Annotated in this window: 104 protein-coding genes and 2 pseudogenes (2 of these 106 running past the window's edge); 52 read left to right on the top strand and 54 right to left on the bottom strand. The window is 65.1% G+C overall.

Annotated elements, in window-relative coordinates; genetic code table 11:
* Nucleotides 1-1,327, top strand: partial view of a phosphoketolase family protein gene (locus XI03_RS34815; RefSeq protein ID WP_271594611.1) — the 3' portion only. It extends 1,088 nt beyond the left edge of the window; 1,327 of the gene's 2,415 nt are visible here — the last part of the coding sequence; its start codon lies off the left edge, out of view; the stop codon is at nt 1,325-1,327.
* A gap of 2 nt (nt 1,328-1,329) precedes the next feature.
* Nucleotides 1,330-2,520: an acetate/propionate family kinase gene (locus XI03_RS34810; RefSeq protein ID WP_271594610.1), complete on the top strand. Its 1,191-nt coding sequence runs from the start codon at nt 1,330-1,332 to the stop codon at nt 2,518-2,520.
* 186 nt (nt 2,521-2,706) lie between these two features.
* Here XI03_RS34810 and XI03_RS34805 read toward each other — a convergent pair whose 3' ends face one another.
* Entirely contained in the window at nt 2,707-3,546 is an 840-nt protein-coding gene (locus XI03_RS34805) for an RMD1 family protein (RefSeq protein ID WP_183238434.1), read from the bottom strand.
* 325 nt (nt 3,547-3,871) lie between these two features.
* Between XI03_RS34805 and XI03_RS34800 the strand changes: the two genes are divergently transcribed.
* Nucleotides 3,872-4,447, top strand: coding sequence for a glycosyl transferase (locus XI03_RS34800; RefSeq protein WP_028141674.1), 576 nt, complete (start codon nt 3,872-3,874; stop codon nt 4,445-4,447).
* Between the two features lie 63 nt (nt 4,448-4,510).
* Nucleotides 4,511-5,470: a bifunctional helix-turn-helix transcriptional regulator/GNAT family N-acetyltransferase gene (locus XI03_RS34795; RefSeq protein ID WP_095426922.1), complete on the top strand. Its 960-nt coding sequence runs from the start codon at nt 4,511-4,513 to the stop codon at nt 5,468-5,470.
* A 188-nt stretch (nt 5,471-5,658) separates the two neighbouring features.
* Here the strand turns inward: XI03_RS34795 and moaB are convergent, their stop codons facing one another.
* Together moaB and ypfJ are read right to left on the bottom strand one after the other, a co-directional pair.
* Nucleotides 5,659-6,222 (bottom strand): molybdenum cofactor biosynthesis protein B, encoded by a 564-nt coding sequence (moaB, locus tag XI03_RS34790; protein WP_028141676.1) that lies wholly within the window; start codon nt 6,220-6,222, stop codon nt 5,659-5,661.
* A gap of 160 nt (nt 6,223-6,382) precedes the next feature.
* Nucleotides 6,383-7,318, bottom strand: a complete 936-nt coding sequence (ypfJ, locus tag XI03_RS34785) for a KPN_02809 family neutral zinc metallopeptidase (protein ID WP_028141677.1) — start codon at nt 7,316-7,318, stop codon at nt 6,383-6,385.
* A gap of 413 nt (nt 7,319-7,731) precedes the next feature.
* On the opposite strand from ypfJ, the gene XI03_RS34780 reads away from it, so the two are divergent.
* The 3 genes from XI03_RS34780 to XI03_RS34770 all read left to right on the top strand — a co-directional run bounded on the left by XI03_RS34780 (nt 7,732) and on the right by XI03_RS34770 (nt 10,188).
* Nucleotides 7,732-8,862 carry a site-specific DNA-methyltransferase gene (locus XI03_RS34780; RefSeq protein ID WP_028141678.1) on the top strand — a complete coding sequence of 377 codons (1,131 nt, stop codon included), beginning with the start codon at nt 7,732-7,734 and terminating at the stop codon, nt 8,860-8,862.
* 188 nt (nt 8,863-9,050) lie between these two features.
* Nucleotides 9,051-9,377, top strand: a complete 327-nt coding sequence (locus tag XI03_RS34775) for a hypothetical protein (RefSeq protein WP_271594609.1) — start codon at nt 9,051-9,053, stop codon at nt 9,375-9,377.
* A gap of 124 nt (nt 9,378-9,501) precedes the next feature.
* Nucleotides 9,502-10,188 (top strand): glutathione S-transferase family protein, encoded by a 687-nt coding sequence (locus XI03_RS34770; protein WP_095426921.1) that lies wholly within the window; start codon nt 9,502-9,504, stop codon nt 10,186-10,188.
* A 54-nt stretch (nt 10,189-10,242) separates the two neighbouring features.
* Here the strand turns inward: XI03_RS34770 and XI03_RS34765 are convergent, their stop codons facing one another.
* The 5 genes from XI03_RS34765 to XI03_RS34745 form a co-directional block, all read right to left on the bottom strand.
* Nucleotides 10,243-12,252 (bottom strand): methyl-accepting chemotaxis protein, encoded by a 2,010-nt coding sequence (locus tag XI03_RS34765; protein ID WP_271594608.1) that lies wholly within the window; start codon nt 12,250-12,252, stop codon nt 10,243-10,245.
* 265 nt (nt 12,253-12,517) lie between these two features.
* A complete protein-coding gene (locus XI03_RS34760; RefSeq protein ID WP_212476713.1) occupies nt 12,518-15,064 on the bottom strand; it encodes an HWE histidine kinase domain-containing protein in 2,547 nt (848 codons plus the stop codon).
* Nucleotides 15,061-15,645: a biliverdin-producing heme oxygenase gene (locus XI03_RS34755; protein ID WP_028141683.1), complete on the bottom strand. Its 585-nt coding sequence runs from the start codon at nt 15,643-15,645 to the stop codon at nt 15,061-15,063. Before XI03_RS34755 ends, XI03_RS34760 begins: the two co-directional genes overlap by 4 nt.
* A 126-nt stretch (nt 15,646-15,771) precedes the next feature.
* A complete protein-coding gene (locus XI03_RS34750; RefSeq protein ID WP_080670146.1) occupies nt 15,772-15,939 on the bottom strand; it encodes a DUF1127 domain-containing protein in 168 nt (55 codons plus the stop codon).
* 50 nt (nt 15,940-15,989) lie between these two features.
* Nucleotides 15,990-16,433: a nuclear transport factor 2 family protein gene (locus XI03_RS34745; protein WP_028141684.1), complete on the bottom strand. Its 444-nt coding sequence runs from the start codon at nt 16,431-16,433 to the stop codon at nt 15,990-15,992.
* Between the two features lie 91 nt (nt 16,434-16,524).
* Between XI03_RS34745 and XI03_RS34740 the strand changes: the two genes are divergently transcribed.
* Nucleotides 16,525-17,442 carry a LysR family transcriptional regulator gene (locus XI03_RS34740; RefSeq protein WP_152103756.1) on the top strand — a complete coding sequence of 306 codons (918 nt, stop codon included), beginning with the start codon at nt 16,525-16,527 and terminating at the stop codon, nt 17,440-17,442.
* A 195-nt stretch (nt 17,443-17,637) separates the two neighbouring features.
* On the opposite strand, the gene XI03_RS34735 is transcribed toward XI03_RS34740, so the two are convergent.
* Nucleotides 17,638-18,258, bottom strand: a complete 621-nt coding sequence (locus XI03_RS34735; RefSeq protein WP_212476715.1) for a glutathione S-transferase family protein — start codon at nt 18,256-18,258, stop codon at nt 17,638-17,640.
* Nucleotides 18,259-18,384: 126 nt separating this feature from the next.
* Here XI03_RS34735 and XI03_RS34730 point away from each other — a divergent pair, with 126 nt between their 5' ends.
* A complete protein-coding gene (locus XI03_RS34730; protein WP_038972144.1) occupies nt 18,385-19,665 on the top strand; it encodes a flavin-dependent oxidoreductase in 1,281 nt (426 codons plus the stop codon).
* Between the two features lie 709 nt (nt 19,666-20,374).
* A complete protein-coding gene (locus XI03_RS34720; RefSeq protein ID WP_028141689.1) occupies nt 20,375-20,833 on the top strand; it encodes a hypothetical protein in 459 nt (152 codons plus the stop codon).
* Between the two features lie 3 nt (nt 20,834-20,836).
* Here the strand turns inward: XI03_RS34720 and XI03_RS34715 are convergent, their stop codons facing one another.
* On the bottom strand, nt 20,837-21,256 hold the full coding sequence (locus tag XI03_RS34715) for a PaaI family thioesterase (protein WP_038948304.1): 420 nt from the start codon (nt 21,254-21,256) through the stop codon (nt 20,837-20,839).
* Nucleotides 21,257-21,308: 52 nt separating this feature from the next.
* Nucleotides 21,309-22,427: an A/G-specific adenine glycosylase gene (gene mutY / locus XI03_RS34710; protein WP_271594607.1), complete on the bottom strand. Its 1,119-nt coding sequence runs from the start codon at nt 22,425-22,427 to the stop codon at nt 21,309-21,311.
* 198 nt (nt 22,428-22,625) lie between these two features.
* Here mutY and XI03_RS34705 point away from each other — a divergent pair, with 198 nt between their 5' ends.
* The 9 genes from XI03_RS34705 to XI03_RS34665 all read left to right on the top strand — a co-directional run bounded on the left by XI03_RS34705 (nt 22,626) and on the right by XI03_RS34665 (nt 32,745).
* The gene (locus tag XI03_RS34705; RefSeq protein WP_028141692.1) at nt 22,626-23,117 is read left to right on the top strand and encodes a DUF721 domain-containing protein; all 492 of its coding nucleotides are present in this window, start codon (nt 22,626-22,628) and stop codon (nt 23,115-23,117) included.
* 140 nt (nt 23,118-23,257) lie between these two features.
* The gene (locus XI03_RS34700; RefSeq protein WP_038972146.1) at nt 23,258-23,914 is read left to right on the top strand and encodes a DsbA family protein; all 657 of its coding nucleotides are present in this window, start codon (nt 23,258-23,260) and stop codon (nt 23,912-23,914) included.
* 217 nt (nt 23,915-24,131) lie between these two features.
* Nucleotides 24,132-27,596 carry a chromosome segregation protein SMC gene (gene smc / locus XI03_RS34695; protein WP_212429494.1) on the top strand — a complete coding sequence of 1,155 codons (3,465 nt, stop codon included), beginning with the start codon at nt 24,132-24,134 and terminating at the stop codon, nt 27,594-27,596.
* A 111-nt stretch (nt 27,597-27,707) separates the two neighbouring features.
* Complete coding sequence (locus XI03_RS34690) at nt 27,708-28,688, top strand: small ribosomal subunit Rsm22 family protein (RefSeq protein WP_028141695.1); 981 nt, start codon at nt 27,708-27,710, stop codon at nt 28,686-28,688.
* Between the two features lie 138 nt (nt 28,689-28,826).
* Nucleotides 28,827-29,387, top strand: coding sequence for a LemA family protein (locus XI03_RS34685; RefSeq protein WP_018323315.1), 561 nt, complete (start codon nt 28,827-28,829; stop codon nt 29,385-29,387).
* A gap of 34 nt (nt 29,388-29,421) precedes the next feature.
* Nucleotides 29,422-30,636 (top strand): M48 family metallopeptidase, encoded by a 1,215-nt coding sequence (locus tag XI03_RS34680; RefSeq protein WP_271594606.1) that lies wholly within the window; start codon nt 29,422-29,424, stop codon nt 30,634-30,636.
* Between the two features lie 207 nt (nt 30,637-30,843).
* A complete protein-coding gene (locus XI03_RS34675; RefSeq protein ID WP_028141697.1) occupies nt 30,844-31,596 on the top strand; it encodes a hypothetical protein in 753 nt (250 codons plus the stop codon).
* Nucleotides 31,597-31,656: 60 nt separating this feature from the next.
* Complete coding sequence (locus XI03_RS34670) at nt 31,657-32,325, top strand: hypothetical protein (RefSeq protein ID WP_028141698.1); 669 nt, start codon at nt 31,657-31,659, stop codon at nt 32,323-32,325.
* An 87-nt stretch (nt 32,326-32,412) separates the two neighbouring features.
* Nucleotides 32,413-32,745: a GIY-YIG nuclease family protein gene (locus XI03_RS34665; protein ID WP_028141699.1), complete on the top strand. Its 333-nt coding sequence runs from the start codon at nt 32,413-32,415 to the stop codon at nt 32,743-32,745.
* Between the two features lie 16 nt (nt 32,746-32,761).
* Here XI03_RS34665 and XI03_RS34660 read toward each other — a convergent pair whose 3' ends face one another.
* The 6 genes from XI03_RS34660 to petA all read right to left on the bottom strand — a co-directional run bounded on the left by XI03_RS34660 (nt 32,762) and on the right by petA (nt 40,094).
* Complete coding sequence (locus XI03_RS34660) at nt 32,762-33,301, bottom strand: adenine phosphoribosyltransferase (RefSeq protein ID WP_018323310.1); 540 nt, start codon at nt 33,299-33,301, stop codon at nt 32,762-32,764.
* A gap of 119 nt (nt 33,302-33,420) precedes the next feature.
* Nucleotides 33,421-35,586: an anthranilate synthase component I gene (locus tag XI03_RS34655; RefSeq protein ID WP_271594605.1), complete on the bottom strand. Its 2,166-nt coding sequence runs from the start codon at nt 35,584-35,586 to the stop codon at nt 33,421-33,423.
* Nucleotides 35,587-35,845: 259 nt separating this feature from the next.
* Nucleotides 35,846-36,460: a hypothetical protein gene (locus XI03_RS34650; protein WP_271594604.1), complete on the bottom strand. Its 615-nt coding sequence runs from the start codon at nt 36,458-36,460 to the stop codon at nt 35,846-35,848.
* Between the two features lie 32 nt (nt 36,461-36,492).
* On the bottom strand, nt 36,493-37,167 hold the full coding sequence (locus XI03_RS34645; RefSeq protein WP_028141701.1) for a dienelactone hydrolase family protein: 675 nt from the start codon (nt 37,165-37,167) through the stop codon (nt 36,493-36,495).
* A 261-nt stretch (nt 37,168-37,428) separates the two neighbouring features.
* On the bottom strand, nt 37,429-39,501 hold the full coding sequence (gene fbcH, locus XI03_RS34640) for a cytochrome b/c1 (protein WP_095426908.1): 2,073 nt from the start codon (nt 39,499-39,501) through the stop codon (nt 37,429-37,431).
* A gap of 62 nt (nt 39,502-39,563) precedes the next feature.
* Complete coding sequence (gene petA, locus XI03_RS34635) at nt 39,564-40,094, bottom strand: ubiquinol-cytochrome c reductase iron-sulfur subunit (protein WP_271594603.1); 531 nt, start codon at nt 40,092-40,094, stop codon at nt 39,564-39,566.
* Nucleotides 40,095-40,381: 287 nt separating this feature from the next.
* On the opposite strand from petA, the gene XI03_RS34630 reads away from it, so the two are divergent.
* The 13 genes and pseudogenes from XI03_RS34630 to XI03_RS34570 all read left to right on the top strand — a co-directional run bounded on the left by XI03_RS34630 (nt 40,382) and on the right by XI03_RS34570 (nt 51,868).
* Nucleotides 40,382-40,840, top strand: coding sequence for a tRNA (cytidine(34)-2'-O)-methyltransferase (locus XI03_RS34630; RefSeq protein WP_018323305.1), 459 nt, complete (start codon nt 40,382-40,384; stop codon nt 40,838-40,840).
* Nucleotides 40,841-40,858: 18 nt separating this feature from the next.
* Nucleotides 40,859-41,491 (top strand): 7-carboxy-7-deazaguanine synthase, encoded by a 633-nt coding sequence (gene queE, locus XI03_RS34625; protein ID WP_028141705.1) that lies wholly within the window; start codon nt 40,859-40,861, stop codon nt 41,489-41,491.
* Nucleotides 41,492-41,510: 19 nt separating this feature from the next.
* Nucleotides 41,511-42,398 (top strand): oxygen-dependent coproporphyrinogen oxidase, encoded by an 888-nt coding sequence (hemF, locus tag XI03_RS34620; protein ID WP_271594602.1) that lies wholly within the window; start codon nt 41,511-41,513, stop codon nt 42,396-42,398.
* Nucleotides 42,395-43,135 carry an HAD family hydrolase gene (locus XI03_RS34615; RefSeq protein WP_271594601.1) on the top strand — a complete coding sequence of 247 codons (741 nt, stop codon included), beginning with the start codon at nt 42,395-42,397 and terminating at the stop codon, nt 43,133-43,135. The genes hemF and XI03_RS34615 overlap by 4 nt, the downstream gene beginning before the upstream one ends.
* 364 nt (nt 43,136-43,499) lie before the next feature.
* A complete protein-coding gene (locus tag XI03_RS34610) occupies nt 43,500-43,706 on the top strand; it encodes a YodC family protein (RefSeq protein ID WP_028141708.1) in 207 nt (68 codons plus the stop codon).
* Nucleotides 43,707-44,249: 543 nt separating this feature from the next.
* Nucleotides 44,250-47,172, top strand: a pseudogene (locus XI03_RS34605) (monovalent cation/H+ antiporter subunit A).
* The gene (locus XI03_RS34600; protein ID WP_152103383.1) at nt 47,172-47,513 is read left to right on the top strand and encodes a Na+/H+ antiporter subunit C; all 342 of its coding nucleotides are present in this window, start codon (nt 47,172-47,174) and stop codon (nt 47,511-47,513) included. Before XI03_RS34605 ends, XI03_RS34600 begins: the two are co-directional and overlap by 1 nt.
* On the top strand, nt 47,510-49,132 hold the full coding sequence (locus XI03_RS34595) for a monovalent cation/H+ antiporter subunit D (protein WP_271594600.1): 1,623 nt from the start codon (nt 47,510-47,512) through the stop codon (nt 49,130-49,132). Before XI03_RS34600 ends, XI03_RS34595 begins: the two co-directional genes overlap by 4 nt.
* Nucleotides 49,129-49,617, top strand: coding sequence for a Na+/H+ antiporter subunit E (locus XI03_RS34590; RefSeq protein ID WP_271594599.1), 489 nt, complete (start codon nt 49,129-49,131; stop codon nt 49,615-49,617). Before XI03_RS34595 ends, XI03_RS34590 begins: the two co-directional genes overlap by 4 nt.
* Nucleotides 49,614-49,895 carry a K+/H+ antiporter subunit F gene (locus tag XI03_RS34585; RefSeq protein ID WP_028141712.1) on the top strand — a complete coding sequence of 94 codons (282 nt, stop codon included), beginning with the start codon at nt 49,614-49,616 and terminating at the stop codon, nt 49,893-49,895. The genes XI03_RS34590 and XI03_RS34585 overlap by 4 nt, the downstream gene beginning before the upstream one ends.
* Nucleotides 49,892-50,242, top strand: a complete 351-nt coding sequence (gene mnhG / locus XI03_RS34580; RefSeq protein ID WP_038948315.1) for a monovalent cation/H(+) antiporter subunit G — start codon at nt 49,892-49,894, stop codon at nt 50,240-50,242. Before XI03_RS34585 ends, mnhG begins: the two co-directional genes overlap by 4 nt.
* A gap of 369 nt (nt 50,243-50,611) precedes the next feature.
* Nucleotides 50,612-50,782 carry a hypothetical protein gene (locus XI03_RS34575; protein ID WP_154694107.1) on the top strand — a complete coding sequence of 57 codons (171 nt, stop codon included), beginning with the start codon at nt 50,612-50,614 and terminating at the stop codon, nt 50,780-50,782.
* A 183-nt stretch (nt 50,783-50,965) separates the two neighbouring features.
* Entirely contained in the window at nt 50,966-51,868 is a 903-nt protein-coding gene (locus XI03_RS34570) for a universal stress protein (RefSeq protein ID WP_271594598.1), read from the top strand.
* A gap of 54 nt (nt 51,869-51,922) precedes the next feature.
* On the opposite strand, the gene XI03_RS34565 is transcribed toward XI03_RS34570, so the two are convergent.
* From XI03_RS34565 to XI03_RS34540, 6 genes are all read right to left on the bottom strand, one after another.
* Nucleotides 51,923-52,099 carry a hypothetical protein gene (locus XI03_RS34565; RefSeq protein WP_271594597.1) on the bottom strand — a complete coding sequence of 59 codons (177 nt, stop codon included), beginning with the start codon at nt 52,097-52,099 and terminating at the stop codon, nt 51,923-51,925.
* 149 nt (nt 52,100-52,248) lie between these two features.
* Nucleotides 52,249-53,019: a sulfite exporter TauE/SafE family protein gene (locus XI03_RS34560; RefSeq protein ID WP_028141713.1), complete on the bottom strand. Its 771-nt coding sequence runs from the start codon at nt 53,017-53,019 to the stop codon at nt 52,249-52,251.
* Entirely contained in the window at nt 53,016-54,284 is a 1,269-nt protein-coding gene (locus tag XI03_RS34555; protein WP_038948318.1) for a CCA tRNA nucleotidyltransferase, read from the bottom strand. Before XI03_RS34555 ends, XI03_RS34560 begins: the two co-directional genes overlap by 4 nt.
* 10 nt (nt 54,285-54,294) lie before the next feature.
* Nucleotides 54,295-54,558 (bottom strand): DUF6111 family protein, encoded by a 264-nt coding sequence (locus XI03_RS34550; RefSeq protein ID WP_028141715.1) that lies wholly within the window; start codon nt 54,556-54,558, stop codon nt 54,295-54,297.
* Nucleotides 54,555-55,226, bottom strand: a complete 672-nt coding sequence (locus XI03_RS34545; RefSeq protein ID WP_028141716.1) for a CoA pyrophosphatase — start codon at nt 55,224-55,226, stop codon at nt 54,555-54,557. The genes XI03_RS34550 and XI03_RS34545 overlap by 4 nt, the downstream gene beginning before the upstream one ends.
* On the bottom strand, nt 55,223-55,834 hold the full coding sequence (locus tag XI03_RS34540; RefSeq protein ID WP_271594596.1) for a DUF1285 domain-containing protein: 612 nt from the start codon (nt 55,832-55,834) through the stop codon (nt 55,223-55,225). Before XI03_RS34540 ends, XI03_RS34545 begins: the two co-directional genes overlap by 4 nt.
* Before the next feature lie 297 nt (nt 55,835-56,131).
* Between XI03_RS34540 and XI03_RS34535 the strand changes: the two genes are divergently transcribed.
* The 6 genes from XI03_RS34535 to XI03_RS34510 all read left to right on the top strand — a co-directional run bounded on the left by XI03_RS34535 (nt 56,132) and on the right by XI03_RS34510 (nt 66,082).
* Nucleotides 56,132-57,130 (top strand): AAA family ATPase, encoded by a 999-nt coding sequence (locus XI03_RS34535; RefSeq protein ID WP_018323293.1) that lies wholly within the window; start codon nt 56,132-56,134, stop codon nt 57,128-57,130.
* The gene (locus XI03_RS34530) at nt 57,130-58,074 is read left to right on the top strand and encodes a DUF58 domain-containing protein (protein ID WP_271594595.1); all 945 of its coding nucleotides are present in this window, start codon (nt 57,130-57,132) and stop codon (nt 58,072-58,074) included. The genes XI03_RS34535 and XI03_RS34530 overlap by 1 nt, the downstream gene beginning before the upstream one ends.
* Nucleotides 58,071-60,875 (top strand): DUF4159 domain-containing protein, encoded by a 2,805-nt coding sequence (locus XI03_RS34525; RefSeq protein WP_271594594.1) that lies wholly within the window; start codon nt 58,071-58,073, stop codon nt 60,873-60,875. The genes XI03_RS34530 and XI03_RS34525 overlap by 4 nt, the downstream gene beginning before the upstream one ends.
* 7 nt (nt 60,876-60,882) lie before the next feature.
* Nucleotides 60,883-62,946 carry a membrane protein gene (locus tag XI03_RS34520; RefSeq protein ID WP_028141720.1) on the top strand — a complete coding sequence of 688 codons (2,064 nt, stop codon included), beginning with the start codon at nt 60,883-60,885 and terminating at the stop codon, nt 62,944-62,946.
* 213 nt (nt 62,947-63,159) lie between these two features.
* Nucleotides 63,160-63,564 (top strand): DUF2946 family protein, encoded by a 405-nt coding sequence (locus XI03_RS34515; protein ID WP_028141721.1) that lies wholly within the window; start codon nt 63,160-63,162, stop codon nt 63,562-63,564.
* A gap of 148 nt (nt 63,565-63,712) precedes the next feature.
* Nucleotides 63,713-66,082, top strand: coding sequence for a TonB-dependent receptor (locus tag XI03_RS34510; RefSeq protein WP_271594593.1), 2,370 nt, complete (start codon nt 63,713-63,715; stop codon nt 66,080-66,082).
* A gap of 101 nt (nt 66,083-66,183) precedes the next feature.
* Here XI03_RS34510 and XI03_RS34505 read toward each other — a convergent pair whose 3' ends face one another.
* Together XI03_RS34505 and XI03_RS34500 are read right to left on the bottom strand one after the other, a co-directional pair.
* Nucleotides 66,184-66,699: a GNAT family N-acetyltransferase gene (locus tag XI03_RS34505; RefSeq protein WP_095426926.1), complete on the bottom strand. Its 516-nt coding sequence runs from the start codon at nt 66,697-66,699 to the stop codon at nt 66,184-66,186.
* Nucleotides 66,700-66,848: 149 nt separating this feature from the next.
* A complete protein-coding gene (locus tag XI03_RS34500) occupies nt 66,849-67,340 on the bottom strand; it encodes an NUDIX domain-containing protein (protein WP_028141724.1) in 492 nt (163 codons plus the stop codon).
* A 107-nt stretch (nt 67,341-67,447) separates the two neighbouring features.
* Between XI03_RS34500 and XI03_RS34495 the strand changes: the two genes are divergently transcribed.
* Entirely contained in the window at nt 67,448-68,329 is an 882-nt protein-coding gene (locus XI03_RS34495) for a metallophosphoesterase family protein (protein ID WP_152103757.1), read from the top strand.
* A 122-nt stretch (nt 68,330-68,451) separates the two neighbouring features.
* Here the strand turns inward: XI03_RS34495 and XI03_RS34490 are convergent, their stop codons facing one another.
* The 3 genes from XI03_RS34490 to XI03_RS34480 all read right to left on the bottom strand — a co-directional run bounded on the left by XI03_RS34490 (nt 68,452) and on the right by XI03_RS34480 (nt 71,077).
* Entirely contained in the window at nt 68,452-69,006 is a 555-nt protein-coding gene (locus XI03_RS34490; RefSeq protein ID WP_028141726.1) for a hypothetical protein, read from the bottom strand.
* A gap of 196 nt (nt 69,007-69,202) precedes the next feature.
* Nucleotides 69,203-69,412, bottom strand: a complete 210-nt coding sequence (locus XI03_RS34485; RefSeq protein WP_018323282.1) for a DUF4170 domain-containing protein — start codon at nt 69,410-69,412, stop codon at nt 69,203-69,205.
* A 30-nt stretch (nt 69,413-69,442) separates the two neighbouring features.
* Entirely contained in the window at nt 69,443-71,077 is a 1,635-nt protein-coding gene (locus XI03_RS34480) for an isocitrate lyase (RefSeq protein ID WP_095424586.1), read from the bottom strand.
* Nucleotides 71,078-71,308: 231 nt separating this feature from the next.
* Between XI03_RS34480 and XI03_RS34475 the strand changes: the two genes are divergently transcribed.
* Complete coding sequence (locus XI03_RS34475; RefSeq protein WP_271594592.1) at nt 71,309-72,754, top strand: helix-turn-helix domain-containing protein; 1,446 nt, start codon at nt 71,309-71,311, stop codon at nt 72,752-72,754.
* Between the two features lie 145 nt (nt 72,755-72,899).
* On the opposite strand, the gene XI03_RS34470 is transcribed toward XI03_RS34475, so the two are convergent.
* Nucleotides 72,900-73,193 carry an antibiotic biosynthesis monooxygenase gene (locus XI03_RS34470; protein ID WP_014497428.1) on the bottom strand — a complete coding sequence of 98 codons (294 nt, stop codon included), beginning with the start codon at nt 73,191-73,193 and terminating at the stop codon, nt 72,900-72,902.
* 228 nt (nt 73,194-73,421) lie between these two features.
* On the opposite strand from XI03_RS34470, the gene XI03_RS34465 reads away from it, so the two are divergent.
* Nucleotides 73,422-74,222, top strand: a complete 801-nt coding sequence (locus XI03_RS34465; RefSeq protein ID WP_026202904.1) for a hypothetical protein — start codon at nt 73,422-73,424, stop codon at nt 74,220-74,222.
* Between the two features lie 176 nt (nt 74,223-74,398).
* Nucleotides 74,399-74,755 carry a hypothetical protein gene (locus XI03_RS34460; RefSeq protein ID WP_271594591.1) on the top strand — a complete coding sequence of 119 codons (357 nt, stop codon included), beginning with the start codon at nt 74,399-74,401 and terminating at the stop codon, nt 74,753-74,755.
* Between the two features lie 155 nt (nt 74,756-74,910).
* Here the strand turns inward: XI03_RS34460 and XI03_RS34455 are convergent, their stop codons facing one another.
* Entirely contained in the window at nt 74,911-75,552 is a 642-nt protein-coding gene (locus XI03_RS34455; protein WP_028141730.1) for a tetratricopeptide repeat protein, read from the bottom strand.
* A 137-nt stretch (nt 75,553-75,689) separates the two neighbouring features.
* The gene (gene htpX, locus XI03_RS34450; RefSeq protein WP_028141731.1) at nt 75,690-76,637 is read right to left on the bottom strand and encodes a zinc metalloprotease HtpX; all 948 of its coding nucleotides are present in this window, start codon (nt 76,635-76,637) and stop codon (nt 75,690-75,692) included.
* 282 nt (nt 76,638-76,919) lie between these two features.
* Here htpX and XI03_RS34445 point away from each other — a divergent pair, with 282 nt between their 5' ends.
* From XI03_RS34445 to XI03_RS34425, 5 genes are all read left to right on the top strand, one after another.
* A complete protein-coding gene (locus XI03_RS34445) occupies nt 76,920-78,302 on the top strand; it encodes an HlyD family secretion protein (protein WP_271594590.1) in 1,383 nt (460 codons plus the stop codon).
* On the top strand, nt 78,299-80,239 hold the full coding sequence (locus tag XI03_RS34440) for a glycosyltransferase (protein WP_271594589.1): 1,941 nt from the start codon (nt 78,299-78,301) through the stop codon (nt 80,237-80,239). Before XI03_RS34445 ends, XI03_RS34440 begins: the two co-directional genes overlap by 4 nt.
* Before the next feature lie 116 nt (nt 80,240-80,355).
* Nucleotides 80,356-81,657 (top strand): lytic murein transglycosylase, encoded by a 1,302-nt coding sequence (locus tag XI03_RS34435; protein ID WP_271594588.1) that lies wholly within the window; start codon nt 80,356-80,358, stop codon nt 81,655-81,657.
* A 109-nt stretch (nt 81,658-81,766) separates the two neighbouring features.
* The gene (locus XI03_RS34430; protein WP_028141735.1) at nt 81,767-82,270 is read left to right on the top strand and encodes a DUF1993 domain-containing protein; all 504 of its coding nucleotides are present in this window, start codon (nt 81,767-81,769) and stop codon (nt 82,268-82,270) included.
* Between the two features lie 179 nt (nt 82,271-82,449).
* A complete protein-coding gene (locus XI03_RS34425) occupies nt 82,450-83,550 on the top strand; it encodes an alkene reductase (RefSeq protein ID WP_038972168.1) in 1,101 nt (366 codons plus the stop codon).
* Nucleotides 83,551-83,785: 235 nt separating this feature from the next.
* Here the strand turns inward: XI03_RS34425 and XI03_RS34420 are convergent, their stop codons facing one another.
* The 7 genes from XI03_RS34420 to glpD all read right to left on the bottom strand — a co-directional run bounded on the left by XI03_RS34420 (nt 83,786) and on the right by glpD (nt 91,501).
* A complete protein-coding gene (locus XI03_RS34420) occupies nt 83,786-85,528 on the bottom strand; it encodes an ABC transporter substrate-binding protein (protein WP_026202903.1) in 1,743 nt (580 codons plus the stop codon).
* Nucleotides 85,529-85,658: 130 nt separating this feature from the next.
* Nucleotides 85,659-85,988 carry a DUF2160 domain-containing protein gene (locus XI03_RS34415; RefSeq protein WP_018323269.1) on the bottom strand — a complete coding sequence of 110 codons (330 nt, stop codon included), beginning with the start codon at nt 85,986-85,988 and terminating at the stop codon, nt 85,659-85,661.
* A 10-nt stretch (nt 85,989-85,998) separates the two neighbouring features.
* Nucleotides 85,999-86,805 carry a carbohydrate ABC transporter permease gene (locus tag XI03_RS34410; RefSeq protein WP_018323268.1) on the bottom strand — a complete coding sequence of 269 codons (807 nt, stop codon included), beginning with the start codon at nt 86,803-86,805 and terminating at the stop codon, nt 85,999-86,001.
* Entirely contained in the window at nt 86,805-87,779 is a 975-nt protein-coding gene (locus XI03_RS34405) for a carbohydrate ABC transporter permease (protein ID WP_028141737.1), read from the bottom strand. The genes XI03_RS34410 and XI03_RS34405 overlap by 1 nt, the downstream gene beginning before the upstream one ends.
* The gene (locus XI03_RS34400; RefSeq protein WP_271594587.1) at nt 87,779-88,864 is read right to left on the bottom strand and encodes an ABC transporter ATP-binding protein; all 1,086 of its coding nucleotides are present in this window, start codon (nt 88,862-88,864) and stop codon (nt 87,779-87,781) included. The genes XI03_RS34405 and XI03_RS34400 overlap by 1 nt, the downstream gene beginning before the upstream one ends.
* Before the next feature lie 13 nt (nt 88,865-88,877).
* Nucleotides 88,878-89,954, bottom strand: a complete 1,077-nt coding sequence (locus XI03_RS34395; RefSeq protein WP_271594586.1) for an ABC transporter ATP-binding protein — start codon at nt 89,952-89,954, stop codon at nt 88,878-88,880.
* Nucleotides 89,951-91,501: a glycerol-3-phosphate dehydrogenase gene (gene glpD / locus XI03_RS34390; RefSeq protein WP_271594585.1), complete on the bottom strand. Its 1,551-nt coding sequence runs from the start codon at nt 91,499-91,501 to the stop codon at nt 89,951-89,953. Before glpD ends, XI03_RS34395 begins: the two co-directional genes overlap by 4 nt.
* A 261-nt stretch (nt 91,502-91,762) precedes the next feature.
* On the opposite strand from glpD, the gene XI03_RS34385 reads away from it, so the two are divergent.
* Together XI03_RS34385 and XI03_RS34380 are read left to right on the top strand one after the other, a co-directional pair.
* Nucleotides 91,763-92,014, top strand: a complete 252-nt coding sequence (locus XI03_RS34385) for a type II toxin-antitoxin system Phd/YefM family antitoxin (RefSeq protein WP_028141741.1) — start codon at nt 91,763-91,765, stop codon at nt 92,012-92,014.
* Nucleotides 92,014-92,430: a type II toxin-antitoxin system VapC family toxin gene (locus XI03_RS34380; RefSeq protein ID WP_038948341.1), complete on the top strand. Its 417-nt coding sequence runs from the start codon at nt 92,014-92,016 to the stop codon at nt 92,428-92,430. Before XI03_RS34385 ends, XI03_RS34380 begins: the two co-directional genes overlap by 1 nt.
* 3 nt (nt 92,431-92,433) lie before the next feature.
* Here the strand turns inward: XI03_RS34380 and XI03_RS34375 are convergent, their stop codons facing one another.
* Nucleotides 92,434-93,279, bottom strand: coding sequence for a DeoR/GlpR family DNA-binding transcription regulator (locus tag XI03_RS34375; RefSeq protein WP_028141743.1), 846 nt, complete (start codon nt 93,277-93,279; stop codon nt 92,434-92,436).
* A 106-nt stretch (nt 93,280-93,385) separates the two neighbouring features.
* Nucleotides 93,386-94,072, bottom strand: coding sequence for an HAD family hydrolase (locus tag XI03_RS34370; protein ID WP_271594584.1), 687 nt, complete (start codon nt 94,070-94,072; stop codon nt 93,386-93,388).
* A gap of 154 nt (nt 94,073-94,226) precedes the next feature.
* Here XI03_RS34370 and XI03_RS34365 point away from each other — a divergent pair, with 154 nt between their 5' ends.
* Entirely contained in the window at nt 94,227-94,694 is a 468-nt protein-coding gene (locus XI03_RS34365) for a nuclear transport factor 2 family protein (protein WP_028141745.1), read from the top strand.
* 248 nt (nt 94,695-94,942) lie between these two features.
* Here the strand turns inward: XI03_RS34365 and XI03_RS34360 are convergent, their stop codons facing one another.
* From XI03_RS34360 to XI03_RS34310, 11 genes and pseudogenes are all read right to left on the bottom strand, one after another.
* The gene (locus XI03_RS34360; protein ID WP_018645288.1) at nt 94,943-95,134 is read right to left on the bottom strand and encodes a hypothetical protein; all 192 of its coding nucleotides are present in this window, start codon (nt 95,132-95,134) and stop codon (nt 94,943-94,945) included.
* A gap of 234 nt (nt 95,135-95,368) precedes the next feature.
* The gene (locus tag XI03_RS34355; protein ID WP_028141746.1) at nt 95,369-95,800 is read right to left on the bottom strand and encodes an acyl-CoA thioesterase; all 432 of its coding nucleotides are present in this window, start codon (nt 95,798-95,800) and stop codon (nt 95,369-95,371) included.
* Nucleotides 95,801-96,009: 209 nt separating this feature from the next.
* Nucleotides 96,010-96,423: pseudogene (locus XI03_RS34350) on the bottom strand (fatty acid desaturase CarF family protein); the annotation flags it as partial.
* A gap of 269 nt (nt 96,424-96,692) precedes the next feature.
* Nucleotides 96,693-98,789, bottom strand: coding sequence for a 3-hydroxyacyl-CoA dehydrogenase NAD-binding domain-containing protein (locus tag XI03_RS34345; RefSeq protein ID WP_271594582.1), 2,097 nt, complete (start codon nt 98,787-98,789; stop codon nt 96,693-96,695).
* Nucleotides 98,790-98,791: 2 nt separating this feature from the next.
* On the bottom strand, nt 98,792-100,075 hold the full coding sequence (locus XI03_RS34340) for an acetyl-CoA C-acetyltransferase (RefSeq protein ID WP_271594581.1): 1,284 nt from the start codon (nt 100,073-100,075) through the stop codon (nt 98,792-98,794).
* Nucleotides 100,075-102,342 (bottom strand): acyl-CoA dehydrogenase, encoded by a 2,268-nt coding sequence (locus tag XI03_RS34335; RefSeq protein WP_271594580.1) that lies wholly within the window; start codon nt 102,340-102,342, stop codon nt 100,075-100,077. The genes XI03_RS34340 and XI03_RS34335 overlap by 1 nt, the downstream gene beginning before the upstream one ends.
* A 273-nt stretch (nt 102,343-102,615) precedes the next feature.
* Nucleotides 102,616-103,239 (bottom strand): flavin reductase family protein, encoded by a 624-nt coding sequence (locus XI03_RS34330; RefSeq protein WP_271594579.1) that lies wholly within the window; start codon nt 103,237-103,239, stop codon nt 102,616-102,618.
* 154 nt (nt 103,240-103,393) lie between these two features.
* On the bottom strand, nt 103,394-103,993 hold the full coding sequence (locus XI03_RS34325; RefSeq protein WP_028141752.1) for a TetR/AcrR family transcriptional regulator: 600 nt from the start codon (nt 103,991-103,993) through the stop codon (nt 103,394-103,396).
* Between the two features lie 34 nt (nt 103,994-104,027).
* On the bottom strand, nt 104,028-107,165 hold the full coding sequence (locus XI03_RS34320) for an efflux RND transporter permease subunit (protein WP_152103397.1): 3,138 nt from the start codon (nt 107,163-107,165) through the stop codon (nt 104,028-104,030).
* A 264-nt stretch (nt 107,166-107,429) separates the two neighbouring features.
* Nucleotides 107,430-108,536 (bottom strand): efflux RND transporter periplasmic adaptor subunit, encoded by a 1,107-nt coding sequence (locus tag XI03_RS34315; protein WP_271594578.1) that lies wholly within the window; start codon nt 108,534-108,536, stop codon nt 107,430-107,432.
* A gap of 298 nt (nt 108,537-108,834) precedes the next feature.
* On the bottom strand, nt 108,835-110,166 hold the full coding sequence (locus tag XI03_RS34310; RefSeq protein ID WP_271594577.1) for an MFS transporter: 1,332 nt from the start codon (nt 110,164-110,166) through the stop codon (nt 108,835-108,837).
* Nucleotides 110,167-110,245: 79 nt separating this feature from the next.
* Between XI03_RS34310 and XI03_RS34305 the strand changes: the two genes are divergently transcribed.
* Nucleotides 110,246-110,674 carry a ribosomal maturation YjgA family protein gene (locus tag XI03_RS34305; RefSeq protein WP_271594622.1) on the top strand — a complete coding sequence of 143 codons (429 nt, stop codon included), beginning with the start codon at nt 110,246-110,248 and terminating at the stop codon, nt 110,672-110,674.
* A 101-nt stretch (nt 110,675-110,775) separates the two neighbouring features.
* Here XI03_RS34305 and XI03_RS34300 read toward each other — a convergent pair whose 3' ends face one another.
* The 3 genes from XI03_RS34300 to XI03_RS34290 form a co-directional block, all read right to left on the bottom strand.
* On the bottom strand, nt 110,776-111,942 hold the full coding sequence (locus XI03_RS34300) for a winged helix-turn-helix domain-containing protein (RefSeq protein ID WP_271594576.1): 1,167 nt from the start codon (nt 111,940-111,942) through the stop codon (nt 110,776-110,778).
* A 142-nt stretch (nt 111,943-112,084) separates the two neighbouring features.
* A complete protein-coding gene (locus tag XI03_RS34295; protein ID WP_212249230.1) occupies nt 112,085-112,333 on the bottom strand; it encodes a hypothetical protein in 249 nt (82 codons plus the stop codon).
* 121 nt (nt 112,334-112,454) lie between these two features.
* Nucleotides 112,455-112,700, bottom strand: a complete 246-nt coding sequence (locus XI03_RS34290; RefSeq protein ID WP_271594575.1) for a hypothetical protein — start codon at nt 112,698-112,700, stop codon at nt 112,455-112,457.
* A 561-nt stretch (nt 112,701-113,261) separates the two neighbouring features.
* Between XI03_RS34290 and XI03_RS34285 the strand changes: the two genes are divergently transcribed.
* Nucleotides 113,262-113,621: the 5' portion of an OmpA family protein gene (locus XI03_RS34285; protein WP_271594574.1), read on the top strand. The gene runs 282 nt beyond the window's last position; 360 of the gene's 642 nt are visible here — the first part of the coding sequence; the start codon lies at nt 113,262-113,264; its stop codon lies beyond the right edge, outside the window.

Genomic DNA, 113,621 nt, shown 5'->3' with positions numbered 1-113,621 from the left:
CAATCCGCATGCCAATGGTGGCCTGCTCAAAAAGGAGCTGAGGCTGCCGGACTTCCGCAGCTTTGCCATCGAGGTGCCGCAGCCCGGCGGCGCCATCGGGGAAGCGACGCGCGAGCTCGGCAAATTCCTGCGCGACGTCATCCGCCTCAATGCGAAGGAGCGCAATTTCCGCATCATGGGCCCGGACGAAACCGCGTCAAACCGGCTGGACGCAGTGTTCGAGGAGACCGAGCGGGTCTGGATGGAGCCGATCGAGCCCTATGACGTGCACCTCGCGCAAGACGGCCGCGTGATGGAAGTCTTGAGCGAGCATCTCTGCCAGGGCTGGCTCGAGGGCTATCTGCTCACCGGCCGCCATGGTTTCTTCTCCTGCTACGAGGCCTTCATCCACATCGTGGATTCCATGTTCAACCAGCACGCCAAATGGCTGAAGGTCACGCGCGATCTGCCATGGCGGCGCCCGATCGCCTCGCTCAACTATCTCCTGACCTCGCATGTCTGGCGGCAGGACCATAACGGCTTCAGCCATCAGGATCCCGGCTTCGTCGATCTCGTCGCCAACAAGAAGGCCGACATCGTTCGCATCTACTTCCCGCCCGATGCCAACACGCTGCTGTGGATCGCCGATCACTGCCTGCGGACCTACAACCGCATCAACGTCATCGTCGCCGGCAAGCAGCCGGCGCCGCAATGGCTGTCGATGCAGGACGCTGCCACGCATTGCGATGCCGGCATTGGCATCTGGAGCTGGGCGGGGACGGAAGATGCGGGCCAGGAGCCCGACGTGGTGATGGCCTGCGCCGGCGACGTCCCGACGCTGGAGACGCTCGCCGCCGTCGACCTGTTGCGCAAGGCGCTGCCGGATTTGAAGATCCGCGTCGTCAACGTCGTCGATCTCATGACGCTGCAACCGAAAGACCAGCATCCGCACGGCCTGTCCGACCGCGACTTCGACAGCCTGTTCACGCGCGACAAGCCTGTCATCTTCGCCTATCACGGCTATCCCTACCTGATCCATCGGCTGACCTATAACCGCACCAATCATGCCGGCATGCATGTGCGCGGCTTTGCCGAGGAAGGCACCACGACGACACCGTTCGACATGGTCGTGCTCAACGAGCTCGACCGCTACCACCTCGCGATCGAGGCGATCGAACGCGTGCCCGGGCTCGCGGCCAAGGCTGCGCAAGCGAAGCAGCAATTCCGTGACAAGCTGATCGAGCATTCGCGCTATGTGCGCGAGCACGGCGAGGACATGCCTGAGATCCAAGGCTGGGTCTGGCCTAACAGCTCCGACGGCAATACCCCGGCCGAAGCCGGCGACTAGCCATGTCGGACACGGTCCTCGTCCTCAACTCGGGATCGTCGAGCATCAAGTTCGGCCTGTTCGAGATCTCGGCTGTTGAACCCCGCCTGCTCTGCAAGGGGCTGCTCGACGAGCACGAGGCAAAACCCCGGCTCGTGGTGAAGAGCCCCGCGGGCGAAGACCTGTTCGAGACAGCGAGGGAGGCGCCGGACGCCGACGGCGGCCATCTGTTCGCCGATGTGCTCGCCTTCATCGACGACCGGTTCGGCGGACACCATCTGCGTGCCGTCGGCCATCGCATCGTTCATGGCGGGCCGGATTATTCAGGCCCGGTCGCGCTGACCGACGACGTGATCGGAAAGCTTAAGGCGCTGACGCCGCTGGCGCCGTTGCACCAGCCGCGGTGCCTCGCGCCAATTCGCGCGCTCGCGGCGATCCGGCCAGCGCTGACGCAGATCGCGTGCTTCGATACGGCGTTCCATCACGGCCTGGCGCCGCCGGCGAGCCGCTTCGCCATTCCGAGGCGCTACGAGGAACGTGGCGTCCGACGCTACGGATTTCACGGCCTCTCCTTCGAGTATGTCGCGGGACGCCTCGCCGAGATCGCGCCGGAGCTCACCGCCAAGCGTACCGTCATCGCGCATCTCGGCAACGGCGCCAGCCTGTGCGCATTGCGCAACGGCCGCAGCGTCGACACCACCATGGGGCTGACGCCGCTCGACGGTCTCGTGATGGGCACACGCTGCGGCACGATCGATCCCGGCGTGCTGCTCTATCTGCAGCAGCACGAAAAGATCTCGATCGAGGATGTCCAGCACCTGCTCTATCACCAGTCGGGCCTGCTCGGCGTCTCCGGCATCTCCGCGGACATGCGCACGCTGCTTGCGAGCGGCGAGATTGCCGCGCGAGACGCGGTCGATCTTTTCACCTTCCGCGCGGCGCAGCAGGTCGCGATGATGGCAACCACGCTTGGCGGCCTCGACTGTCTGGTCTTCACCGGCGGCATCGGCGAGCACGCCAAGGAGATCCGCAGCGCGATCGGCGAACGTCTCGCATGGATGGGCGTGGGCATCGATGCGGCGGCGAACGAGCAGGCACGTGAGCGGATCAGCGGTAGCGATAGCGCGGTCGATGTGCGCGTCATTGCAACCAATGAAGAGCTGACGATCGCGCGCCATTGCGCCGCGCTGCTGCAGCAAGGCCATCCCAACTGAAAGAACGTGTCAGTCTCGTAGCGTGGACAAAGCGACTTGTCCGCCGTTGCTCGAAGAGCGAAGGCGGAAGCGTGCCCACCACGTCTGTCAATGTGGCGTCGATGGTGGGCAGGGCGCAAGTGCGCCTTTGCCCACCTACGATTCCTGACTCGCGGGGACTGGAGAGGGCACAATGGCACGCACGAACTAATGCGTCCCGGTCAGGATCTGAAAACACCCGATCGCGACCTCGATCACGATCAGGACCACGACCGCGATCTCCAGGCGGAGCGAGCGCTGGGTGTCGATGATGTCGGTCAGCGCGTTGGCGGTCTCCGACACCGCGGTGAGCTTGCGCTCGAGCGTGTCGAGGCGTTCTTTCAGCTCGTACTCGTCCTCGAGGCGCGAATAGAGCCGGTCGAGCTCAGGCTTCTCCCAGAGCACGTCGGGCTTCTCGGCGATCGCGACGCGCCCGGCGACGCGCTGCTGCACCAGCAGTGCATTGCCGATCAGTTGCAGGATGCCCTTGCGACGGCGCGGCGTGCGTCCGTGCTCGGCGAGCTCCCGCGCAAACGGCTCGATCACATCGAAGACCGCGGCGACGCGGCGCTCGTCGCGCGCGAGCGACGTACTCTTGGCGAGCGCGTCCGCAACCAGCAGCAGCCGGTCGTCGGAGAACTTTGCGAGGCAGATCGGCCCGCCCGGCTGGATCGCTTCAGTGCTTTCATCCTTGCAGAGCTGTGCCTGCGCAATCTCTTCCTCATACGGGCTGAGCTCGCCGATCACCCGCGGCTTCAGGCTGTCGATCAGCACTTTCTCCTCGGACGGGAGCAGCCCGATCAGCACCACGACGCCGTAACGGAAGATCACGGCGAGGCCGGCATGGACACGGAAGGCGGCGGGCGTCGACGAGACCAGCGTGCCGATCTCGAGACCGGCGGCGTTGATGCGATCGCCCAGCATCAGCGCGCGGATCCGCAAGGTCGGCGCAGCCTCCGGCTTCGGCGATGTCGAGGCCGTGCCAACAGCGAGTTGATCGGCGTTCACAGGAAGCCTCCGCCGCCACCAAGGTCACACATGTCCCGTTCGAACCTTTCTTGCAGGGCGCCCCGTCCCTGCAGGAGCCAACTACCCGCGCGCCGCGCAATGTCGCCGTAAAACTCCAGGTCAATCCCCCCGGGACGAGCTTGTGCCGAAACATTCGGCAACATCGCCAACCCGCGCGTGACACATTTGGCTGCGAGGACTGGCTGCAGTTTACCATCGCACGCCGAAGCGCGGCCGGAAAGTTGCACTCGGCAACGCCACGTGTTTATGACAACATCATAACAAGCTACGCTTCTCCCGAAGTGCAGACATTGAAGCCTCAATCATGCTGAGCGTCATCATTCCGACCGAAGGCGTCGAGCAGACCGCGGTGGCGACTCTGGCCGCGCTGGTCCCCGGGGCCGCCGCCGGCGTCATCCGCGAGGTGCTTCTGGTCGACGGCACCCGCAACGGCGTCATCGAGCGGGTTGCCGACGTCGCAGGCTGCCGTTTCGTCGGCTTCGAGGGATCCTCGCAAGGCGCCGCGCTCGCGGCCGGCGCGCTCCAGGCCCGCTCGCCGTGGCTGATGTTCCTGCCCGCAGGCGCCGTGCTCGAAACCGGCTGGATCGAGGAAACCACCCAGTTCATCCAGGCCGTCGCGACCAGCGGACGGGACCGCGCTGCCGTGTTCCGCTATGCGCGCTCGCCTTACGCCGATACCGGATTGCGCGACATCCTCCGGGCCGTGGTGCGCAGGGTGATCGGCCCGCTCGGCGATCAGGGCCTTTTGATCGCGCGTGATCATTACGACCGGATCGGCGGCTACCCGCCGCAGGCCCGCCGTTCCGAGGCACGACTGCTCCGCCGGCTCGGCCGCTCGTCCCGGACCGTGCTGCGCAGCCAGATCGTCATGGTCGGCTGAAGCCACCTGATACTTGCCAAAGTCAAATAATTAATTGACAATGGCAAATATTGAGGTGCCGTCATGCCATCAAGCTCTTCCCCATTACCCCTTGCAATCGAGCAGGTCGCCGACGATCGCATCGCAGCGGTCCGCGCCTTCAACCGCTTCTATACCCGCAAGCTCGGTGTGCTCGACCAGCATCTTGGGAAGAGCCCGTTCTCGCTCAGCGAGGCCCGCGTGCTCTACGAACTCGCGCATCGCGACGAGCTGGCGGCAAAGGAGATCGGAATCGAGCTTGGCCTCGATCCCGGCTATCTCAGCCGCATCGTGCAGAGCTTCGACGAAAAGGGGCTGATCACGCGCAGGCCCCTGCCCGCAGATCGCCGGCAATACCAGCTCAGCCTCACCGCCAAGGGCCGCCAGACCTACGCCAAGCTGAACCTGAGCTCGCAAAACGAGGTCGCCGCAATGCTGGCTCAGCTTTCGGCCAGCGATGCAACGCGGCTCACGCAGGCCATGGCGACCATCGAGGCCCTACTGGAGCAACGTCGAACCCAGCCTGCGGCTTTCATGCTGCGCAGCCATCGCGTCGGCGACATGGGCTGGGTCATCTCCAGGCAGGCCGCCGCCTATGCCGCGGACTACAACTGGGACATCAGCTACGAAGCGCTGGTCGCCGAGATCTGCGCACAGTTCATCAAGAACTACGATGCCGCGCGCGAGCACTGCTGGATCGCGGAAGTGGGCGGCGAGCCCGTCGGCTCGATCTTTCTGGTCAAGGCCACCGACGAGATCGCCAAGCTGCGCCTCTTGCAGGTGGAGAAGAAAGCGCGCGGGCTCGGTGTCGGCCGTGCGCTGGTCGAGCAATGCCTCCAGGGGGCACGCGAGCGGGGCTACGGCAAGATGACGCTGTGGACGCAAAGCATCCTGGTTGCCGCACGCGGCATCTATCAAAGCGCAGGCTTCAAGCTCGTGAAGCAAGAGAAGCACCACAGCTTCGGTGCCGATCTGGTCGGCGAGACCTGGGAGCGGGATCTGTAGCGCTGTCGCTACAAGTCAGGAATCGTAGGGTGGGCAAAGGCGCATGAGCGCCGTGCCCACGGCCCCTGCATTGCGGACAGAGATCGTGGGCACGCTTCCGCCGTCGCTCTTCGAGCTATGGCGGACAAGTCGCTTTGCCCACCCTACGATACTGATGATGCGGAGAGCCCCCCGAGAACGATCCGCCCTTACACCGTCGCGCCTTGCGCCTTCGGCCTTCGCAGATGCTCGTCCAGCCGCGGCATGATCTCGACGAAATTGCACGGGCGCGTGCGGTAGTCGAGCTGAGCGGCCAGGATGCCGTCCCAGCCATCGCGGCAGGCGCCGGGCGAGCCCGGCAGGCAGAAGATGTAGGTCGCCCCCGCGACGCCGGCGGTGGCGCGGCTCTGGATCGTCGATGTCCCGATCTTGGCGTGGCTCAGCATGTGGAAGGCGATGGAAAAACCGTCCATGCGCTTCTCGAACAAGGGCTCGATCGCCTCCGGCGTGACGTCGCGTCCGGTGAAGCCGGTGCCGCCGGTCGTGATGACGACGTCGATGCCGCTATCTGCGATCCAGCGGCGAACGACGGCGCGGATCGCCTCGACATCGTCGGTGACGATCTCGCGCGCGGCGAGACGATGGCCGGCCGCGGCTAGGCGGTCGGCAAGCGTCTGGCCGGACTTGTCATCCGCGAGCGCACGGGTGTCGGACACGGTGAGCACCGCGATGTCGAGCGGGATGAACTGTTTTGCTTCGTCGATGGAGGCCATGATGCGTCTCTCGTGTCCCGGACTAGGTGCGGCGCAACAGCGCCGCGACGCAGAGCCGGGACCCATTTAGAGGCTTGGGAGACCGGCGGTGTGGGCCCCGGCTCTGCAGCGCACCGCTGAAGTAGCGCTGCGCTGCGTCCGGGGCACGGCAGCGAGACTACTACGTCCCGCCGCCGAACGTGTTGCAGGCCTGGACCGTGCCCTGCTGGTAGCCGGTCATGAACCACTGCTTGCGTTGCGCCGCCGAGCCGTGGGTGAAGGAGTCAGGCACGACGCGTCCCGTGGCCTGGCGCTGCAGCGTATCGTCGCCGATCGCGCTCGCCGTGGTCAGCGCGGCGTCGATGTCACCGGCTTCCAGGAAGTTCGGACGCTTCTTCGACTCGCGATTGACCCAGACGCCGGACAGGCAATCGGCCTGCAATTCCACCTTCACCTGGAGCGCGTTGGCCTCCGCCTTCGAGCCCGCCTGCTGCTGCAGCCGCGTCACGCGCGGAATGATGCCGAGCAGGTTCTGGATGTGATGGCCGGCTTCGTGCGCGATGATGTAGGCGGTGGTGAAGTTGCAGGCGGACTTGCCGGAGCAGCCGCGGAAGCGCGTCTCGACCTCGCGGAAGAACGAGGTGTCGAGGAAGATGGTACGATCCGGCGGACAATAGAACGGCCCCATCGCCGACTCTGCCCGGCCGCAGCGGCCGCCATTGGTGACGTTACGGAACAGCACGACCTTCGGCCCGGTGTAGGACTGGCCCGAGGCCTGGAAGATCTCGCTCCAGCGGTCGTCGATCTCGCCGAGAATGCCGGAGATCATGCTGCCCATCTCGTCGGTCGGGGCGCCGCGCTTGGCGGTCGAAGACGACTGGCGATCGGTCTGGTAGCTCGGCGCCTGGCCGCCGCCGGTGAGGATCTCGGCGCCGCCGATCAGGATGCGCGGATCGATGCCGAAGGCGTAGCCGACCAGGCCAAGCACGATGATGGTGCCGATGCCGAGCCCGCCGCCGCCCATCGGAAGGCCGAACCCGCCTCCGCCACCGCCGCCTCCACCATCGTCGCGACGATCCTCGATGTCGTCGCTGCGGCGGAAATCATCGTAGCGCATGGCGGGTTTCCCTCAGTCGTCGATTGGCATCATTTGGGCGCAGAAGCGCGAAAGCTCAACGCGCCACACACGTAAAATTTCCGTTGCTTTTATCAATATCCCGCTCGGCAATTATTGCCTAGTGCGACAGCATGCCGATGCCAGCAATTTTTTCCGAGGGTCGAGCAATTTTTTCCGAGAGAAATTTGGCGCCTTTTTGGAGCCATGATCGCTCCCGCAACGCGACGAAACGCGAAATACACTGCAAAACACGGCGAGTGCGCGCAGTGAACCGCACGCGGGGAGCGATGCGAGGCCTGCTCACGAAAGCGGCGGGTTAAGTCGATTTTTACTTTGCCGCTTCATTGTAACGGTCAGTCGGTTGTTTGGTCCCGCGTCGCCGACAGCGTCGCCTGAGTCAGAGTTCTTGAGTCATGGTAGTGTCGCGTCGCGGGGCGTCTGCAAGGGCGCCCCGCACAAATTTTGAGTCCGCTTCGCACAGCATCATCCTCGGTGATTGCGTCGCCGAGATGTCGAAGCTTCAGGCTGGTTCGGTCGACCTCGTGTTCGCCGATCCGCCCTACAATCTCCAGCTCAAGGGCGACCTCAAGCGCCCCGACGAATCCCATGTCGACGCCGTCGACGACGACTGGGACAAGTTCGATTCGTTCTCCGCCTATGACGATTTCACCCGCGCCTGGCTGCTTGCCGCCCGCCGCGCGATGAAGCCGTCGGCGACGATCTGGGTGATCGGCTCCTATCACAACATCTTCCGCGTCGGCGCGATCATGCAGGACCTCGGCTTCTGGCTCCTGAACGACATTGTCTGGCGCAAGTCGAACCCGATGCCGAATTTCCGCGGCCGCCGCTTCACCAACGCGCACGAGACCATGATCTGGGCCGCGCGCGACGAAAAGGCCAAGGGCTACACGTTCAATTACGAGGCGCTGAAGGCCGCGAACGAGGACGTGCAGGCACGTTCCGACTGGCTGATCCCGCTCTGCACCGGCGAGGAGCGCCTCAAGGGCGCCGACGGCAAGAAAGTGCATCCGACGCAGAAGCCGGAAGGCCTGCTCGCGCGCGTGCTGCTGTCCTCGTCCAAGCCCGGCGATCTCGTGATCGATCCCTTCAACGGCACGGGCACCACCGGCGCCGTGGCCAAACGCCTCGGCCGCTCCTATATCGGTTTCGAGCGCGACAAGACGTATGCCAAGGCTGCCGAAGCCCGCATCGCCGCGGTCGAGCCGCTGCCGGAAGCAAGCCTTGCCCCGTTCATGACCGCGCGCGAAGCGCCGCGGGTCGCGTTCTCCGAACTGATCGAGCGCGGCATGATCATGCCCGGCACGAAGCTGTTCGACGCCAAGAAGAAGCTCGGCGCGCTGGTCCGTGCCGACGGCGCCATCATGTTCGGCGACAAGGTCGGCTCGATCCACCGCATCGGCGCGGTGGCGCAGGGCGCCCAGGCCTGCAACGGCTGGACCTTCTGGCACATCGAGACCAAGAAGGGTCTCAAGCTGATCGACGAGCTCCGCGCCGAAATCCGCGCCGGCATGGCGGCGGAGTGATCCTCTCCGCCGTCATTCCGGGGCTCGCGAAGCGAGAACCCGGAATCCACCCAACCACAGCACATGCGGCCCAATGGATTCCGGGCTCGCGCAAGAGGCGCGCCCCGGAATGACAGCAGTGGTGGTTGAATGCCGCCCCCGCCAGGACTAGATTCGCCCGATCAGCCCCGTCCTGACCGGTGGGCCCCATGCGACGACAGTCCGAGACATTGCTGCTGGTGCCGCTGCTGCCGATCTTCCTGCTCGGCATGTTTCCGATGTTCCTGATCGCCCTGCTCGGATTCTTCGGCCTCGCGCTGTTGGGCGTGCTCGTGATCTCTGTCGGGCTCGCCAGCAGCAACGAGGCGCACGACAATTTCAATCACGACGTCATCGTTCACGGCTACGCGCGCGGATCGGAGCGCGCGGCGCGGGCCTCCGACATGCATCTGGCCACGCGGCTCGGGCTGCGGCTGGAAGCGGTCGGCGCCGCGATGGTCGTTACGGCGGCAATCGGCCTTTGTTACGCCGGCTGATCTGCGTGGCGCGCAGATACCGCCCGGCAAACTCGCCGGTTGCCCTCCCGCAACGGGTTCAGGCAAGACAGGCCGCACGGCAATGACGCTGCGTCCGCGCCTTGCAAAAACACTGGGGAGATCGATGCTCAAATTCTATTTCAACGGATCGCCGAACCCGACCAAGGTCGCGCTTTTTCTGGAGGAGTCCGGCCTGCCCTTCGAGCCGGTGAAGATCGACACCCGCAAAGGCGAGCAGTTCACGGCCGAATTCCTCAAGATCAATCCGAATGCCAAGGTCCCGGCGATCGACGATGGCGGCACCATCGTGTTCGACAGCAACGCCATCCTGCTCTATCTCGCCGAGAAGACCGGCAAGTTCCTGCCCGCCGCGAGCGTGCGCGGCGAGACGCTGTCATGGCTGATGTTCATCGCAACCGGCGTCGGGCCGTATTCGGGTCAGGCCGTGCATTTCAAGCATTTTGCGCCAAAGGACCAGAACCACGATTACGCCCATAACCGCTACCAGTACGAGACGGATCGCCACTACAAGGTTCTCGACGGTCACCTCAAAGGGCGCAGCTACATGGTTGGCGACAGCTATTCCATCGTCGACATGGCGCTGTGGGGCTGGGCGCGGATGCTGCCGTTCAAGCTCGGCGACGACGCCTTCGCGCGCTACCCCAACGTGAAGCGGCTGGTGGACGAGATCTCGGCACGGCCGGCGGCGGCACGCGCGATCGCGCTGAAGGACAAGTTCACCTTCAAGGCCGAGATGGACGACGAGGCCCGCGCCAACATGTTCAAGCACATGGCGACCAAGGTCGCCTGATCGCGCCGTTCTTTTCAGGCCACGCGCATGCGCGTGGCCTTTTGCGTTTGGGATTCAGGCGGCGTGGACCGAGTTCAGGAACCTGGCCACTTCGAGCTTGAGGCGGTTGCTGTCGGCCGACAGCGAGCGCGCCGCCGACAGCACCTGCGATGAGGCCGATCCGGTTTCGGAGGCGCCACGCTGCACGTCGCCGATGTTGGACGACACCCTCTGCGTGCCATGGGCCGCCTGCTGGACGTTGCGGGAAATCTCCTGCGTCGCCGCGCCCTGCTGCTCCACGGCGGCCGCGACCGTCGACGAAATCTCCGACAGCCGCTCGATGGTGCCGCTGATCTCCCTGATCGAGCCGACAGATTCCTCCGTCGCGGCCTGGATGCCGGAGACCTGCTGGGCGATCTCGCCGGTGGCCTTCGCAGTCTGCTCGGCGAGCGCCTTGACCTCGGAGGCGACCACGGCAAAGCCGCGGCCGGCTTCACCCGCGCGCGCCGCCTCGATGGTGGCGTTCAGCGCCAGGAGGTTGGTCTGGCCGGCGATGGTGCTGATCAGCTCGACCACGTCGCCGATCCGCGCGGCGGCCTTGGAGAGCGCACCGACGCGGTCGTTGGTCCTGCTCGCCTGACCGACGGCCTCGACCGCGATACGGGCTGATTCCTGCACCTGGCGGGCGATCTCCGACACCGAGGAGGACAGCTCCTCGGTCGCCGAGGCAACCGCCTGCACATTGGCCGAGGCCTCCTGCGAGGCGCTGGCGACCTCCGTCGACAGGTCCTGGGCCCGCGAGGCGGTCGTGGTCAAGGTGCCGGCGGAGGCTTCGAGCTCGTTCGATGCCGACGACACGGTGTTCACGATCTCGCCGACCGCCTGCTCGAACTGATCGGCGAGCCTGACCATGTCCTTTTTGCGGCTTTCCGCCTGCCGCGCCTCGACCTCGGTCTGCTCGGCGCGCAGTCGCTCGGTCTCGACCATGTTGTCCTTGAACACCTGGATCGCCTTGGCCATGTCGCCGATCTCGTCGGCCTTGCCGCGGCCGGGGATCTCGACCTCGAGATTGCCGCCCGCGATCAGCCCCATCGCGCGCGTCATCGAGGCCAGGGGACCGACGATGCCGCGGGCGATCAGGAAGGCGACGATGCAGCCGAACAGGACGGCGAGGCCACCGGCGATCTCCTGAATGGTCGTGGTGCCCGCGATCACGGCTTCGGCGGTCGTACGCGATTCCTGATAGTCCTTCTTCAGGGTCGCTTCCGCGGCCTTGAGCCTGCCGACGCTGTCGACGATGAGGGGCGCGAGGCTCTTGTGGTAGATCTCGTCGGCCTGAAGCATCGCGGCGGACGTCGTCTCGAACGCCGATTTGTAGATTCCGAGCGAGGTCTTCACCGGCGCGAGCGTGGAGCGCAATTCCGCCGCCTGCGGGCTCTTTTCGAGAGCCGCGAGCCGCTGCGCCGCCCTGTCTACGCTCGCCCTGAAATTCGCGGGTCCCTGCGCGTCGCGCAGCGCCAGGAAGCGCCAGTTCGCGACCCGAACAAGGAGGATCCTGGATTCGAGGTCGGCGACGAGGGCCGCGGTGTCTTCGTCGACGGCGGCGCGCGCCGCATCGACCAGCTTGCCCATCTTGACGGCGAGCTCCTCGCCGCTCGGCAGCAACGTCGCCTTGCCCGTTCTCGCCTCGTTGACGGCGTCGCCGAGATTGTCACGCAGGCGTCGCATCTTGGCAATGTCGTCGATGAGGCCGTTGTAGAGCGCTCGTCGATCCTCCGAGAGCGTCCCCTTGGCGCCGACCCGCAACAGCTCGGTCGCCGCGGTTTCCCGCTCTTGCGCCTCCTTCATCGCGGGCTCGTTGGCGTCGTAGACGTAACGCAGATTGGCCCGCTGGATCGCCTGAAGCTGGGTCGATATCTCCAAAACCCGCGCCGTGCTGTCCGAAAGTGCGGATTGTCTTGCGACCTGATCCTGCACCGCCCGCAAATTCCAGACGGCAACCACCGCCATCACGAGACCAACCACCACCAAGGCCATGAAGCCTGCGTACAGGCGTCCCCTGATCCGCAAACGAAACTTCGGCATTCCCACTGTCCACCCAGATGCATTTCACTTCGAGCGGCCGAACAATTCCGGCAAATCGTCACGACCACCCTGGCAGCCGCGCGTCTTTGCGACCCACGCTGCACTGCGACACAATGGGGGACACTCGTTAATTGAACCTTCAAATTTTTCGCGCGATCTGGATCTGCGGGCGCGAAAACTGCTGCTTTTGTCAGCAGCTATGCAAAGTTCGCGTACGAATCCCGAGCGGGATGCGCAGAGCTGCATGCGTTCACAGGACGAACGACTATTGGGCGCCAGCCTGCTGCAATTTGCCGAGCGCGTGCTCGACCACTTCCAGCGTGTACGGCTTCTGGACCACCGGCGCCGAGGCCAGATCCACCGGAAGCGGCGCGCGCTCGCCATAGCCGGTTGCGAAGATGAAGGGCACGCCGATCTCCTTCAGCTTCTGCGCCACCTTGATGCTGCTCTCGCTGCCGAGGTTGAGATCGAGCAGGGCAAAGCTCGGCCGGGTCCGCTCGATCGAGCGCAGCGCCTGGTCGACGGTCGCGGCGGTGTCGACATGACGCGCGCCGAGATCGAGCAGGATGACCTCCGCCGCCATTGCGATGATCAGATTGTCCTCGACGATCAGCGCGGTCTCGGAGATCCGGGGTCGGCTGGACTGCTGTTCCTCAAGACGCATGGCGGCTCCTGCTATCGACGGCACCAGCTCGACGAAATTGGGGGGAATGACGAACGTCGCCTGCACGCCCAGAAGGTCGAAGCGGATTTCGGCATCGCCCTTGAGATCGAACGGCACCGAGCGCTCGATGATCGTGGTGCCGAAGCCACGCCGCGACGGTGGCTGCACCGGTGGGCCGCCGCTTTCCTTCCATTCGATCACGAGGCTCGACGAGGGATCGAGGCGCCAGACCACCTCGACGCTGCCGGTGGAATCGGCGAGCGCGCCGTATTTGGCGGAATTGGTCATCATCTCGTGGACAACGAGAGCCAGCGTGGCAAACGCCTTGGGATCGAGCGCGACGTCCGGCCCGCCCATCTTCACCCGGCCTGCGCGCGCCCCGAGATAGGCGCCGGCTTCGGATTCGAGGAGGGTCCGCAGCGCCACCGGCGCCCAGTTCAGATTGGTGATCTGGTCGTGGGCGCGGGCCAGGGCCTGGATGCGACCGCCGAGAACGCTCGCAAACTCCTCCACGCTCATCGCCGTGTCCTTGCTCTGCGCCACCAGCGCGCGGACCAGGCTCAGGATGTTGCGGACGCGGTGATTGAGCTCGGCGATCATCAGCTCCTGCCGCTCCTGCGCGCCGCGGCGCTCGCGCGCGGCGAGGTCGGACAATTGCAGGATCACTTCCAGCAGTGTGACGCGCAGACTCTCGGCGATGCGGATGTCCGCTGCCGACCACGGTTTCGACTGGCCCGCCACGGTCTCCTGCCAGAGCTCGAAGCTCTTGCGCGGCGTCAGGCGCGGCCCGTTCGGACCTTCGTCGTAGATCTTGTCGGGAGCGCCGGCCCAGTTCACCGCCCGCGTGACCTCGCGCCGGAAGAAGATCAGGCAGTCGCGCGGGGTCCGTGAGATCGGAATGGCGAGAAAACCCGCCGCGCGGTCGCGAAAAGCCTGGCCAGCGGCATAGACCTTGGCGATCTCGGCGCTGGCGAAGATCCGGCCCGGCGAGGTCCGGTTGATGAAGGCGACGAGGTCCTTCACCTCGTCTTCGGTCGGCGTGTCTCCCTCGAGCGCGATCTTGTTTTCGGACCAGACCGCGACGCCGTCGCAGTCGATCATCTTGCGGTAATCGCCGAGAAAGTCGACGATCGCGCGGCGGCTGTGGTCGTGCGAAGCAGCGATCTCGATCAAGCGCTCCTGGACCTGGTGGGCCCGCGCCTCATAGGCGACATCGCCCTCGCGCTCGCGTCCCTCGACGATCCAGGAAAACATCTGCCCGAACAGCTCGGAGGCCGTACGCTTGTCGAACGAAATGTACCGCGGCGAATAATGATGACAGGCGAACAGACCCCACAGCTTGCCATCGCGCAGGATCGATACCGACATCGAGGCGGCCACCCCCATGTTGCGCAGATATTCGATATGGATCGGCGAGACCGAGCGCAGCACGCTCATCGAAAGGTCGAGCAATCCCGCATTGTGCGTGGCGGTCGACATCAGGGCAGCCGACCTGGCGTTGACGTCGGCAATGATGCGCAGCCAGTTGCGCTGGTAGAGGGAGCGCGCCTGCCTTGGGATATCCGATGCAGGATAACGCAGGCCGAGGAAGGATTCGAGCCCTGCTTCCGCGGTCTCGGCGATCACCTCGCCCGATCCGTCCGGGTGAAACTGGTAGACCATGACGCGATCGAATCCGGTCAGCACCTTGAGCTGACGCGCGGCCTCCCGCGCGAGCTCGGTCATGCCGCGCGTCTTGCGGATCCGTTCGAGCATCAGGCGGACGAGCTCGCCGGAATTGACGCCGGGCTCGTGGACGCTCGGCTCCGCCTCGACGATGAGGTAGACGCCGGAGAAATGGATCGAGAGATCGTAAAGCGGTTTGCCGGCCTGGAGCTCGACGCCGAACAGGCGCTCGGTCGCATCCGGCCCACTCAAATAGTCGACGCGACCGCGGATGGTCTCGACAGCGGCTTCGGAGATGGCGCTCGTCAACGGCTGCTGGAGCAGATCGGCGACGTCGCTTCCGAGAAAGCTGCCGACATTGTCCGAGGCCATGCAGATCGTGAAATCCGAGAGCACAGCGAGCATGAAGCCAAACGGCTGCACGCTGCCGGGAATGTGGATCGGCTCGCGATCGCAATTGGTGAGATTGACCGCCTCGTTCATGCCCGCTCCGCCGCCCGCTCGAACGCGGCGAAGGCAACCCGCGCCGCCGCGATCACCTCGACCTCGTCGCAGGCCTCTTCGCCTTGAAGCTTCGACAGGAAACTCTGCCACAGGCGCTTGCCGGCACCATGGCTGAGATAGCTGGTGGCCTCCGTCATGCGCAGGTCGGCGGCCTCCGCGACCTCTTTCAGCAGGAATCTTGCCCCGAGCCGAGAGCCCTCCAGCACGTACATCGTACCGAGCATGCCGCTGGGCGTCAGCGGCGGCACGGATACGGTGGATTGCGCGGCGCCGCCGAGCCGCCCGAGATCAGCCGCGATCGCGGCACTGCGCGACCGCTCCGGCCAGTCCGGAAATATCCTGGCGACGCCTGCCGCGACGAGCGCGGCCTCGAGCGGAAGAAGCGCGCCGGCGCTGGCTTGAAGAAAGCGGCGATAGCCCGCCAAGACGGTGAGATCGAACGACGAAAGTTGCGCATCGAGCTCCCGGTGCGCACCCGCAGTCGCATCTCTCAGTCGCTCACGAAGTCCAGGGAAGCCAGGGTTCACCTGTGTCGAGACGTCCGAAACCCCAGCCAGCATGAAATTCCCACACGCGCGCAATGCCGGGGGCGCGATTGCCCCGGAAGCGAAGGAAACGCCGGCGGAATCCGAAGGTTCCGCCGGCACTGGAATATCTGGAGAGGCGCGGACCGTACCCTCGACTCTTTATTTCCGCCGGCGGGGCTTGTGCAGCTCGTACGCGATCTCCGCCCTGGTCATCCCGCAGTCCAGAAGCTCCCGCTCGCTCATGGCGGCGAGTTGATCCCGGGCCCGGGACCGTTCGCGCCTGATACGGACCGTTTCGACCAGCGCCCGCCACGCCCGCACGACCATCGCCGGCTCCGCCCGATGAAACCCGCCGGCGGACGCGACGCGCAATCCACTCAGCTCGCAGCCCTCACCGGCGCCTGCGGAAAAGAACCGAGCGCCCGCTCGGTCAGGATCGAGTCGCAGTACTCGCGGATCTCCTTGATCTTGCCGTCCTCGAGACGAAACACCAGGCAATAGTCATTGTCGTAGCGCACGCCTTCGGGCGTGACGTTGTCGCCCTTTGCCTCCACGACGACCACATCGCCGTCGGCGATGAAGCGGTGAGCGACCGTGCGCGTGCGGTCGCGCAGGCGGGTGCGCACATAGCCGTGCAGATCGTTGAGGATCGACTCCTTGCCTGAGAAGGTGCGCGACCAGGAATACTGGCCGGTCACGACCCATTTGGCGTCTTCGGCAAGGCTTGCAGCGAACAGGGCTCGATCGCGCGCGTTCGGATCGGGATTGGCGGCGGCGGCGAAAATATCCTGCATCAGTTTCTTGTTGGCGATCGCATTCATGGCGGCATCTCCGTTTGGTGGGAACGCGGAGATGATCGCCGCAGCATCAGAATTCTTCAAATCGATAGAGAATATGATATCTATTCGCCTGATGAATTTGAATTCGCTTGACCTCAACCTGCTGACCGCGCTCGACGCCCTGCTGCGCGAGGCCAGCGTGAGCCGCGCCGCGCTGCGGATGGGCCTGTCGCAGCCGGCGGCCAGCCACGCGCTGCAGCGCCTGCGCGACATTCTCGGCGATCCGCTGCTGGTGCGCACGGGCGCGCGGATGGAGCTGACGCCGCGGGCGCAGGCCCTGCGCGCGCCGCTGGCGCAGGCGCTCGATCAGGTGCGCGGGCTGTTCGTGCCTGATGACTTCGACGCCGCACGCAGCGAGCGGCAATTCCGCCTGATGATGCCGGATCTCGCAGTCGAGCTGCTGATGCCGCCGCTGATGGAGAAGGTGACGCGGGCCGCGCCCAACGTCCGCATCGACATCGTGCCATGGCGGGGATCGGCGATTTTCCACGCCGAGTTCGCCCGCACCATCGACCTCGTGATCTCGATCGGCAACGCCTTCAAGGGCTTTCACCGCCAGCTGCTCTACGTCGACAGCGACGCGCTGGCGGTGCGGCGCGGCCACCCCTTGGCGGCGAAGCTGAAGCGGCGCGAGACGTTCCTGGGCGCGCGCCATGTCGGCGTGATCATCCGAGGCAGCAACGAGGATCTGATCGACACCTGGCTGCGCGCCAAGGGCATCGAGCGGCACATCTCGCTGGTCGTGTCAGGCTATCTCGAAGCGCTGCACGTCGCTGCCCGCACCGATCTCGTCGCCTTCGTGCCGCGCCGGCTGATCGCGGCACTGTCGAAACAGCTCGGCCTCGTCACCGTGACGCCACCGCTCGACCCCGGGATCGACGAGCAGTTCATGTTCTACCCGACCCGCGCCCAGATGGACCCCGGCTCGATCTGGCTGCGCCGACTGATGCTGCAGACGGGGCGGGAGCTGGAGAAGCGGAAGGCTGGGTAGGATGCTGCTTCACCAAACACGGTGTCGTCCCGGACAAGCGCAGCGAAGCGGAGCGCCGATCCGGGACCCATAACCACAGGATGCGGTTTGGCGAAGACTGCTCGTTCGGGATTGCTACCGATCGCAATCGATAGATTCCGCGGTATGGGTCCCGGGTCTGCGCTTGCGCTTGCCCGGGACGACACCGCGTATTTGTCACGCCTTCTGCGCTTCCATCACCTTTGCCACGGCGGGGCGCTCGGACATGCGCTTGAAATGCTCGGCGATCTTCGGGGTCGCGTTGATGTCGACGCTGTCGCCTTCGAGCCAGGTCGAGAGGGTGTAGAGATACGGATCGCAGATCGTGAACTGATCGCCCATCACCCAGGGCCCCCGAAACATCTTCTGCTCGATCAGGGCGAAGCAGGCGGCCATGGTCTTCGGGACCATCGCCTTCATGTCGGCGAACGAGCTCTCCTGCGTCGCCCAGCGCGGACCGCGCATCTTGTGGGCATGATTGATGTGCACGGTCGAGCAGAGGTAGGAGTTGAACGACTGCACCTGGGCGAAGTCGAAGGGATCATCGAGCGGCGCGAGCTTCGCCTTGGGGAAGGTCTGCGCGAGATAGGCCAGCATCGCCGGCGTCTCGGTGAGGACGCCGCGATCCGTCACCAGCGCCGGCACACGCCCCTTCGGGTTGATCTTGAGATAGTCCGGGCTGTTCTGCTGGTTGTCCTTGAAGCTCAGCCGCTCAGCCGCGTAGTCGGCGCCGGCCTCCTCCAGGGTGATGTAGGTGGCGAGCGCGCAGGTGCCGGTGGCGTAGTAGAGCTTGAGCATGTCGGACCTCATGGGAAAGCCCGAGGTTAACGGCCCTCCGCCGCCCCGTCCATAGGGGACCTCTTCGCAGTTGCCCACCGCCGCCCGGCTGTGCGAAGACGCCGTCAATCGGAGGGGGATTTTGTCATGACCGTACTCATCGCCGGTGGCGGCATCGGCGGGCTGACGCTTGCGCTCAGCCTGCACCAGATCGGCGTTCCCGCAAAAGTCTTCGAAAGCGTCGCGGAACTGAAGCCGCTCGGCGTCGGCATCAACGTGCTGCCGCATGCGGTGCGCGAGCTGATCGAGCTCGGGCTGATGGACAGACTGGACGCCAGCGGGGTGCGGACGCGCGAGCTCGCCTATTTCTCCAAGCACGGCAAGCCGATCTGGAGCGAGCCGCGCGGGCTGGAGGCCGGCTACAAATGGCCGCAATTCTCGATCCATCGCGGCACGCTGCAACAGCTCCTGCTCGACACCGCGATCGAGCGGCTCGGCCGCGACAACATCCTCACCAGCCACCATCTGACCGGCTGGACCGAGACGGCAGATGGCGTGCGCGCCGACTTCATCGACCGGGCAACCGGCAAGGCCGCCGGGACTTACGACGGCGCGATCCTGATCGCCGCCGACGGCATCCATTCCGCCGCGCGCGAAAAGCTCTATCCCAATGAAGGTCCGCCGATCTGGAACGGCCGCATCCTCTGGCGCGGCGTCACGCCTTCCAAGGCCTTCCTGACCGGCCGCACCATGATCATGGCCGGCCATGAGATCCTGAAATTCGTCTGCTATCCGATCAGCAAGGCGCCGGACGCGGCGGGCAACCATCTGATCAACTGGGTCGCCGAGCGCCACATGCCGCCGACCTATCAGTGGCGGCGCGAGGACTATAACCGCACCGCGCGGCTGGAGGAGTTCCTGCCCTGGTTCGAGAGCTGGCAGTTCGACTGGCTTGACGTGCCCGGCCTGATCAAGAACTGCCCGCACGCCTATGAATATCCGCTGGTCGACCGCGATCCGGTCTCGCAATGGACCTTCGGCAAGGTCACGCTAATGGGCGATGCCGCGCATCCGATGTACCCGATCGGCTCGAACGGCGCCTCGCAGGCCATCCTCGATGCCCGCACCATCACCCGCGAGATTCTCGCGCATGGACCGACGACCGCGGCGCTGCTCGCCTATGAGGCCGAGCGCCGCCCCGCGACCACCGACCTCGTCCTGCTCAACCGCAAGAACGGACCCGAGCAGGTCATGCAACTGGTCGAAGAGCGCGCGCCCGACGGCTTTGAGGTCGTCACCGACGTGCTGTCGCAGAAGGAACTGGAAGACATCGCCGCCAACTACAAGCGCGTTGCGGGCTTCCAGGTCGAGGCGCTGAACGCGAAGCCGCCGATCGTCAGTGGAGATGCGAAGCGCGTGAGCGCCTGAAGGCGGGGCGGCAAGAGTTGTCCAACCGCCCCGCGTCCGTCACGGCCCATCAATATCCATACTGTCTGGAACACACCCAGTTGCCGTAGGCATCGTAGCAACGGTTGTTGTAGTAGCCGTATGCACCAGCCGCCGCCGCTCCGACTCCGACTGCCGCGGCTCCGTATGCGGCTCCCCGGTAGACGCCTCTACGCGCCGCAGTACGTGCTACGGGGTACCCTGCTATCGGCCGGGAGACGTGAGCGCGGCCGCCGTAGCGACCAGCGTGAACGGCACCGCCTCTGTAGTGCGCGCCTCCACCGTGAAATCCCCCTCCCCGATAGCCGCCACCTCCTCCGCGGCCGCCGCGCGCGAGTGCGTCATCGGGAACAAGGCTTGCGCCGACAAGTGCGGCCGCGGCCAAGCCAACCAGAGCATATCGAAACATGGGCGTCCTCCCGTCATTGGAGTGCCGGTTCTATCCGCAGGGTGATGCCGTCAACGGGACAGGCACTTGCCCCATCATTTGGCGCGCCCTGCATGTCCAATTGACCTAGATCAACGCCTGTCTTTTTCAAAGTCCCGGGATGGTCCAGCGCTTTCAGGCCGAGGCTGAAGACCATGAGCGGCCGCAACCGCCCGCTGGTGCGCTTCGATCTAAGCCAATCCTTGGATGCGAGAGAAAAGAAATTTGTCCATTCGATAGACGCGAATAACCGAGGCTGCGATCATGAAGTTCCGGGCGGGGTTGCTTGCGGCGGCTATCTTGCTGGCCGAAATGCACGCAAGTCATGCGGCGATACGGATCGCCGGCGATCGTGGCGGGCTAATCGACACCTATGTTGACAGATATGAACGCCTGCGCACTTCCGGAGAGACCGTCATCATCGATGGACTTTGTGCCTCATCGTGCACCATCGTTCTCGGTGCAGTTGCCGCTGACAAAATCTGTGTGACCTCGAAGGCCGCTCTCGGCTTCCACGCTGCTTGGGATTTCGGTCGGAAAGGAAGGACGATTACCGACCCTGACGCCACCAATTACCTATACTCCATGTATCCCGGGCCGGTGCAGCGTTGGATCGCGGCGCGCGGCGGGTTGAGGCCGCAACTCATCTTGCTGCGCGGCAAAGCACTTCGGGCGCTGTATAAGCCTTGCGCGCAGCACTCCGCGACACGGCCCCGACGGTAACGACTACCGCACCACCCTTGCCGCTTCCAGCAACCGCTCGGTCGCGCTTGCCGTTGCCAGCACCGTGCCGTTCTCCGCCATCAGCTTGGCCTCGACGAACGCAATCGTCTTGCCGAGCTGCGTCACCGTCGCCTCCCCGATGATCGGACCGGGCTTGGCGGGGCTGAGGAAATTCACGGTCATGCTGATGGTGGTGGTATAGAGCCGGCCCTCGCTCATCACCAGCACGGCCGGGCCCATGGTGTCGTCGAGCATGGCCGAGAGCATGCCGCCCTGGATGAAGCCCGCCGGATTGCAGAACTCCGGCTTGCCCTCGAAGCCGAGCTTGATCCAGCCCTCCTCGGGGCGGGCATCGAGCAGGCGCCATCCCAAGAGCTCCGCACAGGGTGGCCTGGGAAAATTGTCGAGCGCGGTCTTGACCATTGGCAGCCTCCGTTTCGCACCCCGATAGCGTAGCGCTGCTGCCAGCGTGCTGTCAGGAGGACGAGCCCGCTGAAAGGTTGAGCGCGTGCGCAATGACCTTGCGCATGACATTGGGCAGCGCCTCGTCCGCAAGGGTGGCGAGCGGCACCCAGCGCATGCCCTCGGGCGCACGGGTGCGGGCTGCGGCCTTCGCCGTGTAGACCACCAGCTCCAGCGGAAAATGTGTGAAGACGTGGGTGACGACGCTCATTTTGCGCTGCCAGCGCGACAGCCCCTTCAGCGCCGGCGCCTGCAGCTTCGCCGCCGCGTCGTCCTGGCCGGCGAGCCAGTCCGAGCCGGGCACTTCGGTCATGCCGCCGAGCAGGCCCTTTTCGGGCCGGCCGCGGACCAGCAGATCCTCGCCGCGTGTGACGACGAAGGCCGCTCCGCGCCGCAACGTTCCGCTCTTCTTCGGCGCCTTGCGCGGAAAGGTCTCCTGCGTGCCTTGGAGGCGCGCCGTGCAATCCTCGTTCAGCGGACACAGCGAGCAGGCCGGCTTTTTCGGCGTGCAGATCGAGGCGCCGAGATCCATCAGCGCCTGCGCGCTGTCGCCGGCGCGGGAGTTTGCAAGCAGCGTCGCCGCTAGTTGCTGGATCAGAGGTTTCGCCTGCGGGAGCTGATCTTCAACTGCAAAGAGCCGCGACACCACGCGCTCGATATTGCCGTCGACCGGCATGGTGTGGCGATCGAAGGCGATCGCCGCGATCGCCGCCGCCGTGTACGGCCCGATGCCCGGCAGCGCACGCAGCCTCTCCTCGGTGTCGGGAAAGATGCCGCCATGCTCGCGCGTCACCGCGACCGCGCAGGCGTACAGGTTACGCGCGCGCGAGTAATAGCCTAGCCCGGCCCACATCCGCAGCACATCATCCTGCGAGGCCCGTCCGAGCGCAGTGACATCCGGCCAGCGCGCGACGAATTTTTCGAAATAGGGCCCGACCGCCTTCACCGTGGTCTGCTGCAGCATGATCTCCGACAGCCAGACGCGGTATGGGTCCGACGTCTCGCCGGGCGCGGCACGCCAGGGCAACCGGCGGCGGTGGCGGTCGTACCAAGCAAGCAACGCCACCGGGCGTGATGATGTCTCCGGCTGAGAAGGTTCCGGCTTCGGCTTACGGACGGATCTGGAGCTCATTCCTGCACTGTAACGGCAATGCACCGGCCTCTCTACGTCATGCCCGCGCTCGTCGCGGGCATCCACGCCTTTCTTCGAGGGAAGAACGGGATGGCCGGGACATAGGCGAGCGGAAGCGACGCCGTCCTTCGGACGGCTAGGCCCGGCCATGACGCGCCGCGGGTCTGTGGCCCGCCCGCCGAAGTGCTATAAGGACCCATGTCCAAATTCCCTCCCAAACCCGGTCCGATCAGCGCCAAGCCGCTGGGCATCCTGCTCAACGACGTCTTTGCCGAGGCCTATGCCAAGCAGGGCTTTGCGGCGCGCGAGCTGGTGACGCGGTGGGCGCAGATTGCAGGTCCCGAGATCGCGGCCCATGCCGAGCCGCTGAAGATGCAATGGCCGCGCCCGGTGGAGGGCCAGCCGCAGGAGCCGGCGACCCTGGTGCTGCGGGTCGAGGGGCCGATGGCGCTGGAGATCCAGCATTCCGCGGACGTGATCCTGGAGCGCGTCAACCGCTTCTTCGGCTGGAGCGCGGTCGGCAAGCTCGCCTTCCGCCAGGCTCCACTGTCGCGCCCGCGCCGACCGGTCCGGCCCGGCCCGCCCGATCCCAAATCGGTGGCCAAGGTGGCGGAGAGCCTGGGCGATATCGAAGATGAACAACTGAAGACGGCGCTGGCGCGGCTGGGGGCCGCCATCAAGCGAAATTGAGCCTTATTTCGCGGCCAATCTGGACCCGTCTCTACCGCTCGCCATTGCCTCAAGCTACGTTTCAAGCTAGCGACAGGCCGCCCGGGCGGGAACCTCATAGACCCCCTGGGGCGACATTTTTGCCAATTCGGGAGCCGACCTTGATCATCACCCGCCGCGCCTTCACCACGATGCTGTCGCTGACCGGGCTTGCCGCGCTCGCCGGGCTGTCGCCGCTGCGGTTCATCTCGGAGGCCGCGGCGCAGTCCGCCGCCGACGTCACCAAGCCCGTGTCACTGCCCGACATGGCGCTCGGCCCGAACGATGCCGCCGTCACCATCACCGAATACGCCTCGATGACCTGCCCGCACTGCGCCGCCTTCAACGAGCAGGTGTTCCCGAAGATCAAGAAGGAATACATCGACACCGGCAAGGTGCGTTACATCTTCCGCGAGTTCCCGCTCGACATCAAAGCCGCCGCCGGCTCGATGCTGTCGCGCTGCATCGCCAATGGTGATGGGCCGAAATACTTCGCCGTCACCGACATGCTGTTCCGCCAGCAGAACGACTGGGTGGTGAAGAACACCACCGAGACCCTGACGCGGATCGGCAAGCAGGCCGGCCTCACCCAGCAGCAGGTCGAGGCCTGCCTGAAGGACCAGGCGCTGCTCGACAAGATCGCCGCCGACCAGAAATATGCCAGCGACGTTCTGAAGGTGGATTCGACGCCGACCTTCTTCATCAACGGCGAGAAGATCAAGGGTGAGGCCTCGTTCGAGGAATTCGCCAAGAAGATCAATCCGCTGCTGAAGAGCTGATTCGCTCGTCAAGATTCTGATTCGCATCTCGAAATCCGTATCTTTCCCGGCATAAATCCCTTGGGAAAAGCGGCTTTGGCCGGTTGCCCTCGCGGGGCACCGCGGCCATTGTCCAGCCGCATGAGGCGCCTCGCGCGACTCACCCGGATAGCGACACTGTCTTCCATGGTAGTGTCCCGGCAGGGGGATTCGCGCCTGCCAACAGAGATGCGTGCTTATGAAAATCACCCGCCTGCGCCTTCACGGTTTCAAGTCCTTCGTTGAGCCCACGGACTTCGTCATCGAGCCCGGCCTGACCGGCGTGGTCGGCCCCAACGGCTGCGGCAAGTCGAATCTCGTCGAAGCGCTGCGCTGGGCGATGGGTGAGACCTCGTACAAGTCGCTGCGCGCCGCCGACATGGACGCGGTGATCTTCGCAGGCTCCGGCAACCGTCCCGCGCGCAACCACGCCGAAGTGACGATGACGATCGACAATGCCGATCGCACCGCGCCGGCGGCGATGAACGACAGCCAGCTGCTCGAAATCTCCCGCCGCATCGAGCGCGAGGCGGGGTCGGTCTATCGCATCAACGGCCGCGACGTGCGCGCCCGCGACGTGCAGATCCTGTTTGCGGATGCCGCCACCGGCGCGCGTTCGCCGGCTCTCGTCCACCAAGGCAAGATCGGCGAGATCATCCAGGCCAAGCCCGAGCAGCGCCGTCGCGTGCTGGAAGACGCTGCCGGCGTCGCCGGTCTGCACGCCCGCCGCCACGAGGCCGAGCTGCGGCTGAAGGCGGCCGAAACCAACCTCACCCGCGTCGAGGACGTGATCGGCCAGCTCGCAGGACAAATGGAAGGCCTGAAGAAGCAGGCCCGCCAGGCCGTGCGCTACCGCGAGGTCGCGGCCAAGGTCCGCAAGGCCGAAGCAACCCTGTTCCACCTGCGCTGGGTCGGCGCGCATGCCGACGTCAACGAATCCGGCCAGACCCACGATCTCGCGGTGCGCGAGATGGCCGAGCGCACCCAGCACCAGGCCGAAGCCGCCCGCATCCAGGCGATCCGCGCCGCCGAAATGCCGGCGCTACGCGATGCCGAGGCGCGCGCCGCCGCAGGCTTGCAGCGCCTGACCAATGCTCGCGAGCTGCTCGACCGCGAGGAGGAGCGCGCCAAGGAGCGCGTCGCCGAGCTCGAGCGCCGCCTTGCCCAGTTCGAAGGCGATATCTCCCGCGCCCAGCAGCAGACCATGGACGCCGACGTCGCGCTGCAGCGGCTCGACACCGAAGATTCCGAGCTGAAGGAAGAGATCAAGTCGCGCGTCGAGAAGCGCTCCGGTGTCGACGAGCGCGTCGGCGAAGCCGAGGCGGTGCTGACCGAAACCGAACAGCAGTTCGCCGAGCTCACCACCGCGCTGGCCGACCTCACCGCCAAGCGCAACCAGCTCGAGGCCAACGTCCGCACCCACCGCGACAAGCTGGCCCGGCTCGACCAGGAGATCGCGAACGTCGCTGCGGAAGAGCAGAAGCTTGCCGCCGAGACTGGCGGCTTTGGCGATCTCGACGAGCTGACCGCGACGGTCGAGACCGCGGAGCAGACGCTGGCCGCCTCGGAAGCCGCGGCGCAAGCGAGCGAAGCCGCCCACGTCGCGGCACGCCAGACGCTGGAATCCTCGCGCTCGCCGCTGGTCGAGGCCGACAAGCGCGCACAGCGGCTCGAAACCGAGGCGCGCACGATCTCCAAGATCCTCAACGGCGAGACCAAGAATCTGTGGCCGCCGATCATCGACGGCATCACCGTCGACAAGGGCTTTGAAAAGGCCATCGGCGCCGCGCTCGGCGACGATCTCGATGCCCCGATCGACCCGTCGGCGCCGATGCGCTGGACCAATGTCGGACACACCGACGGCGATCCGGAGCTGCCGGAAGGCGCCGTGCCGCTCGCCAATCATGTGCAGGCGCCGGCCGAGCTGACGCGCCGTCTGGCCCAGATCGGCGTGGTTCCGCGCGAGCGCGGTGCCGAGCTGGTCTCGCAGCTCAAGACCGGCCAGCGGCTGGTCTCGCCCGAGGGCGACGTCTGGCGCTGGGACGGCTTTGTCGCGGCGGCGCATGCGCCGACCGGTGCAGCCCGCCGCCTCGCCGAGCGCGCCCGTCTCGTCGACATCGAGAACGAGCTGGAGCAGGCCCGCATCGACGCGCAGATCAAGCGTCAGGCGCTGGAGAACGCCGAGTCCGAGCTGCAGATGGCCGCGAGCACCGAAGGCGCCAGCCGCGAAGCCTGGCGCGCCGCCCAGCGCGAGCTCAACGTCGCGCGTGAACGCCATGCCACCGCCGAGCGCGAGATCAGCCGCCACGCCGCGCGCAAGGCGACGCTGTCGGAAGCGCACAGCCGTCTCGCCGCCGACCGCGCCGAGGCCGAGGCCGCCTACGAATACGCAGAAGCCGGCATCTCCGAGCTGCCGTCGAGCGAGGATACCGAGACCCGTCTGGCCGCGGTTCGCAGCGACATCGAAGGCCATCGCCGCATGGCCGCGCAGGTCCGCGCCGAGGCGCAGGCGCTGGCACGCGAGGCCGAGCTGGCCGACCGCCGCGTGCAGGCGATCCTCGCCGAACGCACCGAGTGGCAGAACCGCAAGGAGAGCGCGGCCTCCCACATCGACACCATCCAGGCCCGCATTGCCGAACTCACGATCGAGCGCAGCGATCTCGAAAACGCGCCGCAAGTGTTCGCCGAGAAGCGCAGCGCGCTGATCACCGAGATCGAATATGCCGAGAACGACCGCCGCATGGCCGCCGACGCGCTCGCCACCGCGGAAAGCGCGATGGCGGAGACCGATCGCGTCGCCAAGCTGACGCTCGAAGCCCTCTCCAGCTCGCGCGAGGCCACCGCCCGCGCCGAGGAGCGCATGGAAGGCGCGCGGCGCCGTCTCGAGGACATCGAACGCGAGATCCGCGACATGCTCGAGGTCGAGCCGCAGGCCGTCGCCGGCCTCGCCGAGATCGAGCCCGGCGCGGAGCTGCCGCCGCTGCACGACATCGAGGAAGACCTCGAAAAGATGCGCCGCGACCGCGAGCGCCTAGGGGCCGTCAACCTCCGCGCTGAAGAAGAGCTGCGCGAGGTCGAGACCCAGCACACGGGTCTGGTCACCGAGCGCGACGACCTCGTCGAAGCCATCAAGCGGCTGCGCCAGGGCATCCAGAGCCTCAACAAGGAAGCGCGCGAGCGTCTCCTGACCTCGTTCGAGGTCGTCAACAACCACTTCAAGCGCCTGTTCGTCGAGCTGTTCGGCGGCGGCGAGGCCGCGCTGCATCTGATCGAGAGCGACGACCCGCTGGAAGCCGGCCTCGAAATCATCGCCAAGCCGCCGGGCAAGAAGCCGCAGACGCTGTCGCTGCTGTCGGGCGGCGAGCAGGCGCTGACCGCGATGGCGCTGATCTTCGCGGTGTTCTTGACCAACCCTTCGCCGATCTGCGTGCTGGACGAAGTCGACGCGCCGCTCGACGACCACAACGTCGAACGGTACTGCAACCTCCTCCACGAAATGACCGGCTCGACCGACACGCGCTTCATCATCATCACGCACAATCCGATCACGATGGCGCGGATGAACCGGCTGTTCGGCGTTACGATGGCTGAGCGCGGCGTGTCGCAGCTGGTGTCGGTCAGCCTGTCAGAGGCGGTGGACATCCTCGACCAGAACGTGGCTTGAGAAGATTGACCGTCATTCCGGGGCGATGCGCAGCATCGAGCCCGGAATCTCGAACCACAATCTCTGGATTCCAGGTTCGCGCTTCGCGCGCCCCGGAATGATGGGAGGTTGATGATGATCTCACCCACCCTCCCCGCCGAATTGAAAGCCGCCCTTGACGGCAGGCTGCAGGGCTTCTCCCGTACCGACGCCGCACAGCGTTCGCAGAAAATCTCGACCAGCTACCGCGCCGGCGGCGGCTCCGGCACGATCAAGTCGGACGCCGATGCGCTCGCCTATGCGCTGGCGCGCATGCCGGCGACCTACGCGGCCGTCGCCGCAAGCCTGAATGCGCTGACCGAGATCGCACCGGATCTGGCTCCGGAAACGCTGCTGGACGTTGGCGCCGGCCCGGGCACCGCGAGCTGGGCCGCCGCGGAGGCCTTTCCCTCGCTACAGGATTTTACCCTTCTCGACGCCAATGCCACTTTGAGCCGGCTCGCGCTCGAACTCGCGCGCGACAGCACGCGGCTGGCGGAATGCCGCTATCTGCCGGGCGATGCCGGCGGCAACCTCGCCGAGGTCGCGCAAGCGGATCTCGTGGTTGCGAGCTATGTCATCGGCGAGCTCAGTGAAAGCGAGCAGCGCGCGCTCGCCGCGGCCATGTGGGCGAAAGCGCGCCACGCACTGGTCGTGATCGAGCCCGGCACGCCAGCCGGCACCGCGCGCATCCTCGCGCTGCGCCAGCAATTGATCGCGGCCGGCGCCTTCGTCGCCGCCCCCTGCCCGCACGAAAAACCCTGCCCGCTCACCGCGCCCGACTGGTGCCATTTCAACCAGCGCCTGCCGCGCTCGCAGGCACACCGGCAAATCAAGGGCGCGGAGGTGCCATTCGAGGACGAGCGCTTCATCTACGTCGCGCTGACCCGCACGCCGCCCGCCGTGCGCGCCGCGCGCGTGCTGGCGCCGCCGGATGTCGGCAAGGCCGAGATCACGGCCAAGCTCTGCACCGAGGATGGCGTCGCCATCACGAGGGTGCCTCGTCGCGACAAGGCCGCCTATGCCGGGGCACGCCGCTGGCGCTGGGGCGACGCCGTTCTGTCCGAAAGTTAACCTCGTTCCGGACTTTTGCTTTGAACGCGGGCGGCTCCACATTCGACCAAGCCTTACCTCTCCTCTGCGCCGGGCTCTCATCCTGCGCCAATTTGGTCTAGGCTAGCGCCCGCCTTCTTCCCCCTTCAGGAGTTCTCCATGTCGACCGGCTGGATCGTTCTCGGCGTCATCGTCGTCCTCGCGCTGTTCGCCTTCAGCGCCTACAACCGCCTGGTGGCGCTGAGCCAGCGCGTCGGCCAGGCCTTTGCCGATATCGACGTGCAGCTCAAGCAGCGCCACGACCTGATCCCGAACCTGGTCGAGACGGTGAAGGGCTACGCCTCGCACGAGCGCGGCACGCTCGACGACGTCATCAAGGCACGCAATTCGGCGATGTCGGCGCAGGGGCCGGCGCAGGTGTCCGCGGCCGAGAACCAGCTGTCCGGCGCGCTCGGCCGGCTGATCGCGCTGTCGGAGGCCTATCCCGACCTCAAGGCCAACGCCAATTTCCAGCAGCTCGCATCCGAGCTTTCCGACCTCGAGAACAAGATCGCGGCGAGCCGCCGCTTCTTCAACAACGCGGTCCAGGAATACAACACCGGCATCCAGCAGCTGCCCGCCGCTTTGTTCGCCGGCATGTTCGGCTTCACCAGGAAGGACTTCTTCGATCTCGGCGCCAGCCGCACCGAGGTCGAGGCCGCGCCGCAGGTGAAGTTCTGATCTTGAGCCGATAGGCCGGCAGGGCACCCGCGTCATGGCCGCGTATGGTCTCTACACGCACATCGCCTCGAACAGGTTTCGTTCGATGCTTCTGCTCGCCGGCCTGTTCATGCTGGTCTACGTGCTGGTCTATGCTGGCGCGTTGGTCGCCGAAGTCGTCATCAACGGCAATGAGACCGTCGTCTATTACCTGAGGCGCGCCCTCCACGATCTGATCGTGGCCGCACCGGTTGCGACGATCGTGGCGGCGGCCTGGGTCGTGATCGCCTATTTCTTCCACCAGTCGATGATCGACGCGGTGACCGGCGGCCACGACGTTACCCGGCAGGAGGAGCCGCGGCTCTACAATCTGCTGGAAAACCTCTGCATCTCGCGCGGCATTACCATGCCGAAGCTGAAGATCATGGAGAGCCCGGCGCTGAACGCGTTCGCGACCGGCCTCAATCCCAGGCAATATTCGATCACCGTCACCACGGGTCTGCTCGATGCGCTTGATGACAAGGAGATCGAGGCGGTGCTGGGCCATGAGCTGACCCACATCAAGAACGGCGACGTGCAGCTGATGGTGGTCGCCGTCATCATCGCAGGCGTGGTCGGCTTCTTCGGCGAATTGTTCTTCCGCCTGTTCACCAATTTCAATTGGAGCTCCGGCTCCGGCGGCTCATGGTCCTCGGGCTCCTCCTCCTCGTCGTCGCGGTCGTCCTCGTCATCGAGCGACAACAAGAGTTCCGGCGGCGGCGCGGGGATCGTCATCATCATCGCGATCGTGCTGATCGTGGTGGCCTGGCTGCTGTCCCAGGTTGTCAAGCTCGCACTGTCGCGTTCGCGCGAATATCTCGCCGACGCGGGCTCCGTCGAGCTGACGAAAGACCCCGATGCGATGATCTCGGCGCTGCGCAAGATCGAGAATCGCGGCGAGCTGCCCGGCGCGACCTCGGCTGTGATGGAGCTCTGCGTCGACAATCCCCGCGAGGGCTTTGCCGATCTGTTCGCGACCCACCCGTCCGTGCAATCCCGGGTCGACGCGCTCGTCAAGTTCGCCGGCGGCCACGATCCGGGCCCGCTGCCGCCGACCGAGGAGACGGACGAGCCCGAGGCGCAAGCTGACCCGCAGGACGCCCCACCGCCGCTGCGTCATGGCCCGTGGGACGATGCGGCCGCTCCGCCGCCCCTGCCCGCACCCGGCCCCTCCGGGACCGCGAGCAGCAACCCGGCGGGCAATCTCATGGGTCCCTGGGGCCGTCATTAAGCACGCGATGTCCTGCCACGCGCAGCGGGTTTCGCCGCGATTGGGAAAAACTTCGGGAATTGCCGTATCGGCATGCCGAGGAATTGAATTCTCCCTTGTTTCTGCCATGTTCGCGCCCAACAGCAGACTTGGGACATCCTTCGGACATCGATTTGGGGCCCGGCCGATTGCGACCTCGCGATCGGGGGCGCGCGTTAGGGGACAGCAATGGCAAAGCCGGCAGTGGTTGTGGTGGGCGCGGACAAGGGCGGGGTCGGCAAGACCACGGTATCGCGCACCTTGCTCGATTATTTCTCGGCCAACAACGTGCCGACGCGCGCCTTCGACACGGAATCGCCGCGCGGAACCCTGAAGCGCTTCCACCCCGACATCACCGAGATCGTCGACATGACGACGACGGCCGATCAGATGAAGATCTTCGATACGCTCAACGCGACCAGCCCGTCGGTCACCGTGATCGACGTCCGCGCCGGCCTGCTCTCGCCGGCGCTGGCCTCGCTGCGCGACATCGGCTTCTTGGATGCCGCCAAGGCAGGCCAGATCACCTTCGCGGTGTTCCACATCCTCGGACCCTCGATCGCCTCGCTGGACGAGATCGCCGAAACCGCGGGCTTCATGACCGGCGCAAAATATTTCCTGGTGAAGAACTTCATCAACGACACCCAGTTCTTTCAATGGGACCAGGCGACCTACAATTCCTACTTCCACCGCATCAAGGACGCGACCGAGCTGACCATCCCCAAGCTCAACGAAATGGCCTATGAGCAGGTCGAGGTTTCGTCCGTCCCGTTCCTGAAATTCGTCGCCAACAAGGGCATCAGCGACGAGGCCGCGAACTATTCGTTCGTGCTGCGCGGCTATGTCCGGCACTGGCTGGCCAATGTCTGGAGCGAGTTCGACCGGATCCGGCTGACCGACATCGTCGGCTCGAAGCCCGCGACCCGCAACAGCGAAAAATAGTTGCGCAAGCAGGGCTGATACGGCTGGATTGGTCGCTAGGTTCGACTGATATAGCTGCCGATGCCCGCCACGCCCGTCTACATCATCTGCTCGCCCCGCCCGCAGGTCGGCAAGACACTGCTGGCGCGGCTGCTCGCTGAATTTCTGCTGCTCAAGAACGGCAACGTCGCGGCCTTCGACGTCAATCTGAAGGAACCGTCGCTGCTCGACTACCTGCCAAAGATCACGGAGACCGCCGACGTGATCGACACCTACGGCAAGATGCAGCTGATGGACCGCGTCATCGTCGATGATGGCATGGCCAAGGTGATCGACCTCGGCTTCCACGCCTTCGACGAGTTCTTCAAGATGACCGACGAGATCGGCCTCTTGAAGGAGGCCGCCCGCCGCCATGTCGCGCCTCAGATCCTGTTCGTCGCCGACACCGATCGCGCCTCCGCCCGCGCCCACGAGATGCTGCGCGGGCAGATCCCGCGGATGAACCTGATCACCGTGGACAATGAATATGTCGTGCGCGGCGAGCTGCCGGCCGCGATGGCCGGCGGCCGGCTGTTCCGCCTGCCTGCCTTGCCCGGCTTCCTCAAGACCTATGTCGACCGGCTGAACTTCTCCTTCACCGGCTATCTGCGCCAGGAGAAGGACGCCTCCACCGAGCTGCACCAATGGACCCGGCGGAATTACTTTGCCTTCCGCGAGCTCGAGCTCAGCCTGATCCTTCAGCGATCCTAGATAATTTCACCCGGATAATATTGACTGCGGGTTGGAGCGGGCTTATTGAGGCGGGCATCAATATCCCCCTCAGCAAGGCCCGTCACCGTGAGCATCGACCGGAAAGCAGCGATCGCCGCCTACAAGGAGCGGAAGACCATTGCGGGCATCTTCGTCGTGCGTTGCGCGGTCTCGGGCGAGGCCTGGGTCGGCCAGGCGCCGAACCTGGAGACGATCCGGAACCGCATCTGGTTCTCGCTGCGCCAGGGCAGCCACACCTGCCGCAGCCTTCAGGCTGCCTGGAATGCGCATGGCGAGCCCGGCCTGACCTTTGGCGAATGCGAGCGCCTGGAGGATGAGGAAACCGCCTATGTCAGGAACGCGCTCCTGAAGGAGCGCCTGCTGCATTGGCGGGATGAACTGAAGGCCGAGGCGATCTGAAGATCGTGGCGACCTCTCAGTGTCCCTCGAACGTCATCAGCGTGCGCACCGGCACGTCCATGGCGCGCAGCTTGGCGGCGCCGCCGAGCTCGGGCAGATCGATGATGAAGCAGGCGGCGACGACGTTGGCGCCGATCTGGCGCAGCAGCTTCACCGCGCCTTCCGCGGTGCCGCCGGTGGCGATGAGGTCGTCGACCAGGATGACGCGCTCGCCGGGCTGGATGGCGTCGACATGCATCTCCATCTCGTCGATGCCGTATTCGAGCGAATAAGCGATGCGCACGGTGGTGTGCGGCAGCTTGCCCTTCTTGCGGATCGGCACGAAGCCGGCCGAGAGCTGGTGCGCCACCGCACCGCCGATGATGAAGCCCCTCGCCTCCATGCCGGCGACCTTGTCGATCTTGTTGCCGGCCCAGGGGTTGACGAGCTCGTCGACCGCGCGGCGGAACGCGCGCGCGTCCGCGAGCAGGGTCGTGATATCGCGGAACATGATCCCCGGCTTGGGATAGTCGGGAATGGTCCGGACGCTCGCCTTGATGTCGTGGTCAAAGGTCATTCGGTTCTCATCTCAGTTGTCATTCCGGGGCGATGCGTCAGCATCGAACCCGGAATCTCGAGATTCCGGATCTGGTGCTGACGCACCATCCCGGAATGACGAGGTGAAATATCCTGCACTCAATTCGCCCCAGCATCCAGCCGGAACGCATTCTCGACAATACGTAGTCCCACCTCATTGCTGAGCGACATCAGCGATTCCGGATGGAATTGCACGCCGGCGACCGGCAGCGTCTTGTGCTCCAGCGCCATGGCGACGCCGTCCTCGGTGCTGGCGGTGACGGACAACACCTCCGGCATGCTGTCGCGCTCGACAAAGAGCGAGTGATAGCGGCCGATGACGATCTCGTTCGGCAAATTGCGCATCAAGCGTCCGCCGCGCACCTGCACCCGCGAGGGACGGCCGTGCGCGGGATGGGTGAGCTGGCCGAGCTCGCCGCCGAAATATTCGCCGATCGCCTGCACGCCGAGGCAGACGCCAAACACCGGCAGCTTCTGCTCCAGCGCCGCGTCGATCGTCTTCTTGATCCCGAAATCTTCCGGTCTGCCGGGGCCCGGCGACAGCACCAGCAAATCCCATGTCTTCCGCTTGAGCATGTCGAGTGCATGCACATGGCGGACCACGGTGACGTCGGCGCCGACCTGGCGGAAATAATCGGCGAGCATGTGCACGAAGCTGTCGTCGTGGTCGATCAGCAGCACCCGCTTGCCCGAACCGGTCGCATCCGGCGCAAAAGTCGACAGCGGCTTTGGCGGATCGCCGCGCAGCGCCTGGAACAGGGCTGCGGCCTTGACCTGGCATTCGCGGTCTTCCGCGGCAGGATCCGAGTCGAACAGACAGGTGGCGCCGACACGCACTTCAGCCAGACCATCCTTCATGCGAATAGTGCGGATGGTGAGGCCGGTGTTGATGCTGCCGTCGAAGTTCACTGCGCCGATCGCGCCGGCATACCAGCGGCGCGGCGAGCGCTCGTGATCCTCGACGAACTGCATCGCCCACAGCTTGGGTGCGCCGGTGACGGTCACGGCCCACGCGTGGGTGAGGAAGGCGTCGAGCGCGTCGAAGCCGGGACGCAGCATGCCCTCGACATGATCGACGGTGTGGAAGAGCTTTGAATAGGTCTCGATCTGGCGCCGCGCCAGCACCTTGATCGTGCCGGGCACGCAGACGCGCGCCTTGTCGTTGCGGTCGACGTCGGTGCACATGTTGAGCTCGAACTCGTCCTTCTCCGAGTTCAGGAGCTGGCGGATCTGCTCGGCGTCGCCGATCGCGTCGGTGCCGCGCGCGATCGTGCCTGAGATCGGGCAGGTCTCGACCCGACGTCCGTCCGAGCGCACGAACATTTCCGGCGAGGCCGACACCAGGAATTCGCCCTCACCCAGATTCATCAGCGCGCCGTAGGGCGACGGGTTGATGACGCAGAGCCGCTGGAACACTTCGGCAGGCGAGCGATCGCAGGGCTCGGCGAACAGCTGGCCCGGCACCGCCTCGAACAGATCGCCGCGCGCAAACGCAGCACGCGCCGTCTCGACGGTGGCCTGATATTCGCCGGGCGCGTGATCGGCAAACCCCTGCCGCGGCGTCTTCAGATACGGACTCTCGGCGGTCTCGCGCGGCAGGCCCTCGGTCGACTTGCCCTTCCAGGCAAAATCGTAGCTCAGCACCACGCCGCGGCCGGTGGCGCGGTCATAGGCCAGCAGGCGATCGGGCACGTAGAGAACGATGTCACGCTGGTCGCTCTCTCGTGCGCGCTTCTGCACGAGGTCCTCGATCTGGAACACGAGGTCGTAGGCGAAAGCGCCGAACAGGCCGAGCAACCCGTCGTCATTGGCCGAGAAGGCGGCAATGATATCGCGCACCAGCGACATCACGCTGGCGCGCCGCGTGCGCTGGTCTTCCTCGACCGGCGCATCGCCGCGGATGATGTGGCCGGCAAGGCGCGTGGCGTTCTTCTCGGAGATGACGACGCAGGGCTCGCGCAGCACATCGCCGAGGAAGGCGATCAGCACCTGCCCGCGCGCGTTCAGCGCCTCCAGCTTGAAATTGACGCCTGATGTCTCGAGCTTGAGCGGGGGATCGGAGAAGCCGAGGTCAAAGCTCTCGTAGCGGCCGGGCACGGTCGTGCCCGAGGACAGCACCACGCCGCGGCGGCGGTCGAGCAGGTTGATCAGGTCGTCGAGCCTGTTGGCGCCGCCGGTAAACTGCTCCGCCACGCGCGTGATCGCCAGACCCGCGCGGGTCGCGTAGTCGCTTCTGGCCGGGAGGGCAAAGACTGTCCTGTTCATGTCGTCCTCTTACGAAACTTGCCGAGGGAACGCCACACAGGACAAACGAGAAGGCCGCCGCACTGTGCAGGCGACCTCAGACGATTTGGGAAAGGTAAATCGCACCGGCCACCTCTTAGGAGGTGCGCCACCAAAGACGGGCTGGGCAGGCTGCGGTGCTCATGGGCGGATACTCACCATGGCGCGGGGGCGGCGTCAAGGTGAGAAACCTACTCCCCGCGACCGGGCGCGCAGCGTCCGGCTGCCGCTTCTGCTTGGCTCAGGGCTCCTCGGCCTGCGGCCCCCAGCCGAACCGGTTCTTCGTCCGATCCCATTTGAGGACGGAATAGCCGTCGCATTCCATGCATCCCCAAAGGACGAGCTTGCCGCCCTTGTCCTTCGAGAGAGCGGCGAACTGGCGGTTCGTGCGTATGGCGTCGACAAAGCGGATCTTCGGCTTCTCGCCGTCCGCCTGATCGAGGAGCAGCATGAACCTGCCCTTGGGACCCGCACACTCCTGAAACACGCCGACCACGGCGATCTGCTTCGTGGCGCCGCCGTCGAAGCGCCCCTCGATGGTAAAGGACATGCCGGCGCCCTTCATCGCGTCGGTGCCGTTCTCGAACATCAGCTCTTTGGGGATCAGGTCCTTGCGGAATTCAGTCGCCTTGCACCAGCTCTTGCGGATCTGGTTCGCGGGGATACCGCGAACCTCCGTCGTGAAGGGTTGGAATTCCGCGATGACCCACCAGGCCTCCGTTTTGAGATTACCGTTCAGCGTGACGAAGGCTTGTTGTCCCGGCGCCTGAGCTGCCGTCAGCAGCAGGACGCCAAGGACGATCACCGGTCGAACGATCGAGCCGAGCACGCGGCGCGTGAGAAACGATGTCGACATTCCCTCGCTGCCCCTGGTCGATTGCTCCCGTCTCAACCCAGATGCTTCCTGAAAAACTCCGTCGCCCGTCCCCAGGCGAGTTCGGCGGCTTCGCGGTCGTGCACGGCCTGGCGCTGCTCGTTGACGAAGGCGTGCTCGGCGTCATAGCGGAACAGCTCCAGCGACTTCCCGGCGGCCTTCATGGCCTTCTCGAAGCCGCTGACCAGCTCCGGTGTGCACCAATCGTCCTTGTTGGCGAAATGGGCCTGGAGCGGGATCTTGACGTCGGCGGGCTTGGCCGCCTGCTCCGGCGGGATGCCGTAGAACACGACGCCGGCCGCGAGCTCTGGCACATGCACCGAGCCGATGATGGTGACGGCGCCGCCGAGACAGAAGCCGGTCAGCCCGACCTTGGCGCCGTTACGCGACAGATATTGCGCGGCGCCGCGCACGGTCTGCGTGGTGGCGTCCATGAAGTCGAGCGAGTTCATCTCCTTGTTGGCGCTGTCCGTGTCGTGATACGGTACCACCTTGCCCTTGTAGAGATCGGGTGCCAGCGCGTCGAAACCGGCCAACGCGAAGCGGTCGCACAGGCCCTTGATCTGGTCCGACAGGCCCCACCATTCCTGGATGACGACCACGCCCGGCGCATTGCCGCGCGCGGCATTGGCGAGATAGCCCGAGGCGTCCTTGCCGTCCGGGCGCTTGAAGGTGATGGCGGTTCCCATGGTGTCCTCCGATGAGATCTTGGGGGAGCGGTTGGTGGCATTTTGGCGGGTGCATGCGAACGACGCAATCACCGCGCAAACAAACTCTCGTGCCCCGGATGCAGCGCAGCGCGCCGCCCCTTGCGGCGTGATGCGCCGCCGATCCGGGGGTCCAGCTACGAGCATTCTGGGTCCCGGCTCGCGCTTCGCGCGTCCGGGACACGGACCCAACAAAAAAGCCCCCTTGCGGGGGCTTCTTCATTTCTCGTCGCATCAGAGCGCTCAGTGGGAGCTGGCCCAGACCTTCTTCTTGGTGAAGTACATCAGCCCCGCGAACAGGATCAGGAACACGAAGACCTGGAATCCGAGGCGCTTGCGCGCTTCCATGTGCGGCTCGGCGGTCCACATCAGGAAGGTGGTGACGTCCTTGGAATATTGCGCGACCGTGGTCGGCGAGCCGTCGTCATAGGTCACCTGGCCGTCGCTGAGCGGCTTCGGCATCTTGATGGCGTGGCCCGGGAAGTACTTGTTGTAGTACGAGCCCTCCGGAATGGTCACGCCTTCCGGCACCTTGTCCTCGAAGCCCTGCAGCAATGCCGAGACGTAGTCCGGGCCCTGCTCCTGGAACTGGGTGAAGAAGTCGAAGATGAACCAGGGGAAGCCGCGCTTATAGGAGCGCGCCTTGGTGATCAGGGAGAGGTCCGGCGGCGCCGCGCCACCGTTCGCCGCGCGAGCGGCCTGCTCGTTCGGGAACGGCGAGGGGAAATAGTCCGCCGGACGCCCCGCACGCTCGAACATGTCGCCGGCATCGTTCGGACCGTCCTTGACCTTGTATTCCGACGCGAAGGCCGCCGCCTGCGCCACCGAATAGCTGGGCCCACCGGGCTCGGCGAGGTTGCGGAAGGCCACATAGGACAGGCCGTGGCAGCTGGCGCAGACCTCCTTGTAGACCTTCAGGCCGCGCTGCAGCGCGCCGCGGTCGAACTTACCGAAAGGGCCGGAGAACGACCATTTGTTGCCCGGAGGCGTATCGCTGCCTTCAGACGCCTTCGCGCTGTCGACCGAGCCTGCGAACAACGAACCGGCGAGCGCCAGCATGATCGCGGTCGAGACCATCGGCGTCGATCGGCTACCGGTCTTGGCCAGCACCGCATCCGAGATCGAGTTCGGCACCGGCCGCGGCTTCTCGATGCGCGAGAGCAGCGGCAGCACGATCAGGAAGTAGGCGAAGTAGCAGACCGTCAGGACCCGGCCGGCAATGACGTAGATGCCTTCCGGCGGCTGCGCCCCGAGATAGCCGAGCAGGATGCAGACCACGACGAAGATCCAGAAGAACTGCTTGGCCAGCGGGCGATACTTCGACGACCTCGTCTTCGCGGCGTCCAGCCAGGGCAGGAAGCACAGGATGATGATCGCACCGAACATCCCGATGACGCCGGCGAGCTTGTTCGGGATCGAGCGCAGGATCGCGTAGAACGGCAGGTAATACCATTCCGGCACGATGTGCGGCGGCGTCACGCCCGGGTTCGCCGGAATGTAGTTGTCGGCGTCGCCGAGATAGTTCGGCATGTAGAAGATGAACCAGGCGTAGAGCAGCATGAAGCAGGCGACGCCGAACATGTCCTTGATGGTCGCGTGCGGCGTAAACGGCACCGTATCCTTTTCCGTCTTCGGCTCGACGCCGTCAGGATTGTTCTGGCCGGCGACGTGCAGCGCCCAGACGTGGAGCACGACGACGCCCGCGATCAGGAACGGCAGCAGGTAATGCAGCGAGAAGAAGCGGTTGAGCGTCGGATTGCCGACCGAATAGCCGCCCCACAGCAGCGTCACGATGCTCTCGCCGACATAGGGAATGGCGGAGAACAGGTTGGTGATGACCGTGGCGCCCCAGAAGCTCATCTGACCCCAGGGCAGCACGTAGCCCATGAAGCCGGTCGCCATCATCAAGAGGTAGATGATGACGCCGAGGATCCACAGCACCTCGCGCGGCTCCTTGTAGGACCCGTAATAGAGGCCGCGGAACATGTGAACATAGACGGCGACAAAGAACATCGATGCGCCGACCGCATGCATGTTGCGCAGCAGCCAGCCGTAGTTCACGTCACGGACGATCAGCTCGACCGACTTGAAGGCGAGATCGGCATGCGGCGTATAGTGCATCGCCAGGATCACGCCGGTCAGGATCTGCATCCCCAGCATGAAGGAGAGGATGGCGCCGAAGGTCCACCAATAGTTCAGGTTACGCGGGGTGGGATAGGCAACGAAGGAGGAGTGCATGAGGCCGAGGATCGGCAGGCGCCGCTCGATCCATTGCAGGGCCGGATTGCTCGGCTGGTAGTCGGATGGTCCGCTCATGATGCGATCCTGAGGAAATAGTACGACGAGACGGCGGGAAGCTTCGGACGAGGATCCGAGGCTCAGCCGATCTGGATTTTGGTGTCGGAAACGAACTGGTACGGCGGCACCGGCAGGTTAGCGGGCGCGGGCCCCTGGCGGATGCGGCCGGACGAATCGTACTGCGAACCATGGCAGGGGCAGAAGAACCCGTCGTAATTGCCCTCATGGGCGATGGGGATGCAGCCGAGATGGGTGCAGATACCGATCACGACCAGCCATTGATCATGGCCGGACTTGACCCGCGCCTCGTCGGTCTCGGGATCAGGCAGGCTCGCCACGTTGACGGCGCGCGCCTCGTCGATCTGCTTCTTGGTGCGGTGGCTGATGTAGATCGGCTTGCCGCGCCAGAACACCTTGATGTCCTGACCTTCGGCGACCGGACTGAGATCGACCTCGATCGGCGCACCGGCGGCGATAGTCGAAGCGTCAGGATTCATTTGGGAGATGAAGGGCCAGAGCGCGGCTGCGCCCCCTACTGCTGCAGCTGCCCCGGTTGCAACGAATAAGAAATCACGGCGTGTCGGATGGTCCGCCGAAGACGCTGTCGTCACGATTCCAACCCTTTCTTCTTACGCCACCGGTGGAACCGCTCCAGGAGCCCCCAAGGTCCCCGGAACAGTCTGCCGGCGCCCGCGGCCCCCCGCGGCGGCAGAACTTCGCCCATTCACCTCTAAACGGGTGAAACAGCAGTCCAGAATCGTTCTATTGGCACCCTTGCCGGGCGAGCGCAAGCCCGCTATCGGCGCGGGAGCGTGCCATGCACGAATTCCCGGGCGGGCGATGTTTTATTGAGACATTTCCGGCCCGCATCGCCCCCGATACAGCCCTCGCACAGCCCATGCAGATAGCGCTTTTCCAACCCGACATCGCCCAGAACACCGGCACGATTCTCAGGCTTTGCGCCTGCCTGGGCATCGCCGCCCATATCATCGAACCGGCGGGCTTCCCCGTCTCCGACCGCCTGTTCCGCCGGGCGGGAATGGACTACCTCGACCACGTCAGCCTTATCAGACACGACTCCTGGGCCAAATTCGAGGACTGGCGCGCCGCACATGGCTACCGCCTGCTGCTGTTCACCACGAAAGCTGCCACCGACTACCGCGATTTCCGTTACCAGACGTCGGACATCCTGCTATTCGGGCGCGAGAGCGCCGGTGTCACGGACGCGGTGGTCGAGGCCGCCGATGCCCGGCTGGTGATCCCGATCAAGGCGGGGCTGCGGTCGCTCAATGTCGCCATGACCGCGGCCATGGCCGCCGGCGAGGCGCTGCGGCAGATCCGGAACCCGCAAGCCTGATAGATTGAGGAGAGACGATTGAGTTACGCGGTCAAGGAGATCTTCCTGACCTTGCAAGGCGAAGGCGCCCATGCCGGGCGCGCGTCCGTGTTCTGCCGTTTTGCCGGCTGCAACCTCTGGAGCGGCCGCGAGGCGGACCGCCTTGAGGCCACCTGCAAGTTCTGCGACACGGATTTCGTCGGAACCGACGGCACCTTCGGCGGCCGCTACGGCTCGGCCGCGGAGCTCGCCGACACCATCGCCGCGCAATGGACTGCGGCCGCCGCCAACCGCTACGTGGTGCTGACCGGAGGCGAGCCGCTGCTCCAGGTCGACGCCGCGCTGATCGAGGCGCTCCACGCCCGCGGCTTCGAGATCGGCGTCGAGACCAACGGCACCATCGCAGCGCCGGAGGGGCTCGACTGGATCTGCGTCAGCCCCAAGGGCGGCAGCGAGCTGGTGCTGCGCCAGGGCCACGAGCTGAAGCTGGTCTATCCGCAGGCCCTCGCCGCGCCCGAGACGTTCGAGGGCCTCGCCTTCGAGCGCTTTTCGCTGCAGCCGATGGACGGACCGGAGGTCATCGAGAACACCGCGCGCGCGATCGACTATTGCCTGCATCATCCACAATGGCGGCTCAGCGTGCAGACGCATAAATCGCTCGGCATCAGATAGGACGCGACTGGGAATGCAGATGGACATGTCGACGATCGACGACCGCAAGACCCGCGCCCGCACCTGGTTCGAAGCCTTGCGCGACGACATCTGCGCCAGCTTCGAGCGGCTCGAGGACGACGCCCCGCAAAGCCTTTATCCAGGCGAAGCCGGTCGCTTCAAGCGCACGCCCTGGCAGCGCACCGACCATACCGGCGCGGCTGGAGGTGGCGGCGTGATGTCGATGATGCACGGCCGCCTGTTCGAGAAGGTCGGCGTGCACTGCTCGACCGTGCACGGCGAGTTCGCGCCCGAATTTCGCGCCCAGATCCCCGGCGCCGCGGACGATCCAAAATTCTGGGCCTCCGGCATCTCGCTGATCGCGCATATGCGCAATCCGAACGTGCCCACCGTGCACATGAACACCCGCTTCGTGGTCACCACGAAAGCCTGGTTCGGCGGCGGCGCCGATCTCACACCGGTGCTCGACCGACGGCGCACCCAGGACGATGCCGACAGCATCGCCTTCCACGCCGCGATGAAGCAAGCCTGCAACCAGCCGAACGGCGTTGCCGACTACGACAAGTACAAGAAATGGTGCGACGAATATTTCTACCTGCCGCACCGCAAGGAGGCCCGCGGCATCGGCGGCATCTTCTACGACTGGCACGACAGCGGTGACTGGGACGCCGACCTCGCCTTCACCAAGGACGTCGGCCGCGCCTTCCTGAAGATCTATCCCGACATCGTCAGGCGCAATTTGGCGGCAGGCTGGACCGCCGCGGACCGCGAGGAGCAATTGATCCGGCGCGGCCGCTATGTCGAATTCAACCTGCTCTACGATCGCGGCACCATCTTCGGGCTGAAGACCGGCGGCAATGTGGATTCGATCCTGTCGTCGATGCCGCCGGAGGTGAAGTGGCCATGACTGTTTCGAGGCCGCTGCCGCGCGCCATGCTGATCGACATGGATGACACCATCCTGTCGGCCTATGGCCGGCCCGAGATCGCCTGGAACACGATCGCGAACGAGTTTGCCGAAGAGCTGGCGCCGCTGCCGCCGCCGCAAGTCGCAACCGCGGTGCTCGCCTTTGCGCGGCAGTTCTGGTCGACTGCGGAGCCGATCTGGCGGATGAAGCTCGGCGAGGCGCGGAGGCTCACGGTGCGCGGCGGCTTCGCCGCGCTCGCCGCAAATGGCCATCGCGCGCTGCCCGACGATCTCGCCGATCGCATCGCCGACCGCTTCACCACCTATCGCGAGGAAGCAATCTTCGTCTTCCCCGGCGCGCATGACGCGATCGACGCGTTCAGGGCACGCGGAATCAAGCTCGCGCTGGTCACCAACGGCGCCGCCGACATGCAGCGCGCCAAGGTCGAGCGGTTCGAGTTGACCCATCGCTTCGACCATATCCAGATCGAGGGTGAGCACGGTTTCGGCAAGCCGGAGGAGCGCGCCTATCTGCACGCGATGGAGGCGCTGGGCGTTTCCGCAAGGGACACCTGGATGATCGGCGACAATCTGGAATGGGAAGTGGTGACGCCGCAGCGCCTCGGCATCTATTCGATCTGGATCGACGTGCACGGCGACGGCCTGCCCGAAGGCTCGACGGTCAGGCCCGACCGCATCATCCGCTCGCTGACCGAGCTGGTGCCGGAGCGGCCGTAACCGGGCCCGAAGACAAAATATCGAAAACAACCCCATGCACAGTAGGGCGCTGCTGCAATTACAACGGCTTACAGCACGCGCAAAATGAATTTCTGATTTTACGAAATGATTTGACCTGTCGGGCAAAACAGGCGCATGATGCCATCATCGCGACGCACGGGACGTACCCCCTGCGCACCCCATCCGAGAAGCGCCTTTGCCTCTCGCAATGGGACTGCTCCGGCTTGACACTCCATCATCGGCGTTTCAGCAGTCTGGCAGCGGATGCGCGCTGCCGCAGGACATCCACTGATCCCGCATCCCGTGATCGGCGCGTCATGCCGGCTTGTTAGCTTCTTAAGTCAATCAACCGAAAGGACCATCCATGGAACTGAAAGCCGGCGATATCGTCATGCTGAAATCCGGCGGCCAGCCGCTGACCGTCGCGAACGTGAAGGGCGACGACGTGATCTGTCTCTGGATGGGCGTCGAAGGCGACCTGTTTCGCGAGACGCTGCCGCTCGCCGTGCTCGAGCGCCTGGAAGAAGTGGACGAGGATGATGACGACGAGGACGACGAAGACGAGGAGTAGGCACACCTAAGACTGCATCCTCGTTGGATCGGAGCGCTTCGCTCCGGCGCTCGTGATGTCCGCTTCTCCGCCAACAACGGCGCGGTAGCGGACATCGCCAGATGATTGCGGGACTTGCGATGAAGGCCTTTGTAGACGGCTCGTCTGATTTCGAATCATGCTGGGGCGCGCGTCGCTAAAGGCGATCATTCGCTCTCCAGCAGACAGGGGCGACAGTTTGACGCGACTGTGAGCCGCAATTTTGGACCGCGGTGGATATAGTCGAACGCAGCATCCACGCGCACCTGCGATGGAACAACGAACGTTCCGGCAGATAGCGTGACACCGTTCCGAATTTCCGCCACGTCGAGATGAGTGGCTGGCGCACATCGCGCCCCGGGGCTTCTATGCTCTGCGCGGCGCTCTCGCGGCCGCAGTTTCCGCCCGCTCAAGTCGGCACCATCGCGAAAATCTAGCAGTAGAGATATCCGCCCGCGTCGGCTAAGCAATTGAGGACCAGCGGACGACCTCTCGCCACCTCGCAGTTTGGGGCAATGAACGCAAATGTTCCTCCTTGCCGTTCTCGTCCTTCCTTTCGCCGGAAGCTTCATTGCCGCCCTGTTGCAGGTCAATGCGCGCAACGCCGAGGCATGGCTCGCCGGAGGAGTTGCACTCGCCGCGTTCGGCCTCATCGCCACGGCTTATCCCGATGTCGCGAATGGTGGCGTCATCGGGTGGCGAACGGAGTGGGTGCCCGAACTCGGACTCGCGTTTGCGCTGAGACTTGATGGCTTCGCATGGGCCTTCGCAATGCTGGTCACCGGAATTGGCTTTCTGGTGGTGCTGTATGCCCGCTACTATATGTCGCCAAGCGATCCCGTTCCGCGCTTCTTTTCCTTCCTGCTCGCGTTCATGGGCGCAATGCTGGGGATCGTATTCTCCGGCAACCTGTTGCAACTGGTTTTCTTCTGGGAACTGACCAGCCTGTTTTCGTTCTTGCTGATCAGCTACTGGCATCACAATTCGGCTGCAAGGGACGGCGCACGAATGGCGCTGGTGATCACTTCGACCGGCGGACTTTGCCTCTTCGCCGGCGTGCTGCTGATCGGTCACATCGTAGGCAGCTATGACCTGGACAAGGTGCTCGCTTCCGGAGACGCGATCCGTTCGCACGCGCTCTATGTCCCTGCACTCGTGCTGGTCCTGCTCGGCGCGCTGACCAAGAGCGCCCAATTTCCGTTCCATTTTTTGGCTGCCGCACGCGATGGCGGCTCCGACGCCCGTATCCGCTTATCTCCATTCGGCAACGATGGTGAAGGCCGGCGTGTTTCTTTTGGTCAGGCTCTGGCCGGCCCTGGGCGGATCGAACGAATGGTTGTGGCTGGTGGGATCGGCTGGTTTGATCACCTTTCTCTTGGGCGCATTTCTCGCGGTGTTCCAGCAGGATTTGAAGGGGCTGCTGGCCTACTCGACGATCAGCCATCTCGGCTTGATCACGCTCCTGACCGGACTGGATACGCCGTTCGGGCAGATCGCAGCGATCTTCCACATCATGAACCATGCCACGTTCAAGGCATCGCTGTTCATGGCCGCGGGCATCATCGATCACGAAACCGGCACTCGCGACATTCGCCGCTTGAGCGGTCTCTGGGCGTTCATGCCGATCACGGCGACTCTGGCCATGGTCGCCGCCGGGTCGATGGCCGGTGTGCCGCTGCTGAACGGATTCCTCTCGAAAGAGATGTTCTTCGCCGAAACGATCGAGATTCATGACAACTCGATGGTCGATCGAGCGCTTCCCTATATCGTCACCGCCGCGAGCACTTTCAGCGTGGCCTATTCGCTCCGGTTCATTCGCGACGTGTTCTTCGGCCCGGCCCCCGTCGGCCTCCCGCGCACGCCTCACGAGCCCCCGCTCCTGATGCGACTTCCGGCCGAGCTTCTCGTGCTTGCATGTATCGTCGTGGGCATCGCCCCCGCGTTAACCGTTGCACCTATCCTCGATACCGCTGCTGGAGCAGTTCTCGGTTCCAGGATGCCGGAGTACAGCCTGAGAATATGGCATGGCTTTACCCCCGAACTGCTGATGAGCATCCTGGCGATGGTGGGTGGGGTGGGCGTCTATGTGATGCTGCGCTCCTACCTCCTCGTCAACGAGGGACCGCCCTTGCTCGGCCGCTTCAGCGGCAAGCAGATCTTTGACTGGATGATGGTGACGTTATCCTGGCGACTTGCACGCTGGCTGGCGAGCAAGCTCGGGACGAGACATCTCCAGCCACAGTTGAGGATCCTGGCCGGCGTGGCGTTCGTCGCTGCCCTGCTGCCACTCTATTCACGTGGCATCATGCTGGCGAATCCCCTAGGGGCCAAGTTTGACCTCGCCTTTGCATTGCTCTGGGCGGTGGGCGCTGCCTGCGCCATCGGCGCTGCGGTCCAGGCTAAATTCCATCGCGTCGTCGCGCTGATCCTGCTCGGGACTGCCGGTCTCGCGACCTGCGTCAGCTTCGTGTGGCTGTCCGCTCCCGATGTCGCGCTGACGCAGATCGTCGTCGAGACGGTGACGACGGTTCTCCTGTTGCTCGGCTTGCGATGGTTGCCGAAGCGCGTCGCACCGGTCGGCGCGAGCCAGGCTGCCGGCAGGATTCGATGGCACCGCGTGCGTGACTTCGCTATCGCGCTCTTCGCCGGCGTCGGGCTGGCCACGCTCGCGCTGGCAGTGATGCAGCACCCGGCTACGGACAGCATCTCGCGATACTTCGTCGAAAACGCGTACACGAAAGGTGGCGGAACCAACGTGGTCAACGTCATCCTGGTGGACTTCCGCGGATTCGATACGATGGGCGAGATCACGGTGCTCGCGGTCGTTGCACTGACCGTCTACGCGCTCTTGCGCCGCTTCCGTCCGGCGCCCGAGAGCATTCCCGTTCCCGAACAGCAGCACGCGCAGGATAGCCACGACGAAGCGCATCCCGATCGACAGAAGGGAGACACTGCCAAGGATACAACGGAGACTGCGGCGCTGATGATGGGGCTGCTGTTTCCGGTGATCGGCGTCGTGGCGATCTTCCTGCTGTTGCGCGGGCATGACCTTCCAGGCGGAGGCTTCGTGGCAGGCGTCGCAATGGCGACCGCGTTCATCCTGCAGTACATGGCTCGCGGCACGGCATGGGTGGAAGCTCGTCTTCACGTCATGCCCGTGCGCTGGATGGGCTTCGGGCTTCTGTTGGCGGGGGGCACGGGAGCCGCCGCCTGCGTCTTCGGATACCCCTTCCTGACCTCGTACTTTGCGTATGCCGAGCTGCCTCTGGTCGGCCGTGTCCCGATGGCCAGCGCCTTCCTTTTCGACATCGGCGTGTTCTCGCTCGTGGTCGGTGCCACGGTGCTGATGCTCATCGCAATCGCGCATCAATCGTTGCGTCGCTACGGAGGTCCACTCCAGACCGGCCAGCGCTTGCCCGGCGAGCGGTCGAAGGAGGAACTGGTCTGATGGAGCTCGTGCTGGCGATCGGTATCGGTACGCTTGCGGCGTCCGGCGTGTGGCTGATCCTCCGGCCGCGCACGTTTCAAGTCATCATCGGGCTGTCGTTGCTCTCTTACGCCGTCAATCTCTTCATCGTGGCCGTGGGGCGGGTGCGGAGCGGGGCTCCGGTGCTTATCGCAAAGGAGATCGGCGATGTCGCCAAGCACGCTGATCCGGTCCCGCAGGCGCTGGTGCTGACTGCAATCGTCATCAGCTTCGCGACCACCGCTCTGTTCCTGGTGGTTCTGCTCGCATCGCGCGGCCTGGCACGGACCGATCATGTGGACGGTCAGGAGCCGGAAGCGTGAGCGGCGCTGCAAGTCTGGTCATCGCGCCAATCCTCCTGCCTTTGCTGGCTGGTGCCGGCATGCTGCTGCTCAACGGAGAAAGACACCGGGCCATCGTGGCAGGCCTCAATGTCGCCGGAACCGTTGCACTCGTTTGCATCGCGGTGGTCTTGCTCGGAATGTCCGATGCAGGAACCAGGGAAGTCTACCGTCTGGGCAATTGGCCTGCTCCGTTCGGAATCGTCCTCGTTCTCGATCGGCTGTCCGCCCTCATGCTGCTCCTGACCAACGTCCTGGCGCTGGCCACGGCGGTGTTCTCTCTTGCCCGTTGGCACCGGGCAGGCGCGCATTTCCATTCCCTGTTTCAATTCCTGCTGATGGGCCTCAACGGCGCCTTCCTCACCGGCGATCTTTTCAACCTGTTCGTGTTCTTCGAGCTGTTGCTGGCGGCATCATACGGCCTTCTGCTGCACGGTTCCGGCATTGCACGGGTGAAGGCGGGGCTGCATTACATCGTCGTGAACCTGGCGGCGTCGCTGTTGTTTCTGATCGGGGTCAGCCTGATCTACGGCGTCACCGGGACGCTCAACATGGCGGATCTCGCGGCAAGAGTGCCCGCCATCGCCGCCGAGAGCCGGGGCTTGCTCGAAGCAGGTGCGGGCGTGCTGGCGGTCGCCTTCCTGCTCAAGGCCGGAATGTGGCCTCTGAGCTTCTGGCTCCCGACGGCCTACGCAGCCGCAAGTCCGCCGGTGGCGTCGATCTTTGCGATCATGACGAAGGTCGGCGTGTATGTCTTACTGCGTCTGTCGCTTTTGCTTTTCGGCGAAGGCGCCGGCGCATCGGCCGGCTTCGGCAGCGACTGGTTATTGTGGGGCGGCTTGGCGACGACCCTATTCGGAGCGATCGGCACGTTGGCATCGCAGGATACCGCACGCCTCGGCGGCTTTTCGGTGCTCGTATCCTCCGGAACGGTGCTCGCTGCCACGGGGATGGGACAGGTCGGCATCACCAGTGCAGCGCTCTTTTACCTGGTCAGCTCGACGCTCGGCATCAGCGCCTTCTTCCTTCTCGTCGAGCTCATCGAACGCGGCCGCGAACCTGGAGCGGACATGATCGCCGTCACCCGGGAAGCCTATGGAGAAGAGGACGAGACAGGCGAAGCGGAAGAGGACGTCGGCACCGCCATCGTAGCCACGATGGGCTTACTCGGCGTCGCTTTCATCGGCTGTGCGCTGGTCATCGCCGGGCTGCCTCCGCTGTCCGGCTTCATCGCTAAATTCGCGCTGCTCGCGGCGGCGCTCAATCCGACAGAAACGCATCAAAACGGCGCCGTTCCCGGCAGCGGATGGGCGCTTCTCGTTGTGCTGATCTTCTCTGGTTTCGCGACGTTGGTCGCGATGGCCCGCGCGGGAATCCGCATCTTCTGGGCCTCGCCCGATCGCACCGTGCCGCGCGTGCGCGTGATCGAGATGGCGCCGATCATGTTCCTGCTGATCATCTGCGCCGCCCAAACGGTCCTGGCCGGTCCCGTGATCCGTTTCATGCAGGCTACGGCACAATCTCTGCACGCGCCGGCGGGCTACGTCAGCGACGTCCTGGAGGCCGCCCCCGAAGGCAGCCGAAAAGCGGAGGGCAAATGACACGCTTTCTGCCCTTTCCGATCGTGAGCTTCTGCCTTCTCGCATTGTGGCTGCTGCTCAATCAAGCAGCCACGCTCGGGCACATCCTCCTCGGCTGCATGGTCGCGCTCGTCGGCGGGCGGATTCTCACCGTGCTGGAGTTACCGAGCGTGCGGGTCAGACGACCCGGCGTCATTCTGCGACTGTTGGGACTGGTCGCGGTCGACATCGTCCGCTCCAATCTGGCGGTTGGACAGATCGTTCTCGGTTTTGGACGGCGACAGCGAACGGCGGGTTTCGTGAAACTTCCCCTCGACATGCGCAACCCGTACGGGTTGGCCTCATTGGCTTGCATCATCACGTCGACCCCCGGAACGCTGTGGGTGAATTTCGACGCTCAGAAGGGTTCGTTGATGATCCATGTTCTGGACCTCGTCGATGAAAACGAGTGGATCCGCACGATCAAGGACCGCTACGAACGCCATCTGCTGGAGATATTCGAATGAGCCAGCTCATGCTGACCTACTCGCTCGTTGCCGCGCAAGTGCTGCTCGGGTTGGCGATCGGCTGCGGCGCCTTCCGCATCTTTCTAGGGCCGCGGGCACAGGATCGCGTCCTGGGCTTCGACACGTTGTCCGTGAACGCGATGTTGTTGCTTCTGACGTTCGGGATTCGATCCGGCGAAGCGCTTTATTTCGAGGCGGCTCTGGCCATGGCGCTGTTCGGCTTCGTCGCGACGGTTGCACTGGCCAAGTTTCTGCTCCGCGGCGAGGTGATCGAATGAACGGCATCGAACAATTGCCGCCCTGGGCTGCGGTTCTCACGGCAGTTCTTCTGCTCACTGGCGCGGCCGTCACGCTTGTCGGTTCGCTCGGCCTGTTGCGTCTCGGCACATTTTACGAGCGGGTCCATGCGCCGACGCTGGGGACGACGCTCGGCACCGTCTTCATCGCGGCCGCTTCGATGGTCTACTTCTCGGTCCTGCAGAGCAGACCGGTGTTGCACGAAATCCTGATTGTAGGGCTTGGCGTCGTGACCACCCCTATCGCGCTGACTGTGTTGGTCGGCGCAGCCCGATTCCGCGATACCGCCGAACAAAGTCCGCCAGCGCGCGAACCGGAGAATAATTAGGACGAAGCACGCGGCGCCACAAACGACCAAGCGCTGATTGCAGACGGCTCTGCGGATCGGCCAAGGCCGGCTAAATGTCGCATTTGATTCTCGCGGCAAATGCCTACGTCTAGCGCGTGGATGATGCCGAGCTGCGCGCGAGTTCGCCGCAACCTTCAGCCGGCCGTGCGACCGGAGCAATTGGCTCCGCGTTCGGCACGCGCCGCGCTTCCGAGGGGCGAGGCTTCAGACACGCCAGCAATGCGGGATGCCGCTCGGAAATCGGCTGCATCCCAAACAGAGGCCGTGATGACCAAAGTGCTACGAGATCGAATTCAGGGGAACCGGCTGCAGATCGGCCGGTGACCCGGGCGATTGCGGATCGCCCGGGTGCGGCAACTCGACGATTCCAAACCAAGCCGGGAGTTCCTCATGTCGGTATTTTCAGCGTTGCTCGTCCTGACCTCGTGGATGATGTTCATCTGGATTTGCGATCCCGACGGATTCCGCGCGGCATTTGCGCGCCGTCCGCCGCCGATTCCTCGCGATCCGAAAAGGTGACTTTGGAGGGTGCTTTGTCACCCCCTGCCGCCGTGTACACCATTTGCTTTTGACCGCGACGCGTTACCGCGCTCCGCCTCTCGCGGCGCGTCCGCGCGTTCGCGGTCCGCTTCCAAGCCAATCGAATTACCACCGCTGGCACGAAATCGACCTGCCATCGTTGGCCAATATGAGGGTCCTGACATGATCATCGTCGCTGCGACGGATTTCTCTACGCGCTCCCATCGCGCGCTCCGGCAAGCTGGCCTTCTGGCTCGCTCCCGCCGTGCCGAGCTGCACCTTGTTCACGTCGTTGATGAAGACCAGCCGGCCGATCTGGTCCGCATGGAAGAACGGGAGGCACAGCGGGTGCTGGTGGAGCAGATCGGGTCCATGCCCGAGCTGCATGACGCTCGCTGCTATCCGACCGTCGTCAAGGGCCATCCCTTCGACGGGATATTGCGCGCGGCCGCAGCAGTCGGCGCAGATCTCATCGTGATGGGCGGCCATCGCAAGCAATTTTTGCGCGATATTTTTACAGGGACCACCATCGAACGTGTCATTCGCGGTGGAAAATATCCCGTGCTGATGGTGAACAACGAGGCCCAGCGGCGCTATGAACGGGTTCTGGTGCCGGTCGACATGTCAGAAACATCGGCTGAAGCAATCCGCATCGGCCTGTCCACCGGACTTCTGGAAGAAGACGGAGCGACGCTTCTTCACGCCTTCTCGCCGATGGCCAAGACGCGATTGATCAGCTCTGGGGCTAGCTCGGCCGTCATCACCGGATATGTCGAGAGCGAACGTCACAGGGCAATGGAGGAACTGACCAGTTTTCTGGTGACCAACGAGTTCGGCACGCGACGATGGTCTCTTCGCGTCGGGGAAGGCGGACCCATGCAGATCATCACCCGTGCCGTCGAGGAGAAGCGGCCCGACATGCTCGTGATGGGTACGCACGGCCGATCCGGATTGCTTCGGGCGTTGATCGGGAGCGTAACGGAGGAAGTCCTGCGCTCGCTGAACGTGGACGTCCTGGTCGTCCCTCCCGCCAGCCCCAAGCTCGGGATGGCGAAGGAGGCAGTCGCGTCCGAACCGAAGGCGTGAGGCGTGCCGTGGCTCATCCCCGTGCCGTTCACAGGGCCGAGAGGGGCGCCGAACCTAGCGGCGTCGTCGTTCGGCGTCGCGGGCAGCCAACCTTGGTGCGGTTCGTCTGATCGGACTCCGCGTGATTTTCGGCGGATCACTGGCTGGAAACGTCTGCTGCAATTGTCGATCGAGTTCCTCGTCGAGTTCACGCTTCTCCCGCTGCTCCAGCGTCTCGTACTGCTTGGGCATAGCCTAATCTCCACGTCTGGCACTTGGCTACCAACCGGTCTGCCACCAGGATTGTGACGCCAAAGTCCAGAGTCAACGCAATGAAGCGAAAGGTGTTGCGTTCAAGCTTCAACGATATTCAGACGAGTCCTCGGCACTGAAGGAAGCAGCTACCCGATCAGTTGCCTCGCCGCCGCCGAGATCATCACCAGCCCTCCGGTGATCACGGCGACATCGAGGATCACGGTGTGGATGTGCACCGGCATCCGCTCCACGAAGGCCTTTGCCAGGAACGCGCCGGGGATCGCGATCGCTCCGATCAGCAGCGCGAAGGCGAGCACCTGCGCGGTCACGGCACCGGCGAGGCCGAACACTGAGATCTTGATGAGGCCGGTGCCGAGCGAGATCATCGCGTCTGTTGCGATCACGGCGGCGCCTTCGAGGCCTGCGGCCATCAGCAGCGACAGCAGGATCACGCCTGAGCCCGAGGTGCCGCCGACCAGCACGCCGTAGCCGACCGACCCGGCGGCAAGGCCGCTGTCGCCGATCTTGACCTTTCGGCGGCGGAGGACGCGGCGCAGCGGCACGCTCAGGATCAGCATGGTGCCGATCACGAGCGCCGCGCCGGCATTGGTGAGACGCGTATAGCCGTAGGCGCCGAGTGCGGTCGTCAGCGCGGCGCAGGCGAGCACGATCAGCGCGCGGCGGCGGTCGGCGTAGCGCAAGTAAGCAACGGCTCGGCTGGAATTGGTGAAGATGGCGGAGATCGCGATGATCGGCACCACCGGCTCGGCGCCGACCAGCGGCACCAGCACCAGCGGCATCAGGGCGCCGGTGCCGTAGCCGGCGAGACCACCGATGATCGAAGCAAACAACGCCATCAACGCCACCAGCAGGAGCTGAAAGATCGAGATGTCGGCGAAGCCCGAGACGATGGTCACGTTCTTTCGTCGCGGCTGATGCGTGCCGCAGCTTGATCGGCGATGGAAGCAAGTGCGGCTTCCTCTAAGGGAAAATCCGCCGCAAGCCAAGCGTCCTCGGCGAGCGTCAACACATGTCCGAGCGCTGGTCCTTCGGCCAGACCGCGCGCGATGAAGTCGGCGGCCTTCAGCGGAAATTTCGGCGCAGTCCAGCGCTGCGGCAGCTCGGCGAGAGCGCGCCAGCGCATCGAGGTGACGTCGCCACCGGCGCGCGCCCAGCCGAGCAACACACGATCGTGATAGCGCTCGGGGCCGAGCCGATAGAGCAGCCGCCGTGCATTGGCCTCATCCTTGGCGGCGAAGCGCCACCAGCGGTGGCCCATCGAATCCAGTGCCTTGGTCTCGGCATTGGAGAGCCGCAGACGCGCGGCGACGCGCTTGGCATCCTCGGTCACGGCGACGGTCAGCGCGGCGAGGCGCCGCGTGCTGCTGGCGATGAGGCCGAGTTCGCGCTCGATCGCGATCATCGCCGACAGCGGCCCGGTATAGGCAACGCCGCCGATCAGCGCTTGCAGCAATCCGCCCTCGGCCATGGCCAGCACGGCCGCGGATGCGCCGCCGGCCACCAGCAGCTTCAGCATCTCCATGCGCACCCGCTCGGCCGAGAGGCTGGCAAGACCAGCACGCCCCCGGATGCAGGCGAGATAGCCGTCGCGATCGGGATCGCCGGCACCAAAGGCGGCGTGGATGCGGAAGAAGCGCAGGATGCGCAAATAATCTTCAGTGATGCGCTGGTCGGGATCGCCGATGAAGCGCACGCGGCGCGCTTTGGCATCCGCGATGCCGCCGACATGGTCGTAGACGACGCCGCGCGCATCGACCGACAGGCCGTTCATGGTGAAGTCGCGCCGCTCGGCGTCCTTGACCCAGTCGCGGCCGAACGCGACCTTGGCCTTGCGGCCGAAGGTTTCGGTGTCCTCGCGCAGGGTCGTGACTTCATAGGGGTGGCTGTCGATCACCAGCGTGACGGTGCCGTGGTCGATGCCGGTCGGCACGCTCTTGATGCCGGCGGCCTTGGCGCGCCGGATCACCTCCTCCGGCCGCGCGGTGGTCGCGATGTCGATGTCGCCGGGCTGAAGACCGAGCAGCGCGTTGCGTACGGCGCCGCCGACCACGCGCGCTTCCTCGCCGTCGACGTTGAGCAATTGCAGGACGCGCGCGGTCCCGCCTGCGGTCAGCCAGGGCGCATCGGCAAGAATCGGGGCAAGGATCGGCTCCGCGCTCATCGTGCGGCCCCTATTTTTCCACGCCCGGCACCAGCCGGCCGTTCTCGATATGGGCGGGAACGTAAGTCGAATCCGGAGCGGCGCCGGAGAAGTGCGCAAGTCCGATCAGGCCCGCAATGACCAGCACGATCGCCGCCAGCGCAAGACGCGCGACGACCGCGACCGGCCAGGAGGAACGCGCGAACAGGCCGGACCGCGTCGCGGCCAGGAACAAGGCGTAGACGGCAAAGGGAATGAGGAAGATTCCGATCTCGGTCAGAACCGGCCGGATCATGATGAATAGATCCGCTCATACAGCACACGCAGCATGCCGGCCGTCGCACCCCAGATGTAGCGTTCCGCGAACGGCATCGCGTAGTAGAACCGCTCCATGCCGCGGAATTCCTTGCTGTGCACCTGGTGGTTCACCGGGTTCATCAGGAAGGATAGCGGCACCTCGAACGCATCATCAACCTCGGAATGGTTGATGGTGAGCTCGAAGCCGGGCCTGACCCTGGCGACCGTCGGCAGGATGCGGAAGCCGAAGGCGGTGCCGTAGAGATCGAGATAACCGATCGGCTCGACGAAGTCTCTGGACAGCCCGACCTCCTCCTCGGCCTCGCGCAGCGCCGCATCCAGCGGCGAGGCGTCGGTGGCGTCGATCTTGCCGCCGGGGAAAGCGATCTGGCCGGCATGGTCGTTGAGATGCGCCGAGCGCTGCGTCAGCAAGATGGTCGGCTCGGGATGATCGACCACCGCGATCAGGACCGCCGCGGGGCGCACCGGCTGCTCGCGCGCGACGATCTCGAGCATCTTGTCGGTGCCGGGATCGCCCGAGGCGGGAATGATGTTCGGATCGTAGAGGCCGAGCGGAACGTCGAAGCCGAGCTTCGCCCTGGAGCGGGCGAAGAAATCCGCCGCGCCGGCGGCGACAGGATCGCTCTTCAAGATAGGCTTGTTCAAAGCGCGGCCCTCACCTGCTCCGCATCGGCCATGGCGAAGAATTCGCCAGCCGATTCGACGCCGAACATCGGCTGGCCATCGACCATCCGCTCCTCGCCCATGTCAACCAGATCGTAATAGAGCGCCCTTGTGACCTTGGCCCAGAGCTCGGCGCGAACGTGCAGATAAGGCGTCAGCCCGCCGTCCCTGGCCTGCTCGAAACGCAGCCGGTGCGCGGCATCGCAGGTGACCCAGTCGTCGACATTGGTGCGGAAGCGCAGCACGCGGTGGTTGCCCTCGCCGTCCTTCTGCATCTCGACTGCCATGAAGGGCGCGTCGTCGACCCGGATGCCGACCTTCTCCACCGGCGTGACCAGGAAATGCTTGTCGCCCTCGCGCTTGAGGATGGTCGAGAACAGCCGCACCAGAGCGGGGCGCCCGATTGGCGTCCCCAAGTAGAACCAAGTACCATCGGAGGCGATTCGGATGTCGAGATCGCCGCAAAACGGCGGATTCCACAGATGCACCGGAGGCAGCCCCCTCTTGGCGCCTTCGGCATTTGCAGCACTTTTGGCGGCGGCAGTCAGCCCCTCAAGACCGCGATCGGCGCTCTGCCCTTGGTTCGCCATGGTTTGCCCTGACTTTGTCCGTTGGCACGATTGGTGCAGGTCTGACTTGTACGTCTACGTTGTAATCCGTTGCACGGTTCCACCCCGGATTAGTCCGGTGGGGGAGGTCGCCACTTCGTGATGCCGTACATAACCCGAAGCCGATAAGGTGGGGATAGGTTAATTCAACGAATACATGGCCTTCCTGCAAGTCTAGCATAGGCCCATGAGTTGACGTGATGATCTGACGTGATGATCCGTGACGTGGTGACGTGACGGCGCAAGCAAGCCGCGTGGCAGGCTGAAGGAGCTAAACGGATGGCGGAGAGTGTCGAGAAACTCGAGGACGGGATCGTTCGTTCGGCCGAGCAGGTGTCGAGCCAGATTCGCGCGGCGAAGGATGCGATCGCGTCCGTCATCTTCGGCCAGGATCGCGTGATCGAGAACACGCTGGTCACCATCCTCTCCGGTGGCCATGCGCTGCTGATCGGCGTGCCCGGCCTTGCCAAGACCAAGCTGGTCGAGACGCTCGGCGTGACGCTCGGTCTCGATGCCAAGCGCATCCAGTTCACGCCCGATCTGATGCCGTCGGACATTCTCGGCGCCGAGGTGCTGGATGAGAGCACCGCGGGGAGGCGCGCCTTCCGCTTCATCGCAGGTCCGGTGTTCGCGCAGCTCTTGATGGCGGACGAGATCAACCGCGCCAGCCCGCGCACGCAATCGGCGCTGCTGCAGGCGATGCAGGAGCAGCACATCACCGTGGCCGGCGCGCGCCACGATCTGCCGAAGCCTTTCCACGTGCTGGCGACGCAAAACCCGCTGGAGCAGGAAGGCACCTATCCGCTGCCCGAAGCGCAGCTCGACCGTTTCCTGATGGAGATCGACGTCGACTATCCCGATCGCGACGCCGAACGCCGCATCCTGTTCGAGACCACCGGCGCCGAGGAGACGCTGGCGAGGGGTTCGATGACCGCGGACGCGCTGATCACGGCGCAGCGGCTGATCCGGCGCCTGCCGGTCGGCGATTCCGTCGTCGAGGCGATCCTGTCGCTGGTGCGCTCGGCCCGTCCTGGTCCGGACGCCGGCGAAGCCGGCAAGTTCATCGCCTGGGGCCCCGGCCCGCGCGCCAGCCAATCCTTGATGCTGGCCGTGCGCGCGCGGGCGCTGATCGACGGACGCCTGGCGCCGTCGGTCGACGACGTGCTCGACCTCGCTGAGCCCGTGCTGAAGCACCGCATGGCGCTGACGTTCCAGGCGCGCGCCGAGGGCCGCACGATTCCGGACGTGATCCGGCAATTGAAGACACGGATCGGTTGATGGCAGCGGAGAACGGGCACACAGCGAAGGAGATCATCGCGATCCGACGTGCCGATGGCGAAAGCCGCACGCTCGCAGCTTCCTTGCCGCGCCTGGTGCTCGAAGCCCGCCGCATCGCCGCCAACGTCATCCACGGCCTGCACGGAAGGCGCCGCGCCGGCTCCGGCGAGAATTTCTGGCAATACCGCCGCTTCGTCTCCGGCGAGCCGGCACAGAACGTCGACTGGCGCCGATCGGCGCGCGACGACCATCTCTATGTCCGCGAGCTCGAATGGGAAGCCTCGCACACGGTGTGGATCTGGCCGGACCGCTCGCCGTCGATGGCGTTCGCCTCGAAGACCGCGCGCGAGTCCAAGCTCGAGCGCACGCTGATCGTCGCCTTCGCGCTGGCCGAGCTGCTGGTGTCCGGCGGCGAGCGTGTCGGCATTCCCGGCCTGATGGCGCCGACCGCGAGCCGCAGCGTGATCGACAAGATGGCGCAGGCGATGCTGCATGACGATGCCGACCGCCTCAGCCTGCCGCCGTCCTTTGTGCCGGCGGCGCTGGCCGAGATCATCGTGCTGTCGGATTTCTGGTCGCCGATCGCGGAAATCAAGACGACGCTCACAGGCCTCTCCGGCTCCGGCGCGCATGGCGCCATGGTGCAAATCGTCGATCCCGCCGAAGAGTCATTCCCCTATTCCGGCCGCGTCGAGTTCGTCGAGCCCGAAGGCTTCGGCGTGATCACCGCCGGCCGCGCCGAGAGCTGGGCGCAGGATTACACCGCGCGGCTCGCGCTGCACCGCGACCAGATCCGCGCCGAGACCAACAAGCTGGACTGGCTGTTCACCACGCACGCCACCGACCGCTCCGCCGCCGAGCTGCTGCTGTTCCTGCATGCCGGCATGCAGGTGAGCAAGTCGGGCGCCCGCACCGCGACGATCAAGGTGGGGCCGGCCGCATGATGGGACTGCCGCTCGCCTTCACCGAACCGCTGCTCCTGATCGGCCTCGTCAGCCTGCCCGTGCTGTGGTGGCTCTTACGCGTGATGCCGCCGCGGCCGCGCCGCATCGAGTTTCCGCCGACGCGCCTGCTGTTCGACATCGCGCCGCGGGAGGAGACGCCCTCGCGGACGCCGTGGTGGCTGACCGCGTTGCGTCTCCTCGCTGCGGCTCTCGTCATTTTCGCGGCCGCCGGCCCGATCTGGAATCCGCAAACAGGCGCAGCCGACAGCAAGGCGCCGCTGATGATCATGCTCGACGACGGCTGGAGCGCCGCGTCGCACTGGGACGTCAGGATCAGGGCCGCCGACGAGCTGATCGCCAATGCCGAAAACGACCGCCGCGCCATCGCGCTGGTGCCGCTATCCGAGCCGAACCGCGACATCACCCTGATGCCGGCGGGCGCGGCGCGCGTCGCGCTGCGGCAGCTCGCGCCAAAGCCCTATTCGATCGACCGCGTCGAGACGCTGGCCGCGGTCGACCGCTTCCTGAAAGCCACCGGCGACTGCGAGATCGCCTGGCTGTCCGACGGCGTCGACACCGGCCGCGGCGAGGACTTCGTCGCTGGCCTCGGCAAGACCATCGGCGATCGCAGCCTGATCGTGTTCGAAGGCGGCACCTCCTCGCCGCTGGCGCTGGTCGCGGCCGAGAACGCCGCGGCGAAGATGACGGTGAAGGTGCTGCGCACCGACAGCGGCATCGCCATGGGCACCGTGCGCGCGCTGGACCAGAAGGCCTCGCCGATCGGAGAGGCCCGCTATACGTTCGGTCCGCAGGACAAGGAGACCGACGCGGCGTTCGATCTGCCGGTCGAGCTGCGCAACGACATCACGCGGCTCGAGATCTCGGGCGAGCGCTCCGCCGGCGCGGTGCAGCTGCTCGACAAGCGCTGGCGCCGCCGCGCCATCGGCATCGTCTCGGGTGCGACCAGCGAGACCGCGCAGCCGCTGCTGGCGCCGACCTTCTATCTCACCCGCGCGCTGGCGCCGTTCGCCGACGTCAGGCTCGCCGACAAGGGTTCGCCGCAGCAGGGCATCACACAATTCTTGGACCAGAAGCTGCCGATGATCATCCTCGCCGATGTCGGCACCATCGCGCCGGAGCTGCGCGAGCGCCTCAATGCCTGGGTCGACCAGGGCGGCGTGCTGGCGCGCTTCGCCGGCCCCCGGCTGGCGCAGGCCGAGGACGACCTCGTGCCGGTCAAACTGCGCAAGGGCGGCCGCACGCTCGGCGGCAGCCTGACCTGGGAGAAGCCGCAGCATCTTGCGACCTTCGCGGCCGACGGACCGTTTGCCGGCGTCGCTGTCCCCAAGGATGTCACCGTGAGCCGCCAGGTGCTGGCCGAGCCCGATGCCGTGCTCGCCACCAAGAGCTGGGCCTCGCTGGAAGACGGCACGCCGCTGGTCACCGGCGAGCATCGCGGCAAGGGCCTCGTCAGCCTGTTCCACGTCAGCGCCGACATGCGCTGGTCGGATCTGCCGATGTCGGGCACCTTCGTCGAAATGCTCCGGCGGGTCGTCGACATGTCGGGCTACACGTCAAAGCCAGGCCCAGGCGTTGCCAGCGAAGCGACCATCGAGACGGTGGCGCCGCTGCACATTCTCGACGGTTTTGGCGCGTTCGGCCCGCCGCCGGCGAGCGCAAAGCCGCTGCCCGCGGATTACCGCGACCGCGCCACGTCAGATCATCCTCCGGGCTTCTATGGCCCGGCCGAAGGACCGCTTGCCGTGAACACACTTGCCAGCGCCGACCGCATCGCCGCGCTCAACACCGCGAGCCTGCGCGCCCGGCACGCCACCTACACCAATGCCGAGCCGCGGGACCTGCGCGGCTGGCTGCTGTCGACGGCGCTCGCGTTGTTCCTGATCGACGCCATCATCGTCGCGGTGCTCGGCGGCGGGATCGCCGCGCTGCTGCGCCGCCGCGCAGCGCCCGCAATGATCGTGCTTGGCCTGCTGTTCGCCTCGCTCTCGCCCGCGCCGTCACGCGCCGACAGCGCCGCGGACGATTTCGCGATGAAGGCGACGTCGCAGACCCGCCTCGCCTATGTCGTCACAGGCAATGCCGACGTCGATTCCATCGTCAGGGCCGGCATGTCCGGACTGACGCTGTTCCTGGCGCAGCGCACCGCGCTCGAGGCCGGCGATCCCGTCGGCATCGACCCCGCGCGCGACGAACTCGCCTTCTTCCCGCTGATCTACTGGCCGATCGTGCCGGGCGCGCCCAAGCCGCCGCAGGACGCCATCAACAAGATCGACGCCTACATGAAGCAGGGCGGCACCGTGCTGTTCGACACCCGCGACGCGATCGAAGCGCCGCCGGGCGCCAACGGCGCCGCGCAGACCCCGGGCATGCAAACGCTGCGCGAGATCCTGTCGTCGCTCGACGTGCCCGAGCTCGAGCCGGTGCCGCGCGAGCACGTGCTGACCAAGACCTTCTATCTGCTGCGCGACTTCCCCGGTCGCTTCGTCACCGGCCAGACCTGGGTCGAGACCCTGCCGCGCGACGAGGACGAGGACAGCGCGCAGCGGCCGGCGCGCGGTGGCGACGGCGTCTCGCCGATCATCATCACCTCGAACGATCTTGCCGGCGCCTGGGCGGTGCGGCCCGACGGCCAGGCCATGCTGCCGGTGACCGGCGGCGACACCCGCCAGCGCGAATTCGCCTACCGCGCCGGCGCCAACATCGTGATGTACACGCTGACCGGCAATTACAAGGCCGACCAGGTGCACGCACCGGCCCTGATCGAACGGCTGGGGCAATAGGATTGAGATGAATTACGGCATCGCATTCACGCCGCTTGTCCCCGCGATCGTGCTGTGGATCGCGCTCGCCGCGATCGTCGTCATCGCGATCGTGCTGCTGGTCGCGCGCGCGCGCGGCGCCGCCGTGCGCGTGGCCGCGCTGGCGCTGTTCCTGCTCGCGCTCGCCAATCCCTCCTTCACCCGCGAGGACCGTGATCCCCTCACCTCGGTCGCGGCTGTCGTCGTCGACAAGAGCCCGAGCCAGAATTTCGGCAACCGCAATCGGGAGGCTGCGCAAGCGCAGGAAGCGCTGGTCGACAGCCTGAAGAAGGTCAAGGGGCTCGAAGTCCGTGTCGTCGAGGCCGGACAGGCCGACGGCGAGACCGACGGCACCAAGCTGTTCGGCGCCCTCGCCTCGGTCTTGTCGGACGTGCCGGTCGACCGGGTCGCCGGCGCGTTCCTGATCACCGACGGCCGCGTCCACGACATTCCGGCCAGCGCCACGGCGCTTGGCTTCCAGGCGCCGGTGCATGCGCTGATCACCGGCCAGAAGGACGAGCGCGACCGCCGCATCGCGATCACGGCCGCTCCGCGCTTTGGCATCGTCGGCCAGACCCAGACCATCAGCTACCGCCTCGACGACCAGGGCGTCACGGGCGAGCGCGCCAAGGTCACGATCCGCAGGGACGGCGAGGTCATCAACGAGCGCACGCTCTCGAGCGGCCAGGCTGCGAGCGTCGACGTCGACATCAAGCATGCCGGCCCGAACATCGTCGAGATCGAGGCCTCGCCGCTCGAGAGAGAGCTGACGCCGGTGAACAACCGCGCCGTCGTCGCCATCGACGGCGTGCGCGACAAGCTGCGCGTGCTGCTGGTCTCGGGCGAGCCGCATTCGGGCGAGCGGACCTGGCGCAATCTGCTCAAGTCCGACGCCAGCGTCGACCTCGTGCATTTCACCATTCTGCGTCCGCCGGAGAAGCAGGACGGCACGCCGATCAACGAATTGTCGCTGATCGCGTTTCCGACCCGCGAGCTGTTCCAGCAGAAGATCAACGAATTCCAGCTGATCATCTTCGATCGCTACGCCCGCCAGGGCGTGCTGCCGATCGCCTATTTCGACAACATCGCGCGCTATGTGCGCGGCGGCGGCGCGGTGCTGGTCTCGGCCGGCCCCGACTACGCCTCCAACACCAGCATCTGGCGCACGCCGCTGGATTCGGTGCTGCCGGCCGAGCCGGTCGGCGTGACGGAAAAACCGTTCTATGCGCATCTGTCCGACATCGGCAAACGCCACCCCGTCACGCGCGCCCTGGAGGGCTCCGCCAGCGAGCCGCCGCGCTGGAGCCGTTTCTTCCGCACCGTCGACACCCGCAATTCCGTCAACCCGCCGGTGATGACGGGGGCCGACGGCAAGCCGCTTCTGTTCCTGTCGCGCTTCGGCGAGGGCCGCGTCGCGCTTCTGCTTTCCGACCACATCTGGCTGTGGGCGCGCGGCTATGAGGGCGGCGGCCCGCATCTGGACCTGCTCAGGCGGATGTCGCACTGGCTGATGAAGCAGCCGGACCTCGACGAGGAGGCGCTGCGTCTGCAGGTGCAGGGCAAGAACCTCGTCGTGGTGCGTCAGACCATGGCCGACAGCGTCCAGCCGGTGAGCGTAACCTCGCCGTCCGGCGCGTCGCAGGATCTGACGCTGAGCCCCGGCGATCCCGGCGAATGGCGCGCCAGCCTTCCCGCGAGCGAGCTCGGCCTGTGGCAGGCTACCGACGGCACGCTGAAGGCGTTGATCAATGTCGGCCCGACCAATCCGAAGGAGTTTTCGGAAGTCACCTCCACCGTCGATACATTGAGGCCGCTGACGCAGGCGACCGGCGGCAACGCCGTGCGCGTGGCGAGCGGCGCCGACGTCGAGCTGCCGCGCATCCTGCCGGTGCGCTCGGCCAGCGTCTTTGCCGGCGACGGCTGGATGGGGGTGCGGATGCGCGACGCCAGCGTCGTCAAGGGCGTCGGCGTGCTGCCGATCTTCGCCGGCCTGATCGGCCTGCTGCTGCTGCTCGGCGCGTTTGCGGCGACCTGGGTCCGCGAGGGGCGTTGATCCAATCGGACGGGGAGAGGTGTTTCGAGTTCTGGGTGCGCACCATTCAACCAAAGCTCATCCCACTCTAGTTGCCCGAACGACACATCGCGCGGCCACCCGCGCGAGATCGCCCGACCGCCGTTGACATAAGCTGACCGTTCCTGCGATGTTACATTATAACATCGCGACGTCAGGGATTGGCGCCTCGCGACGTGGGGGTGGCGTTTCCAGATGAAGTGGTTCCGGTCGAATATCAGGCACTGCGCCCGGCTCGCGTTGTTCGCGATGCTGGTGCAGTTCGCGCTGACGTTCGGGCACAGCCACTGGTTCGCGCAGGCCGCGCCGCTCACCCAATCCTCGCTCCAGCAGACCGACGGCGCCAACGGCGTTGCTGCGGTCGACCGCGCCGCGGTCCAGAAGCAATCGCCCGCCGCTCCCGACCGCGAGCATCAAGGCGAGGACAATTGCGCGATCTGCGCCGTCGTCGCGATGGCGGGCACCGTCATATCGGCGACGCCGCCGGTGCTGCTGCTGCCGCAGGCGATCGAGCTGCTCCACCGCACCACTGATGCCGAATTTCTCCATCTGAAATCGGCCGGCACGGCGTTCCAACCGCGCGCCCCTCCCGCGTCCTGACTCTCAACATCGCTTGATCACGCCCGGGCTCGCCGCGCATCGGCAAATGCCCGGGAGACGTTGAAGTCGAATTCCGTCGCGCCGCGACGGCAGGCCGCCTCCGATCAGCACACAATCATGCGGACGGCGCCTGACTGGAATCAGGACCATGTCATTCAAATTGCGACGCGCGCAGCGTCTTGGCGGAGCGAGCCTGCTCCTGCTCGGCGCCGCCGCCACGCCCGCTTTCGCCCAAACGCCTGCGCAAGAGAAATCGTCGACCGAGATCCCCGCCGTCACCGTGACGGCTCCGAGCCCTATCGTGCGCAGAGCGGTGGTGCCGTCGCGCAACCCCGGCCGCGGCACGCGGACCGCGCGGGTGCGCAGCCGCCAACAAGCGGCGGACGCAGCATCGGCAGCCGCCGTGCCCGCCGCGCCTCAGCAGGGCGTGCTGCCTATTGTGACCAACCAGTTCGCGACGGTCACGGTGGTGCCGAACGAGGAGATCCGCCGCGAGGGCGGCGGCCAGCTCGGCGATCTGCTGTTCTCCAAGCCGGGCATCACCGGCTCGAGCTTCGCGCCCGGCGCCTCCAGCCGGCCGATCATCCGGGGTCTCGACGTCAACCGCGTCGGCATCGTCGAGAACGGCACCAATTCGAGCGGTGCGTCCGATCTCGGCGAGGATCATTTCGTCCCGATCGATCCGCTGGCGACCAACCAGATCGAAGTGGTGCGCGGGCCTGCCGCGTTGCGCTACGGCTCCACCTCGATCGGCGGCGTCGTCAGCGCCACCAACAACCGGATTCCGGATGCGGTGCCGAACTGCGCGCCGTCATTCCAGGCTTACGGCCTGCCGACCAAGGCGCCGCTCGCGAGCGCAGCGACATCGCCTTGCGTCACCGCCGAGACCCGTACCGCGTTCTCTTCGGTCGACCGTGGCGTGGAAAGCGGCGTACTGCTCGACACCGGCGGCGGCAATTTTGCGTTCCACGCCGACGCCTATGGCCGCACGACCTCGGACTATTCGATTCCGGGCTATCCCTATCTGAACGATCAATCGCGCCCGGTGAACGGCCGCCAGCCGAACTCGGCGACGCGCTCGGATGGCGCCTCGATCGGCGGCTCCTACTTCTTCCAGGGCGGCTATATCGGCGCATCGATCACGCAAAACGATTCGCTCTACCACATCCCCGGCATCGACGGCGCCGACCACCGCACGCGGATCGACGGCCACCAGACCAAGATCAACGTCAAGGGCGAATATCATCCCGACGCCGCCGCGATCGACACCGTCCGCTTCTGGGCCGGCGCGACCGACTACCGGCACAACGAGATCGGCCTTGCCGATCCCGCCGACCTCAACAGCGACGGCATCAGGCAGACCTTCACCAACAAGGAGCAGGAAATCCGCACCGAGGTGCAGCTGATGCCGTTCAATGCGCGCTTCGCCGAAGTGACGACGGCGCTGGGCTTCCAGGTCGGGCATCAGGAATTGAGCGCGCCGAGCCCGGACAATCCCGGCACGCTGTTCAACGGCCTGTGGGACCCTAACAACAGCACGCGCGTCGCCGGCTACGCCTTCAACGAGTTCAAGTTCACGGAGGCGACGCGGGCGCAGATCGCCGGCCGCATCGAGCATGTCGAGCTGCACGGCACGACGCCGGACTTCCCGGCCGATTATTTGCCCGACGGCACGCCGCAGGCGGCGATCGCGCGCAATCCGTCCTTCACGCCCAAGAGCGGCAGCATCGGCCTGCTGCAGGATCTGCCGGGCGGCATGGTCGGCAGCATCACCGCGCAATATGTCGAGCGCGCGCCGAAGGCGGCCGAGCTGTTTTCACGCGGCGGCCATGACGCGACCGCGACCTTCGACATCGGCAATCCCAACCTCACCATCGAGACCGCGAAATCGATCGAGCTCGGTGTGCGCAGGGCGACGGGGCCGTTCCGCTTCGAGGCAACCGTTTACTACACGCATTTCGACAATTTCATCTATCGCCGCCTCACCGGCGTGTCCTGCGATGACGACTTTGCCTCCTGCGGCACGCCGGGCGCCGAGCTGAACCAGGCGGTCTACTCGCAGCGCAATGCCAATTTCCGCGGCGGCGAATTTCAGTCGCAGCTCGACGTCGGCGCGTTCCAGGGTGGCATCTGGGGTATCGAGAATCAGCTCGACTTCGTCCGCGCCACCTTCAGCGACGGCACCAACGTGCCGCGCATTCCCCCCATGCGAATGGGCGGCGGCGTGTTCTGGCGCGACGACAACTGGCTGATGCGCGTCAACCTCTTGCACGCCTTCGCGCAGAACAACGTCGCATTGATCGCGGAGACGCCGACGGCGGGCTACAATCTGTTGAAGGCCGAGATCAGCTACAAGACCAAGCTCGACCGCAACTGGTTCGGCGCGCGCGAGATGATGGCTGGCATCGTCGGCAACAATCTGCTCAACGAGAACATCCGCAACTCGGTGTCCTATACCAAGGACGAGGTGCTGATGCCCGGCATCGGCGTGCGCGCATTCGCGAACTTCAAGTTCTGATCTTGGGTGCGTCGGGGCCAGGGGGCCCCGGCACACCGGCTATCTCACCCCGTCATTGCGGAGCCGCTGTCGTCTCGTAGTGCACAGAGTCGTAGCCCGAACTACTTCCGCGCCTTGCTCCAGTCCGGGCCGACCGGGCCCGACACGCCTTCGAAGGCGCCGTCGACGAGCTCGAACACCAGGATGCGGGCGGCGTCGACCGGGCCGGGCATGGTGACGCGGCCCTTCGGGACCGGCTTGAATCCGACGCGGCTGTAATAGGGCTCGTCGCCGACCAGCAGCACGAGGCGGTGACCTTTCGCCTTCGCATCCTTTAGCGCGCGCTCCATCAGCAGACGGCCGACACCGCGGCCGCGGAATGGCGGCTCGACCGTCAGCGGGCCGAGCAGCAGCGCCGGCGTCTCGCCGACCAGGACCGGCAATTGCCTGACCGAGCCGACCAGCAGCGTGCCGATGCGCGCGGTGAAGGACAATTCGAGCAGATGGTCGACGTGCTCGCGGATCCTGTAGGCGCTGAGCACGAAGCGGCCGGGACCGAAGGTGCGTTCGTGCAGCCGCTCGATCGATTGGGCATCGCCAGCGGCCTCGGGGAGGATGGTCAGTGAGAGATCGGTCATGTTAATCGCGGGATAGCACCTGAACGCAGCGCGGTCCATCGGGCAACAAGGCGCTCAGCTCCTTTTCAAGGTCGACGGGAGAGGTGTTCTGAAACCCTCGGCTTGCATTCGTTCAACTCCAACTCCTGACGCACTCGCACAGGCCGTCCTCAGCGCCACGTCGCAACCATTGGCCGGCCGTCCAGCACTTCGGCGATCCGCAGCCGCGTCCCTCGCGTGGTGCCGTCGGGCAGCGCCGTGACAGCGAAGAACCCGCATTCGACGATCTCGCGGTTGGCCTCGGGCAGGCGGTCCTGCCTGAACTGCCTGACGACGTAGACCGCGACGTGGTCGCGGCGGGAAACGTGGCTGTTGAGGAAGATGCCATGCAGCACGGCCTCGCCAGTGAGGTCGATATCGCCCTCCTCCTTGAGCTCGCGCCGCATCGCCTGCTCCATGGTCTCGCCGTGGTCGACGCCGCCGCCGGGCAGGTACCAGCCGCTGACGTAGCTGTGCCTGACCAGAAACACCCGATTCTCGGCATCCAGCACCACGGCGCGGACGCCGAGCGTCATACCGCGAACGATGAGGAAATAGGCGTGGAAGACTCGCCGCAGCAGCGGCTCGAATTTTCGTCGAATACGGTCCAGACCATCTCCCATCAGGCTTCCTTGAGGCCGCTGTCCCGGCCCCGCTTGCACAGTCCCCGCGACCTTGCCATTACAACGGAGCAATAGCGAGGCAATCGCACGCCATGACTCCCAACACGCTGGCCCCCTTCACGCTCGCCCATCTGTCCGATCCGCATCTAGCGCCCTTGCCGAAACCGCGGCTGATCGAGCTCGCCGGCAAGCGCGTGCTCGGCTACGTCAACTGGACGCGCAACCGCCACAAGTACCAGCGTCGCGAGGTGCTCGATGCGCTGGTCGCCGACATGAAGGCGCAGGCGCCCGACCACATCGCGGTGACGGGCGATCTCGTCAACCTCGCGCTGGAAGCCGAGTTCGCCCCTGCCCGCGCCTGGCTCGAGGGCGTCGGCCCGCCCGACCGCGTCACCACGATTCCCGGCAATCACGACGCCTATGTCCGCGCCACGTCGCATCGTTTCGGCGAGACGTTTGCGCCGTATCTCGCCGGCGACGACGGCGGCATCGGCTTTCCATCCGTGCGCCGGCGCGGGCCGCTCGCGCTGATCAGCCTGTCCACGGCGGTGCCGACCCTGCCGCTGATGGCGACGGGTACGCTCGGGCGCGATCAACTCGACTCTCTTGCAGCAATGCTCGAACGGCTCGCGGCCGAGGACGTCTTCCGCGTGCTCCTGGTGCACCATCCCCTGAAGTCCGATGCACGGCAGAAGCGGATGACAGATTCGGCCGCGCTGCTGGCGCTGCTCAAGCGCCACGGCGTCGAACTGATCCTGCACGGGCACGACCACATTCATTCGACGATGTGGTTCGAGGGTCCCAACGGCAACATTCCCGCGCTTGGCGTGCCCTCGGCCTCCGCGCTCGCGCACGGGCGCTACCCGGCGGCGGCCTATAATCTTTTCAGAATCGAGAAGGACAATGCCGGCTGGCGCTGCGAGCAAACGGTGCGGAGCCTCGGGGCGGGATTTCAGATGGGGCAGATCAAGCATGTGAGGCTGATCTAGTTCGATGTCATTCCGGGGCGCGCGATGCGCGAGCCCGGAATCCATCGGGCCGCAGAATTGGTGGATGAATGGATTCCGGGCTCGCGCCTTTGGCGCGCCCCGGAATGACGGCGGAGAATACCTCACCAGCTCCGCAAGGCCGCCAGCACGGCGAGGCCGAACAAGGCGGCGGCGCCGAGCACGAAGCCGAAGACGAACGGCCACAGGCGCGAGCGGCGCGGCGGAGGCGCGACCGCGGGCTTCGGTTCGGGCGGGACCACCATCGCATGCTCGCGCTCGACCATGCGGCGCGCGACATAGTCGGTGACGGCCTCGACGATCACAGTGGTGTCGTGCGATTCGGCGAGCACGATGCGGCCAAAGCGTGTGTCCTGGACGAAGCGGTACATCCGCTTGTCGCGCCCCATCACGATGTGGGCGACGACGTCGATCCAGAGTCTGGGCGTATCGCCCTGGCTGATGCCGCGGTCGAACAGATCGATCCTGTCAGGCACCTGCGCGAACAGGGGATCGAGCGCGTCGTTGAGGATCTCGAGCCGCGCCACCTCGGCGTCCCGGAGATCGACGACGACGCCCGTTCGGTCGGCGGCCTCGATCCGCGCGCGCAGCAGCGCATCGCGCAGCCGCACCGGGCGCGGCTGGCCGGGATGGGTCCCGCTGGTCTCGGGCTCTGACATGGTCGGCCTCGTCCTCGACTTTCCTCCATTAACCTATCAGCAACCAGGAGGCCCGCAAAGGGTCCATAATTCCAGATACTTACGGCGCCCACAGGCGATTGACCTGTGCCAAAAACAGACGATCCCACCCAGGCAGAGCCTGGATGGGACCATCCGTCCTTGGACGTCTTCTTAATTCAGGTCGGCAGCCAAGCCCTTAGGCCGAGACGCGCGACGGCTCTTCCACGATGGAGAAGCGGACGCCGGCCTTGTGGCGGTTCTCTTCCGAGACCGTGCGCCAGGCGTCCTCGGCCTCCTTGCGGGTCTTGAACGGACCCTGCACCTGGGCCGAGCCTTCCACGAGCTTGTGGAAGTTCATCGAACCGAACTCGCCGCCGATCACCCAGAAATTGCTGCCTTTGGTCATTGTCAGTCTCCTGTCCAATAGCGTGCTGCGTTAGCCGAACTGGTTCATCGTGTTGTGGACGCCGCCCGCCTTCAGGGCAGCCTCGCCGGCGAAGTATTCCTTGTGGTCGTCGCCGATGTCGGAGCCGGCCATGTTCTGATGCTTGGCGCAGGCGATGCCCTGACGGATCTCCTGGCGCTGGACGTTCTTGACGTAGCCGAGCATGCCCTGGTCGCCGAAATATTCCTTCGCCAGATTGTCGGTCGAGAGCGCCGCCGTGTGATAGGTCGGCAACGTGATCAGGTGATGGAAGATGCCGGCGCGCTTGGCCGAATCCGCCTGGAAGGTACGGATGCGCTCGTCGGCTTCCTGCGCCAGCGGCGTATCGTCGTATTCCGGCTTCATCAGCTCGGCACGGTTGTACTTGCTGACGTCCTTGCCGGCTTCCTTCATCGCGTCGTAGACCTGCCAACGGAAGTTCAGCGTCCAGTTGAAGGACGGCGAGTTGTTGTAGGCCAGCTTCGCGTTCGGAATGACCTTGCGGATGCGATCGACCATCTTGGCGATCTGCTCGATATGCGGCTTCTCGGTCTCGATCCAGAGCAGGTCCGCGCCGTTCTGCAGCGAGGTGATGCTGTCGAGCACGCAGCGGTCTTCGCCGGTACCCGGGCGGAACTGATACAGATTGGAGGGCAGCCGCTTCGGACGCATCATCTTGCCGTTGCGGTTGATGATGACGTCGCCATTGCGGGCGTTCTCCGCCGTGATTTCCTCGCAATCGAGGAAGCTGTTATACTGGTCGCCGATGTCACCGGGCTTGTGGCTGACGGCGATCTGCTGCGTCAGGCCGGCGCCGAGCGAGTCGGTGCGGGTCACGATGACACCGTCTTCGACGCCGAGCTCGAGGAAGGCATGGCGGCAGGCGCGGATCTTCGCGATGAACACTTCGTGCGGCACGGTGACCTTGCCGTCCTGGTGACCGCACTGCTTCTCGTCCGAGACCTGGTTCTCGATCTGCAGCGCGCAGGCGCCCGCTTCGATCATCTTCTTGGCGAGCAGATAGGTCGCCTCGGCGTTACCGAAGCCGGCGTCGATGTCGGCGATGACGGGCACGACGTGGGTCTGGAAGCCGTCGATCTTCGCGATCAGCTCCTTCTCGCGGGTCTTGTCGCCTTCCTTGCGCGCCTTGTCGAGCAGGCGGAAGATGTCGTTGAGCTCACGCGAGTCCGCTTGGCGCAGGAAGGTGTAGAGCTCTTCGATCAGCGCCGGCACCGAGGTCTTCTCGTGCATGGACTGGTCGGGCAGCGGGCCGAACTCGGAGCGCAGCGCCGCGATCATCCACCCCGAGAGGTACAGATAGGTGCGATCGGTTTTGCCGCCGAAATGCTTCTTGACCGAGATCAGCTTCTGCTGGGCGATGAAGCCGTGCCAGCAGCCCAGCGACTGGGTGTACTTGGTGGGGTCGTTGTCATAAGCGGCCATGTCGGCCCGCATCAGCGCCGCGGTGTAGCGGGCGACGTCGAGGCCGGTCCTGAAGCGATTTTGCAGGCGCATGCGTGCGACGGCCTCGGCCGACACACCGTTCCAGGTCGGCTGGGTCTCGAGGAGCGCCTGGGCCGCCTTGATCTCGTCTTGATACGAGGCCGGGCGCTGAAGCGCGTTGATGCCGCGGGGCTGGTAATTCATGTGCCTATCCTTTCGCTGACGATGACCGATGGCTGGCCATCGACATTCTTGACAATGCATTGCGAGATGCGTGTCAGGAGCTAAACGCGAAAACAGAAACTTCGTATAGATGGCTTGTTTTTTATTGGTGATGTCATGTAACATCAGAACATGTAACAGATGTTATTTTGTAAAGTTTGTAAAAAATATAGGTCAGCCAAGCTGTCCTTCATGTGCACGGAGATCTGAGATATGGCCGCCGAATCCGGCAAGAAACTCTTCGTCGGCCCGCGCTTCCGAAGGATTCGGCAGCAATTGGGGCTGTCCCAGACCCAGATCGCCGAAGGCCTCGGGATCTCGCCGAGCTACGTCAACCTGATCGAGCGGAACCAGCGCCCGGTGACCGCCCAGATCCTGCTGCGGCTGGCCGAGACCTACGACCTCGATTTGCGCGACCTTGCGACCGCCGACGAGGACCGATTCTTCGCCGAGCTGAACGAGATCTTCTCCGATCCGCTATTCCGCCAGATCGACGTTCCCAAGCAGGAGCTGCGCGACCTCGCCGAACTCTGCCCCGGCGTCACCCATGCGCTGCAGCGGCTCTACGCGGCCTATACCGAGGCGCGCCAGGGCGAGACGCTGGCCGCGGCCCAGATGGCCGACCGCGACGTCGGCACGCGTTACGAGACCAATCCGGTCGAGCGCGTGCGCGAGCTGATCGAGGCCAACCGCAACTATTTTCCGGAGCTCGAGCAGGCCGCCGAAGCCTTGCGCGACGAGCTGAACGTGCCGGCCGAAGGGCTCTATGCGGCGCTGGCCGCGCGTTTACGCGAAAAGCATTCGGTCCAGACCCGCATCATGCCTGTCGACGTGATGCGCGAGACGCTCCGGCGCTTCGACCGCCACCGCCGCCAGCTCCTGATCTCAGAGCTGGTCGACCCGCCCGGCCGCGCCTTCCAGCTGGCCTTCCAGCTGGGCCTCGGCGAATGCGCGCAGCAGTTGGAGACCATCATCGGCCGCGCCGGCCCGCTCGAGGACGCCCCGCGCCGGCTGTTCCGCATCACGCTCGGCAACTACTTCGCCGCCGCTGTCATGATGCCCTATCCGACATTCCTCGCTGCTGCCGAGGCGCTCAACTACGACATCCACGTGCTGGCGCAGCGCTTCAATTCCGGCTTCGAGCAGGTCTGCCACCGGCTCACCACTTTGCAGCGGCCGAACGCGCGCGGCATCCCGTTCTTCCTGCTCCGCGTCGACAATGCCGGCAACGTGTCGAAGCGTTTCTCCTCCGGCACCTTCCCGTTCTCGAAATTCGGCGGCACCTGTCCGCTGTGGAACGTGCACTCGACCTTCGATACGCCGGATCGCCTGCTCAAGCAGGTGATCGAGCTGTCCGACGGCACGCGCTACTTCTCGATCGCGCAGATGGTGCGCCGCCCCGTCGCGCCGCACCCGCTGCCGCAGCCGCGCTTCGCCATCGGGCTCGGCTGCGAGATCCGCCACGCCGCGCGCCTGACCTACGCCGCCGGCGTCGACCTGGAGAAAACCGAAGGCACGCCGATCGGCGTCAACTGCCGCCTGTGCGAGCGCGAAAACTGCGCCCAGCGCGCCGAGCCGCCGATCACGCGCACACTGATCCTGGACGAGACGACGCGGCGGGTGTCGAGCTTCGCGTTCTCGAATGCGCGGGAGTTGTGAGGGGCACTCTCTCCTCCGTCATGGCCGGGCTTGACCCGGCCATCCACGCGCTTCAGCGTGCGAGGAAAGACGTGGATGCCCGGGACAAGCCCGGGCATGACGACCGAATATGCGGCCGCTGCTCGCCACTATCGCAAACAAGGCCCTACGCCAGCGTATGCACGATCACCGGCCCCGCAGCCGCGCTCGCATGGCCCGCAAGCAACGGCCCGAGATCCTTCTCGATCCAGGCGATCGCGCGCCGGTTCGCCTCCTCCGCCTGCTCGAACTTGTCGAAGATCGAGATCGCGGTCACCGTGTCGTCGCCGGCATAGACGACGTAATAGGCGCGGAAACCGTCGACGTCGCTGATGATCGGAACGGCGCCGTCCTTGATGCGGCGCGCCAGCTCTTCCGCGCTCCCGCTCTTTGCCTTGGCCTGACGGATGGCGGCATACATAACTTCCTCCTCCCGGCTATTGATGTGGGCTTTGTGCCCGAACCGGATGTTACGCCGAAGCGCCGGGCCCGGATACCCTCCTTGGTTAACCCCGCACTAATCTGCCGCAGCGATCTGCAACCAACGATTAAGCACGCCTCAACATCGGTGCCTTAGTCTTGCCCCACTCACTTTTCGCAAACAACGGTGGCGTATTCTGCCGGGCGAAGTGACATCAGGGGGTTCATCATGCGCATTGCGTTGCTGCTGACCGCAACCATTGTCGGCGCGCTTTTCGCCAATCCATCCCAAGCCGGATCGCTCGATGCCGATGCAGCGCAGTCGCTGCCGCCGGGCTTCCAGAGCTATCGCGGCTACATGTTCGACCTGTCGGAGAACTCCGACCGCAAGGATGTCGACAAGCTCACCGACAATCTGAAGAGCCAGATCGACGCGGTCGAGGCGGCCGGCCTGTCGCCGCGCGTGCTGCGCTTCTTCCGCACCGTGCCGATCATCGCCAGCGAGCTCGCCTGCCTCGACGAAGGTGCCGCCACCGCCTGCTACGGCCGCGTCGCCCCCAACGTCGAACGCCGCGTGCCGCGGACGCTGACGGTCTGGGACCACGACAAGCAGCGCTGGACCAATCCGAACGCCGTCGACCTCGCGGTCGATTCGGGCCTCGGCGTGATCATGCTGCGGCCGGACATGATGCGCTACGAAAAGGAGGCGGTGCTGCTGCACGAGCTCCTGCACGCCTATCACGCGCGGCTGTTGCCGGACGGCTACGCCAACAAGGGCGTGATCGCCTACTTCGCCCTTGCCAAGTCCAAGGACTTGCTCCCCAAGGAATCCTATGCGTTGAAGAATCCCATGGAATTCTTCGCCGTGACCGCCAGCATCTTCCTGGCCGGAAAGAGCGAATTCCACGATCCGAAGTCGCGCGAGACGCTCAAGGAGAAGATGCCGGACTATTACAAGTACCTGGTCGGCGTGTTCGGCTTCGACCCGGAGCCGGCGGCGGCAAACGGCCCGGTCGCCTCGCTGAAGTGAAGCGAACGTAGAGCTGCCTCAGCCAGATCAGCCAAAGAGCCGCGCGAAATGCGCGGCTTTTTTGTTTCGCAGGCCGGAAGCTGCGGATGACGCCCAGGCGGGAATTGCCAAGGCGGGGCCCGATCTGCATAGTCCCGCCCGCATCGAGACCCATTTTTCGAAGAGGATAGAACAACATGGCGGACGCCGACCTGGATGTCGTGATCCGGCAACTGGCCAGACAGCTGCATACGGGCCTGATGACCCGCGCCAAGGAGCGGCGGGATCGCTTCAACGGCCTGGCGGCCAAGGCCAAGGGCAAGGAGACCGGCGACCGCTTCAAGATGATGGCCAAGGCCACCATGGAGCAGGCCACCGCCGCCGCGAAGCGCCTGCAGATGTCCGCCGACAACGTCGCCGACAGCTACGCGCGGTCAATGCGGCTTGCCGCCAGCACCCCCGTGGCGGCGAAGGTCGAGAAGAAGGCGAACGAAGAGAAGCCGGCGAAGAAGGCCGCGAAGACGAAGAAGGCCAAAGCCAAGAAGGCGAAGTAGGCGGATGAGGAGTATCCCTCCGCACAATCAGCGCCGTAGGGTGGGCAACACGAAGCGTGCCCACGCGTCTGTTGCCGTATTGTAGAGATCGTGGGCACGGCGCAAGGGCGCCTTTGCCCACCCTACGATTCCGGGATTCGGTGGCTAGAGCCCCCTCACCGCCTCGGCACTGACACCTGCGTCGGCTCGGCGCTGGCGAGTTCGGCGAGCCTGGCGCGCGCGGCTTCTCGGGTGCGGCCGTCCTTGCCGGCGGGCAGCGCCAGCGCCGCCTCGAAATCGGCGCGCGCATCGTCGGCCTGGCCGCGGGCGAGGAACGCAAGGCCACGGTCGAGGCGGGCCTGCGCATCCGAGGGGTCGAGGCGGACCGCCGTATTGTAGCTCAGAATCGCGCGGTCGAGATCGCCCGTGGCGGCGAGCGCGAGACCGCGCTGGTGATAGGGCGCAGCGCGCTTGGGATCATGCGCGATCGCCTCGTCATAGTCGGCGATGGCGAGTTCAAGATCGCCGTTCTGACGGCGCGCGAGCGCGCGGTCGCGATAGAGCGAGGCGCGATTGGGATTGAGGTGAATGGCCTCGTCGAAATCGGCGACCGCCCGCCTGAAGTCGCCATGGCGCAGCGCGATCCGTCCGCGCCCCTCATAGGCAAAGGCGATCAGCGAGCCGCGCAGCGGCGAGAAGCCGATCACGGCCGAGCAGATGTCGGGATCGTCCTCGTCGCCGCAATTGACGACCATGTGCGTGGACAGGCCGACGAGCACGCACAGGACGATCAGCAATGGTACGGCGGCTCTGGTCATCTTCGACGGTGGCCGGCAGCGGGCCGGTCACGCATCCCCTTTCGAAGGAAGTGTCTCGCCGGGGTCTTAACACCGGCTCCGACGATCCTGTGTGCGCCAGGTCACAAAGGCGACCGCAAATTGCCGCAGGTTCCGTATCAGCCCCAGGGGCCGCGTGAAGGACCACGCGAGGACGAGCGCCCCCATGGGCTGCGCGGGGGATAGTTCTCGTTGGCGCCAACCGACGGCGCCGGCCGCGTGCCGAGCTCGGCCGCGAGCTGCTGAAGTGCCGCGATGCGGTTCTGCGTCGAGGGATGGGTGGCGAACAGATTGTCCACGCCATGGCCCGACAGCGGATTGATGATGAACATGTGCGCGGTCGCGGGGTTTCGCTCGGCCTCATAGTTCGGCACCTGATGCGCGGCGCCCTCGATCTTCACCAGCGCGGAAGCCAGCCACATCGGCTGCCCCGCGATGCGCGCACCGAGATTGTCCGCGGCATATTCGCGGGTGCGGCTGATCGCCATCTGCACCAGCATGGCGCCGAGCGGGGCGAGGATCATCATCAGGATCGAGCCGACGATGCCGAGACCATTGTTGTTCTCGCGGTTGCCGCCGAAGAACATGCCGAACTGCGCCAGCATGGAGATCGCGCCCGCAATGGTCGCAGTGATCGTCATCAGCAGCGTGTCGTGATTCTTGATATGGGCGAGCTCGTGCGCGATCACGCCGGCGAGCTCCTCGCGGCTGAGCTGGCGCATCAGGCCTGTGGTGACGGCGACGGCGGCGTTTTGCGGGTTGCGGCCGGTCGCGAACGCGTTGGGCTGCACCTCATCCATCAGGAACACGCGCGGCATCGGCAAGCCTGCCCGGCCCGCAAGTTCCGCGACCAACCCGACCAGCTCCGGCGCGGTCGAACGATCGACCTCATGGGCACCGTACATCGAGAGCACCATGCGGTCGGAGTTCCAGTAGGTGAAGAGATTCGTTGCCGCGGCGATGACCAGCGCGATCATGGCGCCGGAGGCACCCCCGATCAGATAGCCCACGCCCATGAACAGGGCGGTGAGGCCTGCGAGCAGCATAGCGGTACGAAAATAGTTCATGGCCGTCTCCCAAGGCGGCCGCGGGCGAACCTCTGGCCGGCACCCCGGAGGTATGAATGCTGCCTGCCACCGCAAGGTTCGTGCGTCGCCCGGCCGCACATCCATTGCAGCGTCAGCCTTTCCCGTGCCGCTAAAGCTTGAGCGGGATTTGCGCAAAAACACCCGCATACGTTTAGCAACCCGGAAAGCGCAATCGCGGCTTAATTCGTGGTAACCGGGCACGCCGCGCGGTCGCGGCGCATTGACCGGTTCCGTTGGCACCCCGTCAGCAAGGTGACCGTCATGATGGACCGCTCGAGCGCCGCTTCCGTCGATCCCGCATCTGCTCCCTCCCCTCACGACGCCGAGACTGACGCCAAGATCGACGCGAGGACTGACGCGAGGACTGACGCGAAGGGTTTGCAGGAGGCGTTGTACGAGCAGATGTTCGCCAATGACGAGCCCGGCCCCGCGCCCGATGCGCAGACACAGCCGGAATCGCAGCGGCGCTGGCCACGTCTGAGGCGCGGCGCGAAGATCGCGATCGGACTTGCCCTCATCGCCATTTTCGGCTGGCTGCCGCTGCGCGCGGTCTGGGAGTATTCAAGCGTCGAGGCCGTGTTGAATTCCCGCCTCGTCACCCTGCGCACCCCGATCGGAGGCCGTGTGGCAGCCGCACAGCGCTTGACCGATCAGGCAAGGCTCGACGCCGGGACCGTGGTCCTGCGCGTGGTCAACCCGCGCGGCGATCGCACCCGGCTCGACGATCTCCGGCGGCAGAAATCGCGCCTGGAGAACGAGCGGCCGAGCCTTGCCGCCAAGCTTGCCTCGGCCCAGGCAGCGCAAAAGGACCTGGCGCGGCAGGCGACGCAATTCCGCGACGGGCGCGTGCTCCAGCTCGAGGCCCGGATCGCCGAGATCCAGACCTCGATCGAGGCCGCGGCAGCGCGGCGGGACGAAGCCAGTGCCGCAGTCGAGCGCGCATCCTCGCTGGCGAAATCCGGCAACGTCTCGACCGTCGAGCTGGCACGGCTGACGCGCGAGCTTTCCGTATCGCAGCAGACCGAGCTCGGTGCGCGAAAGCGGCTGGACGCGGCCAAGGTCGAGCTTGCCGCGGCACGGAACGGCTCCTTCCTCGGCGACAGCTACAACGACCGGCCGAGCTCGGTGCAGCGCGAGGAAGAAATGCGCCAGCGTGCCGGCGACCTCGACGCTGACCTCGCACGCACCGACACCGAGATCGCCTGGCTCGCCAGCGAGATCATCACCGAAGAGATTCGCTTCGCCGATCTGTCCGAAGCCAACATCACGACACCCGTCACAGGGCGCGTCTGGGAGATGATGACCTCGCCGGGCGAGGACGTGCAAGCCGGCCAACCGCTGCTCAAGGTGCTCGATTGCAGCGGCGCCGTCATCACCGCGAACGTCACCGAGAGCGTCTACAACCGTTTGCAGCTCGGCGACCACGCGACCTTCGAGCCGAACGACGGCGGCGCAGCGATTTCCGGCACCGTGGTCAACCTGACCGGCGCCGCCGGCGCGCCCGCCAATCTCGCCATCAATCCCGACGCGCTGAGCAAGGAGCCCTATCGCGTGACCGTTGCGCTCGGTGATGGCGCTGCCCACGCCTGCACGGTGGGACGCACCGGCCGCGTGGTGTTTGCAAGGCAAGAGACCGCGCCGTGACGACGGCGCTGACGCCCGGCCTGATTGCGCTCGGCGCCTTCATGGCGATCGTACCGCTGCTCAGGCGCGACAGCACGATGGCACGCTCGTTCCTGGCCATCGTGTCAGTCGTTTTCCTGCTCCGCTATCTCCATTGGCGCGTCACAGCAACTCTCCCGCCGCCGCATCTGACCGCGGATGCCGTGATCGGCTATCCCTTCATGCTGCTGGAAGCGGCCTCGCTCGTCGCGGTCACCTTGTCTCTGCTGTTCCTGAGCCGAACAATCGATCGTTCCAGATCAGCCAGGATCGATAGCCGCGCCTTCAATCCCGGCGCGCCGCTGATCGACGTCTTCATCTGCACCTACAACGAGGAACGATCGATCCTCGAGCGCACGATCATCGGCGCGACCGGCATGACGTATGGCAACTACCGCGTCTGGGTGCTCGACGACGGCCGACGGCCCTGGCTGCGGCGACTCGCGGGTGAACTCGGCTGCCATTATCTCACGCGGCCCGACAACCATCACGCCAAGGCCGGCAATATCAATCACGCGCTCCGACATGTCGGTGCGATGCCGAAGCCGCCGCAATTCGTGGCCATCCTCGATGCGGACTTCGTGCCGCGGCCCGACTTCCTGGCGCGGACCATCTCGCTCATGGACGATGCTTCGGTCGGGGTGGTGCAGACGCCGCAGCACTTCATCAATCCCGACCCGATCCAGAGCAACCTTGCTGCAACCGACGTTTGGCCGGACGAGCAACGCTTCTTCTTCGACATCCTGCTGCCGGCGAAGGACGCCTGGGGCGTCGCATTCTGCTGCGGCACCTCCTCACTCATTCGCTACGACGGACTGGTGCGGATCGGCGGATTTCCGACCGATTCCGTCACGGAAGACTATCTCGTCACCCTTCGCCTGAAGGAACGCGGCCTCAACACGATCTATCTCAACGAGCGGCTGACGATCGGGCTCGCGCCGGAAGGGTTGAAGGAATACATCACCCAGCGCGCCCGCTGGTGCCTCGGCTTGATGCAAATCGTGCGCGGCCGCAGCGGACCGCTGTCGAGGGAGTCGAAGCTCTCCTTCATCGACCGGCTCTCGCTGGTCGATGCTTTCATGAGCTGGTCCGCGGTCTACACGTCGAAGGTAGCGGGCCTCGTGGTGCCCTGGCTGTTCCTGCTCTTCGGCATCAAGGCGGTCCGGGCCGACCTGACCGAGCTGCTCCGGTTCTTTCTGCCGTTCTATGTCTGGCACAGCCTCAGCATGGCCTGGCTGTCGCACGGCCGCTCGCTGGCCATGATGACGGACGTGTCGCAACTCATCGCCGCGCCCGCAGTGCTGAAGGCGGTGGCAACCGGTCTGCTGAAGCCGAAAGGACACAAGTTCAAGGTCACGGCGAAAGGCGGGGACCGGGACAGGAGATTTGTCGAATGGCCGCTGCTGCGGCTCTATGGCACCGCGCTTCTCGTCACGCTCGCAGCCATCGCCTATGCCTTCATCCTGCATCTGCGCGGCGAGAACATCGCCTACGGCGGGCTGGCCCTGACCTGGAGCCTCTACAACGCGTTCATCCTCACCGTGGTCTGCTTCGTCTGCATCGAGCAACCGCGAAAGCGCAAGGCGGAGCGTTTTGATCGCAATGAGACCGTGCTGCTGCGCCAGCAAGGCAAGTCGCATCTCGCGCGGCTCGCCGACATCTCGATCACCGGCGCCCGCCTGATCGATCCCGATCCGCCGCACCCCGGCAGCGCGATCGAATGCCGGATCTATGGCCGCCCGATCGCCGCCGTCGTGGTGCGGCGGACCGCGGATGGATTCGCGGTGCGTTTCGAGGAAGGCATGGATACACGCGTGCATGCGATCAGGGCGTTCTATGCTGGCGAGTATGTTCGCGCCTATCAGGGCGTCAGGGCGCTCCCGGTCGGGAAAGCGCTGCTGATGCGGCTGTTCGGCTAGGCCGGCATCCACTCGCATTCCGTATGCTGGCATGGGACGGAAAGGATGGCCTGAGGCCATCACTTCACCTAAACTTCGGGCGAATCCACGCCTGCCCCTTCCCCGCCGGAACCCCAATGGTCCAGACCCGATTTCTGATCGCGGCCGTCGCGCTCCTCGCATGCTCCGCCACCGCCTCCGCCCAGTTCGCGCCGCCGCCCGCCAAACCCGTGGCGCCCAGGACCACCGCAGCCTCGCCGCGTGCGGCGTCGTGCCATAACGGTGCGAACTTCGATCGCTTTCTCGCCGACGTGAAGCAACAGGCTGTGGCTGCCGGCGTATCGCAGCGGACAATCGCGGAGGCTTCGCCCTACCTCGTCTACGACCAGGGCATCGTCAACCGCGACCGCGGCCAGCGCGTGTTCGGCCAGCTCTTCACCGAATTCGCCGGACGCATGGCGGCGCCCTATCGGATGCAGAACGGGCAGCAGCACATCAAGCAATACGCCGCCGCGTTCGCACGAGCCGAAAAGGAATATGGCGTGCCGCCGGCGGTGATCGCCGCGTTCTGGGGGCTGGAGAGCGACTTCGGCGCCAACATGGGAAATCTGCCGACGCTGAAATCGCTGGTGTCGCTGGCCTATGACTGCCGGCGCTCGGAAATGTTCGTGGGCGAGACCATCGCCGCGCTGAAGATCATCGACCGCGGCGATCTGCATCCCGACGAGATGATCGGCTCGTGGGCCGGCGAGCTCGGGCAGACCCAGTTCCTGCCTGTGCATTACGTCAACTACGCCGTCGATTATGACGGCGACGGACGGCGCGATCTGTTGCGGTCGCCAGCCGACGTGATCGGCTCGACCGCGAACTACATTGCCAACGGCCTGAAGTGGCGGCGCGGCGAGCCGTGGCTGGAAGAGATCAAGGTGCCGCAAAACCTGCCGTGGGAGCAGACCGACCTCACGGTGCGAGAGCCGCGCTCGAAATGGGCGCAGCTTGGCGTCACCTATCCCGACGGCCGGCCGCTGCCGAATGACAATCTCGCAGCCTCCGTACTGCTGCCGATGGGACGCAATGGTCCGGCCTTCATGGCGTACCCGAATTTCGCGGCCTACACCGAGTGGAATAACTCGCTGATCTATTCGACCACCGCAGGCTATCTCGCCTCGCGCATTGCAGGTGCCGCGCCGATGCGCAAGCCGATGGCGCCGGTGGCGCAGCTGCCGTTCAACGAGCTCAAGGAATTGCAGCAACTGCTCGTGCGTGCCGGCTTCAATGTCGGCAAGGTCGACGGCGTGCTGGGCCAGCAGAGCCGCGCGGCCGTCAAGGCGATGCAGATCAAGCACGGCCTGCCGGCCGATTCCTGGCCGACCGCCGACCTGCTGGCGCGCATGCGCGGCGCCACGGCGCAGGCGCAGCCGGCGGGGATGGTGAGGTAGAATTTTCGCACTGCACAAGCGGCTTCCCGCGATTGTATTTTTCCGTGAGCCTCCCATGTGAGTAGCTCAGGTTTTCTCCTGAGATTTCCCATTCACAAGCGAGCATCACATGTCCCTCTACGACGCGGCCGTCCCCGCCTATTTGCAAATGCTGAACAGCCTCACCGGCCTGCTCACCAAAGCCGAGGCGCATTGCGCGGCCAGGAAGATCGATCCCAGCGTCCTGCTCGGCTCGCGGCTCTTCCCGGACATGCTGCCGCTGTCGAAGCAGGTCCAGCTCGTCAGCGATTTCGCCGCCAAGGGCTGCGCCCGGCTGACCCATAGCGAGGTGCCCTCGACACCCGACACCGAGACCAGCTTTGCGGAATTGAAGCAGCGGCTGGCCAAGACCATCGACTATGTGAAGTCGTTCAAGCCCGAGCAGTTCGAAGGTGCCGAGACCAAGGACGTCACCTTCCCCGCCGGCCCCGACAAATCCATCACCATGAAGGGCCAGCAATTCCTCAGCGCGTTCTCGCTGCCGAACTTCTATTTCCACGCCACGACCGCCCACGGCATTTTGCGCCACAACGGCGTCGAGATCGGCAAGCGGGATTTCATGGGCGCGAACTGATTTGCGAAATTGCACGGCCGTGGCGGTCGTAATCCACTGTCACGGCCAAAATCGCACATGAATTATGCTACGCGGGCCCCGTCGCGTAGCTCGCCTGCACTTTCCGTATGGCTTCTCCCTTGCGCCCGATGTCGCGATGCACAAGTGTTCGGGACCTCACACCCCTGGAAGCATTCCCCATGAGCCGTTCGACCAAATTGTTTGAGACCTATAAGCTCGGCCCGATCACGCTGGCCAACCGCCTGGTGATGGCGCCGCTGACGCGCAACCGTGCCGTGCCCGGCACGTTCGTGCCCGGTGCGCTCGCCGCCGATTATTATGGCCAGCGCGCCTCCGCAGGGCTCCTGATCACCGAAGCGAGCCAGATCTCGCAGCAGGGCCAGGGCTACCAGGACACGCCCGGCATCTACAGCAAGGACCAGGTCGCCGGCTGGCGCAAGGTCACCGACAAGGTGCACGCGCGCGGCGGCAAGATCTTCATCCAGCTCTGGCATGTCGGCCGCATCTCGCATGTCGATCTGCAGGCGGGTGGCGCAGCCCCTGTGGCACCGAGCGCGATCCGCGCCAAGGGCAAGACCTTCGTGAACGGCGGCTTCGCCGACGTCTCCGAACCGCGCGCGCTCGAGCTCTCCGAAATCCCCGGCATTATCGACGATTTCAAGCGCGCCACGAAGAACGCGCTGGAGGCCGGCTTCGACGGCGTCGAGATTCACGGCGCCAACGGTTATTTACTTGAGCAGTTTGCCAAGGACGGCGCCAACAAGCGCACCGACGCCTATGGTGGCTCGATCGAGAACCGCGCGCGGCTGATGCTGGAGGTGTCCAAGGCCGTGGTGGCCGAGGCCGGTGCCGACCGTACCGGCATCCGCATCTCGCCGGTGACGCCGGCCAACGATATCTCGGATTCCAACCCGCAAGCCCTGTACGACCATATCGTCGACGGCCTCAGCGCGCTGAAGCTGGTCTATCTCCATGTCGTCGAAGGCGCCACCGGCGGCCCGCGCGACATCGCGCCGTTTGATTATGCATCCTTGCGCAAGCGCTTTGCCGGCGCCTATGTCGCCAATAACGGCTACGATTTCGGTCTCGCCACCAAGGTGCTGGACACCAATGCGGCCGACCTCATCGCCTTCGGCAAGCCCTTCATCTCCAACCCCGACCTCGTCGAGCGGCTGAAGCAGGGCGCAGCACTGAACGACTGGGACAAGAACACGTTCTACGGCGGCGGCGCGAAGGGTTACACGGATTACCCGACGCTGGCGGCCGAGCCGGCGGAGTAAGGCTTCGCGCTCTCCGCCGTCATTGCGAGGAGCCGGCGACAAAATTGCGAAGCAATTTTGCGCTGGCGACGAAGCAATCCAGACTGCCTCCGCCGGAAGATTCTGGATTGCTTCGCTGCGCTCGCAATGACGGTGTGGTGAACAGAGTGGCTCACAACAAAAAGGCCGGGATCGCTCCCGGCCTTTCGATCTTGATGGATGGCCGGGTCCAGCCCGGCCATGACGTCTCACGACGTCACTTCGCTTCCGCGCGCTTGGGCGGGGTGGCCGGCCACGACTTGATCAGGGTGTCGTAGTCGACGGTCTCGCCCTTCGGCTTCTCGTTGGCGAGCTTGCGCTGCGGAGCAATCGTGCCGTCCTTCTGGGCCTTGGCGAACCAGTATTCGGCCGTCTCCTTCTTGTGCAGCTTCGGACCGCAGGCGCCCTGCACGCCGGACTTCTCCAGGCGCTCCATGACGGAGTCCTGAGCGGCGGCCAGCGCGTCCATCGCCTGCTGCGGGGTCTTCGCACCGGACGACGCATCGCCGATGTTCTGCCACCACAGCTGCGCGAGCTTCGGGTAGTCGGGCACGTTGTTGCCGGTCGGGGTCCACTGCACGCGCGCGGGCGAGCGGTAGAACTCGATCAGGCCGCCGAGCTTCGGCGCACGCTCGGTGAACGACTTGTCCCAGATGTCGGATTCACGGATGAAGGTGAGACCGACATGGCTCTTCTTCAAGCTCACCGACTTCGAGATGATGAACTGGAGATAGAGCCAGGCCGCCTTGCGGCGATCCGCCGGGGTCGACTTCAGCAGCGTCACGGAGCCGGCGTCCTGGTAGCCGAGCTTCATGCCTTCCTTCCAGTACGAACCGTGCGGCGAGGGAGCCATACGCCATTTCGGCGTACCGTCCGCGTTCATCACGGCGATGCCCGGCTTCACCATGTCGGCGGTGAAAGCGGTGTACCAGAACATCTGCTGGGCGATGTTGCCCTGCGCCGGCACCGGGCCTGCTTCGGAGAACGTCATGCCCTGCGCCTGCGGCGGCGCGTACTTCTTCAGCCACTCGAGGTACTTGGTGATCGAGTAGACCGCGGCGGGACCGTTGGTGTCGCCACCACGCTCCACCGAGGAGCCGACCGGACGGCAGCCTTCCATGCGGATGCCCCATTCGTCGACAGGCAGGCCGTTCGGAATGCCCTTGTCACCGTTGCCGGCCATCGACAGCCAGGCGTCGGTGAAGCGCCATCCGAGCGAGGGGTCCTTCTTGCCATAGTCCATATGGCCGTAGACCTTGACGCCGTTGATCTCCTTGATGTCGTTGGTGAAGAACTCGGCGATGTCCTCATAGGCGGACCAGTTCACGGGCACGCCGAGCTCGTAGCCATACTTGGCCTTGAACTTGGCCTTGTAGTCGGCGTTGGTGAACCAGTCGTAGCGGAACCAATAGAGGTTGGCGAACTGCTGGTCGGGCAGCTGATAGAGCTTGCCGTCCGGCCCCGTGGTGAACGACTTGCCGATGAAGTCGTTGACGTCGAGCATGGGATCGGTGACGTCCTTGCCCTCGCCGGTCATGTAGTCCGAGAGCACGACGGTCTGGCCGTAGCGGAAATGCGTGCCGATCAGGTCGGAATCGTTGATCCAGCCGTCATAGACGTTCTTGCCGGACTGCATCTGGGTCTGCAGCTTCTCGACGACGTCACCTTCCTGGATGAGGTCGTGCTTGAGCTTGATGCCGGTGAGCTCGGAGAACGCCTTGGCCAGCGTCTGCGACTCGTATTCGTGGGTCGTGATGGTCTCGGAGACGACGTTGATCTCCATGCCCTTGAAGGGCTCGGCGGCCTTGGCGAACCACTCCAGCTCCTTCTTCTGGTCTTCCTTCGACAGCGTCGAGGGAGTGAATTCCGCGATCCACTTCTGGATCACGGCGTCGTCGGCGGCGCGGACCGGCGCCGAGACGGCGAACGACACCGCAATGATGGCGGCGGCGCTGGACATGGTCAGAAAGCTATTCTTGGCCAATGGACCTTTCCTTCTCCTAAACTGTCGCATGTTGTTCCTCCGTTGCAGCGACAAACTTTTATACAGACCCGGATTGCCCCCGGATCTGGCCGTCCCTTCGCGAGCTTCAGACCGTGCGAAAAATGAGCACGGCCGTGACCAGCGAAATTCCACTTGCGAGCCACAGGCGCGAGATTTCAACGCCCTCCTCGCCGATCGGCAGCGTTGCGATCGCATCGGTGCCGAAGAAGCCGATCCAGAGAAGGTGGATGACCGCCGCCGATATCAGCGAGATGAACAGGCGGTCGCCGCGCGTGGTTGGAATTCGGAGCACGCCGACGCGCTCGGCTTCGGGATAGACTGCCGCAAGCCACGTCATCACGGCGAGCGTGCAGGCGAGCGCGGCGAAGAAGATCGCCGTCGGCAGCGTCCAGGCCATCCATGCGATGGATTCCATTGATGCCTCCTTACACGCGACCGAGCGCAAAACCGCTCGCGATGTAGTTGCGGACGAACCAGATCACGAGCGCGCCCGGGATGATGGTGAGCACGCCGGCCGCTGCCAAGAGGCCCCAATCCATGCCCGATGCCGATACCGTGCGGGTCATGATCGCCGCGATCGGCTTGGCCGACACTGAGGTTAGCGTGCGCGCAAGCAGAAGCTCGACCCAGGAGAACATGAAGCAGAAGAAGGCGGCGACACCGATGCCGCTCGCGATCAACGGCACCAGGATCTTGATGAAGAAGCGCGGGAAGGAATAGCCGTCGAGGAAGGCGGTCTCGTCAATCTCGCGCGGCACGCCGGAGACGAAGCCCTCGAGGATCCACACCGCCAGCGGCACGTTGAAGATGCAATGCGCGAGCGCGACCGCCCACGGCGTATCGAACAAGCCGATCGCCGAATAAAGGTTGAAGAACGGCAGCGCGTAGACCGCGGCCGGCGCCATGCGGTTCGACAAGAGCCAGAAGAACAGATGCTTGTCGCCGAGGAAGCGGTAGCGCGAGAACGCGTAGGCCGCCGGCAGCGCCACCGAGATCGAGATGATGGTGTTGAGGACGACATATTCCAGCGAGTTGATGTAGCCGGAGTACCAGCTCTCGTCGGTGAAGATGCGTTTGTAGTGCTGCAGCGTCGGGGTATGCGGCCACAGCGTCATCGTCGAGACGATCTCGCTGTTGGTCTTGAAGCTCATGTTGACGAGCCAGTAGATCGGCAGCAGCAGGAAGATGAGGAACAGCCCCATGATGAGGCGGCGGCCGGGAATCGAATGCATCAGGCCACTCCTTCCTTTGGCTTGAGCGCGGTCACGGGCTTGAGCGCGGCCGCAGGCTTCGGCTCCGCCGCCGGCTCACTTTCGGCCTGAACCTTCCGCTCGGCGCCGGCATTGGTCATGACGGTATAGAAGATCCAGCAGACGATCAGGATGATCAGATTGTAGACCAGCGACAGCGCCGCGGCCTTGCCGAGGTCGAACTGGCCGAGCGCGATCTTGACGAGCTCGATCGACACGAAGGTGGTGGAGTTGCCGGGCCCGCCGCCGGTGACCACGAACGGCTCGGTGTAGATCATGAAGCTGTCCATGAAGCGGAGCAGCACCGCGATCAACAGCACCCGGTTCATCTTCGGCAGCTGGATCGCCTTGAACACGGCCCAGCGCGAGGCACCGTCGATCTGGGCGGCCTGGTAATAGGCTTCGGGAATCGATTTCAGGCCGGCATAGCAGAGCAGCGCGACGAGGCTGGTCCAGTGCCAGACGTCCATCACGATGACGGTGACCCAGGCGTCGATGTCGTTGGAGACGTAATTGTAGTCGATGCCCGCGGCATTGAGGACGTAGCCGAGCAGCCCGATGTCGGGACGCCCGAAGATCTGCCAGATCGTGCCGACCACGTTCCACGGAATCAGCAGCGGCAGTGCGAGGATCACGAGGCAGGCCGCCACCGTCCAGCCCTCGCGCGGCATCGACAAGGCAACGACGATGCCGAGCGGCACCTCGATCGCGAGGATCACCAGCGAGAAGAACAGATTGCGGCCGAGGGAAGCGAGGAAGCGGCCGCCGAGATCGGTGGAGGGATCGAGCAATTCCTTGAACCAGCCGACGCCGTTCCAGAAGAACTGGTTGTTGCCGAAGGTGTCCTGCATCGAATAGTTCACCACCGTCATCAGCGGCAGCACCGCCGAGAAGGCGACGACCAGGAACACCGGCAGCACCAGGAACCAGGCTTTTTGGTTGACGGTCTTGTCCATCAGGCGGCCCCCTCCACCAGAAGGCTGTCGGCATAGACGTGGACGTGCGACGGATCGAATTTCAGGCCGGCCATGCCATCTGAGCTGGTGAATCCCGCGGGCGCGCGCGCCGCGAGCTTTGCATCACCCAAGCGAGCGCGCGCAAAACGGATGCGGCCGAGATCGTCGAGGCGCTCGATCTTCGCGGTGAGCAGGCCGGGCGCGGGGGCCACGACCTCCACGAATTCGGGACGGACGCCGATCTCGATCTTCGCGCCGACACGCAGATTGTCGTAGGCACGGTTCAGCGCGATGACGTGACCGCCGATGCGCGCCTCGCGCCCCCTCACCTCGGCCGGCAGGATGTTCATGCCCGGCGAGCCGATGAAATAGCCGACGAAGGTGTGCGCCGGCTTGTCAAACAGCTCGGCAGGCGTACCGCTCTGCACCACGCGGCCGTCATGCATGACGACGACGGTGTCGGCGAAGGTCAGCGCCTCAGTCTGGTCGTGGGTGACGTAGATCATTGTGAGGTCGAGCTCACGGTGCAGCGCTTTCAGCTTGGAGCGGAGCTGCCATTTCAATTCGGGATCGATCACCGTCAGCGGCTCGTCGAACAGCACGGCGGCGACGTCGGAGCGGACGAGGCCGCGGCCGAGCGAGATCTTCTGCTTGGCGTCGGCGGTCAGCCGCGTCGCCTTGCGGTTTAGATAGGGTTCGAGATCGAGCAGGCGGCCGATCTCGGCGACGCGCTTGTCGATTTCGGCCTTCGGCACGCCGCGGTTCTTCAGCGGAAACGCCAAATTCTGTCCGACCGTCATGGTGTCGTAGATCACCGGAAACTGGAACACCTGCGCGATATTGCGCTTCTGAGTTGACAGAGGTGTGATGTCCTTGCCGTCGAACAGGATTTGCCCCCGCGACGGCGTGATGATGCCGGAGATGACGTTGAGCAGCGTGGTCTTGCCGCAGCCGGACGGACCAAGCAGCGCATACGCGCCGCCCTGCCGCCAGGTCATGGTCACCGGCTTCAGCGCAAAGCTGTCCTGCGGCGCATCATTGCCGCCGTAGGAGTGGGCGAGATCGACGAGGTCAATGCGGGCCATGGCGCATCCCCTCCTACGATCCAGGTGCTGCGACCAGCCGGTCGGCAGCATCGAACACGAAGACATCATTCGGATCGAGCACGGCATCGAGCATCTGGCCGGGCTCGAACTCGTGCACGCCGTGCAGCACCGCCACCCAGTTCGATCCGTCGCGGGTCAGATGCACGAAACTCTCCGAACCGGTGATCTCGGTCACCGTGACAGTGGCATGGAAGGCATGGCGATCAGCCTCGCCGTTGGCGAGCGCGAGCTGATGCGCGCGAAAACCGACGCGATAGGCGCCGTCGGCAAGGCCTGAATAAAGGCCGGAGGCAGGCGAAGCGGTGCCGCCGGCATATTGAACGGAGCCGTTCTTCTTCTCGATGCCGACGAGGTTGAGCGGCGGATCGGAGAACACCTGAGCGACGCGCAGCGTCTGCGGCCGGCGGTAGACATTGGCGGTCTCGCCGATCTGGAGCGCCTGGCCTTCCCACATGCACACTGTGTTGCCGCCGAGCAGCAACGCCTCGGTCGGCTCGGTGGTGGCATAGACGAAGATCGCGCCCGAGGCCTCGAAGATGCGCGGCAGCTCGGCGCGCAGCTCCTCGCGCAGCTTGTAGTCGAGATTGGCGAGCGGCTCGTCGAGCAGAACGAGATCGGCGCCCTTGACCAGCGCGCGCGCGATCGCGGTGCGCTGCTGCTGGCCGCCGGAGAGCTGGAGCGGCGTGCGCTTCAGAAACGGCTCGAGCCGCAGCAGTTTTGCGGCCTCCGCCACCCGCGTCTCGATCTCGTCGCGTGGCTTGCCCTGCACGCGCAGGGGCGAGGCGATGTTCTCGTAGACCGTGAGCGAGGGGTAGTTGATGAACTGCTGGTAGACCATCGCGACCGAACGCTGGCGCACGTCGGCGCCGGTAACGTCCTTGCCGTTGACCAGCACCTTGCCCGAGGTCGGCTTGTCGAGGCCGGCGAGCAGCCGCATGATCGAGGTCTTGCCCGACAGCGTCGGCCCGAGCAGCACGTTCAGCGTGCCGCTCTCGAGCGTCAGCGAGACGTCGCGGATATGCTGGACCCCCTCGACGGTTCGGGTCACGTGATCGAGCGTCACGGTCATGAGCGTCCTCCCGCTTCCAGCAGAGGACTTTGCGGCACGGCGTGGGTCCTGATCCAGTCGTCAAGCGCAGCAATCTCATCGGCAGATAGTCGCAGGCCGAGCTTGGAACGGCGCCAGACGACGTCCTCGGCGGTCACGGCCCATTCGTTGGCCATGAGGTAGCGGACCTCGCGCTCGGTCAGCGTCGCGCCAAAGCTCTGGCCGAGATCGGAAGATGATTTGGCGTCGCCGAGCAGCTTGATGGCCTTGGTGCCATAGGCGCGCGCGAGCCGCCTGGCGTGCTCGTGGCTGAGGAAGGGATAACCGCGCTGCAGCTCGGCGATTAGGCCGTCGATGTCGGACACATTCATGTCGCCGCCGGGCAGCGGCCATTTGCCGGTCCACCCTTCCCGCGCTTTTGCGCTGCGAAGATAGGGCGCGAGCCGCTCCAGCGCTTCCTCGGCGAGGCGGCGATAGGTGGTGATCTTGCCGCCATAGATCGACAGCAGCGGCACGCCGCCGGGCGTGTCGAGCTCGAACACGTAGTCGCGCGTCGCGGCCTTGGCTTCGCTGGCGCCGTCGTCATAGAGCGGCCGCACGCCGGAATAGGTCCAGACCACGTCGTCCGGGGTCACGGGCTTTGCCAGATATTCGCTCGCCGCGGTGCAGAGATACTGGATCTCCTCCGCCGTCGCCTTCACCTTGGCGGGATCGCCGTCATAGTCGCGATCCGTGGTGCCGATCAGCGTAAAATCGTCCTGGTACGGAATCACGAAGATGATGCGGCCGTCCGCGTTCTGGAACATGTAGGCGCGGTCGTGGTCGTAGAGCTTCCTGACCACGATGTGCGAGCCCTGCACCAGGCGCACCTTGGCTTTCGCGTTGACACCGGCGCCGCGGCCGAGCACGTCCTCGACCCAGGGGCCGCCGGCGTTGACCAGAGCCTTTGCCTGGACCTGCGAGCGCTCACCGGTCAGCGTGTTGACCATGCTCACGGTCCAGAGGCCGTCGGACTGCTTGATATCCGTTGCGCGGGTGCGGGTGCGGATCTCGGCGCCCTTGTCGGCGGCATCGCGTGCATTGAGCACGACGAGGCGGGCGTCATCGACGAAACAGTCGGAGTATTCAAAGGCGCGACTGTAGCGATTCGGGATCAACGGCTTGCCGACCTCGTCACGCCGCAGATCGACCGAGCGGGTCGCCGGCAACAGATGACGGCCGCCGATGTGATCATAAAGGAAGAGGCCGAGCCGCAGCAGCCAGGCGGGGCGCAGACCGGCGTGATGCGGCAATACGAAACGCAAGGGGCGGATGATGTGGGGCCCGATGCCCCAGAGGATCTCGCGCTCGATCAGCGCCTCGCGAACGAGGCGAAACTCGTAATATTCGAGATAGCGCAGGCCGCCATGCACCAGCTTGGTCGACCAGGACGACGTCCCGCTCGCCAAATCGTTCATTTCGCACAGGAAAACCGTGTTGCCGCGGCCCACCGCGTCGCGCGCGATGCCGCAGCCATTAACACCGCCTCCAATGATGGCGAGGTCGAAAATACGCTCCAACAGACGCATCCCCCGGCGACCGCTCGTTCCGTCGAGCGGCTACTTTCGTTTTTGATTAGATCACACCGAAAAACGAAAGCAAGGCGAAAGAGAGGAGGAAAGGAAGTGAAAGCGAAACTTTTTCAGCGCCAATACGGCGGAGAAATCAGCGGAGAACGGACAAGTTTTGAGGCACGGGGGTGCACCGCACCGCTTCAGCTGATCGAAAACTTGAATGTAGCAACATACCTACATATAATTTAACCCATCGCAGGCGAGGAGGCGCGAACGATGGTCACCACCCTGACCAGCCGAGAGTTCAATCAGGATACGAGCGGCGCCAAGAAAGCAGCATCAAAGGGGCCCGTCTTCATCACCGACCGCGGCCGTCCAGCCCATGTCCTGCTGAGCATCGAAGATTATCTGCGCCTGAGCGGTGGGCACATGAGCCTTGCCGAAGCTTTGGCACAGGCGAACGCGGACTTCGATTTCGATCCGCCTCGCATCACCGGCGGAATCTCCAGGCCAGCCGATCTCGACTGATGTTTCTGCTGGACACCAACGTCATTTCCGAACTGAGGCGGCCGGATAAGGCTGATCGCAACGTGCTTGCTTGGGCCAATACAGCGCCCGCGGCGAATTTCTTCATGTCCGCCATCTCGATTCTCGAAATTGAACTTGGCGCGCGCCTGATCGAGCGCAAAGACGCGGTGCAAGGTGCTGTCCTGCGCGCCTGGATCGACGATCACATTCTGGCCCGCTTCGAAGGGCGGATCCTGGCTATCGATACGGCCGTGGCGCAGCGTTGTGCCCAACTTCACGTTCCCAATCCGCGGGCCGAACGCGACGCCCTTATTGCAGCCACCGCGCTTGTCCACGGCCTGACCGTCGTTACGCGTAATGTGGGGGACTTTGAACCTACGGGCGTCCCGCTGCTCAATCCGTGGGACGACGTCTAAGCCCTATCTCAGCCGCACCACCGGCGCGGCTTCCGGTGCGGCTTCCTGGGCATCGGCCGGCACATCGTCGATGTCCGCGCCCTTGGGCATCGCCGCCATCACCTCGATGCCCTTGCTGTGGCAGATCGTGGCGAGACGCTCGGGAAGCTCCTGGTCGGTGACGAAGGTCTGGATCTGGGTCATGTGGGCGATGCGCACCGGCGCGCTGCGGCGGAGCTTGGTGGAATCGGCAACCAGCATCACGCTGCGGGCATTGGCGATGATGGCCTGGGCCACCTGCACCTCGCGATAGTCGAAGTCGAGCAGCGCGCCCTCCTCGTCGATCGCGGACGCGCCGATGATGGCGTAGTCGACCTTGAACTGGCCGATCAGCTGCGTCGCAGTGGAGCCGACCACGGCGCCGTCGGCCCGCCGCACCGTGCCGCCGGCGACCACCACCTCGATGCGGGGATGACGGTAGAGCAGCATCGCGACGTTGAGATTGTTGGTGATGACGAGGAGATCCTCGTGCGAAGTCAGCGCGCTCGCGACCTCCTCCGTCGTGGTGCCGATATTGATGAAGAGCGAGCATCCGTTCGGGATCAGCGAGGCGGCCGCGGCTCCGATCGCCTTCTTTTCGTCGGCGGCGACGAAGCGCCTTGCCTCATAGGCAAGGTTTTCGACGCCGGAGGCGATGATGGCGCCGCCATGGATGCGGGTCAGCGATCTCCGCTCGCAGAGGTCGTTGAGATCCTTGCGGATGGTCTGCGCCGAGACTTCGAAGCGGCGCGCGAGCTCCTCGACCATGACGCGGCCCGAGGCCCGCGCGATGTTGAGGATTTCGGCTTGGCGATGGGTCAATCCGGTCACGGCAAAGGCCTCAAATCAGGAGAATGCATGGTGCTGCGGTTCGCGCCTTCGGTCAATGCGCGCGCTGATCACGGTTAACTTATGCGGCCGGTCACCACGCCATTTCTTACCAGGTCATGGTGCTCGCGAGACGCGCGAGCAGCTGCGGATCGTCGAAGGCGCTGGCGGACGCGACTGCGCCGGCTGCAACCAGGTCAGCATGGCTGAGGCTGGTCCGGACGCCGATGGTCGGAATGCCGGCCGCCGTGGCCGATTGCACGCCGGTACGGGAGTCCTCGAATGCGATCGAGGCCTCTGCGCTCGCGCCGACGAAACGCAGCCCTTCCTGATAGGGCAGCGGATGCGGCTTGCCGTGCGGCAGCTCGGCGCCGATCACGAGCGCCTTGAAACGATGAGAGATGCCGAGGCCGGAGAGCAGCAGCTCGGCATTGAGACGCGGCGCGTTGGTCACGGCGACCATGGGAATGCCGGCAGCGTCAGCCCGGTCGAGCAGCGCCATCAGGCCCGGCAGCGGCTCGATCTGCCCGGCCACGAGCGTCCGGAAGACCTCCTCCTTCTCATCGAGGATCGAGGCGCGCCGTTCCGGCGCCTCGTCAGGCAGGAATCGCTCACCGATCGCGACATTGGCGAAACCTTGCAGCTCTCTGGAGAAGCGCGCGTGATCGAAGACGTGGCCGCGAGGGCCGAGCACCTGGTTGAACGCCTTCAAGTGCAGCGGGTCGGTGTCGGCCAGCGTGCCGTCGATGTCGAACAGCAAAGCCCTGCCCATCGCATCCGTTTTGGCTTCGATCATTTCCGTACTTTCCCAAATCCACGGCGCATTGATGCGCGAGACGTATCAATATGGCTTCGACCGCGCAATGACGCATGGAGATGACGACGACGTGACACTCGACAAAGCCGCGCGCGGCTGCAACACTCGCCGCAAGATCAAAAAGGAGGAAACGATGACGATGAACCGACGCGATCTGGCTCTCTCGACTCTGGCCGTCTCAGCTCTTGCCGTCTCCGCGCTTGCGCTCACGACACCGGCGCTCGCCGCTTCGGCGGACGAGGACGCCGTGGCGAAGAAGGTCGAGGCCTTCCGCCTCGCCCAGATCGCGGCCGATCCGAAGGCGCTCGGCGCACTGTGCTGGGACGACCTCAGCTACAGCCATTCCAGCGGCAAGGTCGAGGACAAGGCGACGTTCATCGCCAACGCCACCGACGGCAAGTCGAAATTCCTGTCGATCGACTACAAGGACCCCACCATCAAGGTCGTCGGTCCTGCAGCGATCGTGCGCTTCCACTGGCTGGGCGAACAGGAGATGGCAGCCGACGGGAAGAAAGTATCGACCAACCTTCACATCCTGATGAACTGGCAGAAGCAGGGCGACGAGTGGAAGCTCCTGTCGCGGGCAGCAACGAAGTTGTGATCAACGACGTCATTTTGGCTCGCGCCGAAAGGCGCGGGCCAAGGTGCGCAATTGCGCATCTGAGAATCCATTCATCGGCATTCTCTGTGGCAGATGGATTCCGGGCTCGCGCTTCGCGCGCCCGGAATGACGCATACGGCTCTTCGCGCCACCTTCTCCCGCAAAGGGAGAAGGAAGAAACCAGCAGTATCAAGGGCTGCAAAAAATTCCGACCACGCATTGCGTGTCAGAAATCACCAGCCGGCGCTTTACGCCGCTTCCTTCACATCACCGTTCACCAGCTTGCGCGCGGCGCGCTCGGCTTCGCGGGCGTTGCGGAAGAGCTGGCCTTCGAGACGGTTGAATCGATGGGACGAGGCAAAGAAGCAATAGCCTCCCGAAGAACGAACGACGATACCTGCGGTCTGCGAATCGACTTCGATGATGTAGCTGTCCGGCATGGTCCGTGGCTTCCTCAGTGCGGGCAAATAACGGCACTCATGCCCAAAGGTTCCCAGGCATTTTGAGGCCGTTTCCACCCCGAATCGACACGCAATTGAGTACGCCGAGACCTCATCCGTTTTATGACTGGTTCTTGACTGGTTCTTGGCGAAGCCGCCACGAGAATGACTCGCGCGCGCGACGTTAAGCAGCGCGGCACGGGTTCGCCAGATGAGGCAGAGCGTCGCGCGCGATTACGTCGCGATCGTCGTGTCGGTCGAGCGAACGGCTTGCGGGCGGCCGTGCTCGTCGATCGAGACGTAGGTGAAGTTGCCGTCGGTGACGAGGAAGGGATGCTCCTCCCCGCGGCGCAGCGCCCACGCTTCCAGATGCACGGTGAGCGAGGTGCGGCCCACGCGTACGAGATTGGCGTAGACCGACACGAGATCGCCGACGTAGACCGCCTTGCGAAAGTTCATTGCCTCGATCGCAACCGTCACGGTGCGCGACTTCGCCGCCTTTGACGCAAACACGCCGCCGCCGACATCCATCTGGCTCAGCAGCCAGCCGCCGAAGATGTCGCCATTCGCATTGGTGTCGGCGGGCATCGCCAGCGTGCGGATGCAGAGATCGCCGCTCGGCCCGGTGTCGGAGTTGATAGGGGCGTGGACGTGCGTGTCGGTCATATGGTTGATCTCCCGCGGCTCTCGGCTCTGGATACAAAGCCGCGGCGCCTTGCGCAACATCGACACGAGGCAAGCTCGCGCTATCCAATCGGCCGCGGCGACCCGACGAAGATTCCGGTATCGTTCAGTTTGCGTTGCCACTCCGCATCGTCGGCCCGCGGCGCGCGTCCGGTCGTTGCCGTTACCAACAGTTCCAGCCTGCTCCATAGCCGCAGACGGTCGCACGGATAATTGGCCCATCCATTGATGACACAATAGCGGATGGTGTGGTCACGGTGATGACACCAATGATGCTCGGGTGAGCAGACCAGATGCAGCCGTTGCGCCATGCGCAGGAGCAGCGGGCGGACCGGCCGGTGCGCGAGATTGTGAAAGCTCATGCCAAACAGCATGCAGGTCGCGATCACGAACCAGACGATCATCAGCGCATAGGTGAGCGCGGAAACCGGAAACAACGCCGTGAGGGTGGCCGCGACTCCGACCACTGCCGCGCTCGGCGCCGCACCGAGAGACGCCTGGTCGAGGAATCCGTAGAGCAAAACGTGGCCGGGGTGGGTGTGATGCTCCCGCGTGATCGCGATGCCGCGGCCGAGCATCCCCTCGTCGAGCCAGGTGTCGACCACCCAATGCACCAGCCCTGAAGACAGGTCAGCGAGAAAATACCCGGCCAGGAGCGCCCCGATCAACCACGGCCAGCGCAATTCCACCGCGGGATAACGTCCGACGAGATAGCCTACGCAAACAAAGGATCACGACGATATCGGCCCCGCAGCACAGCCGCGTGATGATGATCTCGCGCAGGGTCGCGTGCTTGAAGAACGGGATCGTCGGCATCGGCGATACTCCCCACGGGCTCCACCACCCATGATAGCATCATTTTACCGACGGCCCCCTATTGCAAACTGTCCCAGCCCGCATCCGGCGCGAAACGTCCGCCGAATCGCTCGGCGAGCCCGCGCAAGGTGGACACCACATTCTCCACGCCGCGCGTGCGGGCATAGTTCAAAGGACCGCCGCGGAACGGTGCATAGCCGGTACCGAAGATCATGGCGCCGTCGACCGCATCGGCGTCGTCGACGATGCCCTCGCGAAGGGCAGCAACGCAGACATTGGACATCGGCAGCACCAGGCGGTCGATCATCTGGTCGGTGACGCGTGGGCCGGTCTCGAGGAGCGGTGCCTTCTCGGCCTTGCCGTCCTTCCAGGTGTAGAAACCCTTGCCGGTCTTGCGGCCGAGCTCGCCCTTGGCGACCTTGTCGCGCAGCCACGCCGGCGTCGGCGGCAGGAAATCGCCGAACTTGGTGCGCAGCATGTCACCGACGTCGAGGCAGATGTCGAGCCCGACCTGATCGGCCAGCTCGATCGGCCCCATCGGCATGCCGAACTGCTCCGCCGCGGCGTCGATCAGCCGCTGGTCGATCTTCTCGTCCAGCATCACCATGGCTTCGAGCATGTAGGGCGTCAGCGCGCGGTTGACGAGGAAGCCCGGCGAGCTCTTCACGGGCAGCGGCAGCCGGTCGATCGCGCCGACGAAAGCGAGCGCGTCCTTCAGCACCTGCGGGTCGCTGCCGTCGTGACTGACGACCTCGACCAATTGCAGCCGAGACACCGGATTGAAGAAATGCAGGCCGACCAGCCGCTCTGGTCGCGCCAGCGTGGTGCGCAGATCCTGAAGCGGGATGCTCGACGTGTTGGTGGCAAGGATCGCGCCCGGCTTCATGCGCGGCTCGAGGCTGGCATAGACTTTCTGCTTGAGCTCGAGCTTCTCCGGCACGGCCTCGATGATCAGATCGGCGTTACGAACACCCTCCCCGTCCATGTCAGGGATGAGACGATCGAGCGCGTCGCGCACCTCGGTCGGCTTGCGGATTATCTTGCCGTAGAGTTCGGCGGCGCGCTTCACCGCGCCGGCGATCGGCTCGGCTTTCATGTCGGCCAGCGAGACGCGCAGCCCCTGCCCGGCTACCCACGCCGCGATGTCGCCGCCCATGGCGCCGGCGCCGATGACATGGACGTGCTTGATGGTGTTGCCGCTGCCGGCTGCCTTCTTCATCTGCTCGCGCAGGAAGAAGACTCGGATCAGGTTCTGGGCGGTCGGCGTCACCATCAGCTTGGCGAAGGATGCCTGCTCCGCCTTCAGCATCGCGGCCCTGCTGCCGCCATGGGTCTCCCAGAGGTCGATCAGCGCGTAAGGCGCGGGATAGTGCTCGCGGGACGCGGCCTTCGCCGCCTCCGTGCGCATGCGCCTGGCCAGGAGACCGCGCACGAAGCCGAAATTGGCCGCACGCGTGAGCAGGCCAGGCTTGACTCGTTTCAGCCGGCCGAACAGTGCATCCTTCACCGCGCCGCGGACATGGCGCTCCTGCGTCACGGTGTCGACGAGGCCCAGCGATCTGGCGCGGCGCGCGTCAATGGTGCGGCCGGTCAGCATCAGCGCCATCGACTGGGCGGGATTGACCAGCGCGGTGAAGCGCGCGGTGCCGCCGAGGCCGGGATGCAGGCCCAGCATCACCTCCGGAAAGCCGAAGCGTGCACCGTCGATGGCGATGCGCGACTGGCAGGCCAGCGCAACCTCGAGCCCGCCGCCGAGGCAGAAGCCGTGGATGACCGCGACCGTTGGTAGCTTCAAGGCTTCCAGATGATCGACCACCGCGTGCGCGGCACGGATGCGCGTCTCGACCATGTCGGGATCGCTGGCGCCGCGGAATTCGTTGACGTCGGCGCCCGCGATGAAGCCCGACGGTTTGGCGGAGCGGATCACGAGGCCGGCCGGGCGTTCGGTCTCGATCACCGCGAGGACGGCGTCGAACTCCTCCATCACGTCAGAGGACAGTATGTTGGCGCTGGCATTAGCGCGGTCGAACAAAAGCCAGGCGACGCCGTCTTCGTCGCGCGTCAGCTTGAAGTTTTTGTACGGACTGTCCGTCGCCGGCCTGGGCCCGAGCGCCAGGACGCGATCACCGAGCGCGGTCATGATCTTCGAGTCCATGGTCACACCGCCTCGATCAGCATGGCGCCGCCGAGCCCGCCACCGATGCACTCGGTAGCCACACCGCGCCGCGTGCCGAGCCGCTTCATCGCGTTGACGAGGTGCAGCACGATGCGATTGCCGGAGGTGCCGACGGGATGGCCGAGCGAGATCGCACCGCCGTCGACATTTAGTTTTTCGCGATCGATCTCGCCGGCGGCGCCGTCGAGCCCGAGAATCTCCCGGCAGAACTTGTCGTCATTCCAGGCGGCGAGGCAGCCGAGCACCTGCGTGGCGAAGGCTTCGTTGAGCTCCCAAGTCTCGACGTCCTGAACCGTGAGGCCGTTGCGCTGAAGCAGCGGCGTTGCCGACATCACGGGGCCAAGGCCCATGATGCTGGGATCGAGCGCGGCCCAGTGGCTATCGACGATCGCGGCCTTCGGCGTCAGCCTGTGCTTTGCGACAGCCGCGTCGGAAGCCAAAATCACCCAGGACGCGCCGTCGGTGATCTGCGAGGAATTACCGGCAGTGACCTGGCCCCAGGGGCGCTCGAACACCGGCCGGAGCTTTGCCAGCGTCTCGGCCGTGGAGTCCGGACGCACGCCATCGTCGTGGTCGAAGAACTTGCCGTCGCGAGAGAATGCGGTCTCGACCTCGCCCTTCAGATGACCCGTGCCTTGCGCATGCGCCAGCCGGCGATGGCTCTCGGCGGCATAGGCATCGGCCTCGGCGCGCGTAACGCCGAAGAGATGGCCGACGACCTCGGCGGTCTGGCCCATGTTCAGATCGGTGACGGGATCGGTCAGCCCACGCTCGAGGCCGATGATCGGCTTGAGATCGCGCGGCCGCAGCTTGAAAGCGGCGGCGAGCTTGGCGGCCACGCCCTTGGCGGTGGCGAGGCCGGCGAACCAGCGCACGCCGGAGTTCGGCCAAACCAGCGGCGCATGGCTGAGCGCCTCGGTGCCGCCGGCGAGGATCATGTCGGCATGGCCTTCGCGGATGTAGCGGTAGGCGGTGTCGATCGATTGCATGCCGGAGCCGCAATTGATCTGCACGGTGAAGGCGACCATGTCCTCGCCCATGCCGAGCCGGAGCGCGGCGACGCGCGCCGGGTTCATCTCGTCCGCGATGACGTTGACGCAGCCGAGGATGACCTGGTCGAAGCTATCAGCCGCAAACGGCTGGCGCGCCAAGAGCGGCCGTCCGCATTGCACGGCGAGATCGACCGGCGTGAACGGCCCCGGCCCCGAACGCGCTTTCAGAAATGGTGTCCGGCTGCCGTCGACGATGAAAACCGGTCGTGCCATCAGCTCGCTGCCCTCTGTTCGCCGAGTTCCTGGAAGAACTGATGCACATTGACGGTTTTCTTGTAAATCGGCGACAGCGCCTCCGGCGCAAAATCGTCGACCTCGATCACTTTAGTGACGGCTTCGCGGGCCGCGGCCAGCTGCTCGCCTTCGACCTGCGTGATCACGCCCTTTGTAACAGCCTCCTTCCAGTCGCTTATGTGCGCGGCGCGCATGCGCTTGGCGATGGCATCGGTGCTTGCGACCAGCAGGAACGCGCGCTCCAGCCGGGCAAAGCCGCCGTCGTCGTCGACATGGGCCAGATCCGGCGTGAGGCGCTCGCGCGCTGCCGAGGGCTCCAGCACGATGGCAGCGCATTGGTGCACGACACGGTCGGAGGGGCCGAGCACGCGCGCGCCGAACGGCTGGACCACGAACTTGAGGAAGCCGGCAACAAAGCGGTTGGGCAGATTGGCGAGGATTTCGGCCAGCCGGTTCTCGATCCTCTTGAAGCCCGTCGCCATGCACCATTCCAGCGCCGCAAGATCTTCCTTCTGCCGGCCCTCATCCTGCCAGCGCTTCAGTGCGGCCGAGAGCAGATACAGCTCGGAGAGGATATCGCCGAAGCGCGCCGACAGCATCTCCCTGCGCTTGAGCGCGCCGCCGAGCGTGAGCAGCGCCATGTCGGCGCAGAGCGCGAAGGCCGCGGAGTAGCGCGAGAGCTGGCGGTAGAACGGCGTGGCATCGCCGGCGTCCGGCGCCATTGCGAAAGCGCCAAAGGTCCAGCTGCGGCCGAAGGCACGGAACAGGGTCCGGACGCTGTGGCCGACATGCTTCCAGAACGCTTTGTCGAACGCGGTGAGCCCACGCTCGCGATCGGTATCGGCCAGCGCATTCATCTCGTCGAGCAGATAGGGATGCGCCCGGATGGCGCCCTGCCCGAACACGATGAGATTGCGGGTCAGGATGTTGGCGCCCTCGACCGTGATCCCGACCGGCACGGCGCGGTGGAGATTACCGAGATAGTTTTGCGGACCGTCGATCACGGCCTTGCCGCCATGGATGTCCATGGCGTCGTCGATCGCGGTGCGCATCCGCTCGGTGGCGTGCAGCTTCATGATGCCTGAGATCACGGCGGGATGAACCCCGGCATTCAGCGCCGCGCAGGTCAGCCGCCGCGCCGCATCGAGCTGGTAGGCGGTCGCGACGATGCGCGCGAGCGGCTCCTCGACGCCTTCGAACTTGGAGATGGAGATGCCGAACTGCTCGCGGATACGGGCATAGGCACCGGTGGTGCGCGCGGCATAGGCGGCCCCCGCAGCGGAGAGCGATGGCAGCGAGATGCCGCGGCCGGCAGCGAGCGCGGTCATCAGCATCTTCCAGCCTTGCCCCAGCCGCTCCTTGCCGCCGATGACGTAGTCGAGCGGAATGAAGACGTCGTGGCCCCGGTTCGGGCCGTTCTGAAAAACCTGCATCGACGGCAGATGGCGATGACCGATCTCGACGCCGGGCAGATGGGTCGGGATCAGTGCCACGGTGATGCCGAGCTCCTCCCGGTCGCCCACGAGGTGGTCGGGATCATAGGCCTTGAAGGCGAGACCCAGCAGCGTCGCGACGGGGCCGAGCGTGATGTAGCGCTTGTGCCAATTGAGCCTGAGGCCGACGACTTCGCGATCCTCGAAGATGCCCTTGCAGATGATGCCGGTGTCGACCATCGAAGCCGCGTCGGAACCGGCTTCCGGGCTGGTGAGGCCGAAGCAGGGAATGTCGCGGCCGTCGGCGAGGCGCGGCAGCCAGCGCTGCTGCTGCTCCTTCGTACCAAAGCGCATCAAGAGCTCGCCCGGCCCGAGCGAGTTCGGCACCATGACTGTGACGGCAGCGGCGATCGAGCGGGTCGAGATCTTGCGCACCACTTCCGAATGGGCATAAGGCGAGAAGCCGAGGCCGCCGAACTCCTTCGGGATGATCATGCCGAAGAATTTTTCGTGCTTGACGAAGTGCCAGACATCCGGCGGCAGGTCGCGCCATTCCCAGAAGATCTTCCACTCGTCGAGCATGGCGCAGAGCTCGTCGACGGGTCCATCGAGGAAGGCCCGCTCCTCGTCGGTCAGCGCGGCCTGCGGAACCTTCAGCAGCTTCGACCAATCCGGGTCTCCGGTGAACAGATCGGCATCCCACCAGACATCGCCCGCCTCCAGCGCCTCGCGTTCGGTATCGGACATCGCCGGCAGCACGCCGCGCGCCCAGGAAAAGATCGGCTTTGTGATTTTGTCGCGGCGGAAGCTCATGGCGGACCTCATGCATCGGCGCGGTTGTCGGGCATTTTAGCGGAAAGCGGCCGGCGGCGGTGAAGACTTCGCCTGCGACATTGACGCGGCCAAGCGCCCCCGGACCATAACGGCCAGGGTGCGGCGGCAGTTCCGGGAGGGGAAAATGGGGCAGTCATTCCGGGGCGCGCCTCTTGGCGCGAGCCCGGAATCCATACTCCCGATGGTGGTTATGGATTCCGGGCTCGACGCTACGCGTCGCCCCGGAATGACGGCGGAGAGAGGAGGTTCGGCCTAATCCGGCCGCACCATCTCGAACATGTTTTCCGGCTTGATCTCGAAATAATCGCCGCGGCGGCCGGCGCGGACGATCGGGCGGGCGGCGGCGGTCTGGTAGACGCCGTCCTTGATCATGGCCCTGTCGATGTGGACGGCGACGACCTCGCCCAGCGTCAGCCAGGCGTCGGCCTCCTTGCCGTCGGCGCCCTTGAGGCGGACGATGTCGGATACCTTGCATTCGAAGGCGACCGGGCTCTCGCCGACGCGTGGCACGTTGACGAGCTTGCCGGGTACGGCGGTGAGGCCGGCGATCTCGAATTCGTCGACCTCAGGGGCAACATGCGCGGCGGTCGCGTTCATGTGTTTGGCGAGGTCCATGGTCGCGAGATTCCAGACGAACTCGCCGGTCTGCTGGATGTTCTCGACCGAATCCTTCCAGTTGGTGGAGGAGAAGCCGATGATCGGCGGCACGTAACAGAACGCATTGAAGAAGCTGTAGGGCGCGAGATTGACTTGACCCTTGGTATCGCGCGAGGAAATCCAGCCGATCGGCCGCGGCGCGATGATGGCGTTGAAGGGATCGTGCTTGAGGCCGTGGCCCTTGGAGGGCTCGTAGAAGTACAGGTCTTTGTCGGTCACCGCGGGTCTCCACTCTGCCGTCATTCCGGGTCGGTCCGGAGGACCGAAGCCGGAATCTCGAGATTCTCAGGTGCGCAATTGCGCACCATAGTTCGCGCTACGCGCGCCCCGGAATGACGGCAGACGTGGTTATAGGGAAAAACTCCCCGCCCCGTCAGTGGCGAGGCGACAGACCCGCGATGACGAAATCGATCATCTGGTCGATGGTCGGGCCCGGCTTGGTGGCGCACTGGGCGATCATCTGGGGGTGGAAGAAGCGTATCATCGCGGTGCAGGCGCACAGCGAGGCCAGCTGGAGGTCCGGCGCCTCGAACTCGCCGGAGGCAACGCCTTGCGCGATCATCTGGCCGATCACCCCGGCAATGCACTCCATATGGGCGACGCAGACGTCCCAGTCCTCCTCCATCGCGATCGCGACCATCTCGTGCAGCTTGTTGTCGCCGACATAGCGCTCGGTGTTCATGCGATGGATGGTGGTGAGCAGCTCCCGGAAACGCTCCTTGACCGGACCGGGCCTCGCCACGATCCGCTGCGCCTCCAGCTCGACCTCGCCCATCAGCGAACGGGCCACCGCCTGATGGATCGCCTTCTTCGATTCGAAGAAGCGATAGACGTTGGCGGGGCTCATCCTGAGCTCCTTGGCGATGTCCCCGACCGTGGTCTTCTGGTAGCCGATCTGGCGGAACAGCCGCTCGGCCACCTCGAGAATACGATCCCGGGTGTCGCCTTCGATATGTTCCGCAATCAGTGTCATCTGTCAGGACTCGTCAATCAGCACTTCATCTCACTTATTCAGCCGCTTCAGCAAGCGGAATTGCGTGCGGGTCATTGCTCCCATGCTGCGGCGCGGCAGGCTGCTCGGGGGTACCCGCCTCGTCCAGGCTCTTCCTGAACCACAGCGCGTAGAGGCCCGGCAGGTACAGCAGCGTCAGGAAGGTCGCGACGAACAGACCGCCCATGATCGTGATCGCCATCGGGCCCCAGAAGGCCGAGCGCGACAGCGGGATCATGGCGAGGATGGCGGCGAGCGCCGTCAGCACCACCGGACGGGCGCGGCGGACGGTGGCCTCCACGATCGCCTCGCGCCGGGTCAGGCCGTGGGAGACGTCAGTCTCGATCTGGTCGACCAGGATGACCGTGTTGCGCATGATCATGCCGGCGAGCGCGATCAGGCCGAGCAGCGCCACGAAGCCGAACGGCGCGTTGGCGACGTTGAGTCCGAAGGAGGCGCCGACGATGCCGAGCGGCGCGGTCAGGAACACCAGGATCAGGCGTGAGAAGCTCTGCAGCTGGATCATCAGCAGCGTCAGCATCACCATGACCATCAGCGGGAAGAGGACGAAGATCGAGGCGTTGCCCTTGGCGGATTCCTCGAACGCGCCGCCCGGCTCGATGCGGTAGGCCGGCTCGAGGTGGTCCTTGATCGCCTTCAGCTTCGGCGTGATCTGGCCCGTGACGTCGGGCGCCTGCACGCCGTCGACGACGTCGGAGCGCACGGTGATGGCCATGTCGCGGTTGCGCCGCCACATGATCGGCTCCTCATGGGCATACTCGATCTTGGCGATCTGCTGCAGCGGCACGGCGACGCCATTGCGCGAGGTGATGGTGAGATCGCCGACGCCGCCGAGGTCGAGGCGCTCGGACGGGATCGCACGCGCGACCACGCCGACCTTCTCGATGCCGTCGCGCACGGTCGTGACCTGCGAGCCCGAGATCAGCATCGCGAGCGCCTGCGATACGTCCTGCGGGGTCAGGCCCATGGCGCGGGCACGGTCCTGGTCGACGACGAGCTTGAGGTAGGGCGACTGCTCGTTCCAGTCGAGCTGGACATCCTTGACGCTCTTGTTCTGCCGCATGACGTCGCGGACCTGATAGGCGATCTCGCGCACCTTGTTGGCGTCGGGGCCGATCACGCGGAACTGCACGGGGAAACCGACCGGCGGACCGAAGTTGAAGCGGTCGACGCGGACGCGCGCCTCGGACAGCATGCCGTCGGCAACCGCGTTCTCGATCTTGGCCTTGACGCGCTCGCGCCCCTCGACGCCCTTGGCGACGATGACGATCTCGGCAAAGGCCTCGTTCGGCAGCTGCGGATTGAGGCCGAGCCAGAATCGCGGCGAGCCCTGGCCGACATAGGACGTATAGGTCTCGATGTCCTTGTCGTCCTTGAGCAGCGTCTCGGCCTTCTTCACCGCCTTTTCGGTGACGTTGAAGGCGGTGCCCTCGGGCAAGCGCAGCTGGAAGAACAGCTCGGGCCGCTCCGACAGCGGGAAGAACTGCTGCTGGACATGGCCGAAGCCGACGACCGAGGCGATGAAGACGCCGACGGTCGCGACCACCACGGTGATGCGGTGATTGACGCACCATTGCACGATGGCGCGCAGGCCCCGGTACATGCGGGTCTCGTAGACCGCGTGCGGATCGTGGTTGTGATGGGCCTTCATCTCCGGCAGCAGCTTGACGCCGATATAGGGCGTGAAGATCACCGCCACGAACCAGGAGGCGACCAGCGCGATCGCCACGATCCAGAAGATGCTGCCGGCATATTCGCCGACCGCGGAATTGGCAAAGCCGATGGGGAGGAAGCCAGCGGCCGTGACCAGCGTTCCCGTGAGCATCGGAAACGCGGTAGATTCCCAGGCAAAAGACGCCGCGCGCATGCGGTCCCAGCCCTGCTCCATCTTCACCACCATCATCTCGACCGCGATGATGGCGTCGTCGACGAGCAGGCCGAGCGCGATGATCAGCGCACCCAGCGTGATGCGGTGCAGGTCGAGCGACATCATGTTCATGACGACGAAGACGATCCCGAGCACCAGCGGCACCGACAGCGCGACCACGATGCCGGTGCGCCAGCCGAGCGCCAGGAACGAGACGAACAGCACGATGACGAGGGCTTCCATGAAGGAGTGCACGAACTCGCCGACGGCGTGCTCGACCACCTTGGGCTGGTCGGCAATCAGCTTGACGTCGACGCCCTGCGGCACCGCCTTCATGAACTCAGCCGTCGCCTTCTCGACCTCCTTGCCGAGCTCGAGGATGTTGGCACCCTTGGCGGTGACGACACCGATGCCGATCGCAGCCTTGCCTTCCTGACGGACGACGAAGCTGGGCGGATCGACATAGCCATGGGTTACGGTGGCGATGTCGCCGAGGCGGAACACGCGGCCGTTGCTCTCGACCGGTGTCTCGGCGACGGCCTTGGCACCGTCGAGCGCGCCGGTGACGCGCAGCGGCACGCGTTGCGAGGAGGTTTCGACCGTACCGGCCGGCGTCACGTTGTTCTGCTTGGCGAGCGAATCGAACAGCGCCTGCGGGGTGATGCCGAGGGTGGCGAGCTTGGCGTGGGAGAACTCGACGAAGATGCGCTCATCCTGGTTGCCGTAGACGTCGACCTTGGTCACGCCGGGCACCTTCAGGAGGCGCTGGCGGAATCCTTCCGAGACCTTCTTGAGCTGGGCATAGTCGGCGCCGTCGCCGGTCATCATGTAGAGGATGGAATCGACGTCGGAGAACTCGTCGTTGACGACGGGACCGAGGATGCCGGAGGGCAGCTGGCCCTGCACGTCGACCAGCTTCTTGCGCAGAAGATAGAACAGGTAAGGCACGTCCTTCGGCGGGGTAGAGTCGCGGAAGGTGACCTGGAGCGCGGTGAAGGCGGGCTTGGAATAAGTCTGCACCTTCTCGAAATAGGGCAGTTCCTGGATCTTCTTCTCGATGGGATCAGCGACCTGGGTCTGCATCTCCTGCGCGGTCGCGCCGGGCCAGATCACGGAGACGTTGACCACCTTCACCGTGAAGAACGGATCCTCGGCGCGGCCGAGCTTCTCATAGGAGAAGAAGCCGGCGACACCGAGCACGAGCATCAGGAAGAGAACCAGCGTCGGATGGCTGACGGCCCAGGCCGAAAGGTTGAAGCGCTTCATCGCTCTCTCCGAAAAGACGATCCAGTTGCCAGAAAACGACAGCCACTCTGTTCAGGCCGTCATCGCGAGGCAGCGAAGCAATCCAGGGGGCTGGGCAGATTCTGGATCGCTTCGCCGCTTCAGCCTCTGCTTAGGGACAAAGGCCGAAACTCACCTCACACGACGTAACTTACTCTCCTGTCATTCCGGGATGGCCCGAAGGACCAGACCCGGAATCTCGAGCTTCCGGGTTCGGTGCTGTCGCATCGCCCCGGAATGACGGGATCAGAACGACAGCGACGAGACGACCCGCACCCGCTGGGCCGGATCGAGCTTCTGCACACCGAGGGCGACGATCTTGGCGCCCTCTTCCACACCGCCGGTGATGACGACGTCGTTGCTCTCGTAGGACTTCACCGCCACCGGCTTCAGCGTGAGCGCACCGTTGTCGTCGACGACGTAGAAGGAGGGCTTGTTGCCTTCGTTGAACAAGGCCGACAGCGGCAGCCGCGCGACGCGCTCGGTCGCGGCGTCCGACAGCGTCAGCGTCGCGGTCATGCCGAGCGCAACCTTGTCGTCGGCCTCCGGCAGCGAGAACTTTGCCAGATAAGTGCGCGTGGCCGGATCGGCCGTCGGCGCGATCTCGCGCAGCTTGGCCGTATACTTCTTGTCCGGCTCCGACCAAAGAGTGACGCTGGCGACGCCCGACTTGGCGCGTCCGACCAGCGTCTCAGGGATCGCGACGACCGCTTCCTTTTCGGCAAAGCGGGCGACACGGATCGAAGCCTGGCCCGCGGAGACCACCTGGCCGGGCTCGATCAGCGTTGCGGTGACGACGCCTCGGGCGTCGGCGTTGAGCGTCGCGTAGGAAAGGGAATTCTTGGTCAGCTCGACCGAGCGGACCGCACGATCGAGGCGCGCGCGGGCCTCATCGGCCGATGCCCGGCTCGAATCCAGCTGCGCGTCGGTGGTCCAGCCCTTGGCCTTCAGATCCTTGGCGCGCTGCTCGGCAGCGGCGGCCTGGGCCAGCACGCCGGTCGCGGCGGTCTGCTCGGCGACGGATTGCTCGGCCTGGAGCTTCAGATCGACCTCATCGAGAGTCGCGAGCGGCTGGCCGATTTCGACGGTCTGGCCGACCTCGACGAGGCGCTTGGCGACCTTGCCGGCGACGCGGAAGCCGAGATCGCTCTCGATCCGGGGCCTGACCGTGCCGACGAAGCTGCGCTCGGGGGTTTCGGCACCATAATGCGCGGTTGCGACCAGAACCGGCCGCGGCGGCTCGGCTTTCTCGGCGACGGTGTCATTGCACCCGGCAAGGCTAGCCGCCATCAGGGCCAACGACACACCTGCCAACAGCCTGGAATAGCTCGACAAAACCGACCGGACGAACATCGAAGGACACTCCTGCATCTTCAATGAGAGGAATGTCGACTAATCACTGATAAAAGTCAATAATCGTCAGTCATCAGGAATGCGTGATCGTTAAGGGGCGGTGAGGTTTGAGAGGGGTTGTCAGGAAGGTGAAGTTTTAGGGCGGGCTGAGGCTCACAGCCCGGGTCCGGCGCCTCAGGCTGGGGCACCGCGGGGTGGGCAAAGGCGCGCTAGCGCCGTGCCCACGACCTGTTTGGGTCGGAGAGAGGTGGGGGGCACGCTTCCGCTTTGCCCGCCCTACGGAACCGTTTGCTCGGCTCTATTCCTTCTGCTCGGCGAACTCGTGCTTGCTGTCGTGGCCACCGACGAACACCAGGATGCCGGCGATCAGGGGCAGCACAGCGAGCACCAGCAAGCCGGTCGAGGTCTGGCCGGTGGCTTCCTTGACCCAGCCGATCAGGTATGGCCCGCCGAAGCCGGCGAGGTTGCCGATCGAGTTGATCAGGGCGATGGCGCCGGCGGCAGCAGTGCCGGAGAGCCAGGCGGTCGGCAGGGTCCAGAACACACCAAAGCAGCAGAACACGCCGATCGCGGCGACCGTCAGCAACACCATCGTCATGGTGGGATCGGTGAGGTAGCTGGAGACGGCGAGCGCGACGGCAGTGAGCAGCAGCGGCGCGCCGACATGCTTCACGCGCTCGCGCGTCGCATCGGAGTGACGCGCCCACAGGATCATGGCGATGGTGCCGAACAGATACGGGATCGCGGTGACGAAGCCGGTCTGCGCGTTGGTCAGCCCGAACGCCTTGACGATCTGCGGCAGCCAGAACTGCATGCCGTAGAGCGCACCGACGAAGCCGAAATAGATCAGGCTGAGCGCGATCACCTTGGGCGAAGACAGCGCCTCTCCGAGCGAGAAATGCTTCACCGCCTGCTTGGCGGCGATTTCCGAATCGAGCTTCGCCTTCAGCCACGCCTTCTGCTCGGCCGACAGCCAATCCGCCTTCTCCGGCTTGTCAGTGAGATAGAACCAGGTGACGATGCCGAGCAGCACCGAGGGAATGCCCTCGATGATGAAGAGCCACTGCCAGCCCTTCAGGCCCATCGCACCGTCGAGCCCGAGCAGCAGGCCCGAGATCGGCGCCCCGATCACGGTCGACACCGGCACGGCGATGGCGAAGGCCGCAAGGAAGCGGGCGCGATATTCGGCCGGATACCAATAGGTGAGATAGAGGATGATGCCCGGGAAGAAGCCGGCCTCGGCGACGCCGAGCAGGAAGCGCAGGACGTAGAAGCTCGTGACGCCGCTGACGAGCGCCATCAGGGCCGAGATGATGCCCCATGTCACCATGATGCGGGCGATCCAGCGGCTCGCGCCGAACTTCTCCAGCGCCAGATTGCTCGGCACCTCGAAGATGAAATAGCCGAAGAAGAAGATGCCCGCGCCCCAGGAGAAGATCAGCGGCGTGAACTTCAGCTCCGCATTCATGGTCAGCGCGGCGAAGCCGAGATTGACGCGGTCGAGATAGGAGAAGAAGTAGGCCAGCACCAGGAACGGAATCAGGCGCCAGGAGATGGCGCGGATCGTCGAGGTCTCGATTTCCGACTTGGTGGCGCCGGCGGAACCGGCATAGGTCGTGGTCTGGCTCATGGCTTCCCCCCTGGGTTGTTGCTTTTATGGGCTGGTTGCGGTTTTCAGCATCGCCGCCAAAGAGTCAATGGAGCAAGCAATGCACGGGACGCAGCCGGATAAACCTGTTGCGCTGTTACGGACATCGCTGACCCGCGCCGCCCTCGCGCTCGCGGTGATCGTCTGCGGATTGTCCCTGCGCTGGTACGGCTTTCCGCTCGGCCTGCCTGCCTTCGTCGTGAAATACGGCGGCTCGCTGCTGTGGGCGACGATGGTGTTTCTGCTGGTCGGGGTTCTGCTGCCGCGGCTCACCCCGACGCAGATTGCGGCCATCGCAGCGATGATCGCAGTCGTCGTGGAATTCTCCCGGCTGGTGCATGCGCCCTGGCTCGATACGTTCCGGCTGACGACAGCCGGCGCACTGCTGCTCGGCCGCATCTTCTCGCTGTGGAATTTGGTGGTGTATGCGGTTGGGATTGAGTTCGGCGTCTGGATCGATCGGCTGGTTCAGCTGCGTAGGGTGGGTTAGCCGAAGGCGTAACCCACCACTGTTTGTATCCGCGGAAACTGAAATGGTGGATTACGCTTCGCTAATCCACCCTACGAGACCGGCGCCGCGGCGATCAGCGCTCACTCCGCCAATTGAAACCGCTCGAAGCGATCGAGTTCGTCCTCGATCTTTTGCTTGAGCTCCTTGCGCCCCGCCGTCTTCTTGCCCTGCCCGACCCAGGTCCATTTCTGCATCAGCAGCTTCTTTGCCTGCCGGTCGGTCTTCAGATCGAGCGCGGCGACGATCTCGTCGCCGATCAGCACCGGCAGCGCAAAATAGCCGAGCTTGCGTTTGGCCTTCGGCACATAGGCCTCGAACAGGTGGTTGTAGCCGAAGATGAGACTGGTGCGCTTGCGCTGGATGATCAGCGGGTCGAACGGCGAGAGGATGTGGACGAGATCAGGCGAGACTACCTCACCGTTCGCCTCGAGCGTGGTCGGCGCCGCCCAATGCTCCTGCTTGCCGGCGCCGTCGATCACAACAGGCACGAGCTCGCCGCGGCGGACGCGGGAGGCGATCAGGCCGACCACCGCCTTCTTGCGCGGCGCGTCGAGGTGGCAGATCGAATCCAGACTCACCACGCCCTGCGACCGCAGCGCGCGGTCGAGCAGATAGGTCGTAATCTCCCTGGCTGAGGCTGGCCTGGGCAGTGTGTCCCAGCCGAAATGCCGCGTCATCAGCTCGTAGGTCTTGAGCATGCCCTGCCGCTCGCTGATGGTCACGGCGCCGGTATAGAAGGCGAGCTGCAACGCCCGCTTCGAGGGCTTGCGGCTCTGCCACAGATGCTCCTTCTCGGTGAGCACGTCGTCCTCGATGTCGCGGATCGTCAGCGGCGCGGCGCGCACCAGCCGCATCACCTTGCGCGTGTCGGCCGGCTTCACCGAGGCGAACCATTTGTGCCCTTCGCGGCGGTGCTCGCGCATCGCCGGCAGGAAGAAGCGGAAGTCGCCGGCGGGTACGTAGGAGAGCGCGTGGGTCCAATACTCAAACACGCTTCTGTCGACGCTCTGCGCGTGGCGCAGGTCGGCGCGGCGGTAGGACGGGATACGGCTGAACAGGATGTGGTGATGGCAGCGCTCGATGACGTTGATGGTGTCGATCTGCACATAGCCGAGATGAGCCACCGCGTCCGCGACGGCCCGAGCTCCGTCGCCGAACGGTGCGCGCTCATCCAGCCGCTGGGCATGCAGCCAGATCTGCCGGGCCTGTGTCGTGGTGAGGGGGAGCGGTCTGGGCGTGCGTGACATTGCGGGAAGCAATGTAGCGAGATTCGCGCCAAGAGAAAGGAGAAGAGAAAGGAGAAGAGAACGAAGACGGCAAAGGAGCGGTCAGAGAAAAACCGCGCTGCCAGCTGCTGACAGCGCGGCAGGATGGTGGCGCGCCTCGCGCCTACTTCATCATCATCGCCTTCTGCGACTTCATGTAGTGCATGCAGGCGCTCTTCATCTTGCCGTTGCTCATGTCCATGTTGGCCATGGCCATTTCCTTGTTCGCCGCCATTTTTGCCGGCGTGTCGGGTGTGCCGCCCATCGTGGCGGCGGTCTTCATCATGTTATCGCTGGTGCACGCCATCATCGCGGCGGACGCGGGCGAAAAAGCAAACGCGACAAAGGCTGCCGCGGTGAGCAAAGTCTTCATCGAAACGTCTCCTCAAGTAAAACGAAACCGGCGTCATGCCGGCCTTCGCAATTACGTATCTTCCAGCAGAGACGTTTCGTGGAGAAGACAATTTTCTTGCTGCGATGCAAAGACAGGCGTCTCAGCGGCCATCCTTCAACGCTTTCGGCCGGTCACCGAGGCTTCCGGTGGCGACATCCGGCTCGCACAAGGCCTTGCCGCGCGCCTCCGCCTGGCAGCGATAGACGCTACCGGTGAGGCGGTCGACCAGCCACACGTTCTCGTCGGTCGGCGCTTCAAGTCCGACATAGCGGGAGGTCAGCCCCGTGATCAGCGTCGACAGCAGGATCGCCACTGCGATCATGGCTGCACCGATATAGATGGGCATTGAGCTCAGGGACACTGTCCGATCCGGCGGGCCACTGCGATAGAACTGATAGTCTCGCTGATAGTCACTTGGCCTCGGCACTGGACGGAACTCGGCTCCTTCATTCGGCGATTGGCGGGGGCAAACGTCCTGCTAGGCGCGCATCTGGCCGATTTCTTGTTCACGGCCGGGCCGTGCGGCGACGGCTTTGCGACCATCGGCGTGCAAGGGTTTCCCGCACGCCTGCCGGCCCTCGCCGGCGCCGGAAGCTTCGGCCAGCCAGCTCCTCCGCGATACGGAGGGAATGAGCCTGCGCTCGCAGCGTGATTTCAATCACACCGGGGATTGCCGCTGCTTGAACCCACGCCGCGGAGCCTACGACGACTGCTATTGGTGTGATCGGTCCTGCCCCCCGGGGCGATCGCGAAACGCGCCGGTCCGATGCCAGAAGCGCCCGGGACTGCGCAAGGATGGGCCTGGAAGCGCTGTAGCCACCGTGACCAAGATCACATCAGGACCTTTGAACCTGCCCTATGCTCGCGGCATCAAATCGCTATCAGGCGTAACAGCGAGGATACGACAATGACCCGTTTTGATAAGTTCTTTGGACTGAAGGCGATAACTCTTTCCGCCGCGCTGTCGATGACGGCGGGCCTGGCTGTAGCCGGTGACAACAATGTCTCCACAGGCCAGATCCTGGATGCACTGAAGCCGAAGCCGGCGACCCGTGGCCTGTCCGCCGGTCCGCAGGCCGATCCGGCGGCGCAGGCCAAGGAATCGACATTCCTCAACACCGTGCGCAACCGCTCGACCCGTTCGCTCTCGACGGGTGAGCGCGAACAGATTGCCGAACTCGCCGCGACCAAGCCGAAGATCGATCTGGAAATCCAGTTCGACTACAACTCGGCCGACATCGCCAAGACCTCGATGCCCTCGGTGCAG

The sequence above is a fragment of the Bradyrhizobium sp. CCBAU 65884 genome (genome assembly GCF_028128835.1).
Lineage (GTDB): Bacteria > Pseudomonadota > Alphaproteobacteria > Rhizobiales > Xanthobacteraceae > Bradyrhizobium > Bradyrhizobium ottawaense.
The sequence above is the reverse complement of the archived record's forward strand: the minus strand, read 5'-3'. Positions and strand labels throughout refer to the sequence as shown.

What these genes read in the sequence shown, in the direction of transcription:
- XI03_RS34810 (WP_271594610.1), top strand. Translation starts at nt 1,330, where the DNA reads ATGTCGGACACGGTCCTCGTCCTCAACTCGGGATCGTCGAGCATCAAG.
- XI03_RS34800 (WP_028141674.1), top strand. Translation starts at nt 3,872, where the DNA reads ATGCTGAGCGTCATCATTCCGACCGAAGGCGTCGAGCAGACCGCGGTG.
- XI03_RS34795 (WP_095426922.1), top strand. Translation starts at nt 4,511, where the DNA reads ATGCCATCAAGCTCTTCCCCATTACCCCTTGCAATCGAGCAGGTCGCC.
- moaB (WP_028141676.1), bottom strand. Translation starts at nt 6,222, where the DNA reads ATGGCCTCCATCGACGAAGCAAAACAGTTCATCCCGCTCGACATCGCG.
- ypfJ (WP_028141677.1), bottom strand. Translation starts at nt 7,318, where the DNA reads ATGCGCTACGATGATTTCCGCCGCAGCGACGACATCGAGGATCGTCGC.
- XI03_RS34780 (WP_028141678.1), top strand. Translation starts at nt 7,732, where the DNA reads ATGGTAGTGTCGCGTCGCGGGGCGTCTGCAAGGGCGCCCCGCACAAAT.
- XI03_RS34775 (WP_271594609.1), top strand. Translation starts at nt 9,051, where the DNA reads ATGCGACGACAGTCCGAGACATTGCTGCTGGTGCCGCTGCTGCCGATC.
- XI03_RS34770 (WP_095426921.1), top strand. Translation starts at nt 9,502, where the DNA reads ATGCTCAAATTCTATTTCAACGGATCGCCGAACCCGACCAAGGTCGCG.
- XI03_RS34765 (WP_271594608.1), bottom strand. Translation starts at nt 12,252, where the DNA reads ATGCCGAAGTTTCGTTTGCGGATCAGGGGACGCCTGTACGCAGGCTTC.
- XI03_RS34760 (WP_212476713.1), bottom strand. Translation starts at nt 15,064, where the DNA reads ATGAACGAGGCGGTCAATCTCACCAATTGCGATCGCGAGCCGATCCAC.
- XI03_RS34755 (WP_028141683.1), bottom strand. Translation starts at nt 15,645, where the DNA reads ATGCTGGCTGGGGTTTCGGACGTCTCGACACAGGTGAACCCTGGCTTC.
- XI03_RS34750 (WP_080670146.1), bottom strand. Translation starts at nt 15,939, where the DNA reads ATGGTCGTGCGGGCGTGGCGGGCGCTGGTCGAAACGGTCCGTATCAGG.
- XI03_RS34745 (WP_028141684.1), bottom strand. Translation starts at nt 16,433, where the DNA reads ATGAATGCGATCGCCAACAAGAAACTGATGCAGGATATTTTCGCCGCC.
- XI03_RS34740 (WP_152103756.1), top strand. Translation starts at nt 16,525, where the DNA reads ATGAATTTGAATTCGCTTGACCTCAACCTGCTGACCGCGCTCGACGCC.
- XI03_RS34735 (WP_212476715.1), bottom strand. Translation starts at nt 18,258, where the DNA reads ATGCTCAAGCTCTACTACGCCACCGGCACCTGCGCGCTCGCCACCTAC.
- XI03_RS34730 (WP_038972144.1), top strand. Translation starts at nt 18,385, where the DNA reads ATGACCGTACTCATCGCCGGTGGCGGCATCGGCGGGCTGACGCTTGCG.
- XI03_RS34720 (WP_028141689.1), top strand. Translation starts at nt 20,375, where the DNA reads ATGAAGTTCCGGGCGGGGTTGCTTGCGGCGGCTATCTTGCTGGCCGAA.
- XI03_RS34715 (WP_038948304.1), bottom strand. Translation starts at nt 21,256, where the DNA reads ATGGTCAAGACCGCGCTCGACAATTTTCCCAGGCCACCCTGTGCGGAG.
- mutY (WP_271594607.1), bottom strand. Translation starts at nt 22,427, where the DNA reads ATGAGCTCCAGATCCGTCCGTAAGCCGAAGCCGGAACCTTCTCAGCCG.
- XI03_RS34705 (WP_028141692.1), top strand. Translation starts at nt 22,626, where the DNA reads ATGTCCAAATTCCCTCCCAAACCCGGTCCGATCAGCGCCAAGCCGCTG.
- smc (WP_212429494.1), top strand. Translation starts at nt 24,132, where the DNA reads ATGAAAATCACCCGCCTGCGCCTTCACGGTTTCAAGTCCTTCGTTGAG.
- XI03_RS34690 (WP_028141695.1), top strand. Translation starts at nt 27,708, where the DNA reads ATGATGATCTCACCCACCCTCCCCGCCGAATTGAAAGCCGCCCTTGAC.
- XI03_RS34685 (WP_018323315.1), top strand. Translation starts at nt 28,827, where the DNA reads ATGTCGACCGGCTGGATCGTTCTCGGCGTCATCGTCGTCCTCGCGCTG.
- XI03_RS34680 (WP_271594606.1), top strand. Translation starts at nt 29,422, where the DNA reads ATGGCCGCGTATGGTCTCTACACGCACATCGCCTCGAACAGGTTTCGT.
- XI03_RS34675 (WP_028141697.1), top strand. Translation starts at nt 30,844, where the DNA reads ATGGCAAAGCCGGCAGTGGTTGTGGTGGGCGCGGACAAGGGCGGGGTC.
- XI03_RS34670 (WP_028141698.1), top strand. Translation starts at nt 31,657, where the DNA reads ATGCCCGCCACGCCCGTCTACATCATCTGCTCGCCCCGCCCGCAGGTC.
- XI03_RS34660 (WP_018323310.1), bottom strand. Translation starts at nt 33,301, where the DNA reads ATGACCTTTGACCACGACATCAAGGCGAGCGTCCGGACCATTCCCGAC.
- XI03_RS34655 (WP_271594605.1), bottom strand. Translation starts at nt 35,586, where the DNA reads ATGAACAGGACAGTCTTTGCCCTCCCGGCCAGAAGCGACTACGCGACC.
- XI03_RS34650 (WP_271594604.1), bottom strand. Translation starts at nt 36,460, where the DNA reads ATGTCGACATCGTTTCTCACGCGCCGCGTGCTCGGCTCGATCGTTCGA.
- XI03_RS34645 (WP_028141701.1), bottom strand. Translation starts at nt 37,167, where the DNA reads ATGGGAACCGCCATCACCTTCAAGCGCCCGGACGGCAAGGACGCCTCG.
- fbcH (WP_095426908.1), bottom strand. Translation starts at nt 39,501, where the DNA reads ATGAGCGGACCATCCGACTACCAGCCGAGCAATCCGGCCCTGCAATGG.
- XI03_RS34630 (WP_018323305.1), top strand. Translation starts at nt 40,382, where the DNA reads ATGCAGATAGCGCTTTTCCAACCCGACATCGCCCAGAACACCGGCACG.
- hemF (WP_271594602.1), top strand. Translation starts at nt 41,511, where the DNA reads ATGGACATGTCGACGATCGACGACCGCAAGACCCGCGCCCGCACCTGG.
- XI03_RS34615 (WP_271594601.1), top strand. Translation starts at nt 42,395, where the DNA reads ATGACTGTTTCGAGGCCGCTGCCGCGCGCCATGCTGATCGACATGGAT.
- XI03_RS34610 (WP_028141708.1), top strand. Translation starts at nt 43,500, where the DNA reads ATGGAACTGAAAGCCGGCGATATCGTCATGCTGAAATCCGGCGGCCAG.
- XI03_RS34600 (WP_152103383.1), top strand. Translation starts at nt 47,172, where the DNA reads ATGGAGCTCGTGCTGGCGATCGGTATCGGTACGCTTGCGGCGTCCGGC.
- XI03_RS34590 (WP_271594599.1), top strand. Translation starts at nt 49,129, where the DNA reads ATGACACGCTTTCTGCCCTTTCCGATCGTGAGCTTCTGCCTTCTCGCA.
- XI03_RS34585 (WP_028141712.1), top strand. Translation starts at nt 49,614, where the DNA reads ATGAGCCAGCTCATGCTGACCTACTCGCTCGTTGCCGCGCAAGTGCTG.
- mnhG (WP_038948315.1), top strand. Translation starts at nt 49,892, where the DNA reads ATGAACGGCATCGAACAATTGCCGCCCTGGGCTGCGGTTCTCACGGCA.
- XI03_RS34570 (WP_271594598.1), top strand. Translation starts at nt 50,966, where the DNA reads ATGATCATCGTCGCTGCGACGGATTTCTCTACGCGCTCCCATCGCGCG.
- XI03_RS34565 (WP_271594597.1), bottom strand. Translation starts at nt 52,099, where the DNA reads ATGCCCAAGCAGTACGAGACGCTGGAGCAGCGGGAGAAGCGTGAACTC.
- XI03_RS34555 (WP_038948318.1), bottom strand. Translation starts at nt 54,284, where the DNA reads ATGAGCGCGGAGCCGATCCTTGCCCCGATTCTTGCCGATGCGCCCTGG.
- XI03_RS34550 (WP_028141715.1), bottom strand. Translation starts at nt 54,558, where the DNA reads ATGATCCGGCCGGTTCTGACCGAGATCGGAATCTTCCTCATTCCCTTT.
- XI03_RS34540 (WP_271594596.1), bottom strand. Translation starts at nt 55,834, where the DNA reads ATGGCGAACCAAGGGCAGAGCGCCGATCGCGGTCTTGAGGGGCTGACT.
- XI03_RS34535 (WP_018323293.1), top strand. Translation starts at nt 56,132, where the DNA reads ATGGCGGAGAGTGTCGAGAAACTCGAGGACGGGATCGTTCGTTCGGCC.
- XI03_RS34530 (WP_271594595.1), top strand. Translation starts at nt 57,130, where the DNA reads ATGGCAGCGGAGAACGGGCACACAGCGAAGGAGATCATCGCGATCCGA.
- XI03_RS34525 (WP_271594594.1), top strand. Translation starts at nt 58,071, where the DNA reads ATGATGGGACTGCCGCTCGCCTTCACCGAACCGCTGCTCCTGATCGGC.
- XI03_RS34520 (WP_028141720.1), top strand. Translation starts at nt 60,883, where the DNA reads ATGAATTACGGCATCGCATTCACGCCGCTTGTCCCCGCGATCGTGCTG.
- XI03_RS34515 (WP_028141721.1), top strand. Translation starts at nt 63,160, where the DNA reads ATGAAGTGGTTCCGGTCGAATATCAGGCACTGCGCCCGGCTCGCGTTG.
- XI03_RS34510 (WP_271594593.1), top strand. Translation starts at nt 63,713, where the DNA reads ATGTCATTCAAATTGCGACGCGCGCAGCGTCTTGGCGGAGCGAGCCTG.
- XI03_RS34505 (WP_095426926.1), bottom strand. Translation starts at nt 66,699, where the DNA reads ATGACCGATCTCTCACTGACCATCCTCCCCGAGGCCGCTGGCGATGCC.
- XI03_RS34500 (WP_028141724.1), bottom strand. Translation starts at nt 67,340, where the DNA reads ATGGGAGATGGTCTGGACCGTATTCGACGAAAATTCGAGCCGCTGCTG.
- XI03_RS34490 (WP_028141726.1), bottom strand. Translation starts at nt 69,006, where the DNA reads ATGTCAGAGCCCGAGACCAGCGGGACCCATCCCGGCCAGCCGCGCCCG.
- XI03_RS34485 (WP_018323282.1), bottom strand. Translation starts at nt 69,412, where the DNA reads ATGACCAAAGGCAGCAATTTCTGGGTGATCGGCGGCGAGTTCGGTTCG.
- XI03_RS34480 (WP_095424586.1), bottom strand. Translation starts at nt 71,077, where the DNA reads ATGAATTACCAGCCCCGCGGCATCAACGCGCTTCAGCGCCCGGCCTCG.
- XI03_RS34475 (WP_271594592.1), top strand. Translation starts at nt 71,309, where the DNA reads ATGGCCGCCGAATCCGGCAAGAAACTCTTCGTCGGCCCGCGCTTCCGA.
- XI03_RS34470 (WP_014497428.1), bottom strand. Translation starts at nt 73,193, where the DNA reads ATGTATGCCGCCATCCGTCAGGCCAAGGCAAAGAGCGGGAGCGCGGAA.
- XI03_RS34465 (WP_026202904.1), top strand. Translation starts at nt 73,422, where the DNA reads ATGCGCATTGCGTTGCTGCTGACCGCAACCATTGTCGGCGCGCTTTTC.
- XI03_RS34460 (WP_271594591.1), top strand. Translation starts at nt 74,399, where the DNA reads ATGGCGGACGCCGACCTGGATGTCGTGATCCGGCAACTGGCCAGACAG.
- XI03_RS34455 (WP_028141730.1), bottom strand. Translation starts at nt 75,552, where the DNA reads ATGACCAGAGCCGCCGTACCATTGCTGATCGTCCTGTGCGTGCTCGTC.
- htpX (WP_028141731.1), bottom strand. Translation starts at nt 76,637, where the DNA reads ATGAACTATTTTCGTACCGCTATGCTGCTCGCAGGCCTCACCGCCCTG.
- XI03_RS34445 (WP_271594590.1), top strand. Translation starts at nt 76,920, where the DNA reads ATGATGGACCGCTCGAGCGCCGCTTCCGTCGATCCCGCATCTGCTCCC.
- XI03_RS34435 (WP_271594588.1), top strand. Translation starts at nt 80,356, where the DNA reads ATGGTCCAGACCCGATTTCTGATCGCGGCCGTCGCGCTCCTCGCATGC.
- XI03_RS34430 (WP_028141735.1), top strand. Translation starts at nt 81,767, where the DNA reads ATGTCCCTCTACGACGCGGCCGTCCCCGCCTATTTGCAAATGCTGAAC.
- XI03_RS34425 (WP_038972168.1), top strand. Translation starts at nt 82,450, where the DNA reads ATGAGCCGTTCGACCAAATTGTTTGAGACCTATAAGCTCGGCCCGATC.
- XI03_RS34420 (WP_026202903.1), bottom strand. Translation starts at nt 85,528, where the DNA reads ATGTCCAGCGCCGCCGCCATCATTGCGGTGTCGTTCGCCGTCTCGGCG.
- XI03_RS34415 (WP_018323269.1), bottom strand. Translation starts at nt 85,988, where the DNA reads ATGGAATCCATCGCATGGATGGCCTGGACGCTGCCGACGGCGATCTTC.
- XI03_RS34410 (WP_018323268.1), bottom strand. Translation starts at nt 86,805, where the DNA reads ATGCATTCGATTCCCGGCCGCCGCCTCATCATGGGGCTGTTCCTCATC.
- XI03_RS34405 (WP_028141737.1), bottom strand. Translation starts at nt 87,779, where the DNA reads ATGGACAAGACCGTCAACCAAAAAGCCTGGTTCCTGGTGCTGCCGGTG.
- XI03_RS34400 (WP_271594587.1), bottom strand. Translation starts at nt 88,864, where the DNA reads ATGGCCCGCATTGACCTCGTCGATCTCGCCCACTCCTACGGCGGCAAT.
- XI03_RS34395 (WP_271594586.1), bottom strand. Translation starts at nt 89,954, where the DNA reads ATGACCGTGACGCTCGATCACGTGACCCGAACCGTCGAGGGGGTCCAG.
- glpD (WP_271594585.1), bottom strand. Translation starts at nt 91,501, where the DNA reads ATGCGTCTGTTGGAGCGTATTTTCGACCTCGCCATCATTGGAGGCGGT.
- XI03_RS34385 (WP_028141741.1), top strand. Translation starts at nt 91,763, where the DNA reads ATGGTCACCACCCTGACCAGCCGAGAGTTCAATCAGGATACGAGCGGC.
- XI03_RS34380 (WP_038948341.1), top strand. Translation starts at nt 92,014, where the DNA reads ATGTTTCTGCTGGACACCAACGTCATTTCCGAACTGAGGCGGCCGGAT.
- XI03_RS34370 (WP_271594584.1), bottom strand. Translation starts at nt 94,072, where the DNA reads ATGATCGAAGCCAAAACGGATGCGATGGGCAGGGCTTTGCTGTTCGAC.
- XI03_RS34365 (WP_028141745.1), top strand. Translation starts at nt 94,227, where the DNA reads ATGACGATGAACCGACGCGATCTGGCTCTCTCGACTCTGGCCGTCTCA.
- XI03_RS34360 (WP_018645288.1), bottom strand. Translation starts at nt 95,134, where the DNA reads ATGCCGGACAGCTACATCATCGAAGTCGATTCGCAGACCGCAGGTATC.
- XI03_RS34355 (WP_028141746.1), bottom strand. Translation starts at nt 95,800, where the DNA reads ATGACCGACACGCACGTCCACGCCCCTATCAACTCCGACACCGGGCCG.
- XI03_RS34345 (WP_271594582.1), bottom strand. Translation starts at nt 98,789, where the DNA reads ATGGACTCGAAGATCATGACCGCGCTCGGTGATCGCGTCCTGGCGCTC.
- XI03_RS34340 (WP_271594581.1), bottom strand. Translation starts at nt 100,075, where the DNA reads ATGGCACGACCGGTTTTCATCGTCGACGGCAGCCGGACACCATTTCTG.
- XI03_RS34335 (WP_271594580.1), bottom strand. Translation starts at nt 102,342, where the DNA reads ATGAGCTTCCGCCGCGACAAAATCACAAAGCCGATCTTTTCCTGGGCG.
- XI03_RS34325 (WP_028141752.1), bottom strand. Translation starts at nt 103,993, where the DNA reads ATGACACTGATTGCGGAACATATCGAAGGCGACACCCGGGATCGTATT.
- XI03_RS34320 (WP_152103397.1), bottom strand. Translation starts at nt 107,165, where the DNA reads ATGAAGCGCTTCAACCTTTCGGCCTGGGCCGTCAGCCATCCGACGCTG.
- XI03_RS34315 (WP_271594578.1), bottom strand. Translation starts at nt 108,536, where the DNA reads ATGTTCGTCCGGTCGGTTTTGTCGAGCTATTCCAGGCTGTTGGCAGGT.
- XI03_RS34310 (WP_271594577.1), bottom strand. Translation starts at nt 110,166, where the DNA reads ATGAGCCAGACCACGACCTATGCCGGTTCCGCCGGCGCCACCAAGTCG.
- XI03_RS34305 (WP_271594622.1), top strand. Translation starts at nt 110,246, where the DNA reads ATGCACGGGACGCAGCCGGATAAACCTGTTGCGCTGTTACGGACATCG.
- XI03_RS34300 (WP_271594576.1), bottom strand. Translation starts at nt 111,942, where the DNA reads ATGTCACGCACGCCCAGACCGCTCCCCCTCACCACGACACAGGCCCGG.
- XI03_RS34295 (WP_212249230.1), bottom strand. Translation starts at nt 112,333, where the DNA reads ATGAAGACTTTGCTCACCGCGGCAGCCTTTGTCGCGTTTGCTTTTTCG.
- XI03_RS34290 (WP_271594575.1), bottom strand. Translation starts at nt 112,700, where the DNA reads ATGCCCATCTATATCGGTGCAGCCATGATCGCAGTGGCGATCCTGCTG.